115 protein-coding genes, 2 tRNA genes, 2 pseudogenes, 1 riboswitch and 1 other annotated feature (2 of these 121 only partly in view) are annotated in these 108,859 nt (G+C 68.3%); of the genes and pseudogenes, 62 read left to right on the top strand and 57 right to left on the bottom strand.

Annotated features, from left to right (window positions below):
* A protein-coding gene (locus B3Z70_RS01895; protein ID WP_292044499.1) for a cell envelope integrity protein TolA crosses the window boundary here: on the top strand, positions 1-608 show its 3' portion. Its footprint begins 301 nt before the window's first position; 608 of the gene's 909 nt are visible here — the last part of the coding sequence; its start codon lies off the left edge, out of view; its stop codon occupies positions 606-608.
* On the opposite strand, the gene B3Z70_RS01890 is transcribed toward B3Z70_RS01895, so the two are convergent.
* Positions 605-1,048 (bottom strand): TA system VapC family ribonuclease toxin, encoded by a 444-nt coding sequence (locus B3Z70_RS01890; protein WP_292024649.1) that lies wholly within the window; start codon positions 1,046-1,048, stop codon positions 605-607. The genes B3Z70_RS01895 and B3Z70_RS01890 overlap by 4 nt on opposite strands.
* On the bottom strand, positions 1,045-1,290 hold the full coding sequence (locus B3Z70_RS01885) for a CopG family transcriptional regulator (protein ID WP_292024657.1): 246 nt from the start codon (positions 1,288-1,290) through the stop codon (positions 1,045-1,047). The genes B3Z70_RS01890 and B3Z70_RS01885 overlap by 4 nt, the downstream gene beginning before the upstream one ends.
* A gap of 124 nt (positions 1,291-1,414) precedes the next feature.
* Between B3Z70_RS01885 and tolB the strand changes: the two genes are divergently transcribed.
* The 6 genes from tolB to ftsH all read left to right on the top strand — a co-directional run bounded on the left by tolB (position 1,415) and on the right by ftsH (position 8,965).
* Positions 1,415-2,794, top strand: coding sequence for a Tol-Pal system beta propeller repeat protein TolB (gene tolB / locus B3Z70_RS01880; protein WP_292024652.1), 1,380 nt, complete (start codon positions 1,415-1,417; stop codon positions 2,792-2,794).
* 143 nt (positions 2,795-2,937) lie between these two features.
* Positions 2,938-3,504, top strand: a complete 567-nt coding sequence (gene pal, locus B3Z70_RS01875) for a peptidoglycan-associated lipoprotein Pal (protein ID WP_248118410.1) — start codon at positions 2,938-2,940, stop codon at positions 3,502-3,504.
* 125 nt (positions 3,505-3,629) lie between these two features.
* The gene (locus tag B3Z70_RS01870) at positions 3,630-4,754 is read left to right on the top strand and encodes a DUF3667 domain-containing protein (protein ID WP_292024654.1); all 1,125 of its coding nucleotides are present in this window, start codon (positions 3,630-3,632) and stop codon (positions 4,752-4,754) included.
* 49 nt (positions 4,755-4,803) lie between these two features.
* Positions 4,804-5,652 carry a tetratricopeptide repeat protein gene (locus B3Z70_RS01865; protein WP_292044497.1) on the top strand — a complete coding sequence of 283 codons (849 nt, stop codon included), beginning with the start codon at positions 4,804-4,806 and terminating at the stop codon, positions 5,650-5,652.
* A complete protein-coding gene (gene tilS / locus B3Z70_RS01860; RefSeq protein ID WP_292044496.1) occupies positions 5,640-7,010 on the top strand; it encodes a tRNA lysidine(34) synthetase TilS in 1,371 nt (456 codons plus the stop codon). The genes B3Z70_RS01865 and tilS overlap by 13 nt, the downstream gene beginning before the upstream one ends.
* A complete protein-coding gene (gene ftsH / locus B3Z70_RS01855) occupies positions 7,007-8,965 on the top strand; it encodes an ATP-dependent zinc metalloprotease FtsH (RefSeq protein ID WP_292024440.1) in 1,959 nt (652 codons plus the stop codon). The genes tilS and ftsH overlap by 4 nt, the downstream gene beginning before the upstream one ends.
* A 78-nt stretch (positions 8,966-9,043) precedes the next feature.
* On the opposite strand, the gene B3Z70_RS01850 is transcribed toward ftsH, so the two are convergent.
* The gene (locus B3Z70_RS01850; protein ID WP_292024442.1) at positions 9,044-9,454 is read right to left on the bottom strand and encodes a GreA/GreB family elongation factor; all 411 of its coding nucleotides are present in this window, start codon (positions 9,452-9,454) and stop codon (positions 9,044-9,046) included.
* Between the two features lie 203 nt (positions 9,455-9,657).
* On the opposite strand from B3Z70_RS01850, the gene folP reads away from it, so the two are divergent.
* From folP to B3Z70_RS01825, 5 genes are all read left to right on the top strand, one after another.
* The gene (gene folP / locus B3Z70_RS01845; protein ID WP_292024444.1) at positions 9,658-10,485 is read left to right on the top strand and encodes a dihydropteroate synthase; all 828 of its coding nucleotides are present in this window, start codon (positions 9,658-9,660) and stop codon (positions 10,483-10,485) included.
* A gap of 62 nt (positions 10,486-10,547) precedes the next feature.
* Positions 10,548-10,904 (top strand): DMT family protein, encoded by a 357-nt coding sequence (locus B3Z70_RS01840; RefSeq protein ID WP_087120564.1) that lies wholly within the window; start codon positions 10,548-10,550, stop codon positions 10,902-10,904.
* A gap of 40 nt (positions 10,905-10,944) precedes the next feature.
* Positions 10,945-11,289: a DMT family transporter gene (locus tag B3Z70_RS01835; protein WP_292024447.1), complete on the top strand. Its 345-nt coding sequence runs from the start codon at positions 10,945-10,947 to the stop codon at positions 11,287-11,289.
* Positions 11,286-12,086 (top strand): bifunctional hydroxymethylpyrimidine kinase/phosphomethylpyrimidine kinase, encoded by an 801-nt coding sequence (gene thiD, locus B3Z70_RS01830; protein ID WP_292024449.1) that lies wholly within the window; start codon positions 11,286-11,288, stop codon positions 12,084-12,086. Before B3Z70_RS01835 ends, thiD begins: the two co-directional genes overlap by 4 nt.
* A gap of 215 nt (positions 12,087-12,301) precedes the next feature.
* Positions 12,302-12,880, top strand: coding sequence for a nucleotidyltransferase family protein (locus B3Z70_RS01825; RefSeq protein WP_292024451.1), 579 nt, complete (start codon positions 12,302-12,304; stop codon positions 12,878-12,880).
* On the opposite strand, the gene B3Z70_RS01820 is transcribed toward B3Z70_RS01825, so the two are convergent.
* Positions 12,877-13,266 carry a DUF983 domain-containing protein gene (locus tag B3Z70_RS01820; RefSeq protein ID WP_292024453.1) on the bottom strand — a complete coding sequence of 130 codons (390 nt, stop codon included), beginning with the start codon at positions 13,264-13,266 and terminating at the stop codon, positions 12,877-12,879. The genes B3Z70_RS01825 and B3Z70_RS01820 overlap by 4 nt on opposite strands.
* 164 nt (positions 13,267-13,430) lie before the next feature.
* Between B3Z70_RS01820 and B3Z70_RS01815 the strand changes: the two genes are divergently transcribed.
* Entirely contained in the window at positions 13,431-16,268 is a 2,838-nt protein-coding gene (locus B3Z70_RS01815; RefSeq protein ID WP_292044494.1) for a tetratricopeptide repeat protein, read from the top strand.
* A gap of 315 nt (positions 16,269-16,583) precedes the next feature.
* On the opposite strand, the gene B3Z70_RS01810 is transcribed toward B3Z70_RS01815, so the two are convergent.
* The 3 genes from B3Z70_RS01810 to B3Z70_RS01800 all read right to left on the bottom strand — a co-directional run bounded on the left by B3Z70_RS01810 (position 16,584) and on the right by B3Z70_RS01800 (position 18,061).
* The gene (locus tag B3Z70_RS01810; protein WP_087120554.1) at positions 16,584-16,862 is read right to left on the bottom strand and encodes an HU family DNA-binding protein; all 279 of its coding nucleotides are present in this window, start codon (positions 16,860-16,862) and stop codon (positions 16,584-16,586) included.
* 114 nt (positions 16,863-16,976) lie between these two features.
* Positions 16,977-17,789, bottom strand: coding sequence for a flagellar type III secretion system pore protein FliP (fliP, locus tag B3Z70_RS01805; RefSeq protein WP_292021939.1), 813 nt, complete (start codon positions 17,787-17,789; stop codon positions 16,977-16,979).
* Positions 17,786-18,061 carry a flagellar biosynthetic protein FliO gene (locus B3Z70_RS01800; RefSeq protein WP_292021947.1) on the bottom strand — a complete coding sequence of 92 codons (276 nt, stop codon included), beginning with the start codon at positions 18,059-18,061 and terminating at the stop codon, positions 17,786-17,788. Before B3Z70_RS01800 ends, fliP begins: the two co-directional genes overlap by 4 nt.
* Before the next feature lie 142 nt (positions 18,062-18,203).
* Here B3Z70_RS01800 and flgB point away from each other — a divergent pair, with 142 nt between their 5' ends.
* The 3 genes from flgB to fliE are packed head-to-tail and all read left to right on the top strand — an operon-like array spanning position 18,204 to position 19,368.
* The gene (flgB, locus tag B3Z70_RS01795) at positions 18,204-18,608 is read left to right on the top strand and encodes a flagellar basal body rod protein FlgB (protein WP_292021942.1); all 405 of its coding nucleotides are present in this window, start codon (positions 18,204-18,206) and stop codon (positions 18,606-18,608) included.
* Positions 18,609-18,623: 15 nt separating this feature from the next.
* A complete protein-coding gene (flgC, locus tag B3Z70_RS01790; protein WP_248118387.1) occupies positions 18,624-19,043 on the top strand; it encodes a flagellar basal body rod protein FlgC in 420 nt (139 codons plus the stop codon).
* 10 nt (positions 19,044-19,053) lie between these two features.
* Positions 19,054-19,368, top strand: a complete 315-nt coding sequence (gene fliE, locus B3Z70_RS01785; RefSeq protein WP_292021944.1) for a flagellar hook-basal body complex protein FliE — start codon at positions 19,054-19,056, stop codon at positions 19,366-19,368.
* A 145-nt stretch (positions 19,369-19,513) separates the two neighbouring features.
* On the opposite strand, the gene B3Z70_RS01780 is transcribed toward fliE, so the two are convergent.
* The 3 genes from B3Z70_RS01780 to B3Z70_RS01770 all read right to left on the bottom strand — a co-directional run bounded on the left by B3Z70_RS01780 (position 19,514) and on the right by B3Z70_RS01770 (position 22,564).
* Entirely contained in the window at positions 19,514-20,065 is a 552-nt protein-coding gene (locus B3Z70_RS01780) for a polysaccharide biosynthesis/export family protein (protein WP_292021949.1), read from the bottom strand.
* Positions 20,066-20,208: 143 nt separating this feature from the next.
* Positions 20,209-21,555, bottom strand: coding sequence for an FAD/NAD(P)-binding protein (locus tag B3Z70_RS01775; protein ID WP_292044490.1), 1,347 nt, complete (start codon positions 21,553-21,555; stop codon positions 20,209-20,211).
* Between the two features lie 166 nt (positions 21,556-21,721).
* On the bottom strand, positions 21,722-22,564 hold the full coding sequence (locus B3Z70_RS01770; RefSeq protein WP_292044488.1) for a WecB/TagA/CpsF family glycosyltransferase: 843 nt from the start codon (positions 22,562-22,564) through the stop codon (positions 21,722-21,724).
* A gap of 213 nt (positions 22,565-22,777) precedes the next feature.
* On the opposite strand from B3Z70_RS01770, the gene B3Z70_RS01765 reads away from it, so the two are divergent.
* The 9 genes from B3Z70_RS01765 (at position 22,778) to B3Z70_RS01725 (ending at position 29,122) form a co-directional block, all read left to right on the top strand.
* A tRNA-Leu gene (locus B3Z70_RS01765) sits at positions 22,778-22,864 on the top strand.
* Positions 22,865-22,995: 131 nt separating this feature from the next.
* Positions 22,996-23,397 carry a VOC family protein gene (locus B3Z70_RS01760; protein ID WP_292019322.1) on the top strand — a complete coding sequence of 134 codons (402 nt, stop codon included), beginning with the start codon at positions 22,996-22,998 and terminating at the stop codon, positions 23,395-23,397.
* Positions 23,398-23,465: 68 nt separating this feature from the next.
* Positions 23,466-24,080: a ribonuclease D gene (locus B3Z70_RS01755; protein ID WP_292019320.1), complete on the top strand. Its 615-nt coding sequence runs from the start codon at positions 23,466-23,468 to the stop codon at positions 24,078-24,080.
* A 7-nt stretch (positions 24,081-24,087) separates the two neighbouring features.
* The gene (gene lptC, locus B3Z70_RS01750; RefSeq protein ID WP_292019318.1) at positions 24,088-24,747 is read left to right on the top strand and encodes an LPS export ABC transporter periplasmic protein LptC; all 660 of its coding nucleotides are present in this window, start codon (positions 24,088-24,090) and stop codon (positions 24,745-24,747) included.
* 5 nt (positions 24,748-24,752) lie between these two features.
* Complete coding sequence (locus B3Z70_RS01745; protein WP_292019315.1) at positions 24,753-25,256, top strand: LptA/OstA family protein; 504 nt, start codon at positions 24,753-24,755, stop codon at positions 25,254-25,256.
* A gap of 26 nt (positions 25,257-25,282) precedes the next feature.
* A complete protein-coding gene (gene lptB / locus B3Z70_RS01740) occupies positions 25,283-26,077 on the top strand; it encodes an LPS export ABC transporter ATP-binding protein (RefSeq protein ID WP_409410501.1) in 795 nt (264 codons plus the stop codon).
* Positions 26,078-26,328: 251 nt separating this feature from the next.
* Positions 26,329-27,825, top strand: coding sequence for an RNA polymerase factor sigma-54 (gene rpoN / locus B3Z70_RS01735; protein WP_292019313.1), 1,497 nt, complete (start codon positions 26,329-26,331; stop codon positions 27,823-27,825).
* 64 nt (positions 27,826-27,889) lie between these two features.
* On the top strand, positions 27,890-28,579 hold the full coding sequence (gene hpf, locus B3Z70_RS01730) for a ribosome hibernation-promoting factor, HPF/YfiA family (RefSeq protein WP_292019311.1): 690 nt from the start codon (positions 27,890-27,892) through the stop codon (positions 28,577-28,579).
* Between the two features lie 78 nt (positions 28,580-28,657).
* Positions 28,658-29,122 (top strand): PTS sugar transporter subunit IIA, encoded by a 465-nt coding sequence (locus B3Z70_RS01725; RefSeq protein WP_292019309.1) that lies wholly within the window; start codon positions 28,658-28,660, stop codon positions 29,120-29,122.
* 19 nt (positions 29,123-29,141) lie between these two features.
* Here the strand turns inward: B3Z70_RS01725 and B3Z70_RS01720 are convergent, their stop codons facing one another.
* The 5 genes from B3Z70_RS01720 to B3Z70_RS01700 all read right to left on the bottom strand — a co-directional run bounded on the left by B3Z70_RS01720 (position 29,142) and on the right by B3Z70_RS01700 (position 37,459).
* On the bottom strand, positions 29,142-29,393 hold the full coding sequence (locus B3Z70_RS01720) for a DUF1150 domain-containing protein (protein ID WP_292019306.1): 252 nt from the start codon (positions 29,391-29,393) through the stop codon (positions 29,142-29,144).
* Positions 29,394-29,456: 63 nt separating this feature from the next.
* Positions 29,457-29,879, bottom strand: a complete 423-nt coding sequence (locus B3Z70_RS01715; RefSeq protein ID WP_292019304.1) for an Hsp20 family protein — start codon at positions 29,877-29,879, stop codon at positions 29,457-29,459.
* 127 nt (positions 29,880-30,006) lie between these two features.
* A complete protein-coding gene (locus B3Z70_RS01710) occupies positions 30,007-31,311 on the bottom strand; it encodes an ammonium transporter (RefSeq protein WP_292019303.1) in 1,305 nt (434 codons plus the stop codon).
* Between the two features lie 34 nt (positions 31,312-31,345).
* Positions 31,346-35,869: a glutamate synthase large subunit gene (gene gltB / locus B3Z70_RS01705; protein ID WP_292019301.1), complete on the bottom strand. Its 4,524-nt coding sequence runs from the start codon at positions 35,867-35,869 to the stop codon at positions 31,346-31,348.
* A gap of 162 nt (positions 35,870-36,031) precedes the next feature.
* Complete coding sequence (locus tag B3Z70_RS01700; RefSeq protein ID WP_292019299.1) at positions 36,032-37,459, bottom strand: NAD(P)-dependent oxidoreductase; 1,428 nt, start codon at positions 37,457-37,459, stop codon at positions 36,032-36,034.
* A gap of 229 nt (positions 37,460-37,688) precedes the next feature.
* On the opposite strand from B3Z70_RS01700, the gene B3Z70_RS01695 reads away from it, so the two are divergent.
* Positions 37,689-40,121: a membrane-bound PQQ-dependent dehydrogenase, glucose/quinate/shikimate family gene (locus B3Z70_RS01695; protein WP_292044486.1), complete on the top strand. Its 2,433-nt coding sequence runs from the start codon at positions 37,689-37,691 to the stop codon at positions 40,119-40,121.
* 184 nt (positions 40,122-40,305) lie between these two features.
* Here B3Z70_RS01695 and B3Z70_RS01690 read toward each other — a convergent pair whose 3' ends face one another.
* Together B3Z70_RS01690 and proB are read right to left on the bottom strand one after the other, a co-directional pair.
* Entirely contained in the window at positions 40,306-41,568 is a 1,263-nt protein-coding gene (locus B3Z70_RS01690) for a glutamate-5-semialdehyde dehydrogenase (protein ID WP_292044484.1), read from the bottom strand.
* Complete coding sequence (gene proB, locus B3Z70_RS01685; protein ID WP_292023042.1) at positions 41,565-42,722, bottom strand: glutamate 5-kinase; 1,158 nt, start codon at positions 42,720-42,722, stop codon at positions 41,565-41,567. Before proB ends, B3Z70_RS01690 begins: the two co-directional genes overlap by 4 nt.
* Before the next feature lie 67 nt (positions 42,723-42,789).
* Here proB and B3Z70_RS01680 point away from each other — a divergent pair, with 67 nt between their 5' ends.
* From B3Z70_RS01680 to B3Z70_RS01665, 4 genes are all read left to right on the top strand, one after another.
* Positions 42,790-43,569: a ZIP family metal transporter gene (locus B3Z70_RS01680; RefSeq protein WP_292044482.1), complete on the top strand. Its 780-nt coding sequence runs from the start codon at positions 42,790-42,792 to the stop codon at positions 43,567-43,569.
* 417 nt (positions 43,570-43,986) lie between these two features.
* Positions 43,987-46,224: a glycoside hydrolase family 3 N-terminal domain-containing protein gene (locus B3Z70_RS01675; protein WP_292023037.1), complete on the top strand. Its 2,238-nt coding sequence runs from the start codon at positions 43,987-43,989 to the stop codon at positions 46,222-46,224.
* 93 nt (positions 46,225-46,317) lie between these two features.
* Positions 46,318-47,478 carry a glutamine-hydrolyzing carbamoyl-phosphate synthase small subunit gene (gene carA, locus B3Z70_RS01670; RefSeq protein WP_292023035.1) on the top strand — a complete coding sequence of 387 codons (1,161 nt, stop codon included), beginning with the start codon at positions 46,318-46,320 and terminating at the stop codon, positions 47,476-47,478.
* A gap of 4 nt (positions 47,479-47,482) precedes the next feature.
* Positions 47,483-48,427 (top strand): hypothetical protein, encoded by a 945-nt coding sequence (locus B3Z70_RS01665; protein ID WP_292023033.1) that lies wholly within the window; start codon positions 47,483-47,485, stop codon positions 48,425-48,427.
* Positions 48,428-48,437: 10 nt separating this feature from the next.
* Here B3Z70_RS01665 and galE read toward each other — a convergent pair.
* From galE to metX, 5 genes and pseudogenes are all read right to left on the bottom strand, one after another.
* Positions 48,438-49,427: pseudogene (galE, locus tag B3Z70_RS01660) on the bottom strand (UDP-glucose 4-epimerase GalE); the annotation flags it as partial.
* A 79-nt stretch (positions 49,428-49,506) separates the two neighbouring features.
* Entirely contained in the window at positions 49,507-49,773 is a 267-nt protein-coding gene (locus B3Z70_RS01655; protein WP_292023031.1) for a hypothetical protein, read from the bottom strand.
* A 217-nt stretch (positions 49,774-49,990) separates the two neighbouring features.
* Positions 49,991-50,065 (bottom strand) — tRNA-Glu (locus B3Z70_RS01650).
* A gap of 52 nt (positions 50,066-50,117) precedes the next feature.
* Positions 50,118-51,299 (bottom strand): cystathionine gamma-synthase, encoded by a 1,182-nt coding sequence (gene metB, locus B3Z70_RS01645; RefSeq protein ID WP_292023028.1) that lies wholly within the window; start codon positions 51,297-51,299, stop codon positions 50,118-50,120.
* Entirely contained in the window at positions 51,296-52,351 is a 1,056-nt protein-coding gene (gene metX, locus B3Z70_RS01640; protein ID WP_292023025.1) for a homoserine O-succinyltransferase MetX, read from the bottom strand. The genes metB and metX overlap by 4 nt, the downstream gene beginning before the upstream one ends.
* Positions 52,352-52,431: 80 nt before the next feature.
* A riboswitch (SAM riboswitch) is annotated at positions 52,432-52,544 on the bottom strand.
* A 187-nt stretch (positions 52,545-52,731) separates the two neighbouring features.
* Here metX and B3Z70_RS01635 point away from each other — a divergent pair.
* The 4 genes from B3Z70_RS01635 to B3Z70_RS01620 all read left to right on the top strand — a co-directional run bounded on the left by B3Z70_RS01635 (position 52,732) and on the right by B3Z70_RS01620 (position 56,109).
* The gene (locus B3Z70_RS01635) at positions 52,732-52,878 is read left to right on the top strand and encodes a hypothetical protein (protein WP_292023023.1); all 147 of its coding nucleotides are present in this window, start codon (positions 52,732-52,734) and stop codon (positions 52,876-52,878) included.
* A 101-nt stretch (positions 52,879-52,979) separates the two neighbouring features.
* Positions 52,980-54,728, top strand: coding sequence for a homoserine dehydrogenase (locus tag B3Z70_RS01630; RefSeq protein ID WP_292023021.1), 1,749 nt, complete (start codon positions 52,980-52,982; stop codon positions 54,726-54,728).
* Positions 54,729-54,732: 4 nt separating this feature from the next.
* On the top strand, positions 54,733-55,698 hold the full coding sequence (thrB, locus tag B3Z70_RS01625; protein ID WP_292044480.1) for a homoserine kinase: 966 nt from the start codon (positions 54,733-54,735) through the stop codon (positions 55,696-55,698).
* A gap of 96 nt (positions 55,699-55,794) precedes the next feature.
* Positions 55,795-56,109: a CsbD family protein gene (locus B3Z70_RS01620; protein ID WP_292044478.1), complete on the top strand. Its 315-nt coding sequence runs from the start codon at positions 55,795-55,797 to the stop codon at positions 56,107-56,109.
* A gap of 7 nt (positions 56,110-56,116) precedes the next feature.
* On the opposite strand, the gene thrC is transcribed toward B3Z70_RS01620, so the two are convergent.
* Positions 56,117-57,511, bottom strand: coding sequence for a threonine synthase (gene thrC / locus B3Z70_RS01615; RefSeq protein ID WP_292044476.1), 1,395 nt, complete (start codon positions 57,509-57,511; stop codon positions 56,117-56,119).
* 347 nt (positions 57,512-57,858) lie between these two features.
* On the opposite strand from thrC, the gene B3Z70_RS01610 reads away from it, so the two are divergent.
* Complete coding sequence (locus B3Z70_RS01610; RefSeq protein WP_292020247.1) at positions 57,859-58,815, top strand: retropepsin-like aspartic protease; 957 nt, start codon at positions 57,859-57,861, stop codon at positions 58,813-58,815.
* Between the two features lie 46 nt (positions 58,816-58,861).
* A pseudogene (locus B3Z70_RS01605) lies at positions 58,862-59,646 on the top strand (TSUP family transporter).
* 5 nt (positions 59,647-59,651) lie between these two features.
* Here the strand turns inward: B3Z70_RS01605 and B3Z70_RS01600 are convergent.
* The 4 genes from B3Z70_RS01600 to B3Z70_RS01585 form a co-directional block, all read right to left on the bottom strand.
* A complete protein-coding gene (locus B3Z70_RS01600) occupies positions 59,652-60,110 on the bottom strand; it encodes a hypothetical protein (RefSeq protein ID WP_292020251.1) in 459 nt (152 codons plus the stop codon).
* A gap of 5 nt (positions 60,111-60,115) precedes the next feature.
* On the bottom strand, positions 60,116-61,756 hold the full coding sequence (pgm, locus tag B3Z70_RS01595; RefSeq protein WP_292044527.1) for a phosphoglucomutase (alpha-D-glucose-1,6-bisphosphate-dependent): 1,641 nt from the start codon (positions 61,754-61,756) through the stop codon (positions 60,116-60,118).
* A 34-nt stretch (positions 61,757-61,790) separates the two neighbouring features.
* On the bottom strand, positions 61,791-62,642 hold the full coding sequence (ypfJ, locus tag B3Z70_RS01590; protein ID WP_292020252.1) for a KPN_02809 family neutral zinc metallopeptidase: 852 nt from the start codon (positions 62,640-62,642) through the stop codon (positions 61,791-61,793).
* Between the two features lie 70 nt (positions 62,643-62,712).
* Positions 62,713-63,102 carry a hypothetical protein gene (locus B3Z70_RS01585; RefSeq protein ID WP_292020255.1) on the bottom strand — a complete coding sequence of 130 codons (390 nt, stop codon included), beginning with the start codon at positions 63,100-63,102 and terminating at the stop codon, positions 62,713-62,715.
* Positions 63,103-63,208: 106 nt separating this feature from the next.
* Between B3Z70_RS01585 and B3Z70_RS01580 the strand changes: the two genes are divergently transcribed.
* On the top strand, positions 63,209-63,772 hold the full coding sequence (locus B3Z70_RS01580; RefSeq protein ID WP_292020257.1) for a type 1 glutamine amidotransferase domain-containing protein: 564 nt from the start codon (positions 63,209-63,211) through the stop codon (positions 63,770-63,772).
* A gap of 11 nt (positions 63,773-63,783) precedes the next feature.
* On the opposite strand, the gene B3Z70_RS01575 is transcribed toward B3Z70_RS01580, so the two are convergent.
* Positions 63,784-64,434 carry a class I SAM-dependent methyltransferase gene (locus B3Z70_RS01575; protein WP_292044474.1) on the bottom strand — a complete coding sequence of 217 codons (651 nt, stop codon included), beginning with the start codon at positions 64,432-64,434 and terminating at the stop codon, positions 63,784-63,786.
* Positions 64,431-65,375: a fatty acid desaturase family protein gene (locus B3Z70_RS01570; RefSeq protein ID WP_292020261.1), complete on the bottom strand. Its 945-nt coding sequence runs from the start codon at positions 65,373-65,375 to the stop codon at positions 64,431-64,433. Before B3Z70_RS01570 ends, B3Z70_RS01575 begins: the two co-directional genes overlap by 4 nt.
* Positions 65,376-65,500: 125 nt before the next feature.
* Between B3Z70_RS01570 and B3Z70_RS01565 the strand changes: the two genes are divergently transcribed.
* Genes B3Z70_RS01565 through B3Z70_RS01555 form a run of 3 tightly spaced genes read left to right on the top strand, consistent with a single transcriptional unit; the run spans position 65,501 to position 67,099 of the window.
* Entirely contained in the window at positions 65,501-65,908 is a 408-nt protein-coding gene (locus B3Z70_RS01565; RefSeq protein WP_292020262.1) for a hypothetical protein, read from the top strand.
* Positions 65,905-66,105, top strand: coding sequence for a helix-turn-helix transcriptional regulator (locus B3Z70_RS01560; protein WP_292020264.1), 201 nt, complete (start codon positions 65,905-65,907; stop codon positions 66,103-66,105). Before B3Z70_RS01565 ends, B3Z70_RS01560 begins: the two co-directional genes overlap by 4 nt.
* 37 nt (positions 66,106-66,142) lie before the next feature.
* The gene (locus tag B3Z70_RS01555; RefSeq protein WP_292020267.1) at positions 66,143-67,099 is read left to right on the top strand and encodes an alpha/beta fold hydrolase; all 957 of its coding nucleotides are present in this window, start codon (positions 66,143-66,145) and stop codon (positions 67,097-67,099) included.
* Positions 67,100-67,268: 169 nt separating this feature from the next.
* Here B3Z70_RS01555 and B3Z70_RS01550 read toward each other — a convergent pair whose 3' ends face one another.
* The 5 genes from B3Z70_RS01550 to B3Z70_RS01530 all read right to left on the bottom strand — a co-directional run bounded on the left by B3Z70_RS01550 (position 67,269) and on the right by B3Z70_RS01530 (position 70,967).
* Complete coding sequence (locus B3Z70_RS01550) at positions 67,269-68,090, bottom strand: DUF3298 and DUF4163 domain-containing protein (protein ID WP_292020268.1); 822 nt, start codon at positions 68,088-68,090, stop codon at positions 67,269-67,271.
* 11 nt (positions 68,091-68,101) lie between these two features.
* The gene (locus B3Z70_RS01545) at positions 68,102-69,133 is read right to left on the bottom strand and encodes a UbiA family prenyltransferase (RefSeq protein WP_292020270.1); all 1,032 of its coding nucleotides are present in this window, start codon (positions 69,131-69,133) and stop codon (positions 68,102-68,104) included.
* A 114-nt stretch (positions 69,134-69,247) separates the two neighbouring features.
* Positions 69,248-70,030 (bottom strand): GIN domain-containing protein, encoded by a 783-nt coding sequence (locus B3Z70_RS01540; RefSeq protein ID WP_292020271.1) that lies wholly within the window; start codon positions 70,028-70,030, stop codon positions 69,248-69,250.
* The gene (locus tag B3Z70_RS01535) at positions 70,027-70,626 is read right to left on the bottom strand and encodes a DUF1700 domain-containing protein (RefSeq protein ID WP_292020273.1); all 600 of its coding nucleotides are present in this window, start codon (positions 70,624-70,626) and stop codon (positions 70,027-70,029) included. Before B3Z70_RS01535 ends, B3Z70_RS01540 begins: the two co-directional genes overlap by 4 nt.
* Positions 70,623-70,967, bottom strand: coding sequence for a PadR family transcriptional regulator (locus B3Z70_RS01530; protein ID WP_087120506.1), 345 nt, complete (start codon positions 70,965-70,967; stop codon positions 70,623-70,625). The genes B3Z70_RS01535 and B3Z70_RS01530 overlap by 4 nt, the downstream gene beginning before the upstream one ends.
* 266 nt (positions 70,968-71,233) lie before the next feature.
* On the opposite strand from B3Z70_RS01530, the gene coxB reads away from it, so the two are divergent.
* The 10 genes from coxB (at position 71,234) to B3Z70_RS01480 (ending at position 79,770) form a co-directional block, all read left to right on the top strand.
* Positions 71,234-72,217 carry a cytochrome c oxidase subunit II gene (gene coxB, locus B3Z70_RS01525; RefSeq protein WP_292044472.1) on the top strand — a complete coding sequence of 328 codons (984 nt, stop codon included), beginning with the start codon at positions 71,234-71,236 and terminating at the stop codon, positions 72,215-72,217.
* Between the two features lie 15 nt (positions 72,218-72,232).
* Positions 72,233-73,918: a cytochrome c oxidase subunit I gene (gene ctaD, locus B3Z70_RS01520; protein WP_292044471.1), complete on the top strand. Its 1,686-nt coding sequence runs from the start codon at positions 72,233-72,235 to the stop codon at positions 73,916-73,918.
* Positions 73,919-74,010: 92 nt separating this feature from the next.
* On the top strand, positions 74,011-74,976 hold the full coding sequence (cyoE, locus tag B3Z70_RS01515; RefSeq protein ID WP_292024167.1) for a heme o synthase: 966 nt from the start codon (positions 74,011-74,013) through the stop codon (positions 74,974-74,976).
* Positions 74,977-74,979: 3 nt separating this feature from the next.
* Positions 74,980-75,150, top strand: a complete 171-nt coding sequence (locus tag B3Z70_RS01510) for a hypothetical protein (RefSeq protein ID WP_258258351.1) — start codon at positions 74,980-74,982, stop codon at positions 75,148-75,150.
* Complete coding sequence (locus tag B3Z70_RS01505; protein WP_292024166.1) at positions 75,147-75,683, top strand: cytochrome c oxidase assembly protein; 537 nt, start codon at positions 75,147-75,149, stop codon at positions 75,681-75,683. Before B3Z70_RS01510 ends, B3Z70_RS01505 begins: the two co-directional genes overlap by 4 nt.
* A 140-nt stretch (positions 75,684-75,823) precedes the next feature.
* Positions 75,824-76,732 carry a cytochrome c oxidase subunit 3 gene (locus B3Z70_RS01500; protein ID WP_292024165.1) on the top strand — a complete coding sequence of 303 codons (909 nt, stop codon included), beginning with the start codon at positions 75,824-75,826 and terminating at the stop codon, positions 76,730-76,732.
* The gene (locus B3Z70_RS01495; RefSeq protein ID WP_292024164.1) at positions 76,729-77,130 is read left to right on the top strand and encodes a DUF983 domain-containing protein; all 402 of its coding nucleotides are present in this window, start codon (positions 76,729-76,731) and stop codon (positions 77,128-77,130) included. The genes B3Z70_RS01500 and B3Z70_RS01495 overlap by 4 nt, the downstream gene beginning before the upstream one ends.
* Positions 77,127-77,867 (top strand): SURF1 family protein, encoded by a 741-nt coding sequence (locus B3Z70_RS01490; RefSeq protein ID WP_292024163.1) that lies wholly within the window; start codon positions 77,127-77,129, stop codon positions 77,865-77,867. The genes B3Z70_RS01495 and B3Z70_RS01490 overlap by 4 nt, the downstream gene beginning before the upstream one ends.
* A 58-nt stretch (positions 77,868-77,925) precedes the next feature.
* A complete protein-coding gene (locus B3Z70_RS01485) occupies positions 77,926-79,140 on the top strand; it encodes a M16 family metallopeptidase (protein WP_292024162.1) in 1,215 nt (404 codons plus the stop codon).
* Between the two features lie 75 nt (positions 79,141-79,215).
* Entirely contained in the window at positions 79,216-79,770 is a 555-nt protein-coding gene (locus B3Z70_RS01480; protein WP_292024161.1) for an NADPH-dependent FMN reductase, read from the top strand.
* A gap of 163 nt (positions 79,771-79,933) precedes the next feature.
* Here B3Z70_RS01480 and B3Z70_RS01475 read toward each other — a convergent pair whose 3' ends face one another.
* Positions 79,934-80,146 (bottom strand): cold-shock protein, encoded by a 213-nt coding sequence (locus tag B3Z70_RS01475; protein ID WP_248117799.1) that lies wholly within the window; start codon positions 80,144-80,146, stop codon positions 79,934-79,936.
* A gap of 238 nt (positions 80,147-80,384) precedes the next feature.
* Between B3Z70_RS01475 and B3Z70_RS01470 the strand changes: the two genes are divergently transcribed.
* Complete coding sequence (locus tag B3Z70_RS01470) at positions 80,385-80,594, top strand: hypothetical protein (RefSeq protein WP_248117798.1); 210 nt, start codon at positions 80,385-80,387, stop codon at positions 80,592-80,594.
* A 17-nt stretch (positions 80,595-80,611) separates the two neighbouring features.
* Here B3Z70_RS01470 and B3Z70_RS01465 read toward each other — a convergent pair whose 3' ends face one another.
* Together B3Z70_RS01465 and B3Z70_RS01460 are read right to left on the bottom strand one after the other, a co-directional pair.
* Positions 80,612-82,090, bottom strand: coding sequence for a SulP family inorganic anion transporter (locus tag B3Z70_RS01465; RefSeq protein WP_312082284.1), 1,479 nt, complete (start codon positions 82,088-82,090; stop codon positions 80,612-80,614).
* A 59-nt stretch (positions 82,091-82,149) separates the two neighbouring features.
* Positions 82,150-82,213 (bottom strand) — a sequence feature (sul1 is cis-regulatory element that is thought to sense ions involved in sulfur or methionine metabolism; They are found in Alphaproteobacteria).
* 85 nt (positions 82,214-82,298) lie between these two features.
* A complete protein-coding gene (locus B3Z70_RS01460) occupies positions 82,299-83,135 on the bottom strand; it encodes a metal-dependent hydrolase (protein ID WP_292024159.1) in 837 nt (278 codons plus the stop codon).
* Positions 83,136-83,198: 63 nt separating this feature from the next.
* Between B3Z70_RS01460 and B3Z70_RS01455 the strand changes: the two genes are divergently transcribed.
* The 6 genes from B3Z70_RS01455 to B3Z70_RS01430 all read left to right on the top strand — a co-directional run bounded on the left by B3Z70_RS01455 (position 83,199) and on the right by B3Z70_RS01430 (position 89,996).
* The gene (locus tag B3Z70_RS01455; protein WP_292024158.1) at positions 83,199-83,792 is read left to right on the top strand and encodes a TetR family transcriptional regulator; all 594 of its coding nucleotides are present in this window, start codon (positions 83,199-83,201) and stop codon (positions 83,790-83,792) included.
* A gap of 37 nt (positions 83,793-83,829) precedes the next feature.
* Positions 83,830-84,408 (top strand): GNAT family N-acetyltransferase, encoded by a 579-nt coding sequence (locus B3Z70_RS01450; RefSeq protein WP_292024157.1) that lies wholly within the window; start codon positions 83,830-83,832, stop codon positions 84,406-84,408.
* Between the two features lie 31 nt (positions 84,409-84,439).
* A complete protein-coding gene (locus B3Z70_RS01445) occupies positions 84,440-86,107 on the top strand; it encodes a putative bifunctional diguanylate cyclase/phosphodiesterase (protein WP_292024156.1) in 1,668 nt (555 codons plus the stop codon).
* Between the two features lie 100 nt (positions 86,108-86,207).
* Positions 86,208-87,302, top strand: coding sequence for a Fic family protein (locus tag B3Z70_RS01440; RefSeq protein WP_292024155.1), 1,095 nt, complete (start codon positions 86,208-86,210; stop codon positions 87,300-87,302).
* A gap of 24 nt (positions 87,303-87,326) precedes the next feature.
* Positions 87,327-89,027, top strand: a complete 1,701-nt coding sequence (locus B3Z70_RS01435; protein ID WP_292024154.1) for a bifunctional protein-serine/threonine kinase/phosphatase — start codon at positions 87,327-87,329, stop codon at positions 89,025-89,027.
* A gap of 135 nt (positions 89,028-89,162) precedes the next feature.
* Positions 89,163-89,996 (top strand): outer membrane protein, encoded by an 834-nt coding sequence (locus B3Z70_RS01430; protein ID WP_292024153.1) that lies wholly within the window; start codon positions 89,163-89,165, stop codon positions 89,994-89,996.
* Positions 89,997-90,024: 28 nt separating this feature from the next.
* Here the strand turns inward: B3Z70_RS01430 and B3Z70_RS01425 are convergent, their stop codons facing one another.
* Complete coding sequence (locus B3Z70_RS01425; protein WP_292024152.1) at positions 90,025-90,594, bottom strand: YqgE/AlgH family protein; 570 nt, start codon at positions 90,592-90,594, stop codon at positions 90,025-90,027.
* A gap of 152 nt (positions 90,595-90,746) precedes the next feature.
* Here B3Z70_RS01425 and B3Z70_RS01420 point away from each other — a divergent pair, with 152 nt between their 5' ends.
* Together B3Z70_RS01420 and B3Z70_RS01415 are read left to right on the top strand one after the other, a co-directional pair.
* Positions 90,747-91,232: a peroxiredoxin gene (locus tag B3Z70_RS01420; protein WP_292024151.1), complete on the top strand. Its 486-nt coding sequence runs from the start codon at positions 90,747-90,749 to the stop codon at positions 91,230-91,232.
* 52 nt (positions 91,233-91,284) lie between these two features.
* The gene (locus B3Z70_RS01415) at positions 91,285-91,716 is read left to right on the top strand and encodes a very short patch repair endonuclease (protein WP_292024150.1); all 432 of its coding nucleotides are present in this window, start codon (positions 91,285-91,287) and stop codon (positions 91,714-91,716) included.
* On the opposite strand, the gene B3Z70_RS01410 is transcribed toward B3Z70_RS01415, so the two are convergent.
* The 5 genes from B3Z70_RS01410 to B3Z70_RS01390 all read right to left on the bottom strand — a co-directional run bounded on the left by B3Z70_RS01410 (position 91,692) and on the right by B3Z70_RS01390 (position 96,373).
* Positions 91,692-93,593 (bottom strand): ATP-binding protein, encoded by a 1,902-nt coding sequence (locus B3Z70_RS01410; protein WP_292024149.1) that lies wholly within the window; start codon positions 93,591-93,593, stop codon positions 91,692-91,694. The two genes, B3Z70_RS01415 and B3Z70_RS01410, sit on opposite strands and share 25 nt — an antisense overlap.
* A gap of 67 nt (positions 93,594-93,660) precedes the next feature.
* Positions 93,661-94,710 carry a quinone-dependent dihydroorotate dehydrogenase gene (locus B3Z70_RS01405; protein WP_292024171.1) on the bottom strand — a complete coding sequence of 350 codons (1,050 nt, stop codon included), beginning with the start codon at positions 94,708-94,710 and terminating at the stop codon, positions 93,661-93,663.
* Positions 94,711-94,715: 5 nt separating this feature from the next.
* Positions 94,716-95,060 (bottom strand): DUF952 domain-containing protein, encoded by a 345-nt coding sequence (locus tag B3Z70_RS01400; RefSeq protein WP_292024148.1) that lies wholly within the window; start codon positions 95,058-95,060, stop codon positions 94,716-94,718.
* A complete protein-coding gene (locus B3Z70_RS01395; RefSeq protein ID WP_292024147.1) occupies positions 95,057-95,569 on the bottom strand; it encodes a SixA phosphatase family protein in 513 nt (170 codons plus the stop codon). The genes B3Z70_RS01400 and B3Z70_RS01395 overlap by 4 nt, the downstream gene beginning before the upstream one ends.
* Positions 95,570-95,629: 60 nt before the next feature.
* Positions 95,630-96,373 (bottom strand): methyltransferase domain-containing protein, encoded by a 744-nt coding sequence (locus tag B3Z70_RS01390; RefSeq protein ID WP_292024146.1) that lies wholly within the window; start codon positions 96,371-96,373, stop codon positions 95,630-95,632.
* 46 nt (positions 96,374-96,419) lie between these two features.
* Here B3Z70_RS01390 and gloB point away from each other — a divergent pair, with 46 nt between their 5' ends.
* Entirely contained in the window at positions 96,420-97,142 is a 723-nt protein-coding gene (gloB, locus tag B3Z70_RS01385) for a hydroxyacylglutathione hydrolase (protein ID WP_292024145.1), read from the top strand.
* A gap of 154 nt (positions 97,143-97,296) precedes the next feature.
* Here gloB and B3Z70_RS01380 read toward each other — a convergent pair whose 3' ends face one another.
* The 7 genes from B3Z70_RS01380 to B3Z70_RS01350 all read right to left on the bottom strand — a co-directional run bounded on the left by B3Z70_RS01380 (position 97,297) and on the right by B3Z70_RS01350 (position 101,800).
* Positions 97,297-98,013, bottom strand: a complete 717-nt coding sequence (locus tag B3Z70_RS01380) for a DUF4908 domain-containing protein (protein WP_292024170.1) — start codon at positions 98,011-98,013, stop codon at positions 97,297-97,299.
* Between the two features lie 100 nt (positions 98,014-98,113).
* Positions 98,114-98,839 (bottom strand): acetoacetyl-CoA reductase, encoded by a 726-nt coding sequence (gene phbB, locus B3Z70_RS01375; protein WP_017505756.1) that lies wholly within the window; start codon positions 98,837-98,839, stop codon positions 98,114-98,116.
* 128 nt (positions 98,840-98,967) lie between these two features.
* The gene (locus B3Z70_RS01370) at positions 98,968-100,029 is read right to left on the bottom strand and encodes an NAD(P)-dependent alcohol dehydrogenase (RefSeq protein ID WP_292024144.1); all 1,062 of its coding nucleotides are present in this window, start codon (positions 100,027-100,029) and stop codon (positions 98,968-98,970) included.
* Positions 100,030-100,092: 63 nt separating this feature from the next.
* Entirely contained in the window at positions 100,093-100,470 is a 378-nt protein-coding gene (locus B3Z70_RS01365) for a GFA family protein (protein WP_292024143.1), read from the bottom strand.
* 12 nt (positions 100,471-100,482) lie between these two features.
* The gene (locus tag B3Z70_RS01360; RefSeq protein WP_292024142.1) at positions 100,483-101,232 is read right to left on the bottom strand and encodes a DUF72 domain-containing protein; all 750 of its coding nucleotides are present in this window, start codon (positions 101,230-101,232) and stop codon (positions 100,483-100,485) included.
* A complete protein-coding gene (locus B3Z70_RS01355; protein ID WP_292024141.1) occupies positions 101,229-101,549 on the bottom strand; it encodes a type II toxin-antitoxin system RelE/ParE family toxin in 321 nt (106 codons plus the stop codon). The genes B3Z70_RS01360 and B3Z70_RS01355 overlap by 4 nt, the downstream gene beginning before the upstream one ends.
* Positions 101,546-101,800 (bottom strand): type II toxin-antitoxin system ParD family antitoxin, encoded by a 255-nt coding sequence (locus tag B3Z70_RS01350; protein WP_292024140.1) that lies wholly within the window; start codon positions 101,798-101,800, stop codon positions 101,546-101,548. Before B3Z70_RS01350 ends, B3Z70_RS01355 begins: the two co-directional genes overlap by 4 nt.
* 103 nt (positions 101,801-101,903) lie before the next feature.
* On the opposite strand from B3Z70_RS01350, the gene B3Z70_RS01345 reads away from it, so the two are divergent.
* The gene (locus B3Z70_RS01345; protein WP_292024139.1) at positions 101,904-102,635 is read left to right on the top strand and encodes a hypothetical protein; all 732 of its coding nucleotides are present in this window, start codon (positions 101,904-101,906) and stop codon (positions 102,633-102,635) included.
* Here the strand turns inward: B3Z70_RS01345 and B3Z70_RS01340 are convergent.
* The 5 genes from B3Z70_RS01340 to B3Z70_RS01320 all read right to left on the bottom strand — a co-directional run bounded on the left by B3Z70_RS01340 (position 102,632) and on the right by B3Z70_RS01320 (position 106,532).
* Positions 102,632-103,993: a glutamate--cysteine ligase gene (locus B3Z70_RS01340; RefSeq protein ID WP_292024138.1), complete on the bottom strand. Its 1,362-nt coding sequence runs from the start codon at positions 103,991-103,993 to the stop codon at positions 102,632-102,634. The two genes, B3Z70_RS01345 and B3Z70_RS01340, sit on opposite strands and share 4 nt — an antisense overlap.
* 89 nt (positions 103,994-104,082) lie before the next feature.
* Positions 104,083-104,814 (bottom strand): 16S rRNA (uracil(1498)-N(3))-methyltransferase, encoded by a 732-nt coding sequence (locus tag B3Z70_RS01335; RefSeq protein ID WP_292024137.1) that lies wholly within the window; start codon positions 104,812-104,814, stop codon positions 104,083-104,085.
* On the bottom strand, positions 104,811-105,071 hold the full coding sequence (locus B3Z70_RS01330; protein ID WP_292024136.1) for a Txe/YoeB family addiction module toxin: 261 nt from the start codon (positions 105,069-105,071) through the stop codon (positions 104,811-104,813). The genes B3Z70_RS01335 and B3Z70_RS01330 overlap by 4 nt, the downstream gene beginning before the upstream one ends.
* Complete coding sequence (locus B3Z70_RS01325; protein WP_292024135.1) at positions 105,068-105,325, bottom strand: type II toxin-antitoxin system Phd/YefM family antitoxin; 258 nt, start codon at positions 105,323-105,325, stop codon at positions 105,068-105,070. Before B3Z70_RS01325 ends, B3Z70_RS01330 begins: the two co-directional genes overlap by 4 nt.
* Before the next feature lie 43 nt (positions 105,326-105,368).
* Positions 105,369-106,532: an acyl-CoA dehydrogenase family protein gene (locus B3Z70_RS01320; protein WP_292024134.1), complete on the bottom strand. Its 1,164-nt coding sequence runs from the start codon at positions 106,530-106,532 to the stop codon at positions 105,369-105,371.
* Between the two features lie 62 nt (positions 106,533-106,594).
* Here B3Z70_RS01320 and B3Z70_RS01315 point away from each other — a divergent pair, with 62 nt between their 5' ends.
* Positions 106,595-106,975 carry a hypothetical protein gene (locus B3Z70_RS01315; protein WP_292024133.1) on the top strand — a complete coding sequence of 127 codons (381 nt, stop codon included), beginning with the start codon at positions 106,595-106,597 and terminating at the stop codon, positions 106,973-106,975.
* Between the two features lies 1 nt (position 106,976).
* On the opposite strand, the gene B3Z70_RS01310 is transcribed toward B3Z70_RS01315, so the two are convergent.
* Both B3Z70_RS01310 and B3Z70_RS01305 read right to left on the bottom strand, forming a co-directional pair.
* On the bottom strand, positions 106,977-108,761 hold the full coding sequence (locus tag B3Z70_RS01310) for an acyl-CoA dehydrogenase C-terminal domain-containing protein (RefSeq protein WP_292024132.1): 1,785 nt from the start codon (positions 108,759-108,761) through the stop codon (positions 106,977-106,979).
* Between the two features lie 3 nt (positions 108,762-108,764).
* Positions 108,765-108,859: the 3' end of a MerR family transcriptional regulator gene (locus B3Z70_RS01305; RefSeq protein ID WP_087120466.1), read on the bottom strand. Its footprint extends 385 nt past the window's final position; only the last 95 of its 480 coding nucleotides appear in the window; its start codon lies off the right edge, out of view — the gene reads right to left on this strand; its stop codon occupies positions 108,765-108,767.

Below are 108,859 nucleotides of genomic sequence, written 5' to 3'. Positions count from 1 at the left end.
CGACGCCAACGCCGCAGCGCCCGACACCAGCGCCCACGCCCCGCCCCACGCCGACGCCTGCGCCGACCCCGCGTCCGACCCCCACGCCGCCTCGACCGCAGCCCCGGCCAACGCCGCCCGCGCCCACGCCCTCGCCGCCGACCAAGGCCCAGCCGACGCCGCGACCCAGCAATCCGGCGCCCGCCCGGCCGGCCCCGCAGCGCACCGAACCCAGCCTAGACCTGGACGCCCTGGCCGGACCGACGCGCCCGACCAACAATCGCGGCCGCCCGGCGACGGGTCAGCAGGGGGCGGGCGCGGCGTCGCAGGCCACCGGGCCGCAGATTACGGCCATCTTCAACCAGGTCTATCCGAACTGGATCCTGCCCTGCGACATCCCGGGGGCGGACCAGCTGAGGATCCAGGTCGAACTGACGCTGTCGGCGGACGGGCGCATCACCAGCGGACCCAGCCTGATCAACGCCCAGTCCTCGAACGTCTATCGCGCCGCCGCAGACGGGGCCCTGCGCGCCTTGCGCCAGACTGCTCCGTTCGACGTGCCCCAGGGCTTTTCCGGCGGCGTCTATCGCCCGACATTCAACACCGAACGGGCGTGTCGGAATCGTTAGGCGTGAGGCGGTCCTATGAGGTGGAGCGCGTCGCGTCCCCCGATGACGGCATGGGGCGAGAGGCGGCGATCGAACGTCGCCAGGCGCCCGCCGTTCGAAACGGCCAAACCGAGCAGATAGCTATCCGTGACCTGCTCGGGCGCCGTGATGGCCGAGCCGTCAAACACGCTGGCGTCGGCCAAGCTGAGGGTGTCCGGCCAGAACACATGGCCTGACATGGCGCGCAGGAGCTTCAGCGTGCCAATGATTTCGAAAGGCGTTCCGACCGGGTTGCGATAGCGGCTGTTGCCGACGATTCGGACCAGGCCATTTTCCGTTATCGGACACGTCGCCCAAGAGGATACGGCTTCACGCTGGAACCAGACATTGGCTGTCTCATGGAACACATGACGCGGATCGACCAGGGCGATCAGCACATTGACGTCCAGCAGATAGGTCAAGGCGCCTCGTCGCGCAGGGCGTTGACGTCCTCCAATGTGACCATCGGTCCGGGTCGATCCGGCAAGAGAGGAACGCCGTCGCGAAACCGAACAGTTGTGGGACGCTTCTGCAGCGTCTGTCGCGCCAGTTCGGACACGACCTCGCCGACCGTTCGATCCTGATGGACCGCGATCGCTCTTGCGGCGTTCAGCACGTCGTCGTCGATGGCGAGAGTGGTGCGCATGGCCCGAATATACTGCATCACGCATCACGCATCAATGTGATGGGCCCGTCCCGAAAGTCGCCCCATTCGCCGTCAAGCTGGCGAAAGTCGAACGGCCCGGCGATAAGGGGCGGCGATCCTTTGAGACTTGTGGGAGCACTCGATGCGTCTGAACCTTCTTCTGGCCTCCGTGGCGGCGGTCGCGATGGCGGCGCCGTTGACGACGGCGGCCCAGACCTCGCAGGCCACGCCGGCGCGTCAGAACCAGCCGGTCGAGGTCGAGATCGACCAGGGCGTGCTGCGGCCCCTTCAGATCGCGGTCGTGCCGTTTGCGGGGACGCATGGGTCGGACATCTCCAGCGTGGTCAGCGCGAACCTGCGGCGGTCGGGCTTCTTCGAGCCGCTGAACCCGGCCAGCTTCATCGAAACGGGCCTGACCCTGGCCAATGCGCCCAACTTCCCCCAGTGGACCCAGATCGGGGCGCAGGCGGTGCTGTATGGCGGGGTGACGATGCGCGGCGACGGGCGGATGGACGTAGGCTTCCGCCTGTATGATCCGTACCGCCAGTGCCAACTGGTCAGCTATCAGTTCACCGCGACGCAGGAACAGTGGCGCCGGATCGCGCACAAGATTTCCGACGTCATCTATCAGCGGATGACGGGCGAGGCGGGCTTCTTCGATTCGCGCGTGATCTTCGTGTCCGAGGAAGGGTCGGCGCTGAACCGGATCAACCGCCTGACCATCGCCGACCAGGATGGGTTCAACCCGACCTATCTGACGCAAGGGGACGAGGTGATCATGTCGCCGCGCTTCTCGCTGTCGCAGCCGGACGAGATCACCTATGTCGCGCTGGGCAAGGATTACAGCCGCATCTACCTCTATAATCTGACGACCGGCCGGCGCGAGAGCCTGGGCGAGTTCGATGGGCAGGTGCTGGCGCCGCGCTTCTCCAACGACGGCAACAAGATCGCCTTCTCCATCATCCGGGGCGGCAACACCGACGTCTATGTGATGGACCTGAGAAGCCGTCAGATCACGCGCCTGACCAACGACCCCGGCATCGACACCTCGCCGTCGTTCAGCCCGGACGGCAGCCAGATCGTCTTCACCTCCGACCGTTCCGGGTCGGCGCGGCTTTATGTGATGCGCGCGGACGGATCGGGCCAGCGGCCGATCTCGCGCGGCGGCGGCATCTATACGGCCCCGTCCTGGAGCCCGACCGGCAATCTGATCGCCTTCACCAAACAGGGCGGCGGCCGGTTCTCGACCGGGGTGATGAACGCCGACGGCTCGGGCGAACGCATCCTGTCCTCCAGCTATTTCGAGGAGGGGCCGAACTGGGCCCCCAACGGCCGATACGTCATGTTCGCGCGCCAGACGCCGGGCGGCGACACCCGTCTGTGGACCGTGGACCTGTCGGGGCGCGTGGTGTCGCAGGCGGGCTATAACGGACGCGGCACCGACCCGGCCTGGTCGCCGCTGCTGGACCGGCCGCCGACCAATCTGGGTTATGGCCAGGGCGCCGACAGCTGCCCGGCCTGAAGGCCCGTCCTCGATCACGGCGGAGCCATAAGGCTCAACACTGCGTTATCGCCTCTGGCGTCCGAGGGGCGCCCGAGGCAGACAGTAACGTCAAGCTTGAGGCCCGCCCCCTTGCAAGAAACGACACGTCAGGAGACGACCCCATGAAGACTTCACGCATCCTCAAACTGGCGATGGTCGGCTGCGCCGTGGCGGCGATGGCCGCCTGCACCCGCAAGCCTCCGGTCGAGACTGGCGTGCCCGGCCCGAACGACGGAACCTCGACCGCGCCGACCGGCCCGGCCTATCCGACCGCCCCGACCGGCCCGGTGACGGGCGGCGGCCTGGGCTCGGCCCAGCCGGGGTCCGAGCAGGACTTCGTCGTCAATGTCGGCGACCGCATCTATTTCGACCTGGACAGCTATGAGGTCCGCCCCGAAGCCATGCCGCGCCTGGACGCCCAGGCCCAGTGGCTGCAACGCTATCCGTCCGTGACGGTCCGCATCGAAGGCAACGCCGACGAACGCGGCACGCGCGAATACAACCTGGCCCTGGGCGCCCGCCGCGCGGAATCGGTGCGGACCTATCTGATCAACCGGGGCATTCCGGCGGGCCGGATCGACACCATCAGCTTCGGCAAGGAGCGGCCGATCGCGGAAGGCTCCAACGAGGACGCCTTCGCCCGCAACCGCAACGCCCACACCGCCATCGTGTCGGGCGCACCGCGCTAATCGGCGAAAGACGACTGATCTGAAGGGAGGCGTCGGCTTGAAGCCGGCGCCTCTTTTCGTTTCGGCGCTTGTCCTGACGATGGGCGGGCGGCAAGAACACCGTCCTGGCGTTGGGGGATGACCATATGGATATCGAAGGGGCGGGCGGCGTCGTCACGGGCGGTCTGATCGCGGGCGCGATCGAAAAGCCGACCGGCAAGGCGGGCGAGGACCACGCCCACGGCGTCTGTTCGGACTGCGGCGCCCCGACCAGCGGCAACTTCTGCGCCAACTGCGGCCAGCCGACCCATGTCCACCGCACCCTGCTGCACCTGGGCGAAGAACTGCTGCACGGAGTGATGCATTTCGACGCCCGCGTCTGGCGCACCCTGCCGCTGCTGTGGCTGAACCCCGGCAAGCTGACGCGGGAATGGGTCGAGGGACGGCGGACCCGCTATGTCTCGCCGCTGGCCATCTTCCTGTTCACCCTGTTCGTGATGTTCTTCGCCCTGAGCTTCGCGCCGCACAAGGAGGAGGCGTCGGTCCAGCCGGCCGAGATCGCCGAACAGCGGACCGTGGTGGAGGCGGCCCAGCAGACCGTCAACGAACTGCGCGCCGACAACGCCCAGCCCCAGGCCATCCAGGCCGCGCAGATGATCGTGGATCAGCGCCGCGAGCAGCTGGTGAAGCTGGAGGCGGAAATGCGCGACGGCCGGGCCGACGGGCTTAAGCCCGGCAGCTGGCAGGCCAGTCTGAAGGACATGGCGACCGGCGATGCGGAAGACGGACAGCCGCACGCCAAGGCGACCGTGATGGGCCAGGCGGTCAAGGCCGAGGGGCATGGCCTGGGCGCCACCATCGCCAAGAAGCTGCAGAACCCGGACTTGGCCCTCTACAAGCTGCAGCAGACGCTGTACAAATTCGCCTTCCTGCTGGTGCCGCTGTCGATCCCGTTCGTGGCGCTGCTGTTCCTGTGGAAGCGCGGGTTCACCCTGTACGACCACGGGGTGTTCGTCCTGTATTCGCTGACCTTCATGGCCATGCTGCTGATGCTGATGGTGGTGTCGGCCAGTCTGGCCGGATGGCTGGGCGGTATCGTCATTCCGGTGGGGCTGCTGGCGGTGCCGGTGCATATGTTCGCCCAGATGAAGGGCGCCTATTCGCTGGGAGTGTTTTCGGCCCTGTGGCGGACGACGGCGCTGTTGGTGTTCTGCAACATCGTGATCGGCCTGTTCGTCACGGCGATCATCTATCTGGGCCTGGGACATTGAGCGGGGCCGACGGCCTTGCGGCGGCCCTAAATCGGTGAAAGCTAGACGGATGACAAAGCTCTCGATCTCTCACGTCCACGCCATCGTCGCCGCTGCTGTCGGCGTGCTGCTGATCGGCGGCGCCGCCCTCGCCCAGCAGGCCCAGCCCAACATCATGGAGCGGACCGAATGGGACAATCGCCGCCTGGACCAGCTGGATCGCAACGTGCGCCGGCTGGAGCGGGCGCTGACCCAGAGGAACGCCGCCGGCCAGCCGGTGCTGGTCGAGCCGGACCCGGAGGTGGTGACGCTGCAGGGGCAGTTCGCCCTGATGGATCGGCGCCTCGGCGACCTGGAGGCCACGGTGCGCCGCATCAACGGCGACAACGAGCGGCTGACCTTCCAGCTGGACGAGGCCACGCGGGACAATCAGGCCCTGCAGACCCGGTTGAGAGACGCCGAGGCCCGCATCCAGAAGCTGGAGACCCAGGCCGAGCTGAACGCGCCGATCGAGGCGACCTCGCCCACCGGGGACGCGACGCGCGATCTGGCGGCGGCGGTGGCCCTGTTGTCGACCGACAAGCCGCGCGGCGAGCGGGCGCTGGAGACGGTGATCGCGGCCTGGCCCGACACGCCGCAATCGCGTGAGGCGAACTCGCGCCTGGGCGACCTGCGGATCGCGGCCAACGACAAGGCGGGGGCGGTGCCCTATTACGCCGCCGCGCTGAAGGACTGGCCGCGCATCGGCTGGGCGGCGGATACGACGCTGAAACTGGCCGACGCGCTGTTTTCGACCCAGAGGAAGCCGCAAGGCTGCGCCGCCCTGGCCGAGTTCACCCGCCGCTATGCGCCCTCCGCCTCCGATCCGCAGAAGGCCCGCGCGGCCCAGCTGCGGACCACGGGCGCGTGCGCCGCCTGACGTCCGACGACGACGGCGAGGGGGGCGTCGCCGGGGGGCTGGCCGCCCGCGTCCTGACACGGCTGGAGGCGCGGCTGAGCCGGGACGTCGAACGGCCCCTGGCCCTGGCCCTGTCGGGCGGGGGGGATTCCATCGCCCTGCTGCGGCTGGCGGCCGAATGGGCCGGGGCGCGCGGGCGGCGTCTGCTGGCGCTCAGCGTGGACCACGGGCTGAACCCCGACAGCGGGCGCTGGAACGCCTTTGCGGAACAGGCGGCGCGAGCGGTCGGGGCCGATTGGCGCGGCCTGCGCTGGGAGGGCGATAAGCCCGCGACGGGACTGACGGCGGCGGCGCGGACGGCGCGCCATCGGCTGATCGCCGAGGCGGCGCGGGCGGCGGGCGCGCGGGTCGTGCTGTTCGCCCACACGGCCGACGACATCGCCGAGGCCGATCTGATGCGCCGCGAAGGGGCGACGCTGGGGCGGGTGCGCGAATGGTCGCCGTCGCCCGTCTGGCCCGAGGGGCGGGGGCTGATGCTGCTGCGGCCCCTGCTGGACGAGGGGCGCGAACCTTTGCGCGACTGGCTGAGGGGGCAAGGGGCGGACTGGATCGAGGACCCCGCCAACGCCGATCTGCGCTATGGCCGCAGCCGGGCGCGACAGGTCTTGGCCGGCGAGGACGCAGAGCGGCGGCCGGTCTTGGCGGCGGGCGCGGCTTCGGGCGCGGAAGGGCTGACGACGGTCGGGGAGGCGGTGGTCGAGGCGTCGCGCGACGTCGCCGCGCGCACCCTGGCGGCGGCCCTGGTCTGCGTCGGGGGCGGGGCGACGCCGCCGAGGGGCGAGCGGCTGGCCGCCCTGGTCCGGCGGTTGCGGGCCGGCGAGGATTTCACCGCCACCCTGTGCGGGGCGCGGATCACAGCGGCGGGCGAAACCGTGACCCTGGTGCGCGAGGCCGGCGAGATGGCGCGAAAGGGCGCCGGACCCTTGCGGCTGACGCCGGGCGTGGAGGCGGTGTGGGACGGGCGGTTCGCCTTCGTCGCCGCCGATGCGGGCTGGTCGGTCGTGGCGGGGCGCGGGCGATTGTCGCAGCTGTCGGACGCGGACCGGGCGGCGCTGGCCCCGCTGTCGCCGCAGGCGCGGGCGGCCTGGCCCGTGCTCGTTAAGGACGGGGCGCCGGGCCCGGCTCTTGCAGGGGCGGGGGTCGAACGGCGCGGGCTTGTCGCGGAACGGCTCAGGCTGACGCTGGACGAAACGACGCATGAAGACGACCTGATTTCAGCCCCGCGATGGCGTAACGCCATGGAACCTCCTATTTTCCCAGACAGACACATCCAGACCGTCGACCCGAGCGGGGCGGCGGACGACCGAGGACCTCAATGAACCTGCGTAATCTGGCGATCACCGGCGTGATCATTCTGGCGCTGCTGGCGGGCTATGCGGCCCTGTCCCAAGGCGGCGCGATGAACGGCATGGCCGGTCAGCCGGCGGCCGGACGGCCCGAAATCATGAGCTATTCCGAACTGGTGCAGCGGGTGAACGCCGGCGACGTCAAGAAGGTGACGGTGCGGGTCGACAAGGTGAACGGCGAGCTGAAGAACGGCCAGCGCTTCACCTCCACCACTGTCTATCCGAACGAACAGCTGATGACCTCCATGCTGCAGGCGGGGGTCGAGATCGACGCCAAGTCGGGCGGCCAATCGATCTGGATGAGCCTGCTCTTGGGCATCCTGCCCATCGCGCTGCTGATCGGGGTGTGGATCTTCTTCATGCGCCAAATGCAGGGCGGGGCGCGCGGGGCCATGGGCTTTGGCAAGTCCAAGGCCAAGCTGCTGACCGAACACAAGGGCCGCAAGACCTTCGAGGACGTCGCGGGCGTGGACGAGGCCAAGGACGAACTGCAGGAGGTCGTCGACTTCCTGAAGGATCCGGGCAAGTTCCAGCGTCTGGGCGGCAAGATTCCCAAGGGCGCCCTGCTGGTCGGCCCTCCCGGCACCGGCAAGACGCTGCTGGCGCGCGCGGTCGCGGGCGAGGCGGGCGTGCCCTTCTTCTCGATCTCGGGTTCGGACTTCGTCGAGATGTTCGTCGGCGTCGGCGCCAGCCGCGTGCGCGACATGTTCGAACAGGCCAAGAAGAATGCGCCCTGCATCATCTTCATCGACGAGATCGACGCCGTCGGTCGCCATCGCGGCGCCGGCTTGGGCGGCGGCAATGACGAGCGCGAACAGACGCTGAACCAGCTGCTGGTCGAGATGGACGGTTTCGAGGCGTCCGAGAACATCATCCTGATCGCGGCGACCAACCGTCCCGACGTGCTGGACCCGGCCCTCCTGCGTCCCGGCCGGTTCGACCGCCAGGTGGTGGTGCCGAACCCCGACGTCTCGGGCCGTGAACGCATCTTGCGCGTCCACATGAAGGATGTGCCCCTGGCCGCCGATGTGAACGTCAAGACCATCGCGCGCGGCACGCCCGGTTTCTCGGGCGCCGATCTGGCCAATCTGGTCAACGAAGCGGCCCTGACGGCGGCGCGCAAGGACCGTCGCATGGTCACGCACCGCGACTTCGAGGACGCCAAGGACAAGGTGCTGATGGGCTCGGAGCGTCGCTCCATGGCCATGAACGAGGAAGAAAAGCGCCTGACCGCCTATCACGAGGCCGGTCACGCCATCGTGGCCATGAACGTCAAGGCGGCCGACCCGGTGCACAAGGCGACCATCGTCCCGCGCGGCCGGGCGCTCGGCATGGTGATGCAGTTGCCGGAAGGCGACCGCTATTCGATGAAGTATCAGCAGATGATCGACCGGATCGCCATCATGGCGGGCGGGCGCGTGGCCGAGGAGCTGATCTTCGGCAAGGAGAACATCACCTCGGGCGCGTCGTCGGACATCGAACAGGCGACCAAGCTGGCCCGCGCCATGGTCACGCGCTGGGGCTTCTCCGAGAAGCTGGGCACGGTGGCCTATGGCGAGAACCAGGAAGAGGTCTTCCTGGGCCATTCGGTCGCGCGCAGCCAGAACGTCTCGGAAGAGACGGCCCGCACCATCGACGAGGAGGTCCGCCGTCTGGTCGCCTCGGGCTGGGACGAGGCGCGTCACATCCTGACGACCAAGGCCGATCACCACGAGAAGCTGTCGCAGGCCCTGTTGGAATACGAGACCCTGTCGGGCGAGGAGATCAAGGACCTGCTGGAGAAGGGCGTCGCGCCGAACCGCGACGAGAACAACTTCCCCAACGCCGGGCCTTCGGTCTCGGTGCCGGTGACGCCGGTGTCGGACGGGACCGAGATCGAGGTTCCGGTCGCCAAGCCCGCCGCGACCAGCGTGCCGACGGTTCACTGAACCGGCCTTCAGTTCGGAATGAAGAAGCCCGCCGGGAGAGCGATCTCCGGCGGGTTTTTCATGGGCGAAGGCGGCGTGTCAGGCCGGCAGGATTTCCGCGTCCTCGATCATCACCGGCGTCAGGCTGCGTTCGGCGCCGGAGGGGTCGCTCCAGGAAATGGTGTGGCCTTCGACCAGGCCGATCAGGCCCGCGCCGACATGGGAAAGGACCGAAACCTTGCCCGCGTCGATGTCGGCGTCCTTCGGCAGGACGATCTGGATGCGGCGCGGGTCGGACGAACGGCCATCGACATAGTGAAGCCAGCGGTTCAGCGGCACGGCGCCCTTGGGCCGGTCGCCCGGTTCGCAGATGACGGCGCGCTCCAGCTCTTCCTGAAGCATTCCCGCCACGCCCTCTCCAGGCATGTCGCCGACCAGACGCGACAGGGCGTCGTGGTCCTCGGCGCTGAGGAAGATGTCGGGGCGGACGGGAAGGGTGGATTTGGACATGGAGGGTCTCGCATACGGCAGGGGCCGCCGCACGCGCCTGGCGTCGTGCAGCGGCGAAGAGGAAGGGGGTTCAGATCGGCGCCCGGAACGGGGCGAAGGGCGCGCGGCCGTTCCGGGTCAGAAGCCTGCGACGAGGCGTCCCGCGTGGGAAAGGCGTCGAGCCTGGCTGACGAAACGAGCGATCACGGCTAGAGGCTGGTCCCATGCCGCGCGAAAGTCAAACACCGGGATGGCCCCAGGTCATGGGGATCGTCAACGTCACGCCCGACAGCTTCTCTGACGGCGGGCGGTGGACCTCGGTCGAGGCGGCGGTGGACCGGGCCATGCGTCTGGTCGCGGACGGGGCGGATGTCTTGGACATCGGCGGCGAAAGCACCCGGCCGGGCGCCGATCCGGTGGGGACGGACGAGGAGATCGCGCGGGTCGTCCCGGTCATCGCGGGCCTCCGTGCTCGTTGGGCCGGGGCGATCAGCATCGACACGATGAAGCCCGAGGTGGCCCGCGCCGCCGTCGCGGCCGGGGCGACGATGTGGAACGACGTGACGGCCCTGACACACGCGCCTGACAACGCAGGCGTGGCGGCCGAACTGGGGTGCCGTATCGTGCTGATGCACATGAAGGGCGAGCCGCGCACCATGCAGGCGAACCCGACCTATGACGACGTGACGGGCGAGGTGCGGGATTATCTGCTGGAGCGCGCCGAGGCGGCGATGGCGGCGGGCGTGGCGCGACAGCGGATATGGCTGGACCCCGGCATCGGCTTCGGCAAGACGCTGGCGCACAATCTGGCCCTGACGGCGGGCCTGGGGGCGCTGGTCGATCTGGGGTTTCCGGTGCTGTACGCCGCCAGCCGCAAACGCACGATCCAGGCGGTCGACCCGACGGCGGTCGAGGCCACCGACCGGCTGGGCGGCTCCATCGCCCTGGCCCTGACGGCGGCGGCGCACGGGGCCAGGATGGTGCGGGTCCATGACGTGCGCGAGACTGTGCAGGCGCTGAAGGTCCAGGCGGCGGTTCGCGACGCGGGTTGAACGGACGCGACGTTCGGTCGCGGTTGAGCTAAGGACGGGGATCAACCGTCGCAGCGTCGCCCATGCCCCTGACCGCCTATATCGCCCCCATCGTCATGTTGGCCCTGTCGAACGTCTTCATGACCTTCGCCTGGTACGGCCACCTGAAGTTCGAGCACAAGCCGCTGTGGCTGCTGGTGATCGCCAGCTGGAGCATCGCCTTCTTCGAATACTGGCTGGCGGTGCCGGCCAACCGGATCGGCATCAAGGTCTATTCGCCGGCCGAGCTGAAGACGATGCAGGAGGTGATCACCCTCTTGGTCTTCGCCGGTTTTTCGGTGCTGTATCTGGGCGAGAAGCTGACGGTGAACCATCTGGTCGGCTTCGCCTTCATCGGCCTGGGCGCCTTCTTCATCTTCAAGGGGCCGCTAGGCGCCTGATCGCTTGCCCTGACGGATGGGCTGGGCCATCTGATCCGTCATGTCCTGGGTCATGTCGATCAATCCGTGGGCGACGCTGGTCGTCGCCGGTCTGTTGGAAGTGCTGTGGGCTTCGGGCCTGAAGAATTTGGGCCTGCACCGGCCGCTGACGTCGCTGGGGGTAGGGATCGCCCTGGCCGGCAGCATGATCCTGTTGTGGGTGGCGACGCAGAAGCTGCCGATCGGCACGGCCTATGCGGTGTGGACCGGGATCGGCGCGGTGGGCGCGGCGCTGGTGGGGGTGCTGGCCTATGGCGAGCCGGCGACGGCGGTGCGGGCGGTGTGCATCCTGCTGATCGTGGCGGGCATCGTCGGGCTTAAGCTGTTTTCGGGGGCGGCGGCATGAGCGCGCTTCATCAAGGCAGAGTGCTGATCCTGGCGGGGTCGGACAGCGGCGGCGGCGCGGGCATCCAGGCCGACATCAAGGCCGTGACGATGATGGGCGGGTTCGCCGCCACCGCCATCACGGCCATCACGGTGCAGAACACCCTGGGGGTCCACGGCGTCCATCCGCTGCCGCTGGAGCTGATCGCGGCCCAGGGGCGTGCGGTGCTGGACGACATCGGGACCGACGCCTTCAAGACCGGCATGCTGGGCTCGGTCGAGGTGGTCGAGACGGTCGCCGCCCTGTTGGACAGCGCCGACGCCCCCGCCGTGGTCGATCCGGTCATGGTGGCCAAGGGCGGGCACCCTCTGTTGCCCGATGCGGCGGTGGAGGCGGTCAAGGCGTTGATGATCCCGCGCGCGGCGCTTCTGACCCCCAATGCGCCCGAGGCCGAGGCCCTGACGGGGATCGCGGTGCAGGACCTGGACGGTCAGCGGCGGGCGGGCGAGGCCCTGCTGGCCATGGGCGCGCGGGCGGTGCTGATGAAGGGCGGCCATGTGCCGGGAACGACGGTGATCGACCTGCTGCTGACGCCCGACGGCGAGACGGCGCTGGAGGCCGAACGGATCGACACCCGCCACACCCACGGCACCGGCTGCACGCTGGCCAGCGCCTGCGCGGCCGGGCTGGCGCTGGGGCGGCCGCTGGAGGTCGCGGTGGCCGAAGCCTGGGCCTATGTCGGCGAGGCGATCCGTCGCGCGCCCGGCCTGGGCGGCGGGCATGGGCCGCTGGATCACGGCTGGCCGGTGCGGGGGTGAGGCGCCGCCCCCCGGTCCGTCATCCTAGGCCTTGTGCCTAGGATCCATACACTCAGACCTGTCCGCGTGGAGACGCTTCTTTGCCGTCGGTCCTTCATCCCATGCACCGGGAATAGGGATCCTAGGCACAAGGCCTAGGATGACGGGCGGAAAGGGCTGTGGATGGGGGTTCGCCGCCACTCCCCTGGGACCGATGCGCTCGCTAAGAGAAGGGGATGAGCGACGCCCTGACCGACCGCCTGATCGCCATCGTGCGCGCCGACCCCGCGCTGATGCACATTCTGACGACGGTTCGGGCGCTGGACCTGCCGGATTGGCGGCTGGTGTCCGGCGCGGTCTATCAGGCGGTGTGGAACGCGCGGACGGGGCGGCCGGCGGGCTATGGGGTCAAGGACTACGACCTGGCCTATTTCGACGGCTCGGACCTGTCCTACGAAGCCGAGGACGTCGTCATCAAACGGGTCGCCGCCGCTTTCGACGCGCCGCTCCGCAGCCGGGTCGAGGTCAGGAACCAGGCGCGGGTGCATCTGTGGTTCCAGGATCGGTTCGGCGAGCCCTATCAGGCGCTGGGATCGACCGACGAAGCCTTGGGGCGGTTCGTGGCGCCCGCCTTCGCGGTCGGGGTGCGGCTGGAGGCGGACGACGCCATCACCGTCGCCGCGCCGTTCGGGCTGGAGGACATCTTCTCCATGACCATCCGGCCCAATCCGAGCCGGCCTGTGGCCAGGAGCTGGGCCAAGGTGATCGACAGCGCGCGGGCGCGGTGGCCGGAACTGACGGTGGTGGAGCCTTAGTAAGGCCCGTGCTTGCCGTTCGAGGAGAACTCCGGCGGGGCGGCCTTGTGGATGTATTGTTCGGCGACCAGCCAGGCCTTGAAGGGGCGCAGGCACCCCAGGCACAGGCCGATCAGGATGGGCAGGGTCACGACCCCATGCACCCAGATCGGCGGGTGGACGGTGAAGTCGAACAGCATCAGCAGGATCATGCCCACCACCCCGACCGCCGTCATGACGAAGAAGGCCGGGCCGTCGGCCGGGTCGGCGAAGCCGTAGCTGAGGCCGCAGTCCGTGCAGCCTTCGCGCAGGGTCAGATAGCCCTTGAACAGCGGGCCCTTGCCGCAGCGGGGGCAACGGCAGGCCAGGCCGGTCTTGATCGTGCTGAGGCGTGGATAGTCCGTCATGGGGTCATGTATGCGCGCTGTGGGCGGCCTTGTCGCGTGGACGGGTTGTCCTATGGCCGCGTCGTCACGGTGAACGGCGGTTAACCGCGATTAAAGGGCTTGTGCGGCATGGGTCGGGGGATATGTCCGGGGCCGCGCCGACAAAGCGTATTCTGAAGACGACCGTGGCGGCCGCCGCGGCCGGCGCCGTCGTGCTCGCGCCGCTGTCGCCCCTGGCGCAGGAGGCGGGGCGGTCGCGCGATCCGCTGTCCATCGGCATCGGCCAAAACGCCGAGTTCACCCGCGTCGAGTTCGGCGGCGTGATCGGCGTGCGTTCGCGCGTCAGCCGCCAGGGCGACAAGGTGGTGGTGCGGCTGGGCACGACGGCGGCGCCCGACGTGTCGCGCCTGAAGGTCGATCCGCCCGCCGGGGTGAAGTCGGTCGAGACCCGGGCCGCGCGCGCCGGCGGCGGCACGGACCTGATCATCACCCTGGAGGAGGGCGCCGACGCCCGCTCGGGCGTGGCGGACGGGGCGGTCTGGCTGAACCTCTATGCGCCGGGCAAGGCGCCGCAGGGCGGGGATGCGGCCAAGCCGGCGACCACGGATGCGGTCGTGCCGGTCAAGGCCGAGGCCAGCGCCGACAAGACGGTGCTGACCTTCCAATGGAGCGCGCCGGTGGGCGCGGCCGTGTTCCGGCGCGGCGATGCGGTGTGGATCGTCTTCGACACCGCCGCGCGGATGGACATGACCGGCGCCAAACAGCTGGGGCCGGCCAGGGACGCGCGCTGGGCGGCGGGGCCGGGCTATACCGCCATGCGGATTTCCGCGCCCGAAGGCATGGGCGTGGCGGCGCAGGGGCAGGGCGGGACCTGGACCGTGACGCTGGGCGGAACCGCGCCTGCGGCTTCGGGCGTCGAGGTGGGGCGGGCGGACGACGGGTCGGCGACCCTGGTGGCGCGGATGGCGGGGGCGACCAAGGCGATCTGGCTGACCGACCCGCTGGTGGGCGACCGTTTCGCGGCGGTGACGGCCCTGGCGCCGGGCAAGGGCTATGCGGGCGGGCGGCGCACGGTCGATCTGACCCTGATCCCGACCGCCCAGGGGATGGCGGTCGAGACGGGCGCCGACGACCTGAAGATCGAGGCGGCGGGCGATCTGGTGACGCTGAGCCGGACCAAGGGGCTGACGTTGTCGGCGCCGTCGGCGGGGCTGGAGACCGGCGATCATGGGGCCGATGCGCCCCGGCGCGCCGCCTATCCGGCCATGATCGACGAGGCCTGGGCGGCGGCGGGCGAGGCGGGCTTCTCGGACCGCTATCGCCGGCTGCAGGACGCGGCGGGGCTGGAGACCATCGCGGCCGCCGACGATCCGCGCGCGCCCATCGAGGCGCGGCTGGCCCTAGCGCGGTTCCTTGTCGGGTCGGGACTGAACTATGAGGCCATCGGGGTGCTGAACGCCCTGATCGCCAAGGCGCCGAATATGCAGGGCGAGCCGGAGGTCAGGGGTCTGCGCGGCGTCGCCCGCGTCGGCGTGGGGCGGCTGGAGGAGGCGCAGGTCGATTTCGCGGGCGCGGCCCTGGCCAGCGACCCGGCGACCAAGGTGTGGCAGGGCTATATCGCCTCCGAACAGGGCGACTGGGAGGGGGCCAGGCGCAACTTCGCCGCCGGGGCCTCGGTGATCGACGACTTTCCCCCGGCCTGGCGCGCGCGGTTCGGCGCCGCCCATGCGCTGGCGGCCATCGAGACCGGCGATCTGGCCGCCGCCCAGCAGCTGCTGGCCTACAGCTTCAGCCAGAAGGCGCCGGCGACGGACCAGCTGACCGCGCGGCTGGTGCAGGCGCGGCTGTTCGATCTGCAGGGCGACAAGGGCCGCGCGCTGGCGGTCTACAAGGCCGTGGCGCGCGCGCCGCTGGACGGGATCGCCACCCCCGCCAAACTGGGCGCCATCGGTCTGGAGATGGACAAGGGCGCGCTGAGCCCCGATCAGGCGGCCCAGCAGCTGGAACAGCTGAAGTGGCGCTGGCGCGGGGACGGCACGGAACTGGCGGTTATCCGCAAGCTGTCGGACATCTATCTGAAGCAGGGGCGTTACCGCGAGGCGCTGGACGCCCTGCGCGGGGCGGGCAAGCGGCTGTCGGGCATTCCGGGCGCGACCGAGATCCAGGCCGATCAGTCCAACGCCTTCCGCGCCCTGTTCCTGGAGGGCGCGGCCGACGGTTTGCAGCCGGTGCAGGCCCTGGCCCTGTTCTACGACTTCCGCGAACTGACGCCGATCGGGGCGGACGGGGACGAGATGGTGCGCCGCCTGTCGCGACGCCTGATCGATGTGGATCTGCTCGACCAGGCGGCCGAGCTTTTGCAGCACCAGGTGGACGAGCGGCTGGACGGCGCAGCCAAGGCCCAGGTCGCCACCAACCTGGCCACCGTCTATCTGATGGACCGCCAGCCGGAGAAGGCGCTGCAGGCGATCTGGGGGTCGCGCACCACCCTGTTGCCGGCCGCGATGAACAGCGAGCGGCGCGCGCTGGAGGCCCGCGCCCTGATGGACCTGGGCCGGTTCGACCATGCGCTGGAGGTGCTGGACAAGGATCAGTCGAACCCGGCGCGCGAGGTGCGGGCCGACATCTTCTGGAAACAGCAGAAATGGGCCGAGGCGGCACCGGTCTATGAGGCGCGGCTGGGCGATCGCTACAAGACCGCCGGAACGGCCCTGACGCCGGCCGAGGAAAGCTGGCTGATCCGGGCGGGCGTGGGCTATTCGCTGGCCGGGGATCGGGCGGCGTTGCAGCGGCTGAGCGGCCGCTATGGGCCGTTCGTGGCGGGCGCGCGGTCGGCGGCGGCGATCCGGGTGGCGCTGGACGACAATCTGTCGGGCGTGGTGGAACGGGCGACTTCGCCAACCTGTCCAGCCAGGCGGACACCTTCGTCGGCTGGGTCAACAGCGCCAAACAGGCGTTTAGAAAAGAAGCTGACGCGAAGAGCGCCGCCTGATCGAGCACCTGCTTCGTCATTCCGGGGCTGAGCGCAGCGAAGAACCCGGAACCCAGGACGACAGCGACGGCGCTGATCCATTGGACACTGGGGATGACCCCCTGGGTTCCGGGTTCGTCCTACGGACGCCCCGGAATGACGGCGTGATAGGGCCGCCTGAAACGAAAACGGGCGGAGACCGCGTCGCGATCCCCGCCCGTCGAAGCGTGATCCTCCCCCGTGCTTTAACGGGGGAGGGGGACCACGAAGTGGTGGAGGGGGCGGACCCAGCACCGGTGATGCGGTCGCCCCCTCCACCGCCTGACGGCGGTCCCCCTCCCCCGCGATGCGGGGGAGGATCTAAGGCTTAGCCGTTGACGGCGTCCTTCAGCGGCTTGGAGACGCGGAAGCGCACGGCCTTGGAGGCGGCGATCTTGATGGTCGCGCCGGTGGCCGGGTTGCGGCCTTCGCGCTCGGCGCGGGCGGCGGTGTCGAAGACGCCCAGGTTCGAGATGCGGATGTCGCCGCCCGACTTCAGGGTCGAGTGGATGTTTTCGACGATCGCGGTCAGCACCTTGCCGGCGTCGGCCTGCGAGACACCAGCGTCCTTGGCGACGGCGGCGATCAGTTCGGCTTGAGTGGTCATAAGAAGCGTTTCCAGTGTTAATCGCCCGATTCAGGGCGAGGACCGGGGGATCAACACGGATTTCCACCAGCTTTGCAAGCGCCGATGACGCGGAAAGCCATATGGGGCGGGGGATTATCCGGTCCCGGACGCCCGCTGGAAGCTCTCGACCAGGCTTCCGGCGACCAGTCGCCAGCCGTCCACCAGCACGAAGAAGATCAACTTGAACGGCAGGGATACAACGACCGGAGGCAGCATCATCATGCCCATCGACATCAGCACGCTGGCCACCACCAGATCGATCACAAGAAACGGAACGAAAAGAAGAAATCCGATCTCGAAAGCCTTCTTCAGCTCGCTGATCATGAAGGCCGGGGTGACGACGCGGAGCGGCAGTTCCTGGACGTTCGGAGGGGTCTCGATCTTGGACAGACGGGTGAACAGGGCCAGGTCGCCACGGTCCACCTGGGCCAGCATGAAGGTTTTCACCGGCTCGGACGCCTGATCGAAGGCCTGGGGCAGTTCGATCTGCTGATCCATCAGCGGACGGATGCCCGAATCATAGGCGTCCTGCCAGGTCGGGGCCATGACGATGGCCGACAGGAACAGCGACAGGGACACCAGGACGGCGTTCGGCGGCGACTGCTGCAGACCCAGGGCGGTTCGCAGCAGCGACAGGACCACGATGATCCGCACGAAGCTGGTGGTCATGATGACGATGGACGGCGCCAGCGACAGCACGGTCATCAGCCCGACCAGCTGCACCACCCGCTGGGTCAGGCCGGCGCCCGAACCCAGGTCGATGTTCAGGGCCGACCCGCCCTGCGCCGCCTGCTGAGCCAGGGCCGCGACGGGCCAGGCCAGGCAGACCAGGGTGGTGAACAGCGACAGCAGGGCCGCGCGCTTCAGCTCGGCGCCGGTGGGTTTGACGAAGACCGCGTGTTTCACTGAAGGCCCCCCGGCTGGCGCGGCTCGATCAGTTCGCGGCCTTCGCCCAGCAGGATCAGCCGCTCCTCCTCGTCGATGCGGACCAGGACCAGGCGGCGGGCGGGGTCCAGGACCAGGGTCTCGACCACCTGCATTCGACGCGCGCCCCGCTCGGCGCTGAGCTTGGCCAACAGCTGGGGCGCATAGCGGCGCGCGGCCCAGGCCACGATACCGATCAGGCCGAGGGTGAAGGCCAGGCCGAAGACGGCCCGGGCGAGATCGAGGAAATTCATACGCTGCAAGGCCCCGCGCAGTCGGCGCTGTGGTCCAAGTCTTAACCACCACGGTTAACGAGGCGTTGAGATAAGGGGTTGTTAACCATGGAGGCGGCATTTTCTGCCCATCGCGCGCATCCGCGTCGCACGGGAGATCGCCATGGGCGTCGCCGACATACCGCTGCTGGGGCAGATCAAGGGCCGGCTGGGCTGGCTGGACGCGCGCCAGCGGGTGATCGCCGAGAACGTGGCCAACGCCGACACGCCGGGCTACGTCGGGCGCGACCTGAAACAGCCGACCGACTTCGCCGCCGCCATGGCCAGGGGCGGGGGGCTGCAGATGACGCGGACCAATGCGTCCCACATCGCCCCGACCGGCCCGGCCGCGCGGTTCGATCCGGCCAAGGCGCCCGATTCGGAAACCACGATGGACGGCAATTCGGTGGTGGTCGAAGAGCAGATGCTGAAGATGGCCGAGAGCCGCATGGCCTATGACGCCGCCATCGGCTTCTACCAGAAGTCCATGTCCATGATCCGCCTGGCCGCCAAACGGCCCGGCGGCTGAGGAGGACGCTAAGCCATGACCGATCCCGTCTCCCCCTCCAACAGCGCCATGGCCGTGGCCGCCTCTGCGCTGAAGGCGCAGCAGTCGCGGATGCGCGTCATCGCCGAGAACATCGCCAACGCCCAGTCCACCGCCCGCACGCCGGGCGGCGAACCCTATCGCCGCCAGATCCCGGTGTTTCAGGCGCGCGAGGTCGACGGGGCGACGGGGGTGACCCTGGCCGAGGTGCGGCCCGACCAGAGCGACTTCAAGATGGACTACGACCCGTCGCACCCGGCCGCGAACGCGCAGGGCTATGTGATGCGGCCCAACGTCGACACCCTGGTCGAGGCCATGGACATGCGCGAGGCGCAGCGGGCCTATGAGGCCAATCTGAACGTCATCGAGACGGCGCGGTCGATGGACAGCCGCACCCTCGACATCATCAAACGCTGAGGTCTAGGCCATGAACCCGATGATGGCCGCCAGGGCCTATGCCGCCGTCCAGGGCGGCGCCATGCCGACCGGGCTTTCTGGCGCAGCGCAAGCGCCGGGCGCCGGCGACGGCGGCTTCGCCGACCTGGTCAAGAACGCCATGACCGACATGACCCAGCAGTCGCGCGCGGCCGAGACCCAGATGACCCGCTCGGTCCAGGGCCAGGGCAATCTGATCGACGTGGTGACGGCGCTGAGCTCGGCCGAGGCGTCGCTGGAGACGGTGATCTCGGTCCGGGACCAGGTGATTTCCGCCTATAAGGAAATCATGGCGATGCCGATCTGAGGGGATTGGCTCTTCCGGCCGTCATCCTCGGCCTCGTGCCGAGGATCCATACGCCCGGTGTTTGAAGGTGAGCCCCGTGTTCTGACGCCTGTGTTTCTGGATCCTAGGCACAAGGCCTAGGATGACGAGCGGTGTGGGAAGCGCCTCAGAAATACCGCTCTGCGATGCGGATCGTGTCGCCGGGCAGGATGCGGGCGTCGGGCGACAGGGGCTGTTCGTCGGCGGCGCCGGCGCGGCGGACGAACAGGCGGCGGCTATTGGCGCGGTAGGTGAAGCCCTGGGCCGTGGCGACCGCCTGCAGCGCCGTCAGGTCGTTGGCATAGGGGTATTCGCCCGGCCGATTGACCTCGCCCAAAATGTAGAAGGGCCGATAGGTCAGGACCTGGGCGGCGACGCGCGGCTGTTTCAGATAGCCCTGGCCGAGGGCGTCGGCGACGGCGGCCTGAAGCTGGGGCGCGCTGAGCCCGGACGCCTGGATTTCGCCGACCAGCGGCAGGGTGATGCGGCCCCGGCCGTCCAGGGCGAAGTCGCCCCCCAGCGCCGGCTCTCCAAACACCTCGATCCGCACCCTGTCGGCCGGGGCCAGGCGATAGTCGCCCAGCACATTGTCGGTAAAGGCGGTCAGGCCGAACGCCAGGGCCAGCGCGAGACTAACGGCGAGGACGGGACGCGGCAGGGTCGTCTCTCCCGGATGCACGGTGAAGCTGTCCAGAATATCTGTCTGGATTGTGAAGGTCCAGACGCATGGTCCCTCGCCGTTCTTGTCATTCCGGGGCCGAGCCTGGCGAGGAACCCGGAACCCAGGGCCGCCCCTAAGGGCGCCCCGGAATGACGGCTGTTTCAAGCCCGATCGGCCAATATCCGCGTCGCCAGGTCGCGGGCCTGGCCGCGCAGGTCGGGGACGGCGGTCATTTCCCAGAAGGCGCCGCGCGTCAGGGGGCCGATGGCGTGCAGGCCCTGGGCCGGACGGCCGTCGGCGTCCAGCAGGCGGCCGTCGTCGTCGACCTGAAGCCCCAGGCCCAGGGGATCGGGCCGGCCATAGCCCTTTTGCAGGATGTCGCGGATCATCGGCTCGATGCTGTGGCCGATGGAGCCGAGCGGGCCGGTGCAGTTGACCACCAGGTCGAACCGGTCGCGGATGGCGCGCCGGCGACCGCGCGGGCGCCAGGCGACGTCGATGACATCGACGGCCTTCAGTTCGGTCAGCTTGCCGGCCAGAACCGTCAGCTCGCCGCCCGCCAGCATGGAATGGATGTCGCGCGCCGATCCCGGCGACAGCCGGTGGCGATGCACGTCCCACAGGGGGCGCAGATGGCGCAGGAACCGCCGCCTCTCGACCGGCGACCAACCCCGCCACAACGCGCGGGCCGAATGGCGCAGACGGTCGAACACGGCGCGCCAGTCGGCCTGATCGGTCGCCTTTCGGACCTGGCGCAGGACCTGGGCCGGCCCGCCGGAGAAGTCGCCGCCGAAGGGCGCGGGGGGCGCGACGGCATGGGCGCGGGGCAGAAGGCCGTGGCGCGACAGGGCGGTGAAGCGCCGCCCCGGCCGCCGCAGCGTCAGGGCCGCATCGACCATGGTCAGGCCCGACCCGATCAGAAGCACGTTGCGCGCCGTCTCGGCCGAGGCCGCGTCCAGCCGCCAGGGGTTCTCGACATAGGCGGACGAGGCGCGCACGGCCGCGTCCACGCCCGGCGGCGAGGCCGGCTCCAGATTGCCCAGCGCCAGCACCACCTGGTCCACGACGATCTCGCCGTCCGATGTTCCGATGCGCCAGCCGTCGTCCTGGCGATCCAGCGCGCGGGCCTCGGCGCCGATCAGGGTAAGGCGTTCGGGCGCGTCATCAAGCGCCGCGTCCAGCAGGGATTGCAGATAGTCGCCATAGACGCCGCGGGTGATGAAGCCGTCCTGGGCGCGCCAGGACGGCTGTTCCGCCAGCCAGTCGGCCAGATGCCCCGGCCGGTCGGGAAAGGCGCTCATATTGTCCAGGCGCACGTTCAGAAGATGCTGGGGGTTGCCGGTGTCATAGGCCGTGCCGGGCCCGAACACGCCGCGCCGCTCGATCAGCGTCACCCGCACGGCGGACGAGGCCTGAAGAAGGTTCACGGCCGTCAGCAGGCCGCTGAACCCCGCGCCCACAATGGCGATCTGCGGCCCGTCTCGCTGTGCCCGGTGTCGCTGTGACATGCGCGCTCCGTCCTGGTTTCGACGCCGTGTCGATAGCACACGGCGACGGGCGTCGATCATGGCGATAAATATCTATCTGACCAGTAGGAATATGGCCGCGTCAGATTTGACCGGGATTCAAGCCCTCGCCGTCCTTCCGACGCCCCGGAATGACGATTGGGGGCGATCAGCGACGACGCCGCCCTGCGCGCAGGTCGGCCAGCGCCAGGGGGATCAGGCTCCACGGTTCGATGCAGTAGCGGACGAACAGCCGCCGAGGGTCGCGGAACAGGCGATAAGCCCATTCGATCCCGGCCCGGCCCATCCAGCGCGGCGCCGCGCTCTGGACGCCCGCCTCATAGTCGAAGGCGGCCCCGACCGACAGGATGACGCAATCGGGCAGGCGGTCGTAGTTGTCGGCGATCCAAAGCTCCTGGCGCGGCATTCCCATGCCCACGAACAGGACGTGGGGTTGGAAGTCTTCGATCCGGGCCAGGACGGCGGCGTTCTCGGCCGAGCCGGGGCGGGCGTCGAAGAAGCCGTGGTGGACCGCGATCTCGGCGCCGGGCCAGGCGGCGCGCAGGCGGTCGGCCGCCGTCTCGCCCACGCCGGACGCGCCCCCGACCGACAGGACGCGCCAGCCGTTGCGGGCGGCCACGCTCCAGAAATGGTCGCGCCAGTCCAGATAGGTGCAGCGGTGGAAACCCCGGCTGTTCAGGCCCGCCAGCCGCGAAAAGGCGATCAGGGGGGTGGAATCGACCTCCACCATGTCGGCCCGGTCATAGAAGGCGGCCAGGCCCGGCGTGCGCTGCATCAGATACAGGCTGTGCAGATTGTGGTTGGCGATCAGGCTCTTGCGGCCCTCGGTCACGGCCTGCTGAATATGGTGCTGGACCTCCTCGGGCCGGACCAGATCGACCCACTGGCCCATCAGCCGCACCCTTTCGCTGGCGCGGCGACGGGCGCGAAAGGGCGCGCGGGGCCGGGCGCGGCGCTCGGTCGTCGGCAGGGGCGGGGACGGCTCCGTCATGGTTTCCCTTTAGGCCCGGTCGCCTCAAGACGCGGTTAGAAAACAGGCTTAGCGGGCGTTAAACGACGGCGGCGCGGGGCGCGCGGCCACGCTTCAAACGCCGTTCGCGGAAGAAATCTCGCAAAGGCGAAAAATCCTTGTTGACCCCGCCCGGAGCCTCCCTTAGAGGTCCGCGCCTTCCCGATGGAAACGCCGCAAGGCGCTGCCGACGGGGCCCAGATGGCGGAATTGGTAGACGCGCTGGCTTCAGGTGCCAGTGGCTTAACGGCCGTGGAGGTTCGAGTCCTCTTCTGGGCACCATCTTTCAGACGGCGCCGTGTTTTCGAACACGGCGCCGTTGTTGTTTTCGGGCGCAGAGTGATCGGCTTGATCGCTGTCGCGTTAGGCCAGTAGGGGTTGCGGGATATAGCGCACCGCAACGAGACGATCTCATGCTGACCGTGAACGCTTTCGACCACATCGTGCTGAACGTGCGGGACGTCGATCTCTCGGCCAAGTGGTACGGCCAGACCTTGGGCATGGAGCGCCGTGACGCGCGCGCCCCGTCGGGCGACGTTCGCACGAGCCTTTTCTTTGGCGGCAACAAAATTAATTTGCGGCCGCTCGACGCCTCGCAGGCTGATTGGTTCACGGGCCGCAATCCTGGCGCAGGCGGGGCGGACCTCTGTTTTCTGACGGAACTCGAGCCAGACGCCGTTCTGGCGCATCTCCGTCATTGCGGTGTTTCGCTTGAACTGGGCCCGGTCGACAAGCGAGGGGCGAAAGGGCCGATCCGTTCCGTCTATGTGCGCGACCCCGACGGCAATCTGATCGAGATCGCCTCCTATCCCTGACCGTTCGGGTCGGCGCCCCTTGAAGCAGCCCGTTTCGCCCGCTGCATTCGCCGTGTAAGAGCCTGAGCATGACCGTTTACCTGCACGAGGGCGACCTGCCCGACGATCTGGACCTGGGTTCCGAGGTCGCCATCGATTCCGAGACCATGGGCCTGCGTTTTCGCCGCGATCCGCTGTGCGTGGTGCAGCTGTCGTCGGGCGACGGCAACGCCCATGTCGTGCGGCTGAACCGTCCCGCCTACGACTGTCCGAACCTGAAGCGGGTGCTGACCGATCCGGCGGTGACCAAGATCTTCCACTTCGGCCGGTTCGACATCGGCATGTTCCTGCTGCACCTCGGCGTCGAGACGCGGCCGGTCTATTGCACCAAGATCGCCTCAAAGCTGGCGCGCACCTATACGGACCGGCACGGGCTGAAGGACGTGGTGCGCGAGACGGTCGGCGTGGACCTGTCCAAGGCGCAGCAGTCGTCGGACTGGGGCGCGGCGACCCTGACCCAGGCGCAGCTGGACTATGCGGCGTCGGACGTCCTTTATCTGCACGCGGCCAAGGCCAAGCTGGACCAGATGCTGGCGCGCGAGGGGCGCACCGAACTGGCCGCGAAATGTTTCGACTTCCTGCCGACCCGTTCGGCGCTCGACCTCGCCGGCTGGGACGAGATCGACATCTTCGCCCACAGCTGAGGCGCGCTTGACCGACCCCGTCGATCCGTCCCGCATCGAGGCCGACGAGGCCCGGGTCGCCCTGGCCGGCGCCCGCTGGCGCGCGCGTTCGCGCCGGGTGAAGCTGTATCGCCGAGTGCTGCCCATCGTCATCCTGGTGCTGGCGGGCGGCGTCCTGACCTGGACGGTGTTCCGCACCGTGATGTCGGGGGTGGAGCGCAAGGCCAGTCAGAGCCAGGAGGTGCGGCTGGACAGCCCGCTGTTCCACGGCCAGGATTCGCAAGGCCGCGCCTTCACCGTGGGCGCCCAAGGGGCGGTGCGCGATCCCAATACGGGGAAGTTCCGCCTGATCGGCCCGGCGCTGAAGCTGAACCTGGGCGGGCGCAAGGTGACGGAGCTGACGGCCGACGGCGGGACTTATGACGAACAGGCCAAGACGGTGACGATCGGCCCGAACGTGCGGATCTCCGACGGCGGCACGGGCTTCATCCTGACCACGCCCGAGGCGGTGGTGAACACCGATACCGGCGTCGTCACGGGTTCAAAGGGCGTTCAGGGTTCAGGCCCTATTGGAACCATCAACGCATCGTCCTATGCCATCTATGACCAGGGTCAGCGCGTGGTGTTCGATGGCGCAGGCGACAACAAGGTGAAGGGCGTGCTGACGCCCGCGGGTGCAGGCCGATGATGACGATGAAGATTTCCAGGGCCCTGGCGGCCGTCGCGGCGGTCGCGGTCGTCGCCCTGCCTGCGGTCGGGGACGCCCAGAGCCAGGGCGCAGGCCGCGCCCAGGCGTCGAACCAGCCGGTGGCCTATGGCGCCGATTCGGTCGAATACGCGCCCAACCGGGTGATCCTGCGCGGCCGGGCCGAGGCGACCCAGGGCGGCAACCGCTTCCGCGCCGACACCCTGACCCTGGTCAGCAGCGACGGCGGCAGCCTGGAGCGGGCCGAGGCGGCGGGGACCGTCTATTTCGTCACCCCGGACCAGTCGATGCGCGGCGACCGCGCGGTCTATAATCTGGGCAATGGCGAGATCGTGGTGACGGGCAACGTCATCCTGACCCAGGGCCAGAACGTGCTGACCGGATCGCGCCTGGTCTACAACATCAACACCGAGACCGCCCGTATGGACGGCGCGCCGCGCGGCGCCGCCGGCAGCCGCGTGCAGGGCGTCTTCTATCCCAGCGGGAACTGAGGCCCTTCGGCCTGGGGATCAGTGATTTGGCGCGCAAGGAACTTTCCGCCCTGAACCTGGACGACCGGCCGGCGGCTGTGTGGCCGCCTGTCGTCTCGCCGGCCGAAAAGGGTCTGAGGGTCGTCAATATCGCCCGGTCGTTCGGGGCGCGGCAGGTGGTGCGCGACGTGTCCCTGACGGTGCAGCGGGGCGAGGTCGCAGGGCTGCTGGGGCCGAACGGCGCGGGCAAGACCACCTGTTTCTACATGATCACCGGCCTGATCCCGCCGGATTCGGGCGCGATCTGGCTGGACGGCGAGGACATCACCGGCCAGCCCATGTATCAGCGGGCGCGGATGGGCCTGGGCTATCTGGCGCAGGAAGCCTCGATCTTTCGCGGCATGACGGTCGAGAAGAACGTGCGCGCGGTGGTCGAGCTGAACTACCCCGCCGATCAGATCAAGGCCGAGACCGAGCGGCTGCTGCACGAACTGCACATCGACCATCTGCGCCATGCGGCGGCCACGGCCCTGTCGGGCGGCGAGCGGCGGCGGGTGGAGATCGCGCGCGCCCTGGCCGGGCGGCCGTCCTTCATGCTGCTGGACGAACCCTTCGCCGGCATCGACCCCCTGGCCATCGCCGACATCCGCACCGTGATCCGCTATCTGGCCAGCCAGGGGATCGGGGTGCTGATCACCGACCACAATGTGCGCGAGACCCTGGACATCACCGACCGGGTGTCGATCATCTCCAACGGCGCGGTGCTGTTCGAAGGCACCTCCGACGAGGCGATCCACGACGCCGAGGTGCGCCGGGTGTATCTGGGCGAAAACTACGTTTGATCGATCGCGTCTCCTCCCCACTCGTGGGGAGGGGGACCGCGCGTAGCGTGGTGGAGGGGCTGGTGAAGCCCCACGGGCGTCTGTGATGCGGTCAAGAACCCCTCCGTCACGGCGCTTAAAGGAAGCGCCGCGCCAGCTCCCCATGAAATGGGGAGGAGACGAAAAGCGCGTTCGTCTGACGTTAACGGGTTAGGCGACATTCTGCCCCAGCAAGTTCCGGGCCAGTCTGGCTCTGGCGGCGGGATGCGGACGTGATCGGGCAGAGGTTAGAGGTCAGGCAGGGGCAGGGGCTGGTCATCACGCCCCAGCTGCAGCAGGCGATCAAGCTGCTGCAACTGTCCAACCTGGAACTGGACGATTTCGTCGAGCAGGAGCTGGAGCGCAATCCGCTGCTGCAGCGCGAGGAGCCGGAGGGCGAGACGCCCGAGGCCGTCGAACGCGCCGAGACCGGCGACGGCGAAATGACCTTCGGCGACGGGGTGGGCGAGGGGTCGGTGGCGGCGATGGACGCCGGATCGGACGACGTCTATGGCGACGCCGCGCCGGGCGAACGCACCAGCGACCGGATGACCGACGAGGCCCAGCCGGGGCTGTCGGACTGGTCCAGCGCCGGCAAGGGCGGATCGATCTTCGAGGGCGAGGGTGAACGGCCCGACACCCACGAGCCGACGCTGTGGGAGCATCTTCAGGCCCAGGCGTCGTCGGCGGGGTTCACGGCGGCGGACCATGGCATCGCCCTGACCCTGATCGACGCGACGGACGAGGGCGGCTATCTGCGGGGCGAGCTGGCCGAGTTCGCGGATCGGCTGGGCGTGCCGCTCGAGCGGATCGAGGCGGTGCTGAGCGTCTGTCACGGGTTCGAGCCGACCGGGATCATGGCGCGGTCGGTGCCGGAGTGCCTGAAGCTGCAACTGATCGAACGCAATCGGTTCGACCCGGCCATGGCGGCCCTGCTGGACAATCTGGACCTGTTGGCGCGGCGCGACCTGACGGCGCTGCGCCGGGTCTGCGACGTGGACGGGGAAGACCTGGCCGAGATGATCGCCGAGCTGAAGGCCCTGACGCCGCGTCCCGGCGCGGGCTTCGGCGGCGAGCCGGCCCAGACGGTCGTGCCCGACGTCCATGTGCGACCCGATCCGGCCGGCGGCTGGCGGGTGGAGCTGAACGCCGACACCCTGCCGCGTCTCCTGGTGGACAAGCGCTATCACGGTCTGGTCCAGGCGGGCGCACGCTCCGACACCGAAAAGACTTTCGTCGCCGATTGCGCGGCCCAGGCCAACTGGCTGGTCAAGTCGCTGGATCAGCGGGCCAAGACCATATTGAAGGTGTCGTCCGAGATCGTGCGCCAGCAGGACGCCTTCTTCGCCTTCGGCGTCGAGTTCCTGCGGCCGCTGAATCTGAAGACGGTGGCGGACGCCATCGGCATGCACGAATCGACCGTCAGCCGCGTCACCTCCAACAAATATGTCGCCACGCCGAGGGGCGTGTTCGAGCTGAAATTCTTCTTCACCGCCGCCATCCAGTCGGTGGACGGGGCGTCGTCCCATTCGGCCGAAGCGGTCCGCCATCGGATCAAGACGATGATCGACGGCGAGGGTCTGGAGGGCGACGTTTTGTCCGACGACCGGATCGTCGAAATCCTGAAGGAGACCGGCATCGACATCGCCCGTCGAACGGTGGCCAAGTATCGGGAAGCCTTGAGGATTCCATCCTCCGTACAACGTCGGCGGATGCTGAAGACCGCCTGATAAGCTTCACCACAAAACGGTGATCCCGATTGACACCAAATCGGGTCGGGCGCGTTCTATCGGCATGCAAGTCCAAGTCAGCGGCAAGCAAGTGGATGTCGGCGAAGCGTTAGGCTCGCGCATCTCCCAGGAACTCGAAGACGGGGTCGGAAAATACTTCGCCCGAGGCGGCGACGACGCCGAGGTCGTGGTGTCCAAGGACGGCCATGGCTTCAAAGTGGACTGTTGGGTCCGCCTGGCGTCTGGACAGACGCTGGTGACGACCGGGTTCGGCGGCGACGCCCATTCGGCCTTCACCGAGGCGCTGGATCGTCTCGAAACGCGGGTGCGTCGCTACAAGCGTCGCCTGAAGGATCACCACATCGGGCCCAAGGGCCTGTCGCCCGAGAAGACCGAGAACGCCGCCCGCGAAGTCGCCCGCAGCATCGTGCTGAGGGATCCCGACAGCGTGGAGGACGATGTCTTCGGCGACGCGAACGAGAACGACGGCCCGCCGCCGCTCGGCATGGTCATCGCCGAGACCGAACACGAAATCCGCACCATCACGGTCGGGCGCGCGGTGCTGGAGCTGGACATGACCGGCTATCCGGTGGTGCTGTTCCGCAATGCGGCCCACGGCGGGCTGGCTGTCGTCTATCGTCGGCCGGACGGCAATGTCGGCTGGATCGACCCGGAACGGACCGCGGCGGCCAATGGCAAGCACGCAAACGGCGGTCAGGCCAACGAGGCCAAGACCGACGCCGCCGTGAACTGAACGGCTTAGTTTGACTTCGGCGCGGGAGGCTCTAAACGGGCGCCCGCGCCGTTCGTATGCGTAATCGAGGGTTGTCTGATGGACATCGGTGATTTGCTCGCGCCCAAGGGCGTCGTGCTGCGCGGGGGGGCGTCGTCCAAACGCCAGGCCCTGCACGCCCTGTCCGAGGCCGCCTCGCACGCCCTGGGCATTGACGACGCCAAGGTGTTCGACGCCCTGATGGAGCGCGAGGCGCTGGGCTCGACCGGCCTGGGGTCGGGGGTGGCGGTGCCGCATGCGCGGCTGGCCGAGATCGACAAGGTGACGGCGGTGTTCGTGCGGCTGGATACGCCGGTCGCCTATGATGCGGTGGACGACCGGCCGGTGGATCTGATCTTCGGCCTGTTCGCGCCGCCCAAGGCGGGGGCCGAGCATCTGCGCGCGCTGGCGGCCGTGTCGCGCGCCCTGCGTTCGCCCGAACTGCGCGAGCAGCTGCGTCAGGCGCACACGACCGACGCGGTCCGCGCGCTGTTCGTCAAGGACAAGGCGGCGACCGCCGCCTGACGGGGGGCGCCCGGCCCGGTCAGTGGACCGAAACGGGCTCCAGCTCATGCGCCACGGCGGCGGCGAAGGCGGTGTCGCGGTCGATCATGACCGCCAGACGCTCGCCGTCCGCGCTGTGGACGGCGTAGAGCATCTGGCCGGGATCGATATCCACGTCCTTGATCTGAACCGCCTCGTCCAGCAGGTCGGAGGCCTTGATCTCGCGCACATAGACGAGGTCGGGGGCGCCCAGGCCGGCGAAATCTTCCTTGGTCATAGTCATCGGCGTCATTAGGACCGCCTCCTTCGGTTTGACAACGCCCGGATCGCCGGGCGGTTCGAACAGCCGCGCCTTTCAGCCGGCCGTGATGGGAATGCGACGCACCTGACGCTCGGCTTCGGGCCGGATCAGGTCGACATGCAGAAGGCCGTGCTCCAACCGGGCGCCGGACACCTCCAGCCCGTCGGCCAGGACGAAGCTGCGCACGAAGCCGCGCGCGGCGATGCCCCGGTGCAGAAACGCCTGTTCGCCCCGGCCTGCGTCGTCGCGCTTGCCGGCGATGGTCAACTGGCGGCCTTCCAGGGTGATGGCCAGCTCCTCGGGCGAAAAGCCGGCGACGGCCAGGCTGATCCGCACGCCCGCATCGCCGATCTGCTCGACATTGTAGGGCGGATAGCTCTCGGCAGCGGCCTTGGCGGCGCGGTCGATCAGGGCGCGTGTGTGGTCGAAGCCCAAGAGGAACGGGCTGTCGAACAGGATGGTGCGCGTCGTCGTCATCTGGGGTCCTTGAAGAAAGCGACCGACGAAGGCGTCTCCCGCAATCGGCAAGACGCTCCGTCACAGATGAAGATGGGGGTTGGCGGGGGCGGGATCAACCGGCTCCGCCCTGTCCGCTGTGGGGCGGTCAGTGGATGGCTTCGCCGTGCTGGGTGTAGTCCAGCCCCTCGACCTCCTGGTCCTTGGTGACGCGCAGGCCGGTGGTGAACTTGCAGATCATCAGGACGACGAAGGTGCCGGTCGCGCTCCAGGCGATGACGCCGGCCAGGCCGACGGCCTGTTTCCACACCGTGGCGCCGTCGGACAGGGCGTTGACGGTGGTGGTGGCGAACAGGCCGGTCAGCAGGGCGCCGACGACCCCGCCGACGCCGTGCACGCCGAAGGCGTCCAGGCTGTCGTCGTATTTCAGCGCTTGCTTCAGCCAGACCGCGCCCGCATAGCAGGCGGGGCCGCCGATCAGGCCGATGAAGAAGGCGCCCTTGGGATCGACGAAGCCGGCGGCGGGTGTGATGGCGACCAGCCCGCCGACGATCCCCGACAACAGGCCCAGCAGGGTCGGGCGCTTGCGGTCGAACCATTCGATGGTCATCCAGCCCAGGGCGGCGCTGCCTGCGGCCAGGATGGTGTTGAAGGCGGCGGTGGCCGCCAGCGCATCCGCCGCGCCGGCCGATCCCGCGTTGAAGCCCAGCCAGCCGACCAGCAACAGGCCCGTGCCGATGGCGCTATAGACCAGGTTGGCGGGGGCCATGTTGTCGCGCCCGAAGCCGTGGCGCGGTCCCAGCACCAGGGCGCAGACCAGGCCGGCGACCCCTGCATTGACATGGACCACCGCCCCGCCCGCGAAATCCAGAACCCCCAGTCCGCCCAGCCAGCCGCCGCCCCAGACCTGGTGACAGATCGGCGCATAGACGATCAGGTGCCAAAGGGCGAAGAACAGCAGGCTGGCCGAGAATTTCATCCGCTCGGCGAAGGCGCCGGCGATCAGGGCCGGGGTGATGATGGCGAAGGTCATCTGGAAGGCGACGAACAGCAGTTCGGGCAGGCCAGGCAGCAGGCTGTGGGCCGTCCGGGCCGTCACCCCGTTCAGAAAGGCTGCCTGAACCCCGCCGATGAAGCCGTTGATCGGCTCCGGTCCCTTGCCGAACGACAGGCTGTAGCCGACCAGGAACCACAGCACCGAGACGATGGCGAAGGCCGCCGCCGACTGGGCGACCACGCTGATGATGTTCTTCTTCCTGACCATGCCGCCGTAGAACAGCGCCAGGCCCGGCAGGGTCATCAACAGGACCAGGGCCGTTGAGGTCAGGATCCAGGCGGTCGCCGCGCTGTCGATGACCAGCGGCGTCTGGTGCGCCAGCAAGGCCGGGGCCGCAAAGGCGGGCGACGCCGCCCCCGCTGCAAGAGTGGCGGCGAAGGCGGCGTAGCGTTTCATCTGTTCGTCTCGGGGGGAGAGGAGGGCGTGGAGGTCAGGCGCTGGTCTTCAGCCGTTCGGTCTTGGCGACGATGTGCGTCAGCGGAACGATGCGGACGAACCTTTGCAGGCTGTTGTCCCAGTCGCCCAGCAGGCGTCGGGCCAGGGGCGAGCCGGTCGCCGCCAGATGGGCCTCGATCAGGTCGCGCAGCCGTTCGGCCGCCGCCGCGTCGATGTCGGTCACGCCCGCCAGATCGCCGTTCAGGGCGCGCTCGGCATGGCCGGGCTGGTCCAGCACGAACAGTTCGCCGCCGCTCATGCCCGCCGCCAGGTTCCAGCCGACCGGACCCAGAACGACCACGCGGCCGCCGGTCATATATTCGCAGCCATGCGCGCCCAGCCCCTCGACCACGGCCTCGGCGCCGGAGTTCCTGACCGCGAACCGCTCGCCCGCCGCACCGGCGACGAACAGCCGGCCCGAGGTCGCGCCATACAGGGTGGTGTTGCCGCAGATCAGCTGATCCTCGCGCCATTCGGGGGTGCGGACCGAAATCTCGGCGCCCGACAGACCCTTGCCGACATAGTCGTTGGCCTCGCCCGTCAGATGCAGTTCCAGACCCTTGGCGGCGAAGGCGCCGAAGCTCTGGCCCGCGATGCCTTCCAGACGCAGCTTCAGACGACCGGCCGGACCTTGCGCGCCAAAGCGGCGCACGATGGCCGAGGACACGGCGGCGCCGACCGTGCGCTGGGTGTTGTTCAGCGGATAGGACAGTTCCAGCGTCTGGCCGCGATCCAGGAAGCGCACGGCGTCCTTCAGCACGCGCGCGTCCAGGCTTTCGGCGATGGGCTTTCTCGCGGCCTTGTCGGCCCATTTGCCGGCCGCGCCTTCGTCCACCTGAACCAGCAGGGGGTTCAGGTCCAGGTCGTCCAGATGCGAGCCGCCGCGACGCACCTGACGCAACAGGTCGGTGCGGCCGATGATCTCGTCCATCGTCCGGGCGCCGATGGAGGCCAGGATTTCGCGCGTCTCCTCGGCGATGAAGGTGAACAGATTGACCACCTTGTCCGGGGTGCCGGTGAACTTCTCGCGCAGGCGGTCGTCCTGAGAGCAGACGCCGACCGGGCAGGTGTTCGAATGGCACTGGCGCACCATCAGACAGCCCATGGCGATCAGGGCGGCGGTGCCGACGCCGTATTCCTCGGCGCCCAGCATGGCGGCGATGACGACATCGCGGCCCGTGCGGACTCCACCGTCGGTCCTCAGCGTGACCGAGCCGCGCAGATTGTTCAGCGTCAGCACCTGATGGGCCTCGGCCAGGCCGATCTCCCATGGCAGGCCCGCGTGCTTGATCGAGGTCTGGGGCGAGGCGCCAGTGCCGCCATTGTGGCCGGCGATCAGGATGGCGTCGGCGTTGGCCTTGGCCACCCCGGAGGCGATGGCGCCGATGCCCGAGGCGGACACCAGTTTCACCGTCACCCGCGCATCGGGGTTGATGGCCTTCAGGTCGTAGATGAGCTGGGCCAGGTCCTCGATCGAATAGATGTCGTGGTGCGGCGGCGGCGAAATCAGGGTCGTGCCGGGCACGGCGTGGCGCATCCGGGCGATGAACTCGGTGACCTTGAAGCCGGGCAGCTGGCCGCCCTCGCCGGGCTTGGCGCCCTGGGCCACCTTGATCTCGATTTCGCGGCACTGGTTCAGATATTCGGCGGTGACGCCGAACCGACCCGAGGCCACCTGTTTCACCGCCGAGTTGGCGTCGTCGCCGTTCGGACGCGGGTGATAGCGTTCGGGATCCTCGCCGCCCTCGCCGGACACCGAGCGGGCGCCGATGCGGTTCATGGCGATGTTCAGCGTCTCGTGCGCCTCGGGGCCAAGCGCGCCCAGCGACATGGCCTGGGTCAGGAAGCGGCGGCGGATGTCCGACACGCTCTCCACCTGGTCCAGCGGGATGGCCGTGCCTTCGCGGAAGTCCAGGAGATCGCGCAGGGACAGGTCGGCCTGGGCGTGGACGACCTCGGAGAACTGCTTGAAGCGGCGGTAGTCGCCCCGGTTGCAGGCGTCCTGAAGCAGGTGGATGGTCCTGGCCTCGTGGGCGTGGGCCTCGCCGCCTGCGCGGATCTTGAAGAAGCCGCCGATGGCGGGCGACGGGACGGCCTCGCCCCAGGCCACCTTGTGCCGCTTCATGGCCGCCTGCTCCAGACCGGCCAGGCCGATGCCGGAGATGCGCGACGGGGCGCCAGGGAAGAACTCGGCCGTAAGCGCCCGCGACAGGCCCAGCACCTCGAACTCGCACCCGCCGCGATAAGCGGAGATGACGCTGATGCCCTTGCGGGCCAGGGTCTTGAGCAGGCCCGCCTCGATCCCGGCCTTGTAGTTCAGGCAGGCGTCGCGCAGCGTCAGGCCGGGATACAGGCCCCGGTCCAGACGCTCCTGGAACAGGTCCTGGGCCAGCCAGGCGTTGACAGTGGTGGCCCCGACCCCCACCAGGACGGCGAACCCGTGCGGGTCCAGCGTCTCGGCCGTGCGGACCACGATGGAGCAATAGGTGCGCAGGCCCGCCTTGGTCAGGCGGCCGTGAACCCCGGCGGTGGCCAGGATCATCGGGGCGGCCAGACGGTCCGCCGAACCGGCCTGATCGGTCAGCACGATCAGGGCCGCGCCGTCGCGGGCGGCGGCCTCGGCCTCGTCCATGATCCGGTCCAGCGCCGCGCGCAGGGCGGCGCCAGCCTTGTAGGTTTTTTGGGCGTCGTCGGACGGGACGTCATAGCTGCAGTCGATGACCACGGTCGAACCGGCGCCGACCGTCTCGATCATCCGCTCGTACATGCCGTTGGTCAGGACCGGGCTGTCCAGCACGAAGACGTCGGTCTGGGCCTCCTCCTCGGCCAGGATGTTGCCCAGGTTCTTGAACCGGGTCTTCAGGCTCATGGCGCCCGCTTCGCGCAGCGGGTCGATGGGCGGGTTGGTGACCTGGCTGAAGTTCTGGCGGAAATAGTGGCTCAGCGGGCGCGGCAGGGCCGACAGCACGGCGGGCGGGGCGTCGTCGCCCATGGAGCCGACCGCCTCCTTGCCGTCGCGCACCAGGGCGTCCAGCAGCAGGTCCAGGTCCTCGCGGCTGTAGCCGGCGGCGATCTGACGGCGGGTCAGGGCCTCGCCCGAGACGGAGCGCGGCTCGGGTCCCGGGCCGATGATCGGCTCCAGATCGACCATATTGTCCAGCCACGCCTCATAGGGGTGGGCGGCCGACAGGGCGTCGATGGCCTCATGCTCGTCATAGACGCGGCCATGCTTCAGATCGACGGCGATCAGCTTGCCGGGGCCGATGTGCAGGCGGCGCTTCACCCGGCTTTCGGGGATGGGCACCAGACCGGCTTCGGACCCCGCCATCAGCAGGCCGTCGACGGTCTCGACGGCGCGCAGGGGGCGCAGGCCGTTCCGGTCCTTGCCCGCCACGATCCAGCGGCCGTCGGCGGCGCAGATGGCGGCCGGGCCGTCCCACGGCTCCATCACCGCATTGCAATAGGCGTAGAAGGCCCGGTGTTCGGCGGGCATGACCACGTCGTCCTTGGCCCAGGCCTCTGGGATCAGCAGCGCCTTGGCCATGGGCGCGGGGCGACCGGCGTGGACCAGCACCTCCATGACATTGTCGAGCGCCGCCGAGTCCGACCCGCCCGGCTGGACCACAGGCTTGACCTCGCGGTCGCGGTCGCCGAAGGCGCTGGCCGCCATGCGGATCTCGTGCGACTTCATCCAGTTCAGATTGCCCTTCAGCGTGTTGATCTCGCCGTTGTGGGCCATCATGCGGAAGGGCTGGGCCAGCTTCCATTCCGGGAAGGTGTTGGTCGAATAGCGTTGGTGGAAGACGGCGTAGGCCGAGACGAAGCGCGGGTCCTCCAGATCGGGATACAGATCGCCCAGCAGTTCGGCGCGGACCATGCCCTTGTAGGCGATGGAGCGGGCGGACAGGGTGCAGATATAGACGCCCGCCAGGTTCTCGGTCTTGACCGTCTTCTCGATGCGGCGGCGGCACAGATACAGTTCGCGCTCCAGCGCCTCGCCGTCCAGCGGCTGTCCGGCGTCGTCCAGCGCCGGGGCCAGCATGATCTGTTCGATCTCGGGCCGGGTCGCCCCGGCCTTGGTCCCCACGACCGACAGGTCGATGGGCGTCTGGCGCCAGCCATAGATCCAGAAACCGCCGCGCAGGGCCTCGGTCTCGACGATGGCGCGGGCGCGGTCCTGGGCGCCCAGGTCGGTGCGCGGCAGGAAGACCTGACCCACGCAGATCGGGCCGGGACGCAGGGACTGGCCGATGGAGGCCACCTGTTCGGCGAAGAAGGCCTGCGGCAGTTCGGCCATGATGCCCGCGCCGTCGCCCGACAGGCCGTCGGGATCGACCGCGCCCCGGTGGGCCACGGCCTTCAGGCTGCGGATCGCATATTCGACCACGTCGCGGCGCGGCGTGCCGTCGATGGAGCAGACCAGGCCCACGCCGCAGGCGTCGCGCTCGGAGGCGCGGTCATAGGCGTTGCCGGCTTCCAGCCGGTCGCGGGTTTCTTCGTACTTATCAAGCCAGGTCATAAGCTTACCCAACCCCTCCGCTCATCCCCGCGAAAGCGGGGACCCAGTGCTGTCGTAAAGCACAGGCGTCAGGGATAAAAATCGTTGATCCGATCGCTCCGTCAGAGCGCCCAAAGAACTGGGTCCCCGCTTTCGCGGGGATGAGCGGAAGTTTGAGGAAGGTCATGCCGCGACCTCCTCGGTGCGGGTCTTGAAGTAGCGGTCGATCTCGGCGGCGGCGTCCTGGCCTTCGCGCACGGCCCAGACCACCAGCGATGCGCCGCGCACCGCGTCGCCGGCGGCGAAGACGCCGGGCAGGCTGGTGGCGAAGCTGACGGCGCCGACCTTGATCGTGCCGTCGTCGCGCAGGCGAAGGTCGGGTTCGTGCGCCGCGAACGGCTCGGGCGAGAAGCCCAGGGCCTCGATGACGATATCGGCGGGAATGTCGAAGTCGGCGCCCGGCACCGGCACGATGTCGCGGCGCTCGCCGGGGGCGGCTTCGGTCAGCTGCATCCGCGCGGCGCGGACGCCGGTCACGGCGTCGCCTTGAGACAGCAGGGCCTTGGGCGCGCCCAGCCATTCGAAGACGACGCCTTCCTCCTCGGCGTTCTGAACCTCGCGGGCGGAACCCGGCATATTCTCGCGGTCGCGACGATAGAGGCAGGTGACGCTGGCCGCGCCCTGACGGATGGCGGTGCGGACGCAGTCCATGGCGGTGTCGCCGCCGCCGATCACGACCACGCGCTTGCCGCTGGCCTCGTACCAGCCCGCCTGTTCGGCGTCGCCCAGATCGCGACGGTTCTGATGGGTCAGATAGGACAGGGCCTCGACCGTCGAATCTGGCCCACGGCCCGGCGCCGACAGGATGCGGGGCTGATAGACGCCCATGGCCAGCAACACCACGTCATGACGCTCGCGCAACTCGGTCAGGGTCACGTCCTTGCCGATCTCGCAGCCCAGCACGAACCGGACCCCGCCCTCGGCCAGGCGGTCCACGCGGCGCTGGACCACGTGCTTCTCCAGCTTGAAGCCGGGGATGCCATAGATCAGCAGGCCGCCCGCGCGGTCGTGCCGGTCATAGACTGTGACCTGATAGCCTTCCGAACGCAGACGGTCGGCGGCGGCCAGGCCCGCCGGCCCCGCCCCGACGATGCCCACGGTCTCGCCGCGTTCGGCGGCGGGTCGGATCGGCTCGACCCAGCCCTTCTCCCACGCCTGATCGCCCAGCCAGGCCTCGACCGAGCCGATGGTCACCGCGTCCCAGCCGGACTGGTTCAATGTGCACGACCCCTCGCACAGCCGGTCCTGCGGGCAGATGCGGCCGCAGATTTCGGGCATGGTCGAGGTCTGGGACGACACGCGCCAGGCCTCGCGGGCCTCGTTCTCGGCCGACAGACGCAGCCAGTCGGGGATGTTGTTCTGAAGCGGGCAGGCGTTCTGGCAGAAGGGCACGCCGCAGTCGGTGCAGCGCGACGCCTGTTTTTCCGCCGTCTCGGTCGAAGGCGGAATCGTAATCTCGCCGAAACCGCGCGCGCGCAGTTCGGCCGAGGCCTTGGACAGGCGGCGGGGTTCGACGACGAAAGTCCCGCCTTGCTTCAGGGTCTTATGCATGTCTCGCATATGCCGCAAAGCCAGCCGTATAGGCAAATATTATTGCCGTGAGCGGGTAATGGACCGAAAGAAAGAAAAAATCGTCCAATATCGGACTTTAAGTCGTCAAATGATGCCGAAAAACAGCGCTGGCCGTGCAACGGCGTTTGGTTCCTGTGGTGCGACAATAGGAACCGCACGGCCCCTGAAGCGTTGCCGGGGCTGCACACTCAGCGGAAGAGGCGCGATCATGCCACGATGGACAACCCCGACCGGGCTGGGAGGGTGGCTGACGCTGCTTCTCGGCCTGCTTCTGGCCGTGATCGGTCTGGTGCTGACCGTGGGCGGGGTTCAACTCGCCGCACTGGGCGGTTCCTGGTACTATCTGCTGGCGGGCGTGGCGCTGATCGCGTCGGGCTTTTTCCTTGTCTATCGCGACGTTCGCGGCGCCTGGATCTATGGCGCGACCTTCATCCTGACCCTGGTCTGGGCGCTGTGGGAGAAGGGTCTGAACGGCTGGGCCATGATCCCGCGTCTGGTCGGACCGCTGGTCTTGATGTTCCTGGTTCTGGCGACCCTGCCGGTGCTGCGTCCCGGTCGGGGCGGCGGCCGGACGGCGGGCGTCGGGGCCCTGGGCCTGGCGGTGCTGACGGTCGTGTTCGGCCTGGTGGTCGGACAGATCAACAAGCCCGGCGTCGACAGCCCCGTGCCCGGCGCGCGCGGTCCGTTCGGCGATCCGGCGCTGATCAAGGCCGGAATGGACTGGCCCGCCTATGGCGGATCGGACGCCGCCCAGCGATATTCGCCGCTGAACCAGATCAACAAGGACAATGTCGGCCAGCTGGAACGCGCCTGGACCTTCCGCACCGGCGACCTGCCGGGCCAGCGGTTCGGAGCCGAGACCACGCCGCTGAAGATCGCCGACACCATCTATCTGTGCTCGGCGCGCAACAAGATGTTCGCCCTGGACGCCAACACCGGCAAGCAGAAGTGGGCCTATGATCCCCAGGTGCCGGACGATCAGATCCCCTATACGGCCGCGTGCCGGGGGGTGACCTATTACGCCGTGCCGAACGCGGACCAGGCCCAGCCCTGCGCCACCCGCATCATCGAAGGCACGCTGGACGGCCGCATCATCGCCCTGGACGCCAGGACGGGCGTGCCTTGCCCCGCCTTCGGGACCAATGGGGCGGTCAGCATCAAGGAAGGGATGGGCGACCCCTATCCCGGCATGGTGTCGATCACCTCGCCACCCGTCATCGTGCGCGGGATCATCGTCACCGGCCACCAGGTCCTGGACGGCCAGAAGCGCTGGAACGCCTCCGGCGTGATCCAGGGCTATGACGCCGTGACGGGCCAGATGCGCTTCGCCTGGGACATGATGCGTCCCGAGACCACGACCACGCCGCCGGCCGGTCAGACCTACACCCCCGGCACGCCGAACATGTGGACGACGGCGACGGGCGACGAAGCTTTGGGTCTGGTCTATCTGCCGATGGGCAACTCGGCCGCCGACTATTATTCGTCGCTGCGCCGGCCGCAGGAGGATCAGTATTCCAGCGCCCTGGTCGCGCTGGACGTCACCACAGGCAAGCCGCGCTGGAGCTATCAGACCGTGCGCCGCGACGTGTGGGACTATGACCTGGGCTCGCAGGTGACGCTGGTCGACATGCCGACCGCAGGCGGGGTGACGCCGGCGGTGATCCTGCCGTCCAAGCGCGGCGAGATCTTCGTGCTGGATCGCCGCACGGGCCAGCCGCTGCACGGCGTTCAGGATCGTCCGGCCCCGCGCGGGGGCGTCGAACCGGCTCAGCGTGCGGCGACCCAGCCCTATTCGCTGTTCAATACCCTGGCCAAGCCCGATCTGCGCGAAGCCGACATGTGGGGGATGTCGCCGATCGACCAGATGATCTGCCGCATCCAGTTCAAGAAGGCGTCGTATCAGGGCCAGTTCACGCCCCCGACGGCGGATCGCCGCTTCATCGAATATCCGGGCTATAACGGCGGTTCGGACTGGGGCAGCGTGGCGCTGGATCCGCGTCGCGGCGTGATCGTCGCCAACTATAACGACATGCCCAACTACAACCGTCTGGTGCCGCGCGCCGAGGCCGACAAGCTGGGCTGGTTCCCGCGCGACGACCCCCGCTACATCGCCCGCGAGAAGGAACTGGCCAACCGGGGCGGCAACCTGTCCAAGGCCGAGGGCGCGGGCGACCCGCAGATGGGCGTGCCCTACGCCATCGACGTGAACGCCGGCTGGCGGATGCCCTTCACCGGCCTGCTGTGCAAGGAGCCTCCCTACGGCGGCATCCGCGCCATCGACGTGCAGAGCGGCAAGACCCTGTGGGACCGCCCGTTCGGCACGGCGCGCAAGAACGGGCCGTTCGGCATCCCCTCGATGCTGCCGCTTGAGATCGGCACGCCGAACAACGGCGGCTCGGTGGTCACGGCGGGCGGTCTGATCTTCATCGCCGCGGCGACCGACGATCTGATCCGCGCCATCGACATCGAGACGGGCAAGACCGTCTGGTCCGACGTCCTGCCCGCAGGCGGCCAGGCCAATCCGATGATCTACGAGCAGAACGGCCGCCAATATCTGGTGATCGTCGCCGCCGGCCATCACTTCATGGAGACGCCGGAGGGCGACTACGTGATCGCCTATGCTCTGCCGCAACGCGGCTGAGACGAAGCGTCAATCTCCCTCCCCCAGCGGGGGAGGGTGGTCGCGCCAGCGACCGGGTGGGGGCGGCTCGGAAACGAGCCGCCTTTTCTCGTTCATGCGTGTTTTGTGAGGCCGCCCCCACCCGGCCTCGCCTTCGGCTCAGCCACCCTCCCCGAACGGGGAGGGAGATGGTCAGATTATGATCTTACGGCCTGACCTGCCCTTGTCCCCGCACGACGTATTTGTAGGTGGTCAGCTGCTCCGCGCCGACGGGCCCCCGCGCGTGCAGGCGGTTGGTGGAGATGCCGATTTCGCCGCCGAAGCCGAACTCTCCACCGTCGGCGAACTGGGTCGAGGCGTTGATCAGGACGATGGCGCTGTCGATCTTTGAGGCGAACCGTTCGGCGGCAGCTTGGTCGGTCGCGACAATGGCCTCGGTGTGGCCCGAGCCGTAGCGGGCGATGTGATCGACGGCGGCGTCCATATCCTCGACGATGCGGACGGCCAGGATCGGCGCCAGATATTCGGTCAGCCAATCGCTCTCGTCCGCCGGGACCATGCCGGGCACAAGGGCTTGCGCCTCGGCGTCGCCGCGCAGTTCGCAGCCGGCGGCGATCAGGTCGGCGGCGACGGGGGGCAACAGACGCTGGGCCGCCGCCCGGTCCACCAGCAGGGTCTCGGTCGCGCCGCACACCGAGACGCGGCGCATCTTGGCGTTCAGGACGATGGCGCGGGCGGTCTCCAGATCGGCGGACGTGTGCAGATAGGTATGGTTCAGCCCCTCCAGATGGCTGAGGACCGCCGTGCGCGCCTCGGCCTGGACGCGGGCGACCAGGCTCTTGCCGCCACGCGGCACGATGACGTCGATGGTCCCCTCCAGCCCGGTCAGCATCAGGCCCACGGCCTCGCGGTCGGGGGTGTCGACCAACTGGATCGCGTCGGCGGGCAGGCCGGCCTCGGCCAGGGCTTCGGCGATCAGGGCGGCGATGGCCAGGGACGATTGCAGACAGTCCGAGCCGCAGCGCAGGATGGCCGCATTGCCCGAACGGATGCACAGGGCGGCGGCGTCCGCCGTCACATTGGGCCGGCTCTCATAGATCACGCCCAACACGCCGATGGGGGTGCGGACGCGGGCGATGTCCAGGCCGTTGGCGGGGGTCCAGCGTTCGGTCTCCACCCCCAGAGGATCGGGCACGGCGGCGATGATCGCCACGGCCTGGGCCATGCCCTCCACGCGGGCGGGCGTCAGAAGCAGGCGGTCGATCTGGGCCTCGGCCATGCCATTGGCGCGCGCGGCGTCCACGTCGCGGGCGTTGGCGGCCAGAAGCGCGGGCTCGGCCGCCTTCAGCTTTTCGGACAGCAGCTCCAGCGCGCGGGTGCGGGCGGCGGCGGGGGCCTCGCGCAAGGCTGCGGCGGCGGCGCGGGCGCGGCGGCCCAGGTCGAGCATTCGTGCGGTCAGGTCGGTCATCGGTCAGCCAGAACCATGTCGTCTCGGTGGATCAGGACGGAGGCCCCGCGATAGCCGAGGATGGCCTCGATCTCATCGCTGCGGCGTCCGCGAATACGGGCGGCGTCTTCGGCGGCGTAGGCGGCCAGCCCCACCCCGACCGGCAGGCCGGAAGGGTCGGTCAGGCGCACGCAGTCGCCCTTTTCGAAATCGCCGGATACGGCGGTGACGCCTGCGGGCAGCAGGCTCTTGCCCGCCTGCAAGGCGGCGACGGCCCCGGCGTCCAGCCGCAGTTCGCCGGCGGGCGACAGACTGCCGGCGATCCACTGTTTATAGGCGGCCATCGGACCATCAGGCGCGGCGATCAGGGTGGCCCGCGCGCCGTCGCGGATGGCGGTCAGGGGCGACAGGGTCTGGCCCGAGGCGATGATGGTGGCGCAGCCGGCGGACCGGGCGATCTGGGCCGCCGCCAGCTTGGTGGCCATGCCGCCCGTGCCGACGCCTGCATCGGCGTTTGCGCCCCCGCCCATGGCCAGGATGTCAGGGCTGAGCGTCTCGATCAGCGGAAGATGGGCGGCGTTCGGATCACGACGCGGATCGGCGGTGTAGAGGCCGTCCACGTCCGACAGCAAAATCAGCAGGTCCGCCCGCGCCAGCTGGGCCGTGCGCGCGGCCAGCCGGTCGTTGTCGCCGTAACGGATTTCCTCGGTCGCCACCGTGTCGTTCTCGTTGACGATGGGGACGACGCCGTGGGCCAGAAGCGCCTGGACGGTGGCGCGGGCGTTCAGCCATCGCCTGCGGCGTTCGGTGTCGTCGCGCGTCAGCAGCACCTGACCGGCGACCAGGCCGTGCGGCGCCAGGGCCTCGGACCAGGCGGCCATCAGCAGCGACTGCCCGACCGAGGCCGCCGCCTGCTTGTCCTCCAGCCGCGCGCCCAGATCGGGCAGCCGGCCCCGGCCCAGGGCGATGGAGCCGGACGAGACGACGATGACCTCGCGCCCCTCGGCCCGCAGCGCGGCCAGATCCGAGGCGATGGCGGCCAGCCAGTCGCGCGTCGGCCGGCGCGTGGCGGCGTCGATCAAAAGGGAGGATCCGATCTTGACCACGACCCGCCGCGCGGCGCCCAGCGCCGACGCAGCGTTCGGGCCGGCGGGGAGGGCGGCGCGCTGGGACATGAAGCTTTCTCTAACGCCACGGTTCGGGCTTGTCTCTTGCTGTGTCTCGCCCCAATGCAGACGGATGATGGAATCCCTTTCCCCGATCGCCGCAGGCGGTCTCGGCAGCCTGGCGGCGGGCATGATGACGGCGGTGGGGGCCGTGCCGCTGCTGTTCTTCCGCAAGGCGGGGGTCCAGACCCAGAGCGCCCTGTTGGGCTTCGCCGCCGGGGTCATGCTGGCGGCCTCCTTCTTCTCGCTGATCATTCCGGGCGTTGACGTGCTGCAAGCGGGCGGCGCGGGACAGGCGATGGCCGCCGGGGTCATGGCGACGGCGGTGCTGATCGGGGCGGCGGTGATCGGCCTGATGAACCGGTTCGCGCCGGTGGACATGTTGGCCATCGGCCCGGCGGGATCGCGCGACCTGTCGCGGCGCATCTGGCTGTTCATCATCGCCATCACCCTGCACAACTTCCCCGAAGGCGCGGCGGTAGGCGTCAGCTTCGGCGGCGGCGACGTTCATCAGGGCCTGTCCACCGCCATCGGCATCGGCATCCAGAATATGCCCGAGGGGCTGGCCGTCTCGGCGGCGATGGCGACCCTGGGCTATGGGCGCTGGCCGGCCTTCCTGGCGGCGCTGGCGTCGGGCCTCGTCGAGCCGGTCGGCGGGCTGATCGGGGCCAGCGTGGTCGACCTGCTGCCCGGCGCCCTGCCCTGGGGCCTGGGTCTGGCGGCCGGGGCAATGATCTATGTCGTCACCGCCGAGATCATTCCCGAGACGCGCGAGAAGTCCAAGGGCGAGGGCTCGATGATCGGGCTGATGATCGGCCTGGTGGGGATGATGTTCCTGGACATCGCCCTGGGATAGGCGGGGCGAGGCGGGCAGTGGTTGTGTCCGCAGTCGTCATTCCGGGGCGGCCACAGGCCGAACCCGGAAGCCAGGAGGATGTCATCCGACCCGTGACGCATTTGGCGTGGCGACTGTGGCCCTGGGTTCCGGGTTCTTCGCTGCGCTCAGCCCCGGAATGACGACAGAGCAATGGCGGCCATGTCGATCACGGCGCTGAAACCGACCTTGATCGGGCGGGCGGCCGTTACATCATTTACATCGTCGTCGGGGGTTGAAGCGGTCGGTCGCCAGAGGCTAGGCGTCTGGGCTTCGCTGCTCGATCTCGTCCCTGAAGGAGCGCCACTGTTGACGCGACCTCTCAAGCCTGCGGCTTCCCGTAGAAATTTCTTGTCTGGCCTGGGGCTTTTGGCCCTGATGGGCGCCGGAGTCTTCCCCATGCCTGTTTCCGCCCAAGCGTCCCGCACCATCGCCCGTCACCGCCAGAGGATCGAGGATCTGATCGCGGCCATGACGGTCGAGGAAAAGGCCGGGCAGCTGAACCTGCTGGCCGATCCGTTCCGTTGGATGCCGACGGCGGTGAACCCGCTGGACGGCACGGGCGATCCCGCGCGCGTCACCGCCCTGATCCGCGAGGGCAAGGTCGGGTCGCTGTTCAACGGCATCGGCGCCGAGGCGGGCCGTCGCATCCAGCAGGTGGCGATGGAGGAAAGCCGGCTGAAGATCCCGCTGCTGTTCGCCGCCGACGTGATCCACGGCCTGTCGACCATCTTCCCCGTGCCCCTGGCCGAGGCGGCGGCGTTCGACACCGAACTGGCCTACCGGACCGCGCGCGCGGCGGCGGTGGAGACGGCGGCCTCGGCCGTTCATCAGACCTATGCGCCGATGGTGGACGTGGCGCGCGACCAGCGCTGGGGCCGCAACGTCGAGGGCGCGGGCGAGGACGTGCTGCTGAACAACCTGCTGGCCGCGGCCCGGGTGCGCGGCTTCCAGGGCGAAAAGGGTCTGGACGACCGCGACGCCGTCCTGGCCACCGCCAAACACATGGCGGCCTATTCCGCCGCCGTGGGCGGGGTCGAATACAACACCACCGACATGAGCGAGCAGACGCTGCGCGGGGTGTTCCTGCCGCCGTTCAAGGCGTCGGTGGACGCCGGCGCCCTGTCGATCATGAGCGCCTTCAACGACGTGAACGGCGTGCCGGCCTCGGGCAGCCGCAAGCTGTTGACCGACATCCTGCGTGGGGAATGGGGCTTCGAGGGCTTCGTGGTCTCGGACTACACCTCCGAGCAGGAACTGGTGGCCCACGGCTTCGCCGAGGACGGCCGCGACGCCACGCGCCTGGCCTTCAACGCCGGGGTGGACGTGTCGATGGTGTCGGGCCTGTATATGGAGCATCTGCCCGGCCTGGTGGCCTCGGGCGAGGTGTCGATGGCGCGTCTGGACGAGGCGGTGCGCCGCGTCCTGACCACCAAGGCGGCGCTGGGCCTGTTCGACGACCCCTATCGCGGCACCGACGCCGCGCGCGAAAAGGCCGTGGTCGGATCGCGCGAACACATCGAACTGTCGCGCGAGGCGGGCCGCAAGTCGGTGGTGCTGCTGAAGAACGACCAGGACCTGCTGCCGCTGGACAAGGGCCGCAAGATCGCCCTGGTCGGCCCGTTCGCCGACGACGTGGACAATGTGTGGGGGCCGTGGACCATCTGGGGCGCGCCCGAGCGACGAGTCTCGCTGGAGACCGGCTTCCGCGCCGCCATGCGCGATCCGCAGAACCTGACCATCGCGCGCGGTTCAGGGGTGGAGACGCCGCTGGACGGCGGGATCGAACAGGCCATAGCCGCCGCCCGCGACGCCGAGGTCATCGTCCTGGCCATCGGCGAGGCGACCAATATGTCCGGCGAGGCCCAGTCGCGCACCGAGATCGTGGTGCCGGCCCCGCAGATGGCCCTGGTCGACGCCATGGCGGCGCTGGGCAAGCCCATGGTCGTCCTGTTGCGCAACGGCCGGGGTCTGGCGCTGGAGGGCAATGTCAAGAACGCCCAGGCCATCGTCGTGACCTGGTTCCTGGGCGAACAGATGGGCCATGCGGTCGCCGACGTGATCTTCGGCGATCACGGCCCGTCCGCCCGCCTGCCCGTCAGCTTCCCGCACAAGTCGGGCCAGCAGCCCTATTCCTACGACCGCAAGACGACCGGCCGCCCGGCCAATCCCGATCTGGCGACCGAGGAGTACAAGTCCCGCTATCGCGAGACGACGAATACGGCGCTTTATCCGTTCGGCTATGGCCTGACCTATGGGGCGATCACATACGGGCCGATCGAGATGGCGACGGACCAGCTGCCCTGGGCCGGGACGCTGGAGGTCGCGGTCACCGTGACCAATAACGGACGACACGCGGCCGAGGAGCTGGTGCAGCTCTATATCCACGACCGGGTGGCCAGCCTGACCCAGCCAAGTCGGCTGCTGAAGGACTTCAAGCGGGTGGCCTTGCGCCCCGGTGAGAGCCGCAAGGTCGGCTTCACCCTGAACGCCCGCCAGCTGGGCTTCATCGGGGCGGACGAGACCTATCGGATCGAGCCGGGCCTGTTCGACATCTGGCTGGCGCCCCACGCCCAGGGCGGCGCGACGGCGACCTTCCAGCTGGTCGGGCCGGCCTCCATCAGCGATGGGCGTTGAGCCGTGGTTGACGGCGCGGGCGGCAGGGCCTAACGACCCCGCCGTTTGCGTCCCGCCCCGGTTCGGGCAGGATTCGGTTTTAGGAGCGCGCCCATGACGACCAAGATTCTTCCGGGCGCGACGGGCGTCCTCGCGCTCGCGGACGGCACCATTCTGCAGGGCGTCGGCGTCGGCGCGGTCGGTTCAGCCCTGGGCGAGGTGGTCTTCAACACCGCCATGACCGGCTATCAGGAAATCCTGACCGACCCGTCCTACATGAGCCAGATCCTGGCTTTCACCTTCCCGCACGTCGGCAATGTCGGCACCAACGTCGAAGACATCGAACAGATGGGCGGCGGGTCCGACACCTCGGCGCGCGGCGCCATCTTCCGCGACGCACCCACCGATCCGGCCAACTATCGCTCGGACGCCAGTTTCGACGACTGGATGAAGCGGCGCGGCGTGGTGGGTCTGGCGGGCGTGGACACTCGCGCCCTGACCAAGATCATCCGCGACAAGGGCGCGCCCCATGCGGTGATCGCCCACGATCCCGATGGCAATTTCGACCTGGACGCCCTGGTCGCCCAGGCCAAGGCGTGGACCGGCCTGGTCGGTCTGGACCTGGCCAAGCCCGCTTCGACGCTGCAGGCGTTCGAATGGGACGAGGGGCTGTGGGAATGGCCGGAAGGTCATCCGAAGACCGAGGGCCGCAAGGCCGTGGTGGTCATCGACTATGGGGTGAAGCGCAACATCCTGCGCGCCCTGGCCTCGACCGGCGCCCGGATCACCGTGGTTCCCGCCACGACGACGGCGGAAGAGGTGCTGGCCCGCAATCCCGACGGCGTGGTCCTGTCCAACGGTCCGGGCGATCCGGCCGCGACCGGCGAATACGCCGTGCCGGAAATCCAGAAGCTGGTCGCCAGCGGCAAGCCCCTGATGGGCATCTGCCTGGGCCATCAGATGCTGGCCCTGGCCCTGGGCGCCAGGACGGTGAAGATGGAGCAGGGCCACCACGGCGCCAACCATCCGGTCAAGGACCTGACCACCGGCAAGGTCGAGATCGTGTCGATGAACCATGGCTTCACCGTGGACCGCGACAGCCTGCCGGACGCCGTGACCGAGACCCACGTCAGCCTGTTCGACGGCACCAACTGCGGCATCGCGGTCAAGGACAAGCCGATCTTCAGCGTTCAGCACCACCCCGAGGCCTCGCCCGGACCGACCGACAGCCTTTATCTGTTCGACCGGTTCGCCGAACTGATGGGCGACCGCTGAGACCATGAAACAGGGGGCGGCGCGGTCGGACTATCTGGACTGGCTGGCCCAGGCGCTGGCGGCGACGGAAGAATTCGCGCCCCTGCCCGACGGCGATGCCGTGGTCGGCTACGCCACCGGATACGACGCCGCCGACATCGCCCCCTTCGTGACCTCGCTGCGGGCCGTGTTCGACGGGTCGGTCGCCCTGGTGGTGGACCGGGACGCGGACCTGCGCGCCTTTCTGGCCCAGCATGATGTGATGGCCGTGGATGCGCCGGTCTGGCGCGGCTGGGCGCCCCATCCGGTGATGCAGCGGTTCGTCGCCTTTGCGGGCCTGCTGGGCGACCGGCCGGGCGTCGCCCTGGCCTGCGACGTGCGCGACGTGATCTTCCAGGCCCCGCCGTTCGAGCCCGCGCCGCAAGGGCTGGAGGCCTTCGTGGAGGCGGACGGGCCGCTGGCCGACCACGCCTTCAACATGAAATATCTGCGCGCCCTGTTCGGTCAGGCTCAGGCGGACCGGATGGCGGACAAGTCGTGTCTGTGCGTGGGGACGCTGGTCGGGCCGCGCGCGGAGGTATCGCGCCTGTCGCGGTTGATTTTGACGCTGGCGTCCGCGCCGCGTTCGGAGATCGGCGGGGCGTTCGGCGCCGATCAGGCGGCCTTCAACCTGGCCATCCATCAGGGCCTGGTCGCGGCGACGGTGCGGGGCAACTACGGCCGGGTGGCGACCCTGGGCCTGACGCCCGGCGAGCGGCTGAGGTTCGAGGACGGCAAGGTGGTCAATCCCGACGGCGGGATCAGCCCCATCGTCCATCAGCACGACCGCCATCCGCATCTGGACGCGCCGGTCCATGCGCGTTGGGGCGCGGGACTGGAGCATCGCAAGCGGGTGCGGCCGAAATCCGCAGGCCAGAAGCTGGAAAAGCTGAAAGCCTCGCTGCGCCGCCGGATGCCCGAACTGCGCTGAGGCGACTGTGCCAGGCCCAGGCGCTGGCGACGATGGCGGACAGGTCGGACCGACGCGGCTCGAACCCCAGGTCGCGGCGGGCCAGGGCGATGTCGGAAACCAGCTGCGCCGGATCGCCGGCCCGACGTTCGCCCGAGATGTCCGGCAGCCGCAGGCCGCTGTGGCGCATGATCGCCGCCAGCACCTGACGCACCGAATGGCCCTGTCCGGCGCCGAGATTGTAGGCCGCAAAGCCGCTGCGTCCCCGCAGCAGTTGCGCCAAGGCCGACAGATGGCCCTGGGCTAGGTCGGACACATGGACATAGTCGCGGACCGCCGTGCCGTCCGGCGTGGGATAGTCGGTTCCATGGACGGCGAAATCGTCGACGCCGCCCTTCAGGGCCATCATGGCGCGGGGGATCAGATGGGTTTCGACCGGCCGGTCCTCGCCGATCAGGCCGCAGGCCGAGGCCCCGCAGGCGTTGAAGTAGCGCAGGGCGACGACGTTCAGGCCGTGGGCGGCGCTGGCGTCGGCCAGGATCTGCTCGCACCCTAGTTTGGAGCGGCCATAGGGGGTGACGGGCGCCGGCGCCTGCCGCTCCGTGATGGGCCCCGCGCCGGGGTCGCCATAGACGGCGCAGGTGCTGGAGAAGACGAGGCTGTTCACGCCCGCCGCCCGCATCCCGCCCAACAGGCCGAACAGCCCGCCGACATTGTTGCGATAGTAGTCCAGCGGCGCCCGCACCGATTCCGGCACGACGGAGGAGGCGGCGAAATGCAGGACGGCGCGGATGTCATGCTCGACCAGGGTCCGACGCACCAGTTCGGCGTCCCAGACATCGCCCTGAATCAGCGGACCCCAGCGCACGAAGGCGCGGCGGCCGGTCGACAGATTGTCCATGACAATGGGGCGATATCCGGCGGCGGCCAGGGCCTCGCACACATGGGCGCCGACATAGCCCGCGCCCCCCGTGACCAGGATCGCCTTTCGGACGGAAGGTGTCGCGACGCCAGAGCCCATGACCGTCGTTGTCGGACATCACAGGGCGCCTGAACAACCCCTGATAACAGACAAAGTCATCTGAGGTAGATAAAGGGTGTCAGGGCAGGGGCGAGAAGCTGCGTTCCTCGCGCAGGGCGCTGGCCTTTCTGACGGCGATCGGGGCGGCGTGAAGCCAGTAGTCGGCGTCGTCGAGCCGATGCTCGCGACGGCGTTCCAGCCCGCGCAGGCGGCGCAGAGCGGCGTTTTCGAGAAGGCGCGCATGAAGGGCGCGAGGCGACAGTTCGGCGATGGCGGGAGAGCCGGGGACGGCGACGGCGTCGGGGCCTTGGGGCTCCACCGCCGGGCGGGCGATGGCGATAAACATGACGATCTCGGTGCGGGAGGGGGAGGGCGCTTCTGCGCCGCGTTCACGGTGAATTAACCACAGTCTCTGTGGATAGTTCCTGAGTGCGTCCGAAAAAAGTCCATGAATCGAATGGCTTACCGCCGCGATCCGAACATAGTGATTACCAGAAGGTTAATCCGGGGGCGGAGCGTTCGCTCCACGCGGCGGATCGGAAAGGTGGTGGAGGCGTCGCCGGTGGCAGTCCCTAGGGGAGTCGAACCCCTCTTTTCAGGTTGAAAACCTGACGTCCTAACCGATAGACGAAGGGACCGCGGCCGGGGCGGCGCATTTGCCCCGGTTCGGTCCCCTCTGCAAGCGAAAACTTATGCGGCTTCCGCCTTGGCGGGCGCCAGGGCGTCCAGCGCCGGGAACAGGTCGGCGATCAGGTCCTCGACGTGCTCCAGCCCGACCGACAGGCGGACCAGACCGTCGCCGATGCCGGCGGTGGCGCGCTGCTCCGGCGTCATGGCGGCGTGGGTCATGGTGGCGGGGTGGGCGATCAGGCTTTCGACGCCGCCCAGCGATTCGGCCAGGGTGAAGATCTCCAGCGTCTCGACCAGATCGCGCACGGCCTCGGTCCCGCCTTCCAGCTCGAAGCTGAGCATGGCGCCGGGGCCAGCCTGCTGGGCGGCGACCAGGGCATGGCTGGGGTGCGACTTCAGACCCGGATAGTGGACGGCCTTGACCGCCGGGTGGGCGTTCAGAAGCTCCGCGATCTTGCTGGCGGTGGCCTGTTGCCGTTCGATACGGGCGAACAGGGTCCGCACGCCGCGCAGGGTCAGATAGGCGTCGAAGGGCGAGCCGGTCACGCCGGTGCAGTTGGCCCACCAGGCCAGGGTTTGATGATCCTCGGCGTCGGCCGAGATGACCGCGCCGCCGACCACGTCGGAATGGCCGTTGATGAACTTGGTCGTCGAGTGGACCACGAAGTCGGCGCCCAGCTTGATCGGGTTCTGCAGCGCTGGCGACAGGAAGGTGTTGTCGCAGACGACCTTGGCGCCCGCCGCATGGGCGCGGGTGCAGATGTCGGCGACATCGACCAGGCGCAGCAGCGGGTTGGACGGGGTCTCGACCAGAACCAGCTTGGGCTTCAGCGCCAAGGCGGCCTCGAAGGCGACGGGATCGCCCTGATCGACCAGCAGCAGTTCAAAATGCCCCTTCTTGGCGCGGGCGTTCAGCAGGCGGCAGGTGCCGCCGTAACAGTCGTGCGGCGCGATCAGCAGATCGCCCGGCTCCAGCAGGGCCAGGGGCAGGTCGACGGCGGCCATGCCGGTGGCGGTGATGACGGCGCCCGCGCCGCCTTCCAGCTCGGTCAGGGTCTCGGCCAGGACGTCGCGGGTAGGGTTGCCCGAGCGGCTGTAGTCGTACTTCCGCTTCTGCTCGAAGCCGGCGAAGGAATAGTTGGACGACAGATAGAGCGGCGGCATGACCGCGCCGTGGGCCGTGTCCGAATCCACGCCCGTGCGGGCGGCGATGGTGTGCGGATTGGCGGGACGGGAAGTCATGCTTTGATGTCCTTGAAGGCGGCGCGGAGGATGTCGCCGACGAAGGCGTCCTCCTTCAGAAAGGCGTCGTGGCCAAAGAGGGAGGGCGCCTCGACGAAGCGCCACAGGGTCGGCAACCGCGCGGCCAGTTCGCGGATGTCGTCGATCGGGACTAGACGGTCGGAGGTGAAGCCGATCAGGGTGACCGGGGTCTTGATGGCCTCGGGGGTCACGCTGTGGCGATCCAGGGAATCGGACATCGACAGCCAGCGGGCCGGGGTGGTGTGGGTGCGGTAAGCCTGGCCCCGCGCCGTCAGATAGTCGCAGACGGGATAGGCGCCGCCGACGGCCGTGGGCGCGGTGGTCTCGAACCGGTCGTGGAACTCCTCGGCCGTGCGATAGGTGGTCATGGCCAGTTCGCGGGCCAGGGCGACGCCTTCCTCCGGGCGGCCGGCTGCGACGGCGAACTGCAGGATGCGGCGCTGGATGCCGCGCCAGGCGGTGGCCTGGGGATGGGCGCGGTGTGCGGCGGACACCACGATCAGCTGTTCGGCCCAGTCGGGGAACAGTTCGGCGAAGGCCAGGCCGACCATGCCGCCGTAAGAGCAGCCGACGAAGGCGGCGACCCGCTCGATCCTCAGATGGTTCAGCACCAGGGCCAGCAGGCGCGCCTGGTCGTGGGTGGTGATGGTGACGGGCGCAGCCAGGAACTCGGCGCCGGGGGCGAAATCGACGGCCAGAACCTGGAATCGGCTCAGGTCGATGGGGCCGCGCACCGACACGGCGCCCGACCACCAGCCCAGGCCGTTGGTCTCGGTGCGGTGAACGAAACGCCCGGCCGAAATGCCGCCGGCGACGACGACGACAGGCGCCCCGACGCGGCCGTGCAGACGACCCACGATATTGGGTTGGTTCAGCTTTTCGCCCGAAGCCAGGCGGAAGTCGGCGGGGATGGGCACGATGACGTCGCGGGCGCCGCCGCGTTCGCGCGTCGGTTCGCGCACAACCGGCGTGTCGATCGGCTGGGGCCGACAGAAGGGCTCTTCAAGCAGGGATGTTTCAGCCAGGGTCATCAATCGTCGTCCGCATCGTTCTCGCCTCAGCAAGGTCTCGATGCGGTGACAGATCGTGGAGCGTCGCCTCGTCGATGCTCCACTCATCTCTCGCGGCCCGAAGGACCCCGCAGGAGTTGGCACCGTTTCGGGCGGAACCCGATGGTTGCCCCGGCGTCAAAGGGCCTAATCCCTCAGCCGGTCTTGATGAGTGACTTTACGTTGATCAAACAGGCGGCGCCGGTCAAGCGGAAAATTCCACCTATATGCGGGCGTGGCATGACCGCATCGGGTGTGAAACGGGCCGAAATCGCCTTGTCGTGAAAAAATCATCCAAGGGCGCTTGACAGACCGGGGGTGCGCCAATCACCCTAGGCGAAGATTTCAACCGGACCTGTCCCGTGCTGCAGCGCTCGTTCATCGCCGAAGTTTCCACCGTCGCCGGCGCCGCCGCGACGGTCTTCGGCATGGGCGCGATCCTCGGCGGAACCATTATCGGCGGCACGACCGGCGCCACCACCATGCCCAGTCGGGCGGGACGAGTTTAGCACGCCGAACACAGGCGAACGCAGAACCCGAACCCCGCCCGGTCCGCCAGGCGGGGTTTTTCTTTTCACCCCACGCTCCCCACAGAAATCCGAGAACCCCGATGTCCGCCTCCCTCGCCGTCGTAGAGAAATCCGAACCGCTCGATCCCGATTGTCGGCTCGCCGCCGATCCCGCGCCCGAGGTGGTGGTGCTGAAGTTCGGCTCGTCCATCCTGCGCAGCCCGGCGGAGGCGCCGCTGGTCGCCTCGGCCGTCTATGGCCATGTGCGGGCGGGGCGAAAGGTGGTGGCGGTGGTCTCGGCCTTCGGCGGGGCGACGGATCGGCTGCTGGGCGAGGCGCGGGCGCTGGGCCTGGCCCATTCCAACGACCTCCTGCCCGGCTATGTGGCCCTGGGCGAGGAGAAGTCGGCGGCCCTGGTCGCCATCGCCTGCGACCGGATCGGCCTGGACGCCTGCGCCCTGTCGGTGCGCGAACTGGGCATCGTGGCGGAAGGCGAGCCGGAGCATTCGCGCCCCTGCGGCCTGCGGCCCGACCATCTGAAACAGGCGCTGGATCGGCACGAGGTGGTGGTGGTGCCCGGCTTCGGCGCCGTGCGGCCCGACGGGCGGGTGGCCCTGCTGGGACGCGGCGGATCGGACCTGACGGCGGTCTTCCTGGCGGCCGAGCTGGGGCTGAAGAAGGTGCGGCTGGTCAAGGATGTGGACGGTCTCTACGATCACGACCCCAACGACAAGACGGCCCCGGCCCTGCGTTATCGCCGCGCCTCCTGGGATGTGGCGCGCAAGCTGGGCGGCGCCCTGGTGCAGCACGACGCCATCGACCTGGGCGAAAGCCGGGGGGTGGAGATCGAGGTGGCGGCGCTTGATCGGGCCGACGGCACGGTGATCGGCGACAAGTCGGCGCCCCCCGGACCGGCCCCGGCCCTGCCGCCGCTGAAGGTGGCCGTCGCCGGCTGCGGCGTGGTGGGCGGCGGGGTCCTGGGCCGGCTGCTGGTCGATCCGCGATACGACGTGGTGGGCGTGCTGGTGCGTAATCCGAAGAAGCCGCGCGACGTGGCCTGTCCGCCCTCTCTGTTCACGGCCAGCGCCGATGAGCTGCTGTCACGCAAACCTGACATCGTGCTGGAGGCCCTGTCGGAAGGCGAGGCGGGCCATGCGGTGATCCGCGCCGCGCTGGAGGCCGGCTGCGACGTGGCCAGCGCCAACAAACAGGCGGTCAGCCGCGATCCCGGCGGGCTGCAGGATCTGGCCCGACAGCACGGCCGTCGCGTCTTCTGGTCGGCCTCGGTCGGCGGCGGGGCGCCGATGGTCGAGACGGTCCGCGCCGCCCGCGCGGCGGGCGAGGTGGTCGGCTTCGAGGCGGTGCTGAACGGCACGGTCAACTTCATGCTGGAGCGTCTGGGCGACGGCGCGGCCTTCGGCGAGGCCCTGGCCGACGCCCGCGCGGCGGGCTTCGCCGAGGAAGACCCCTCGTCGGACCTGGAAGGGCTGGATGCGGCGGCCAAGGTGCGGCTGCTGTGCCACGAGGCGTTCGGCCGGTCGCCCGATGGCGACGTGCCGCGCGACCACCTGACCGAGGCCACCTCCGCCGAGGGCGGGGTGCGCCAGATCGGCGCCGCCCATCTGAAGGACGGGGTGATCAGCCCGTCGGTGTCGTTGAACGCCGACCACGGCGATCCGCTGTTCTCCAACCTGTGCGGCGAGGGCAATGCGCTGAAGGTTTACGGCGCGGACGGTCGGGTCTGGCGCTGTCGCGGACGCGGCGCCGGGCGCTGGGCCACGACCGAGAGCATCATGGCGGACCTGGCCGAGATCGTGCGTGCGCGCCGCGCCGATGCGGGCCTGAACTAGGTCCATGGCCGTCTTCACCTCCGTTTCCCTGGAACAGGCGCGCGCCTTTCTGACCGGCTATGACATCGGCGAGGCGGTGTCGCTGACCGCCATCGCCGAGGGGGTGGAGAACACCAACTATCGGCTGGAGACGCTGCAGGACGGCGCGGCGCGACGGTTCGTCCTGACCCTGTTCGAGGGGCGGACCGACGCCGCCTCCCTGCCGTTCTGCCTGGGACTGACGGCCCATCTGGCGGGGCGGGGCTTTTCCTGCCCCATGCCGATTTCGGATCGGTCGGGCGGCTGGCTGGGGCGGCTGAACGACCGCGCGGCGGCGGTGATCGAATGGAAGACCGGCGCCTGGCTGCGCCATCCCGATGCGGCGGATCAGGCGGCGGCGGGCGCGGTTCTGGCGCGCCTGCACCAGACGGCGGCCGATTTTCCCCTGCGTCGCGCCAATCCCGTGGGGCCGGCCGTCTGGCGGCGGTTGGCGGATCGGTGCGCCGAGGGCGCCCCGCGCGCCTCGGACACGGACCGTGTCCTGTTGAAACAGGTCCAGGCGGCGCTGACGCGGCTGGGCGATCCGTTCACGGACGACCTGCCGGGCGGGGCGATCCACGCCGACTATTTCCCCGACAATGTGCTGTTCGCGGACGGGGCGGTGTCGGCGGTCATCGACTTCTACTTCGGCTGCGACGGCGCCTTCGCCTACGACCTGGCCATCGCCCTGTCGGCCTGGGGCTTCGACGCCGAGGGACGGCCCATGCCCGAGGCCCTGGCGGCCTTCCAGCGCGGCTACGAGGCCGTGCGGCCGCTGAGCCTCCCCGAGCGCGCCGCCCTGCCGCGCCTGGGCGAGGCCGCCGCCCTGCGCTTCACGGTCACGCGGCTGCACGACCGCATCTTCCACGACCCGGCCAACCTGGTCACGCCCAAGGACCCGGCCGTCTTCCTGCGCCGCCTGGACCACTGGCGGGCGGTGGAGCCGGCGTGAAAGCGGGCCTGCGCCGAAGCGTCGCTGGAACCGAAAGCGTAACCGGGATTTTGATGTGCAACGGCGAAAACCGCCGCTCTCCCCGAGGATGACATCATGACCGACGAACAGATCAACGGCGCCGCTTCGCAGGCGCAGGGCAAGACGCAGAAGGCTTTCGGCAATCTGGTCGGCGACCAGAAGATGCAGGTCGAAGGCGCGTTCAACGACGCCAAGGGCAAGTCGCTGGAGACCTTCGGCAAGGCCATGGACGCCGTGGATCGCCTGGTCGAAAAGGCGCCCGCCGACTATCGCGACAAGGCCCGCACCGTGGCGGCCGAGGCGCGCAAGCGTCCGCTGGTCACGACCCTGTCGGTCGCCGGCGTCGGCCTGTTGCTCCTGCGCGCCCTGACCGGCGGCAATCGTCGCTGAGGTCGGTTCAGTGGCGGCCTGAAAAGGCCGCCACCGCATCTCGCGCCGCCGCCATCGTTCCATCGACGACCGTCAACCGCTCGGGCTGATCGCCCAGGGCGGCGATGACGTTTGCGGGTTCGGGTTCGACGCCCAGCACGTCCGAGACGAAGGCGCCGAACTTGGACGGATGGGCGGTGGACAGGGCGACGACCGGCCTCCTGGCGCGATCCTGCCGCCGGGCGGCGGCCAGGGCGACGGCCGTGTGCGGGCAGACGATACGGCCCCAGGCCTCATAGGCGTGGGCGATCTCGGCGCGGGTCTCGTCCTCGTCGATGGAGACGGCGGAGACTTCGGAACGCAGGGCCGCCAGCAGGGCCGGATCGAAGGCTGCGGCGCCGTCGCGGGCGAAGGTTTCGAACACAGCGCGGGTGGCCTCGGCGTCGCGGCCGGTCGCCTCGAACACCAGACGTTCGAAGTTGGACGGGGCCTGGACGTCCATGGAGACGCTGCCGCTCTCGACCGCCGGACGGCGCGAATAGAGGCCGTCGTTCAGGGCGCGGGCCAGGGCGTCGTTCTGGTTCACCGCCGCGACGAAGCCGTTGGACGGCAGGCCCATCCGTGTCGCGGCGATGCCGGCGAAGGCGTCGCCGAAATTGCCGGTCGGGACGACGAAGGTTGCGGCCTGACGCAACTGGGCGGTGGCGGAGACGTAATAGGGGATCTGGCCCGCCAGCCGCGCCCAGTTGATGGAGTTGACCGACGACAGGCGGCCGCGCGCGCGCAGGGCGTCGTCGGCCAGCAGCCCCTTCACCAGCCGCTGGCAGTCGTCGAAATCGCCGCGCACGGCCAGGTTCAGCACATTGTCGGCCTGGACCGTCGTCATCTGTTTGCGTTGGATCGGCGAGACGCGATCCAGCGGGTGCAGCACGACCAGATCGACGGATTTCGCCCCGGCGAAGGCGCGCACGGCGGCGGCGCCGGTGTCGCCCGACGTGGCGGTCAGGATGGTCAGCCGCTCGCCCGAGGCGGCCAGGGCCTCGTCCGTCAGACTGGCGACCAGCTGCATCGCCAGGTCCTTGAAGGCGGCGGTCGGGCCGTGGAACAGCTCCAGCACGAACAGCCCCGGCTCCAGCTCGACCAGGGGCGTGACCAGCGGATGGTCGAAGCCGGCGATCACGCGATCCAGCGCCCGGTCCAGCGCGCTGGCCGGCAGGGCGTCGCCGACGAAGAGCGTCAGAACCTGAAGGGCGATGGCCTTGTAGTCCGCTGCGCCGGTCCAGGCGTCGGGCGACAGGGTCGGCCAGGCGTTCGGCATATAGAGGCCGCCGTCGGGCGCGATGCCGCGCAGCAGGGCGTCGGCGAAATCGGTTTCGGGCGATCGGCCTCGGGTCGAGACGTAGCGGGCGCTGGAAGTCGTCATGGCGGCTTGGTCGTAACCAGCGAACGGCGCGGCGTCACCCGGTTTCTGGCCGCAACGGGGATGATTTTGTCGGGTTCTGGGGTGTTGTGACGGTGTAGCCGCATCGACAGGGCAAGATTGGCGGCTCAGGGCAATTCCATGCCTTTCCCTGTCCCCCGGGTTATCGTCATCCCCAGGGCTTGTCCCTGGGATCCATAAGCCCGGCGCCCCGCAGTGGGCCAATGCTGACACCGGGAGTATGGATCCTCGCCACAAGGGCGAGGATGACGGCTAGGAAGGGGCGAGAGAACGGACGTTGCGACATCGCCCCGCTGGCGCCCGCCGCCGCGACGGTCCATGTCTGGCGCATGAGACGACGCGATCTTCTGATCCGGCTGGGGCTGATCGCCGGCGGCGTGGGCGGGGCCTGGTGGCTGCGCGACCATGTGCTGTGGAAAGGGCCGACGGTGGTCTTTCCGGCGGCCGGGGCGAGCGATTGGATGCCCTATGCCGAGCCGCGCTCCAGCACCCCGACGGTCGAGGTCTCGGTGAATGGGCGGCCTGTGCGGGCGCTGATCGATTCCGGGGCGCAGTATTCGGTGATCGACCGTTCGCTGGTCGAGACGCTGGGCCTGACCCAGGTGTTCGACATCCCCATGGTGGCCTATGGGGTCGGCGGCCAGGCCCAGGTCGGGCGCGGCGCGACGCTGGACGTCGCGATCGGCGGCCCGCAGGGGGTGCGGCTGGCGGGTTTGCGCGCCGCCATCCTGGGGCTGGGGCCGCTGGCCAGCGACAAGGGGCTGGGCGCGCCCCTGATCCTGGGCCAGGACGTGCTGCGCGAACTGATCCTGGATCTGGATACGCGCAAGCGGCGGATCAGGCTGACATCGCGAGCGGGCTGGACCCCGCCGCCGGGGCTTGCGTCCGTCGCGGTGACGCGGGCGGGCAAGGCGCTGCAGGCGGCGATCACGGTGGAGGGGGCGGCGGTCGATGCGGTGATCGACACCGGCGCCTCGGCCGTGCTGGCCGTCACGCGCGAGACGGCCCAGGCGGCGGGCCTGCTGGACGGACGTGCGCGGACGCCAGGCCAGAGCATCGTCCTGGGCGGCGTGGTGGGCGCCGAGACGGTGATCGTCCGCACCCTGACCATCGGCGACGAACTGTATCGGCAGGCGGCCGTGGCCATCTATGACGACGTGGCCGTGCCGGGCTTTCCCAAGGCCCTGGTGGGCATGGCGGCGTTCGAGGATCGCCGGGTCGTCCTGGACCTGCGCGGCCCGCGCCTGTTCGTGGAACGGTCGATGCAGATCACGGTCGGGGCCTGACCGATTGAGGCTGGATCGGCGGCGGCGAACGGCCTAGGTCCGCGCCATGATCGACTTCGCCCCGGAAATCATCGCCCTGTTGTTCGCCGCAGCCGTGGCGGCGGGGTTCGTGGACGCCATCGCCGGGGGCGGCGGCCTGATCACCGTGCCGGTGTTGCTGGCGGTCGGCGTCAATCCGGTGGCGGCCATCGCCACCAACAAGATTCAGGGCAGTTTCGGCACGGCCTCGGCGACCTGGACCTTCTGGCGCAAGGGGCGGATCGACTTCGCCCTGCTGAAATGGCCGCTGATCGCCACCGTGGTCGGCGCGGCCCTGGGCGCGGTGGTGGTCAGTTTCGTCGATGCGACCTGGTTGATGGTGCTGCTGCCGCTGCTGCTGGCGGGGATCGCGGTCTATTTTTTGATCGGACCCAAGGCCAGCGACGAGGATGTCCATGCGCGGCTGACGCCCTTCGCCTTCGGGGCCGTGGCGGGCGGGATCGGCTTCTACGACGGCTTCTTCGGGCCCGGCGCGGGGTCCTTCTTCGCCCTGGCCCTGGTGACCCTGATGGGGATGGGGTTGACCCGGGCGACGGCCCACACCAAGGCGCTGAACTTCTCCAGCTGGTGTCTGTGGTGGTGTTCGCCGTTGGCGGCCATGTGCTGTGGGCCGTCGGCCTGATCATGGCGGCAGGTCAGGTCATGGGCGGTTGGATGGGATCGCACGCCGCCATGCGGTTCGGACCCCGGCTGATCCGGCCGCTGCTGGTGGTGATCTGCATCGGCATGGTGATCAAACTGCTGTCCGATCCCGCCAATCCGCTGAGGGCATGGATCGAGGGTTTGATCTGAACCCTTCAGGCGGGGCCTTTGACCACGGTCACGGGACGCACCGGGCCGGGCCAGAGCTGGATGCGATAGCGGTCGTCGCCGTCCAGCCCGTCTTCGGACAGGGTGTCCAGTCCGCCGTGGGAAACGCGGGCGGCATAGTCGCCGGCGGGCGCGGCGATGCGCAGGGCCGCGTACGGATCGTCGGTGCAGCCAAATACGATCAGCGCGCCGCTGGCCAGGCTGAGGCCGCAGTCGCGGACCTGGTCCCAGGCGCTCGGGTCGGGCGCCGGTTCGGCGGGCAGGATTTCAAGCTCGACCGGCACCAGCATGTTGCGAACCGTGCCGATAGCGATCAGGTCGGGGCCGACGGCCAGCATCGGGTCGCTGTCCGCGCTCCACAAGGCGGCGGTGTCGGTGACGTAGGTTTCGTCGCAGACGTAGAACTGGAAATAGTCCGAGAAAATCTGGAAGCGGCGGACGCTCATGGGCTTCAGCCCGCCAGCGCCGTCGCCACCACGGCCCTGGCCTCGTCCTGAACCTGGGCCAAATGGTCGGGGCCGAGGAAGGATTCGGCGTAGATCTTGTAGACATCCTCGGTGCCCGAGGGACGGGCGGCGAACCAGGCGTCGGCGGTGACCACCTTCAGGCCGCCGATGGCCTCGCCGTTGCCGGGGGCCTTGGTCAGGATGTCGGTGATGGTCTGCCCGGCCAGGGTTGTGGCGGTCACGTCCGAGGGGCTGAGGGCGGCCAGGCGGGCCTTTTCCGTGCGGGTCGCGGGCGCGTCGACGCGGGCGTAGGCGGGGGCGCCGTACTGATCCGTCAGACCGGCGTAGAGCTGGCTGGCGCTGCGCCCCGTGCGGGCCTGGATCTCGGCGGCCAGCAGGCACAGCAGTATGCCGTCCTTGTCGGTGGTCCAGACCGTGCCGTCGTGGCGCAGGAAGGACGCCCCGGCCGATTCCTCGCCGCCGAAACCGACCGTTCCATCCAAGAGGCCGGGCACGAAATGCTTGAAGCCGACGGGCACCTCCAAGAGGCGGCGGCCCATGCCGGCGACGACGCGGTCGATCATGGACGACGAGACCAGGGTCTTGCCCACCGCCACGTCCGCGCCCCAGCCGGGTCGGTTGGCGAACAGATAGGTGATGGCGGCGGCCAGGAAATGGTTGGGGTTCATCAGGCCCGTGTCGGGCGTGACGATGCCGTGGCGATCGGCGTCGGCGTCGTTGCCGAAGGCGACGTCATAGGCCGAGCCGCCCTGCATCATGCCGATCAGTCCGGCCATGGCCGAGGGCGACGAACAGTCCATGCGGATCTTGCCGTCGGCGTCCAATGGCATGAAGGCCCAGCGCGGATCGACGGTATCGTTGACCACGGTCAGGTCCAGTCGGTGGCGATCCGCGATCTCGCCCCAATAGGCGACGGCGGCGCCGCCCAGCGGATCGGCGCCGATGCGAACCCCGGCGTTTCTAATGGCGTCCAGGTCCAGCACGCTGGGCAGGTCGTCGATATAGGCGGACAGGTAGTCGAAACGGCCGGCCGCCGCATGGGCCTGGGCGAACGGGACGCGGCGCACCTCTTGCAGGCCGCCCTCGATCAACTGGTTGGCGCGGGCGGCGATGGCGGCGGTGGCCTCGCTGCCTGCCGGGCCGCCCGAGGGGGGATTGTATTTGATGCCGCCGTCGCGCGGCGGATTGTGCGACGGGGTGATCAGAACGCCGTCCGCCTGACGCGCATTCGTGCGGTTGTGGGTCAGGATGGCGTGCGATACGGCCGGCGTCGGGGTGAAGCCGTCGCGGGCGTCGATCAGCACCTCGAGCCCGTTGGCGACCAGCACCTGCAGCGTCGTGCGGAAGGCCGGCTCGGACAGGCCGTGGGTGTCGCGGGCCAGGAACAGCGGGCCGTCGACGCCTTGCGCCGCGCGGTATTCGGCGATGGACTGGGCGATGGCCAGGATGTGAGCCTGGTTGAAGGCGCCGTCCAGACTGGAGCCCCGATGGCCTGAGGTGCCGAACACCACCCGCTGCATCGGGTCGGCCATGTCCGGCCGCACGGTCTCATAGGCGCCGAGCAGGGCGTCCAGGTCGATCAGGTCTTCGGGGCGTGCGGTCAGGCCGGCGCGGTCATGCATAATCAGTCAATCAGTCGTTGTCGGGAACAGGCGGCGATCAGGCGCCGCCGAAGGTGTCGCAGGATGCGGGGTCGCCCGACTGATAGCCGCGCTGCAGCCATTCGACCCGCTGGGCCGAGGAGCCGTGGGTGAAGCTTTCGGGCGAGACGCGCCCGCCGCCGCGCCGTTGCAGGGTGTCGTCGCCGATGGCCTGGGCGGTCTTCATGCCTTCCTCGATGTCGCCGGGCTCCAGCGCCACCTGACCGTTGGAGACGGCCGAGGCGTTCTTGGCCCAGACACCGGCGTAGCAGTCGGCCTGAAGCTCCAGCGCGACGGAATAGCGATTGGCCTCGCCCTGGCCGCTTGCGCGTTGCTGGGCCTGGCGAACCTGATCCGAGGTTCCCGTCAGGGTCTGGACGTGGTGGCCGAACTCATGGGCGATGACATAGGCGCGGGCGAAGTCGGCGCCGGATGCGCCCAGTTGGGTTTCCATCTCCTGCCAGAAGCCCAGGTCCAGATAGACGGTCTTGTCGTTGGGGCAGTAGAAGGGGCCCATGGCCGACTGGCCATAGCCGCAGCCTGTCCCCGTACCCTGTTCGTAGATCACGACCTTCGGCGGCTGATAGCCGTTCAGCTTCTGCGCCCAGACATCGTTGATGTTTGCGCCGATGACGTCGACGAAGCGACCGGCCTGATCCTCGGGCGTGCCGACCTGTCCCTGCTGTTCCGAGGCGCCCACGCCGCCAAGCTGACTGGCCAGCTGGGTCGTGGTGGACGGGTCTATGCCGAAGACGAAATAGCCGATCAGGGCCAGGACGCCCACGCCGATGCCGCCCCCCGCGATGGCGCCGCCGCCCATGCCGCGCCGGTCCTCGACCCCGCCGCCCGTCCGTCCGCCCTGCCATTGCATATGTCGTTCTCCGCCTGATCCCTGCCTAAGCTAGGCCGGAACGCGGGGGAGAGGGAAGGGATGCGTCGCCTTAATGCGGACGGTCCAGCCAGGCGTCGATCTGACTGACGCCTTGCGCGGTTTCCTGGCGGCGTTCGGCGGCGGATTGGCGCAGCGCCCGCTCCTGCTCGGGGCCATAGAGGGGCCGGGGCGGCAGGGCGGACGGCGCCGTCGACCCGCGTGCGGATTCGATGGCGCGCAGGCGAAGCTGGGTCTCGATCTGCTGCTGGCGGGCCTGGTCGGCGTTCGATTGGGCCTGGGCGCGCAGGCGGTCGTTCTCATAGCGATGCTGGTCGGCGATGGCGGCGGGGACGCCGCCCGGATAGGCGCCGTACGGGCGACCGGGCAGGGGATAGGTCTGGGCCAGGACGGGCGTCGCGGCGGCCGCCAGCAGGGTCGTCAGGGTCAGGAGCATTCGCATGGAGGATATGTGGGGCGGACGGTCGTTTGCGCCAAGCGGAGCCGCAACCCTTTGACTTGCCGTGGGTTCATCGCGCCGAACCCCTTTCAAAAACGGAGCATGTCCCATGGCCCAGACCCTTTCCGGCAAGACCGTCGCCATCCTGGCGACCGACGGCGTCGAGCTGATCGAACTGAATGAACCGATGAAGGCGCTGAAGGATGCGGGCGCGGTGGTGGAGATCGTGTCGCTGAAGGCCGGGGAGTTTCAGGGCTTCGACCATCTGACGCCGGGCGAGAAGGTGACGGCGGACAAGGCGGTGGCGGCGGTGGACGCCTCGGCCTATTCGGCCCTGCTGCTGCCGGGCGGGGTGGCCAACCCCGACCTGCTGCGCGCCGATGCGGATGCGGTCGCCTTCGTGCGGGCCTTCTTCGATGCGGGCAAGCCGGTCGCCGCCATCTGTCACGCACCCTGGCTGCTGATCGAGGCGGGGGTGGTCGAGGGGCGCACGATGACGGCGTTCGAGAGCATCCGCACCGACCTGAAGAACGCCGGGGCCAATGTGGTCAACGAGGAGGTGGTGGTGGATCAGGGCCTGGTCACCAGCCGCTGCCCCGACGACATCCCGGCCTTCAACGCCAAGATGATCGAGGAATTCGGCGAGGGCCGGCACGAAGGCCAATCCGCTTAAGCGAGGGCCGTCTAAGGCATGGCCCAGACGGAGGACCGTTTGATCTCCTGGTCCTCCAGTTCGCGCGAGGTCGGGACGCGGTATTCGGCCAGGAAATCCAGGCCCGTTTGTGGGAAATAGGTGCGCCCCGGATCGCCGATCAGGACGCGCGTCCCCCGGGCGCGGGCCTGGGCCAGCCAGGCCAGGACGGCGTCGGTCATCGGGCGTTCGTAACAGATGTCGCCGGCGCAGATCACCTCGACCTCCGGCGGCGGGGCGTCAAGCAGATTGGTCTGTGTGAAGGCCAGCGTCACCCCGTTGGCGGTCGCATTGGCGGCGACGGCGGCCTGGCAGAAGGGGTCGATGTCGGCGCACAGGACCGAGGCCGCGCCCGCCTTCATCGCCGCCACGCCGACAAGACCCGAGCCGGCGGCGAAATCCAGCACCCGCTTGCCGGCGGTCTCATGCGGATGGTCAAGCAGGTAGCGGCTCAATGCCTGCCCGCCCGCCCAGGCGAAGGCCCAGAAGGGCGGCGGCACGCCCATCTCGCCCAGCTCCTCCTCCGTCAGCCGCCAGATCGGGGTGATCTCGTCGGCCAGCCACAGGGAAATCTCCGGCGCGTGCGGCACGGTCTGCAGCCGCGTGTTATTGCGGATGAAGGCGGCGAAGTCCGTGATCGTCATGCGGGGCGGCGGGTCGCGGTTCGGATCACGTCCAGATAGCCCGGCGAGACCTCCATCGCCTGGGCCTGGGGTCTGGCGTGAATGGCGCGGTGCAGGGCGGGCAGCTTCCAGCAGGGCACATGCATGAACAGATGATGTTCGGCGTGGAAGTTGACCCAGTAGGGGGCGATGAAGGCGCGCTCCCACCAGGCGGCGCGGGTGGTGCGGGCGGCGCGGAAGGGATCGACGGCCGAGCCCTCGACGCAGGCGTGTTCGGCGATGTTCCTCAGCCGCGTCACCATCGGAAACCAGGTCGCCATCGGCAGCAGCCACAGGACGAAGAAGGCCCACCAGAGCCCCGCCGCGACGAAGCCCGCCAGCAGAACGGCGTTGAAGATCAGGAAGGGCAGGATGGACCGGCCCGTCACGACGGCCTCGTAATCATGGGTCGCCCCCGCGGGCCGGGTCTCACGACGCTGCGCCAGCGGCAGCAGCACCCGCTGCTTGAAGAAGGTCTGGCCCGTCAGGTCGCGGATCAGCTTGCGCCGCAAGGAGGCCGGGCTGACGGGGAAGGGCGCCGACAGCATCAGGTCGGGATCCTCAGCCTGCTGGGCGAAGCGGTGATGGGTCAGGTGATAGGGGCGATAGGCCGCCAAGGATGCGCCGATGGGCACAGCGCACAGCCAATGGCCCAGAAAATCGTTCAGGCGGGGCGATTTGGACAGACCACCGTGCGCCGCCTCGTGCATCAGTATGGCCAGGCCCAACTGGCGGGTCCCGACGATCATGACGCACAGCGGGATCAGCCAGGGCAGGGCGACGCCCGCCGCCACGGCCAGGGCGATCACCACCCAGCAATGCACGACCAGCAGCGGGCCGGCCCAGGCCGAACGTGTCTGGAAGGGCGCCCATTCCTGAGACGTGAACAGAACCGACGGGGCGATGCGCGGGGCGGCGGGCATGGCGCATCCTAACGCCATCGGCGGGTCTGGAGAAGCGATGGGTGAATGTTGGGCTGTCCTGACAAAAAGTCAGGTTGACATGACATGTGGTCGATGTCAGGTTGGCCTTACAACAGGAGGTGCAGATGTTCACCGCATGGAAGACCGGAACGCCCGCGCATCGGCGCTATGTGATCCGAACGATGGCGTTCACCGCGCCCTATGTCGCGATCTGCGTGGCGATGATGACGACGGAAGCATTCGATGAGATCGTGGGCAAGCCGGCGGCCTGGGGGCTGGCGGCGGTGCTGTCCGCGCCGGTGATCGGTCAGATCTGGGCGACCCTGGCGCTGATGCGCGAGAGCGACGAGTTCGTGCGCGGCGTGACCGCCAAACAGTTCATCGTGGCGGCCGGTTTGACGCTGGCGATCGCAACCTTCTGGGGTTTTGGCGAGAGTTTCGCCCGCGCGCCGCATGTTCAGACCTGGCTGATCGTGCCGGTGTTCTGGGCCATGTACGGCGTCGTCTCGCCCTTCATAAAGACCAGCCGATGAAGAACCGTCTGAAACTGCTGCGCGTCGAGCGTGGGTGGACGCAGGAGCAGCTGGGCCAGGCGCTGGGCGTCTCGCGCCAGGCGGTGATCGCGCTGGAGACCGAGCGGCACGACCCCTCGCTGGACCTGGCCTACCGCATCGCCGCGACCTTCGAACGGCCGGTCGAAGAGATATTCGAGAACCCGCACGCGGGCTGAACGAAAAGTCAGAATAACCTTACAATTGGAGACTGCCATGACGAAGCTCCCTCGCGCTTGCAGGGGCGTGCGCCCGCCTGCACGCCTCGCCGTCCTGATCGGCGTCGCCATCGCCTGCTGCGTCGCCAACGAACCGGCGCGCGCCGAATCCCAAACCCCGGCCCAAACCCCTGCGGTCGCCGCCGCGCCCTTCGTCTCGGACCGGCTGTCGGTCCAGGTCGTGGGTCAGGGGCCGGACGTGATCCTGATCCCCGGCCTGGCCTCCTCGCACGAGGTGTGGCGGGCGACGGCGGATCGGCTGAAGGCGACGCACCGGGTGCATCTGGTGCAGTTGGCCGGGTTCGCGGGCGAGGCCTGGACGCATGGCGACGGCGCCTTCGTCCAGCCGGAGGTCGAGGAACTGGCCCGCTATATCCGTGAGGCGGGGCTGAACCGGCCGGCGGTGATCGGCCATTCGATGGGCGGCTTGAGCGGCCTGTTGCTGGCGCAGCAGCAACCGGGCCTGGTCGGGCGGGTGATGACGGTGGATTCCCTGCCCTTCTACAGCGCCCTGTTCGGCCCGACCGCGACGGCCGAGAGCGCCAGGCCGTTCGCGGACCAGGCGGCCGCCATGATCCTGGGCGCCGACGAGGCCGCCTTCCGCACCCAGCAGGAGGCGACGGCGAAGGCCCTGTCGCGAACGCCTGAAGAACAGAGGCGCATCGTCGCCTGGTCGATGGCCAGCGACCGACACGCCGTCGCCTCGGCCATGAAGGATGTGATGACCACCGATGCGCGGCCGGGCCTTGCGGCCATGACGACGCCCGTGACGGCCCTCTATGCCGCCGATGCGGACGGCGGGGCGCCGGGGGCGATGGCCGACGGGATGTGGGGGCGGGAGTATGCGGCCCTGCCGGGGGTGACGCTGATCCGCGTGGATGGATCGCGGCATTTCATCATGACCGATCAGCCGGCGCGGTTCGCCGAACTGGTGGATGCGTTCTTGGCGAGGTGACGCCGATCCTCCCCCGAGCAGCGTAGCGAAACGGGGGAGGGGGACCGCGCAAAGCGGGGTGGAGGGGGCGGAAACGGTCCCGGTGGCTGGGGTGACGCTGGTGCGGCGCCCGCCCCCTCCACCCCTTCGGGGTCCCCCTCCCCCGCAGGCGGGGGAGGATTTCTGAGCGTCAGCCGTTCTTCGGCGTCACGTCGCCGGCCTTGACCGGGGCGCCGTCGAACTGGTCGGCGTAGGCGGGGTTCACAAGGGCGCGGAAGGCGCTTTGAGGCAGGGCGATCCAGTAGGGGCCGTCCGAATAGGGGCCGATCTGATACGGCCCCATCAGGAAGGTCACGCCCCCCGCCTTGCCGGGCGTCGAGCCGGGCGTCAGGAAGAAGGGGGTGGAGACGGCCTTGGGGCAGGTCCACATCTTGCCGTCCAGGGTCGCGGCCTCCGATCCCGGAGAGCGGGCCTGTTTGGCGGCGTTGGCGGCGGCGCACAGGGCCTTGTCCAGCACGGCCAGATCGGCGCCGGGGCGGAACAGATCGGCGAAGCCCAGGCGCTTGTTGGTCGTCTTGTCCCAGATCACCGAGGCGAAGCTGGTGTTGGGGTGGGCGCCGCCCGTGAACTCGAAATCGGTGCGGGCCAGGCTGACCAGTTTGGCGGTCTCGGCGCCGGGGGCGAAGGCGATGGACTTTTCATAGGGGTTGGAGCCGCCGCCGGCCTCGGTGAGGTCGGCCTGGGCGCCCTCCTCGAACTGCTTCAGGTCGCGCACCATGTCGGCATAGAGGGCGGCGTGCAGGGCGGGCGTGGCCTTGACCGTCTGGGGCAGGGTCAGTTTGACATCGGCATAGGGGGTCTTGCTCTCATAGCCGACCGGCGTGGTGTCGGCGGCGACGGCTGGGGCCGGCGCGGCCTTGGGGGCGGGGGCCTTTTCCTCGCGACGCTGGCAGGCAGCCAGGGTCGCAGCGACGGCGACGGACAGCAGCAGGATGCGGGGGGCGGAGGTCATGAGCGTTTCCTTCACAGCGTGATGAATCCGAGGGCGATGGCGGCCAGCAGGATAAGGCCGGCCTCGCGGTTCGACTTGAACAGTTTCAGCGCGTGCGCGCCATCGTCGGGGTTCAGGCGGACGACCTGGCGCGCCAGATGGACGGCGTAGGCGACCAGGCCGATCCAGAAGACGGCCCCCAGCCCCCCGGCCGCCCCGGCCGCGCCGGCCAGGACGACCGCCAGACCATAGAAGACGGCGACGCCGGGCCGCACGGCCGAGGCCAGGCGCCGCGCCGAGGACTTCACCCCGATCATGGCGTCGTCCTCTATGTCCTGAAGGGCGTAGATGGTGTCGTAGCCCAGGGTCCAGAAGACGCCGCCGAACCACAGCAGGACGGCGGGGACATAGGCCTGCCAGACCAGGGCGACGGCATGGCCGCTGTCGCCGGCGGGGGACCACAGGAAGGGGCGGAACTCGCCCGCGATGTCGGCGGGCAGAAGCAACGCCGCGGCCGCCAGCGGCAGGGCGGCGGCGAACCCCATCAGGGCGCCCCAGTTGAAGGTCAGGCCCAGCCAGGCCTGGGGCCACCAGGTGATCCGCTTCATGAAGGGATAGGCCGCGACCAGAGCCAGCGACCCGACCCCCAGCAGGATGGCGACGGTCGGCAGGGTCAGCAGGATCATCAGGCTGACCAGGCTGCACGCCACGACGAAGGCCCAGGCCTGTTTGACGCTGATCCGGCCTGACGGAATGGGGCGCTGGGCGGTGCGGGCGACCTTGGCGTCGAAATCCCGGTCCACGATGTCATTGAAGGCGCAGCCCGCCGCCCGCATCAGACAGGCGCCGATCGCGAAGCCGACGAACAGCCACAGATCATAGAGACCGGGCGCCTGCCGATACTGGGCCAAGGCCAGGGCGATCCCCTGCCAGCCGGGCAGCAGCAACAGCCAGATGCCGATGGGCCGGTCGAACCGCCCCAGCTTCAGCCAGGGTTTCAGCCCCTCCGGCGCATGGCGATCCACCCAGTTGGCGCCGGCGTCGGGAAGGGGGGCGGAGGTCATGGCGACGACTTAGCGGTTCTGGACCGGGGGGTGAAGGCGCAAGGGTCGGTCGGGCGTCAAAAGAAAGGGGGCTGGTCGGACCAGCCCCCTGACCGTTCGACGCTTTTGCGTCGATCACTCCTGGTTGACCTGGCCAGAGCCAGACACGCTGCTGTTCAGCTTGGCGGGGCGGCCGGACAGGGTGACGTCGCCCGAGCCGTTGATCTCGACGTCCACCTTGCCCGTGGCGGCGATGTTGGCGCTGCCGGAGCCCGAGATGTCCACCTTGGCGTCGGTGGTCGCCAGGCCGCTGAGATCGGCGTCGCCCGATCCCTTGATGCTGAGGTCAAGGGTCTGGATCCGGCCGGTCGCCGTGACGTCCGCCGAACCCGAGACGTCCAGCGCCAGGGACGGCTGGTCGAAACCGGCGATGGTCAGGTCGCCCGAACCGTTGGAGACGAAGCGGCGCACGGTGGGGGCGGTGACGACCACTTTCAGTTCGTCGCGTTCGGACCGGGCCGAGAAGTTTCCGCTGTTCCAGCCGAAGACGACCCGTTCGTCACCGTCGCTCAGGCGAATGCGGCCGTCCTCGATCTGCACCCGGTCGGCCAGGGCCTTGGGTCCGGTGACGACGACGGAGTTGGCGTCGCCCTGGATGTATTCGACGTCGACGCTGGAATCGACGCTCAGGGTCTCGCCGCCCGTCCAGGCCAGGGTGCGGGTGGTGAAGGGGCCCATGTCGTCGGTCCCGCCGCCTTTTACCCGCTCGAAGCGGACGGTCTCGCCGTCATCGTCCTTGAAGGTCCAGGCCCAGCCGTGGCGCTGCAGGTCGTGGCCGCCGATGGCAAGGGCGCCGCCCACGGTGACAAGGCACAGCACCAGGGCGGCGCCGGCGATGATGAACAGGGTGCGGATCATGCCGAAGCTCCCGAAACAGGCGTGGATTGAGCAGGGGTGGGCTCAAGCGCGGGCTTGAGCAGGCGATAGTGCAGGCGGGCGAACCAGACGACGCCGTTGACCAGCCAGATGGTGAAGATGGCCAGCAGGGCGCCGATGAAGACCGATCCGGCCATCAGGCCCAGCCCCATCAGGATGGCCGCGAACGGCCCGCCGGGGAAGCCGGCGAAGGGCCCGGCGACCATGATCACCCCGCCCGCGACGAACAGACCGATGGCGGCGATGAAGAAGCCGAACACCGTCCCGACCACCCCCATCAGCAGAGGCAGCAGGATCAGGATGTCCAGGGCGCCCAGGCCCAGCACCGCGAAGACGGCGCCGGCGGCGGCGGACGGGTTCTTTTCCTGATGCCAGCGCTGGATGCCGGCCTCGGCCTTCAGCTCGCGGGCCAGGCGGACCGGATCGCCCAGGGCTTCGGCGACCTCGGCCTCGGTGCGGCCGGCGGCGAGGCCGTCGTCGAAATGGGCCTGGTAGTCGGCGACGATGTCGTTGGCCGTGGTGGTCGGCAGGCCGACCAGCCCGTCCTTCAGGCGGTTGATGAAATCGGCGCGCGTCATTGGGCGGCTCCCTGATCGGCGTCGTTCGCCACGATGGCGTCGACGGCCTTGGTGAAGGCGGACCATTCGGCGGTCTGGGCGGCCAGGGCCGCGCGACCCGCCTCGGTCAGGCGATAGTATTTGCGCGAGGGACCGGCGGAGGATTCGACCAGATATGTCTCGACCTGGCCCTCCGACTGCATCCGCCGCATCAAGGGGTAGATGGTGCCTTCGCCCATGTCGATCGCGTCCGACAGGCGGCTGGCGATCTCGTAGGCGTAGCTGTCCGCCCGGCTCAGAAGCGCCAGGACGCATAGGCCCAGCACCCCTTTCTTCAACTGTATCTCGATGGTTTCAGGCACCGCGATCTCTCCTGTGTGCAGGGATTGATTACGGCAAGGTATCTGGCGGTGCAAGGTAGCTGTCGAAACATGACACCGATTTAATCGAGTGCGCCGGATGGCCGATCTTTGGCGGCTTTGCGGCGGCGCCTGCGTTGATCGCTTGGCAAGCCGAAGGCGATCCGATAGGTCAAAAAGATCGCCGGGCGTGGGAATCGCGCCAGTGTGATTACTTGCGAGCCATTCGCAAGTGTCTGCTGTAGAACGGTTTAATGGGGAAGACTCCGATGGGGATGGGCAAGCGAGCCCGGAGGACGCTGGGGGAGACTGCGGCCTCCATCGTTCTAGGCGCCGGATTGGCGGTGTTCGCCGCCGCGCCGACCTGGGCGCAGGATCTGATGGGACAGCCGACGCCGGGGGGCATCGACCTGCAGCCCGCGGCCTCGCCGCTGAAGCATGACGCCATCGCCTTCCACAACGGGCTGCTGGTCGTCATCACCGCCATCACCCTGTTGGTGCTGGGCCTGCTGGCCTGGATCGTCTTCCGCTACAACAAGAAGGCAAATCCGACGCCGGCGCGCTGGAGCCACAACACCACCATCGAGATCATCTGGACGGTCATGCCGGTCCTGATCTTGGCGGGCATTTCCCTGTTCTCGTTCCGGCTGCTGTTCGCCTATCACGACATGCCCAAGCCGGACCTGACGGTGAAGGTCACGGGCAACCAGTGGAACTGGGCCTATGAATACCCCGACCAGGGCGTGGCGGAATACATCTCCAACATGCTGCCCGAGGACGAGGCCAAGGCGCGGGGCGTGCCCTATCGCCTGGCGGCGACCGAACCGATGGTCGTGCCGGTCGGCAAGACGGTCCAGCTGGTCATCACCGCCTCGGACGTGATCCACGCCGTCGCCCTGCCGGCCTTCGGTCTGAAGACCGACGCGGTGCCCGGCCGGATCAACACCACCTGGTTCAAGGCCGAGCGCACCGGCGTCTTCTACGGCCAATGCTCCGAGCTGTGCGGCGTCGATCACGCCTTCATGCCCATCGAGATCCGGGTCGTGACCCAGGCCCAGTTCGAACAGTGGCTGGCCTCCAAGGGCGGCTCTATGACGCCCAAGGCCGCCGAGCCCGCGCCGACCGCCGCCGCGCCTGCCGCGCCCGCCGAGACGCCCGCCGCCGCGACCCCGGAAGCGGCCGCCGCTCCCGCCGGCGCTCCCGGCGCCCAACCCGTTCCCGCCGCGGCGCCCGCCGCGCCGGCCGCCCAGTAAGAGGCGAACAGACATATGGCTGACGCTACCGTAACCCGTGACGCGACCTCCATCGGTCACGCCCACGACCACCATCATCACGACGACCACAAGGTGGGCTTCTTCACCCGCTGGTTCCTGTCGACCAATCACAAGGACATCGGCACGCTCTATCTGATGTTCGCCATCATGGCGGGCATCGTGGGCGGCGCCCTGTCGGGTCTGATCCGCTGGGAACTGGCCGAGCCGGGCATCCAGATCTTCAAGGAAGGCTCTTCGATCCAGCTCCTGGGTCTCGTCGAGCAGTCCAAGCACGGCTACAACGCCGTGGTCACGGCCCACGCCCTGATCATGATCTTCTTCATGGTGATGCCCGCCATGATCGGCGGCTTCGGCAACTGGTTCGTGCCGATCATGATCGGCGCGCCGGACATGGCCTTCCCGCGCATGAACAATATCTCGTTCTGGCTGCTGGTCGCCGCCTGGTGCCTGCTGATCCTGTCGATGTTCGTCGACGGCGGACCGGGCAAGGGCTTCGGCGGGGGCTGGACGGCCTATCCGCCGCTGTCGACCACGGGCCACGTCGGCCCCGCCTTCGACCTGGCCATCTTCGCCCTTCACGTCGCGGGCGCCAGCTCGATCCTGGGCGCGATCAACTTCATCACCACCATCCTGAACATGCGCGCGCCGGGCATGACCCTGCACCGGATGCCGCTGTTCGCCTGGTCGGTGCTGATCACCGCCTTCCTGCTGCTGCTGTCGCTGCCCGTCCTGGCCGGCGCCATCACCATGCTGCTGACGGACCGCAACTTCCACACCCACTTCTTCGATCCCGCCGGCGGCGGCGATCCGATCATGTACCAGCACCTGTTCTGGTTCTTCGGTCACCCTGAAGTGTACATCCTGATCCTGCCGGGCTTCGGCATCATCAGCCACATCGTCTCGACCTTCAGCCGCAAGCCCGTGTTCGGCTATCTGGCCATGGCCTATGCCATGGTGGCCATCGGCTTCGTCGGCTTCATCGTGTGGGCGCACCACATGTACACGGTCGGCATGAGCATCAATCTGCGCGCCTATTTCATCGCCGCCACCATGATCATCGCGGTGCCGACGGGCGTGAAGATCTTCAGCTGGATCGCAACCATGTGGGGCGGCTCCATCAGCTTCAAGACGCCCATGCTGTGGGCGATCGGCTTCATCTTCCTGTTCACCGTCGGCGGCGTGACCGGCGTGGTCCTGTCGAACGCCGGCATCGATTACAGCCTGCACGACACCTATTACGTGGTGGCCCACTTCCACTATGTGCTGTCGCTGGGCGCCGTCTTCGCCATCTTCGCGGGCTTCTACTACTGGTTCGAGAAGATGTTCGGGGTGAAGTATAACGAGTTCCTGGGCGCGCTGCACTTCTGGATCATGTTCGTGGGCGTGAACCTGGTCTTCTTCCCGCAGCACTTCCTGGGTCTGCAGGGGATGCCGCGTCGCTACATCGACTATCCCGACGCCTTCACCCTGTGGAACCACGTCTCGTCCATCGGCTATGCGATCACGGCCGTCGGCGTGGTGGTGTTCCTGATCATGCTGGCCGAGGCGGCGATCCGTCGCCGGCCCGGCGTGGCCAATCCGTGGGGCGAGGGCGCCACGACCCTGGAGTGGACCCTGTCCTCTCCGCCGCCGACGCACCAGTTCAACGAACTGCCGGTGGTCAAGGGCGACGAGCACTGATCGCCACCCGGCGAAGCTGAGACCAGCGGGCCGCGCTTTCCATCGGAAAGGGCGGCCTTCTGCTGATCAGTGTGCTATTGCGGCCCGCACCGATGACCCAAGCCCAGACACCCCCCGCCCTCTCGACCGCCCAGCCGGAAGACTTCTTCCAGCTGTTGAAGCCGCGCGTGATGTCGCTGGTGGTGTTCACCGCCGCGACCGGGCTGATCGTCGCGCCGGGAGCGGTCAATCCGCTGGTCGCCGCCATCGCCATCCTGTGCATCGCCGTGGGCGCGGGCGCGGCCGGGGCGCTGAACATGGCGCTGGAGGGCGAGACCGACGCCCTGATGCGCCGCACGCGCGGCCGCCCTGTGGCGGCGGGGCGGGTCAGGAAGAACGACGCCATGGCGTTCGGCGTGATCCTGAGCCTGTTCTCGGTCATGCTGCTGGGGATGAACGCCAACTGGCTGGCGGCGGGGCTGCTGGCCCTGACCATCGTCTATTACGCCGGCTTCTACACCCTGCTGCTGAAACGCAGGACACCCCAGAACATCGTCATCGGCGGGGCGGCGGGGGCCTTTCCGCCGGTGATCGGCTGGGCGGCGGCGACGGGTCAGGCGCCGTGGCAAGCCTGGCTGCTGTTCGCCATCATCTTCCTGTGGACCCCACCGCACAGCTGGGCCCTGGCGCTGTATTCGGCCGGCGACTACGCCAAGGCGGGCATTCCGATGATGCCGGTGGCGCGCGGCGCCAAATCCACCCGGCTGCAGATCCTGATCTACAGCCTGGTCTTCGTGCCGACCGCCATCGCGCCGGCCCTGGTGGGGCTAGGCGGCGCGATCTATCTGGTCGTGTCGGTCGCCGGCGGTCTGGGCTTCCTGGGCCTGGCCTGGCGGCTGTTCCGCTCGCGCGCGGGCGACGAGCCGGACAAGGCCGACACCGTGGGACGCGAGGCCGCATTGTATGACGTCAAGGCCCAGGCCAAACCGGCGCGGGACCTGTTCGCCTTTTCCATCCTGTATCTGATGGCCCTGTTCTCGGCCCTGTTGGTCGAGGCCCTGGCCGGCCTGGGAGCGTAAGCCATGCGTCTGACCCCCGAAGAGATGCGCGCGCGCAAACGCCGCAACGTCTGGATCGCCAGCGCCCTGGTCGCCTTCATCGTCCTGGTCTTCGCCACCACCGTCCTGCGCCTGCAGCAGAACCAGGCCGCCGAACGCGCGCTGGAGCGCGCCGTCGCGACGTCCCAGCCGTGAGGAGCGACCGCAAGAACCTGATCGCCATCGTCTGCGTGCTGGGCGTGATGGGGATGACGGGCGCCGCCTTCGCGGCGGTGCCCCTCTATCGGATGTTCTGTCAGGTCACCGGCTTCGACGGCACGGTGCGGCGGGCGGAAAAGGCCCCCGACCAGGTGCTGGACCAGACCGTCCTGGTGCGGTTCGACACCAATGTCCGGGGCCTGCCCATGACGTTCCAGGCCGAACAGGCGACCCAGCGCGTGCGGATCGGCGAGACGGGCCTGGCCTATTTCGACGTGACCAACACCTCCGACCGGCCGATCCAGGTGCGGGCCGGCTACAACGTCGTGCCGGAATATACGGGGCCGTATTTCCAGAAGCTGCAGTGCTTCTGCTTCACCGATCAGACGCTGAAGGCCGGCGAGACGCGCCAGTTTCCGGTGCAGTATTTCATCGCCCCCGAACTGGCCACCGACCGCGAGGCGCGGGGCGCGCGCGAGATCACTCTCAGCTACACCTTCTATCCGTCGGTGGATGCGCCGGCGGCCTGACGGCGAGGCTTGATTAGGGCCGACGCGGCGTCTGGCCTGTTGCGCTCGACGCCGTTATGTCGGAAGAAAAGACGACTTCATCGCAGGATCGAGGCCTGACAAATGGCCCGGCCGAGGATGGATTGAGGGGAAGAGACCGCATGGCCGACGCGCACGCCGCTCCGCAGCACGACTATCACCTGGTTCCGCCCAGCCCGTGGCCGCTGGTGTCGTCCATCGGCGCCACCATCATGTTCATCGGCGCGGTGATCTGGATGAAGGGTCTGGCCCCAGCCGACGGCGGCCCGATCGCCGCCAACTTCCTGGCCCAGGGCAAGCCCGGCGTCTTCTTCGCCGGTCTGGCGGGGGTGCTGATCTCGGCCTTCTGCTGGTGGTCGGACGTGATCAAGGAATCCAAGGCGGGCGACCATACGCCGGTCGTCTCCATCGGCCTGCGCTACGGCATGATCCTGTTCATCGCGTCGGAGGTGATGTTCTTCGTCGCCTTCTTCTGGATGTTCTTCGACATGGCCCTGTTCCACGAATCGCGGGCGCTGACGCCGGAAGTGGGGACTTGGGCCGACACCGCCAAGGCCTGGTCGACCTGGCCGCCGAAGGGCGTGGAGGTTCTGTCGCCGTGGCAGCTGCCGCTGCTGAACACCGTGACCCTGCTGCTCAGCGGCTGCACCGTCACCTGGGCGCACCACGCCATCCAGGTCGGGGACCGCAAGGGCGCCAAGATCGCCCTGGCCATCACCGTGGCGCTGGGCGTGCTGTTCACCTGCGTCCAGGCCTATGAGTATCACCACATCCTGCACGAGAAGCTGTTCTTCAACGAAGAGGCCGTGAACTCGGGCCTGTATGGTTCGATCTTCTTCATGGCGACGGGCTTCCACGGCTTCCACGTGCTGATCGGCACCATCTTCCTGGCGGTCTGCCTGATCCGCCTGCTGGCCGGCGACTTCACCCCGCAGAAGCATTTCGGCTTCGAGGCGGCGGCCTGGTACTGGCACTTCGTGGACGTGGTCTGGCTGTTCCTGTTCGCCTTCGTCTATGTCGTCTTCGGTTGAACCAAGACGGGTCTGAGACTGTCGAAACGGCGCGGGACGAGGGATCGTCCCGCGCCGTCGTCGTTTGCGATCACCCGGTTCGCGCGGCGTTGAAGGGGCGCTGCCCGCGCTGCGGCCAGGGGCGGCTGTTCGACGGTTTTCTGAAGGTTCGGCCGGCCTGCGCGGTCTGCGGCCTGGATTTCTCGACCATCCAGACCGGCGACGGCCCGGCGACCTTCATCATGCAGATCGCCGGCTTCGTGGTGGTGTTCTCGGCCCTGTTCGTGGAGATCAGGTTCCACCCGCCCATGTGGCTGCATCTGATCGTCTGGCTGCCGATGGTGGCGGGCCTGTCGCTGGCGCTGATGCGGCCGGGGCGGGGGCTGATGATCGGCCTGCAGTACAGGAACCAGCGATGAAGCGTTTCCCCTGGATTCTGACCGTGCTGACGGCGGTCGCCATCGTCCTGCTGATCGGCCTGGGCGTGTGGCAGGTCGAGCGGCTGAAGTGGAAGGAAGGGCTGATCGCGGCGGCCGACGTGGCGGCGGCGAAACCGCCCGCGCCGCTGGATCAGGTGCTGGCCGAGGGCGACCTGGAGTTCCGCAAGGCCCTGATCGTCTGTCCGGGCTTGGCCAGCGCGCCCTTCGTGGAGTTGCAGTCCATCCATGACGGCGAGGCCGGGGTGCGGCTGATCTCGGCCTGTCGGCCGGCGGGGCATGACTTCACCGTTCTGATAGACCGGGGCTTCGTCGGCGACGGCGTGACGGCCCGGCCGCGTGTGATCGAGACGACCCTGCCGCTGGTGATGGTGGGCGAGTTCCGCAGCTTCCCCAAACCGGGCGCCATGAGCCCCGCGCCGAGGGACGGCCGCTTCTATGCACGCGACACCGCCGCCATGGCCAGGGCGCTGAACGTCACGGGGCCCGTGCGGCCCGAGGTCGTCTTCGCCGTCACCGCCGTCAATCCCGAGTTTGCGGCGCTCAGGCCCTCCGCGCCCCCGGCCGCCTTCTCCAACAACCATTTCGGATACGCCCTGACCTGGTTCGGACTGGCGATCGCGCTTGTGGGCTTCTATGTGGCCCTGCTTCGCCGTCGAATGAAGAAAGACGGTCCTCAAGCAGCCGCGCACCGCGTGCGCGGCGATAGGAAAGACTAAAGTCCTGACCGCTTCTCTCCACACCCTGTCCAACGGCGTTCGCGTCGTCTGCGATCCCATGCCGGGGCTCAAGACCCTGGCCGTCGTCGTCACCGTCAAGGGCGGCGCGCGCTGGGAGGCCGAGGATCGCTCCGGCTGGTCGCACCTGTTGGAGCATCTGGTGTTCAAGGGCGCCGGCGACATGGCCGCGCGCGAGATCGTCGAGCGGATCGAGGCCGAGGGCGGCACCATCAACGCCTCCACCGGATACGAGCGGACCAGTTTCGAGGTGCGCGGCCTGGACGGCTCCCTGCCGCTGGCCATGCAGGTGCTGTCGGACCTGGTGTTTCGCCCCACGCTGGATCCCGCCGAGATCGTGCGCGAAAAGGATGTGGTGGCCCAGGAGATCGCCGAGGCCTTCGACACGCCCGACGACCATGTGTTCGAAATGGTCCAGACCCGCGCCTTCGCCAGACAGCCGCTGGGCCGCCCCATCCTGGGTTCGGTCGCCAGCCTGAAGCCCGCCGACAAGACGACGGTCGAGGCCTGGCGTGCACGGCTGTATTCGCCCGACCGGATGGTGGTGTCGGTGTCGGGCGCGGTGGACGAAACCGAGCTGCTGGCCCTGGCCGAGCGCTGGTTCGGCGATGCGGTCGCGACCCCGGTCGACGCTCCGCCCCCGGCCGTCTTCGTCGGCGGTCACGCCAAGCTGACGCGCAAGATCGAACAGGCCAATCTGGTCTTCCAGCTACCCGCCCTGTCGGCGACCGATCCGGCCCTGTCGGCCATGCGGCTGTTCGGCGAGATACTGGGCGGCGGCATGGCCTCGCGCCTGTTCCAGAGCGCGCGCGAGGAGCGGGGCCTGGCCTACGCCATCGACGCCTATCAGGAGCCGTACGAGGATACGGGCGTGCTGGGCGTCTACGCCGGGGCGGCGGCGGATCGGGCCAGGGAGCTGGCCGAGGTTTCGGCGGCCGAGGTGCGGGCGCTGGCCGAACACGGCCCGACCGACCGGGAACTGTCGCGGGCCAAGGCGGTGATGAAGGCCGGTCTGTGGATGTCGGACGAAAACCCGATGAGCCGGGCGGGACGCAACGCCGCCCAGACCCTGATCTTCGGCGCCCCGCGCGCCAGCGCCCTGATGACCGAAGAGCTGGAGGCCCAGTCGGTGGAGGACGTGCGCGTCGTCGGCGGGCGGCTGCTGGCGGCTGGCCGGTCCGCCAGCGCGGTTCTGGGGCCAAAGAACGCCGCGTCGGCGGGCGAAGCCTTCGCCGCCGCCCTGTTCGGCGGCTGACGCGGGGTTTCAGGGAACATCGGCCGGGCGCATCGGTTATGCCGACGCTTCAACCCTGCAGTCCCGGAGAGCCTCATGTCCGTCCGCGTCGCCCTGATCGTCGGCAGCCTGCGCCAAGGCGCCTATTCGCGCGCCATCGGCCTGGAACTGAAGGCGCTCGCCGCGCCGGGTCTTGAGCTGGAGTTGGTCGAGATCGGCGACTTGCCGCTCTACAATCCCGACCTGGAGACCGATGCGCCGCCGCCTGCCTGGACGCGGTTCCGCGAGGAGGTGGCGACGACCCAGGCCGTGCTGTTCGTCACGCCGGAATATAATCGCTCCATCCCCGGCGCGCTGAAGAACGCCCTGGACGTCGGCTCGCGCCCCTATGGCCACAGCATCTGGGCCAGAAAGCCCGCCGCCATCGTCAGCGTCTCGCCCGGCGCCCTGGCCGCCTTCGGCGCCAACCACCACCTGCGCCAGCCCCTGGTCTTCCTGGGCATGCCCACGATGCAGCAGCCCGAAGCCTATATCGGCAATGTCGCCGACCTGTTGGACGACAACGGCAAGCTGAAGAAGGACGACACCCGCAAGTTCCTGAAGGACTTCATGGACGCCTTCGCCACCTGGATCGAGAAGAATGCCGCCTGATCCGCGGCGGACGCCTCACCAGATCGGGATCAGCGTGCGTCCGACCATGACGGCCAGGACGATCGTGACCAGGACAAAGATCGAAAAGCGCCACCACCCGGCCCAATTGAAAACGGCGGCTCCGTGAGGAGCCGCCGTCGCAAGATCAGCCGTGAGGCTGAAATCAGCCTTGGGTCTGGAGCTGGCCAGCCGATTCCTTGCCCGAACGCTTGTCGCGTTCCAGCTCGTAGGAAACCTTCTGGTTTTCGTCCAGGCCGCGCAGGCCGGCGGCTTCAACAGCCGAAATGTGGACGAAGACGTCCTTGCCGCCGTCGTCGGGTTGGATGAAGCCGTAGCCCTTGGTCGCGTTGAACCACTTAACAGTGCCGGTAGCCATGATGAGACCTCCGTTAGAGATTGACCGAGGGAACGCCCCTGCGGCCTGTCGGGTCTGAATGGGAGCGGCCTGGACTCGTGCGTTCGCAGAGAGAGTGGGCGTTACGCAGAGAGATCGACGAGGCTTATGTGCGCAGGTCTTTGTGACAAATGCAAGCGCGCCGCGCCGGACGATAAAATCCAGCGTCTGGAACGGTTTAGCTTGCAAGGCGTTGATGTGGCGAACGAAAGGCATTTCCATGAACCGCACCCACGTCGTGGAGCGCGCCTATCAACTGGCCCGCACGCAAAACTGTCTCAACACCGGCGACGTCGTGAAAGCCCTGTCTGGCGAGGGTTATTCCGGCGCCGAAATCTCGCACTTCCAGGGCAGTTCGATCCGCGCCGACCTGAACCGCATCTGCAAGATGCCCAAGGCCGAGGTCGAGGCAACGCCCGACGCGGCCTGAGGGCCAACCCTAAAGGCTCAATGCGCGCCGGCGTCGGCCGGCAGATGCATCTTCTCGAACCGCCCGACCCGCGCGACCAGGGTGCGGGCGGCGTCGTTCATGCCGACCACCTGAACCTGGGCGCCCTGTCGGCGATAGCGGAACACCACCTTGTCCACGGCGGCGACGCCGGTCAGATCCCACAGGTGGGCGTCGGTCAGGTCGATCTCGACATGCGTCGGTCGGCCATGGTGTTCGAAACTGGCGGCGAACAGATCGGCCGAGCCGAAGAACAACTGGCCCGACACGCGATATCGCAATGCGCCGGGTTCCGACGTCTGAACTTCGGTCACGCTGAGGGTCTTGCCGACCTTGCGCATGAAGAAGACGGCGGACAGCAGGACGCCCAGCATCACCCCCTTGGACAGGTCGTGGGTGACGACGACGGTCGCCGTGGTGGCGACCATGACGATGGACGATTGGATCGGCAGGGTGCGCAGCTTCAACACCGAGTTCCAGTCGAAGGTGCCGACCGACACCATGATCATCACCGCAACCAGGGCCGCCATCGGAATGCGCGCCACCCAGTCCTGAAGCGCCAGCATCAGAAACAGCAGTAACAGCCCGGCCCACAGGGTCGACAGCCGCCCGCGCGCGCCCGATCCGACATTGATCATCGACTGGCCGATCATGGCGCAACCCGCCATGCCGCCGAACAGGGGCGACAGGATGTTGGCGATCCCCTGGCCGCGCGTCTCGCGATCCTTGTCCGAGGCGGTGTCGGTCACGTCGTCGATCAGATTGGCGGTCAGCAGGCTCTCCAGCAGGCCGACGAAGGCCAGGGTCGCCGAGATCGGCGCGATGAGGGTCAGCGTCTCCCACGTCAGCGGCACGGCCGGCAGGTGGAACGCCGGCAGGGCCGTGGGCATCTGGCCCATGTCGCCGACCGTCCGCACGTCCAGCTTCATCGCCATCACCACGGCGCTGATGACGACAATGGCGATCAGGGGCGAGGGGACGGCCTTGGTCAGCCGCGGCGCGCCATAGATGATGGCCAGGGCCGCCGCGACCAGGACATAGGTGATCGGCCCGGCCCCGATCAGTTCGGGCATCTGGGCCAAAAAGATCAGGATCGCCAGCGCATTGACGAAGCCGGTCATCACGCTGCGGCTGACGAACTTGATGTAACGGCCCAGCTTCAGCAGGCCGATGACGATCTGGAACAGGCCGCACAGGATGGAGGCGGCGAACAGATATTCTATGCCGTGGTCGCGAACCAGGGTGACCATCAGCAGCGCCATGGCCCCGGTCGCCGCCGAGATCATGGCCGGCCGGCCGCCAACGAAGGCGATGGTGATCGCGATCACGACGCTGGCGTACAGGCCCACCGCCGGATCGACCCCGGCGATCAGGGAGAAGGCGATGGCCTCTGGGATCAGGGCCAGGGCCACCACGGTCCCCGCCAGCAGGTCGCGGCGCGGACTGGCGAGCCATTGCCGGCGCGCGGAAGCGATCAGGGTCATGTCGGAATTTCATCTGGATGAGCCGCGCCCGACGATGCGGTTTCCGGCGGTTCGGTTTCCCAGCGGATCGGCGGCGGGGATAGCCACCCGTCGCCTGCGAACAGGGCCGGGTCCAAGGTGATGACGTCCTGATGCGGCCTCGCGCCGCGAAAAGCAAGCGCCGGCTCCGGGGCGCCCGAAGGACGCCCCGGAATGGAGGGCTTTACGCCGGTTGGCCCAGGCCCGCCTCGGCCTCGGCGATCAGGTCGCGGTCGTCGACCTGCCAGGGGTGGAAGTCGGGGCGGTAGAAGGCGAAATAGTCGCCGATCATCCGGCGATACAGGCCCGGCTTGAACCACAGCCAGCGGAACAGGCCGAACCGGGCGCGCCAGCCGACGATGCCGTCCTGTTTCAGCAGCATCAGACTGGTCTCTCGCACCGTCTTGGTGAACAGCAGGGTCGTCAGCAGCATGGCCCAGCGCCGCAGCCGCCAACGCTGCAACGGCGACATGTCGCGCGTGGCGTGCAGGAAGACGTCATAGGCCACGCCCTTGTGCTCGATCTCCTCGATGGAGTGCCAGCGCCACAGCCGCGCCAGATCGTGGGGCGATCCCTTCAGCAGATCCGGGTCGGCCAGCAGCCGATGGGCGAAGGCGGCGGTGAAATGCTCCAGCGCCATGGTCGCGGCCAGTTGCGCCAGCGGCGGGCGGGCGCGGGCGATGCCCAGCCGCTGGGCGACATAGGCCTCGATCTCGGCGGTCCGATAGCCGGCGCGTTCGGTGATGGCGTTGAAGGCCATGTGCTCGCGCGTGTGCGCCCCTTCCTGCACCGTGAAGGCGCGGATGTCGGCGGCCAGGTTCGGCGGCGCGTCCTTGGCGAAGCGTTTGACCGACTGGATGAAGAACCGCTCGCCGTCGGGGAAGGTTAGGCTGAGCGCGTTCATCACCGCCGTGCCGAAGGGGTCGCCGTTGAACCACCACCGTGGCGTGGCGGCCTCGCGGTCGATATGCAGGTCGCGCGGCTTGATCTGGAGGTCGGCGGGGGTGGCGGATTTCGCCATGATAAGGCTCCTTAAAGGGTCTGCCCCTCGATTTCGAGACCAATATGGAGTTAACTGACATCCATGTCAACTAATGGTCCGGCAAGGCGCCGTCGAGGGGCGGCGGCGCGCGAGGAGGCGCTGGAGGCGGCGCGCGATCTGCTTCTGTCCGGCGGCCCGGCGGCGGTGACGCTGAAGGCGGTGGGCGAGCGTATGGGGGTGGGCCACGCCAATCTGATCCACCACTTCGGCTCGGCCGCCGGGCTTCAGGGCGCGCTGATGGACCGGATGGTGCGCGACCTGGCCGACCGGATCGAGGCGGGGCTGGGCGCCGGGCGCGACGACGTGGAGCCCGACCGGCTGATGACGGCGGTGTTCGACGCCTTCGGCCACGGCGGGGCCTCGCAGATGGCGGCCTGGCTGGCGCTGGCGCGCGAACAGGCGCGGGCCGAGAGTTTCGCCCAGGTGGTGCGCGATCTGGCCGACCGGCTGGCGGCCATGGCGCCGGACGATCCGCGCGCGGCGGAACGGGCCAAGGCCCTGGTGGTCACGGCGGCCTATATGGCCTTCGCCGAGGGTCTGATCGGCGACATACTGACGCCGATGCTGGACGCGCCCGACGGCCTGGGCCGCGATCTGGCGCTGAAACTGACGGCGACACTTTTGGCCGAACCGTAAGGTTCAGGCTGGAATCTTGGTGCTATAGTCCCGACCCATGGCCCTTCTGGACTGGATGAGCGATGTCGGCGGACCCGTGGTGCGCGGGAACGGCGTGCTGCTGCGCCCGCCGCGCGCCGGCGACTACGCCGCCTGGTCCACGCTGCGGGACGGATCGCGCGACTATCTGCAACCGTGGGAGCCGGCCTGGCCCGAGGACGACCTGACCAAGGCGGCGTTCCGGCGGCGGCTGTCGATCTATGCGCGCGAGATGGAGTTGGGCCATGCCTGGCCCTTCTTCGTCCTGGTGGACGGGGGAAAGACGCTGGCGGGCGCCGTGACCCTGTCGAACGTGCGGCGCGGCGTGGCCGAGACCGGCACGCTGGGCTACTGGATCGGCCAGCCCCATTCCGGCCAGGGCGTGGCCACGGCGGCGGTCAGGGCGGTGGTCGGCTACGCCTTCGACACGCTGAAACTGCACCGGCTGGAGGCGGCCTGCCTGCCGACCAACCACGGTTCGCGCCGGGTGCTGGAGAAATCGGGTTTCCGCAACGAGGGTCGGGCGCGGGCTTATTTGAAAATTAACGGCGCGTGGGCAGACCATCTTCTGTTCGGCCTGGTCGAGGACGAGCGTTGACGGTCGCGGGCCGTCTGGAAGGGCGGATAGCGTGACGACACGATCCCGATCGCTGGCCTGGGACGCCACGACCGCCATCGAGGCGCTGGCCGCCGCCGACACGGTGCTGTGGATCTGGACCCCGGCCGAGAACGAACTGAGATTCACCGGGGCCACGCGGGCGCTGGGCCTGGGTCCGCTGGCGCCGGAATGCACCGCCGCCGGTTTCGTCGCCCTGGCCATGCCCCAGGACCGCAGCCTGGCCGAACGGATGCTGAAACCCCAGGAAGAGGGGACAGAGGTCGCCGTGCGCCTGCGGATGCGCGGGTCCGAGACCTGCCTGTGGCGCGGCGTCTGGCTGGAGGACGGTCTGCGCGCCGCCGGCGTCGTGGCGCTGGAGACCAAGTTCGCCGGATCGGATCGCGACACGCTGACGGGCCTTCTGGACCGCCGCGCCTTCCTGGCCCGCGTGGGCGAGGTTCTGACCCAGGCCGGCGAATACGAGATGGTGGTCGGCGACGTCGACCGCCTGCGTCGCCTGAACGAGGCCCTGGGCCACGAACGCACGGACCTGGTGCTGTCGGCCCTGGGGTCGCGCCTGGCAGCCGCCTTCCCCAAGGACGCCTCGCCCGCCCGGATCGGCGAGGACGAGTTCGCCATCATCGTGCCGCGCAGCGCCTCTCACACCAGCTATCGGATGCGCGATGCGCTGGAGCAGCCGTTGCGGGTCGCCGGCTTCGACATCTATCCGACCGTTTCCATCGGGGCGGTGATGGTGGAGGGCGGGCCGGATGCGCCCGACGCCGCCGAACTGCTGCGGCGGGTGGAGCTGGCGGTGGAATCGGCCAAGAGCGCCGGGCGCGGCGGATCGGCCGCCTATGGCCGCGCGCTGGAAAGCGACTCCTTAAGCCGACTGGCGCTGGAGGCGGACCTGCGCAACGCCTTCGTGCGCGGCGAGATCGTGCCCTTCTTCCAGCCCATCGTGAACCTGAACACCGGGGCGGTGGCCGGGTTCGAGGCCCTGGCCCGCTGGCGGCATCCGCGTCGCGGCCTGGTGCCGCCGGACGAGTTCCTGGGCCTGACCGCCGACCTGGGCATGATGAACGAACTGGGTCTTCTAATGATGACCCAGTCGGCGCGGCAGCTTGCCGAATGGATCGAACGCCATCCGCTGGCCGGCAAGCTGTTCTGCAGCGTCAATCTGTCGGTGGGCGAGATCGAGCGTCCGCACCTGTGCGAGGACGTGGCGCGCGTCATCAAGGAAAGCGGCCTGCCCAAGGGCGCGCTGAAACTGGAAGTCACCGAGGGCGACATCATGCGCGACACCGCGCACGCCGCAGAGGTGCTGCAGTCGCTGAAGGATGTGGGGGCGTCGCTGGCGCTCGACGACTTCGGCACCGGCTTCTCGTCCCTGTCCTATCTGGCGCGCCTGCCGTTCGATACGCTGAAGATCGACCGCTATTTCGTGCTGACGATGAACAAGGACGAAGGCTCGGCCAAGATCGTCAAGTCGGTGGTCAACCTGGGCCGCGACCTGTCGCTGGAGGTCGTCGCCGAAGGGGTCGAGAACGCCGAACTGGCCCGCCTGCTGCTGGACGCCCAATGCCACTACGGCCAGGGCTTCGGCTACGCCCCCGCATTGCCGGCCCAGGAGGCCGAGGTCTATCTGGCCGAAAGCCTGGCCGACGGATCGGCGCCGATCAAGCAGCGGTCGGCTTGATACATAGAGAGCAATCCGCCGAACGTCGTTTTTCCCTCGCTTAACATGTCGGCATCGACGTGTTAAAAAACGACCGAAAATCGAACACGTTTAGGGTGACATGTTAAAAGCCACCTATGCGATCCCGCCGCTACCACCTCGCGAAGACCTCGAAACGGTTTCTGTTTTGCGAGAGGTCGCCCGTGCGCATCGACATCTGGCCGAATTGAAGGGCGGGGCGCGCAGCATTCCCAACCAGGCGATCCTGATCAATACGCTTGTGCTTCAGGAGGCCAAGGCCAGTTCGGAAGTCGAGAACATCGTCACGACCCAGGACGAGCTGTTTCGGGCGAGCCTGTTCTGGGAGGAGGCGGATTCGCCAGCCGCAAAGGAAGTGGCGAATTACGGCGACGCCCTGAAACGGGGCTTTGACCAACTGCAGGCCAGTCAGGGATTGCTGACGAACAACATTCTGATCGAGATGTTTCAGGTGCTTAAACGCAGCCAGGAACGCTTTCGATCAACCCCGGGCACGGCGCTGAAAAACCAGGCGACCGGAGCAACGGTCTATGTGCCGCCTCAGTCAGAAGCGGAGATCTCCCGGCACATGAAGGCGCTGGAAGTCTTCATCAACGATGACACAGCCAGCGATCTCGATCCTTTGGTGAAGATGGCTTTGATCCATCATCAGTTCGAAAGCATCCACCCATTCTCGGACGGCAATGGGCGGATCGGGCGAATACTGAACGTCCTCTACCTGACGCGCGTCGGCCTTTTGGATATCCCGGTGCTTTATCTTAGCCGGTATGTCACGGAGAATAAGAGCGAATACTACCGACTGCTACAGGATGTTCGCGACAGTGGAGCATGGGAGGCTTGGCTTATCTACATGCTCCGGGCCGTATCCGAAACGGCCATTCAGACCCTTCGGTTGATCGACGGCATGAGCCGATTGATGGCGGATTATAAGGCCCGGCTGCGGGCTCATCCGAAGATTCGGTATTCCCAGGACCTGTTGAACAATCTTTTTCGACATCCCTATACACGCATCGAATTTCTTCAGGACGATCTGGGCGTCACGCGCCAGACGGCCGCGAAATATCTTGATCAACTGGATGCGGCAGGCTTCGTCGAGAAACATCAGTTCGGACGCAACAACTATTACGTCAATGCACCGCTGATTGGTCTGCTGATGCAGGTTTCGGATGAGCGGTGAAGCGAGACTAAACACAAAAGCCCCATGACCGACGCCAGACTGGAGATCGCCGCCGGCTTCGCGACCGCGCAGGGGCCCAAGGCGGACAATCAGGATTTCGGCGGGGTCCACATCGGCACGGCGGCCGAGCAGCGCGAGCATGGGGTGGTGGCGGTGATCGCCGACGGGGTGTCGGGGTCAAAGGCCGGGCGGATGGCGGCCGAACTGACGACCCGCAGCTTCATCGACGGCTATCTGGATCAGAACCCGCTGAACGGCATCGCCGCCAACGGGATCAAGGCGCTGAGGGGTTTCAACCGCTGGCTCCACGCCAAGGGACGCAGCGACCCGGCGATGGAGGGGGCGGCGACCACCTTCACCGCCTTGGTGCTGCGCGGGCGCGAGGCCACGGCCCTGCACGTCGGCGACAGCCGCGCCTGGCATTTCCGCGACGGGGTTCTGACGCGGCTGACCGAGGATCACACCCGCGCGCAGCAGGGGCTGAGCCATGTGCTCTATCGCGCCGTGGGCATCGAGGCGGACGTCAAGCTGGACGTGCGCCAGGTGCGGCTGGAGCCGCACGACCGGCTGCTGCTGACCACCGACGGGGTGCATGGGGTGCTGGCCGATGCGGTGATCGCGGGACTGCTGGCGCGGCGCGGATCGCCCGATGCGGACGCACACGCGATCCTGGCCGAGGTGGAGGCGGCGGGCGCGCGCGACAACGCCACCGCCATCGTCATCGACGTGGTCCGCACCGGGGCGCCCGACTGGGAGGCGATCACGGCCGAGGCGGAAGGGTTGGCCATCGCCCCGCCGCCCGAGGTGGGCCAGACGGTGGACGGTTTCGCGCTGCAGCGGCTGGTGGCGGACGGGCGCTATACCCGGCTGTTCCTTGCCCGGGACACGCTGGGCGACGCGGGCCTTGTGGTGCTGAAGTTTCCCAAGCCCGCCGTGGTCTCCGAACGCGGCGCCCGGACCGCCTTCCTGCGCGAAGCCTTCATCGGCCGGCGCATCGACAGCCCCCATGTCGGCAAGGTGCTGACGCTGGACGCCGGGCGTCAGAGCCGCCTCTACATCGCCCAGCCCTTCCACGCCGGTCGGACCCTGCACGCGCGGCTGGCGGAGGAGGGGCCGTTCGAGATCGCAGAAGGAATCGGTGTGGCCTTGCGTCTGTCGCGGGCGGTGTCAGCCCTGCACCGGGCGGGGGTGACGCACCGTGACATCAAGCCGGACAATGTGATCCTGGAGGCGAACGGCGGGCTGAAACTGGTCGATCTAGGCGTGGCGCGCCTGCGACTGGCCGAGGAGTTCGCCGAGGCCGAGGCGCCCGGCACGGCGGGCTACAAGCCGCCGGAGATGTACGCCGGCGAGGCCGGAAACGCCCTGACCGACCAGTTCGCATTGGGCGTGACCCTGTATCGACTGTTCACCCGAACCTATCCGTGGGGCGAGGTCGATCCGGCCGACGCCCCGCGCTTCGACCGTGCGCCGGCGCCTCCGACCCGACACCGGCCCGACATGCCCGCCTGGCTGGAGGCGGCCATCCTGCGCGCCACGGCGATCGATCCCAACGATCGGTTCGAGGATGTGGAGGAGCTGATCCACGTGCTGGAGACGGGCAGCGCCGTCGCCGCCCCGCCGCCGCGCCAGCTGTCGCTGATCGAACGCGATCCGGTGCGGTTCTGGCAGGGCGTCAGCCTGATCCTGCTGCTGGCCTTTTTGATCTCCATGGCCACGCGCTAGGCGCCTACGCTCAAGCGCAGCCATTGGATGTGCGACATTTGGCGGCGCACCTTTTTCGGGAACGTCCCGCGCGGTTTCGCTTTTCCGACGGCGAGCGGGGACTTCGCGCCCGCACCCAGCACGTAAGCCTCCCCCATGATCAAGACCCTCGCCTGCAGCGCCCTGGCGCTGGCCCTCGTCTCCACCCCGGCCCTGGCCCAATCGACCGTCCAGAACTGGTCCGGCCCCTATGTCGGCGTCTTCGGCGGCTATAACCAGACCAACGACGACGGCGACGAAATCCTGCGCTTCGACCGCAATCTGGACGGAAACTACGGCGACCCGGTCAATACGGCGGCCGGCGCCAATGCGTTCAGCCCCGGCTTCTGCGGCGGCGCGGCGTCCAGCGCCAGCCCCGCGACCGGCTGCAAGAGCGACAACAGCGGCGTCGAGGCGGGCGTGCGCGCCGGCTATGACTGGCAGTTCGGCAACATCGTCGTCGGCGCCCTGGCCGAATACACCGTCAACAACGCCCAGGATTCGGTGACCGGCTTCTCCACCACCCCGGCCTCCTACACCTTCACGCGCGAGCTGGAGAGCACGGCGGCCGCCCGTCTGCGTCTCGGCTATGCGGCCGGCAACGCCCTGATCTACGGCACCGGCGGCTACGCCTACGGCAAGTTCGACAACAAGTTCCGCACCTCGAACCAGGCCAACAGCTTCAGCCAGAACAGCGAAGGCGACGACGGCGACGGCTGGCAGGCCGGCGGCGGCGTGGAATACGCCCTGGGTCGCGGCCTGACCTTCACCGGCGAATACCTCTATACCTCGCTGGACGTGGACAGCCCGGTCGTGCGCGTGGGTCAGGGCACGGCGCCGGCGACCAACCCGTTCGTTCTGGCGCCCAACACCACGGGCACGGACATCACGCGCGGCAACGGCAAGTTCGGCACGCACATGTTCCGCGTGGGCATGAACTACCGCTTCTAGGTCTCGAAGCGGGGCGGTCGGGTCGGTATCAGGCCCGGCCGCCCTGGCTGGACAACATGGCCGCGTCCACGCCCAGCTGGGCCAGGGCGCGCGTCCATTTCGACGTGTGTTCGCCGTCGAAGATCAGATCCAGATCCGCCTCGGCGGTCAGCCAGACATTGTCGGCCAACTCCTCCTCCAACTGCCCTTCGCCCCAACCGGCATAGCCCAGCAGCAGGGCCGAGCGGCGCGGGCCGCCGACATCGTCGGTCATGGCCGTCAGGGCCTCGCGCGTGCCCGTCATCGCCAGGCCGTCGCCGAACGGCAGGCTGTCCTCGCCGATCATCCAGTCGTCGGTGTGCAGGACGAAGCCCCGTTCGCGCTCCACCGGCCCGCCCATCAGCACCGCCCGACCGATGGACTGGTCCGGCGCGGGCGCATCCAGCTTGTCCAGCACGGTCTTCAGGTCCACCCCCGGCGCGGGACGATCCAGCCTCAGGCCCATCGCATGGTCCGGGCCATGGGCGCAGATCAGGATGACCGCATGTTCGAACCGGGGATCGTCGATGCCGGGCATGGCCACCAGCAGGCGGCCGGTCAGGGGGGAGGCTTGGCTCATGATCCGCCCATCATCCGTCGCGAAAGCGGCGGGCGCAAGTCGGCGGACGCTTGCGGTTGGCCCGGCGGCCTCTATGTGTCGCAGGCGGTGTTTCACATCCGTTCGACGCCACGCCCTTTCCCTTTTTTCCTTCCCTGTCCGCGGAGACCTCCATGACCATCCAGATCGGCGATCGCATCCCAGACGCGACCCTGGCCCAGGCCACCGCCGAGGGCCCCAAGCCCGTCAGCACGGCCGACATCTTCGCCGGCAAGACCGTGGCCCTGTTCGCCGTGCCCGGCGCCTTCACCCCCACCTGCTCGGCCCGCCACCTGCCGGGCTTCAAGGGTCACCTGGCCGACATCCAGGGCAAGGGCGTCGATACGGTCGCCTGCATCTCGGTCAACGACGCCTTCGTCATGAAGGCCTGGGCCGACAGCCAGGACATCACCGACGACAGCATCGTCATGCTGGCCGACGGCAACGGCGAACTGACCAAGGCCCTGGGCCTGGTGCTGGACGGTTCGGGCTTCGGCCTGGGCGAGCGCTCGCAGCGCTATTCCATGCTGGTCAAGGACGGCGTGGTGACCCAGCTGAACATCGAACAGGGCGGCGAGTTCAAGGTGTCCTCGGCCGAGCATCTGCTGGCCCAGCTTTGATGTCTGTCGGTTCGGGCTTCAGCCGCGAAGCGATGGCCTGGACCGACCGAAGATGACGACGGACGTGTTCAGCCCGGAAAAGCGCAGCGCCGTCATGCGTCGCGTGAAGGGGCGGAACACGTCGCCGGAACTGGCCGTGCGCAAGATTTTGCGTGCGGCCGGCATCGGTTATCGGCTGGGCGGCTGCGGCCTGGCCGGTCGGCCGGATGTCGTGATGAAGGGCCGCCGCATCGCCCTGTTCGTCCACGGCTGTTTCTGGCACGGCCACGACTGCTCGAGAGGCGCGCGCCAGCCCAAGACCAACGCCGACTATTGGATCGCCAAGATCGGCCGCAACCGCGCCCGCGACGACGCCGCCGTTCAGGCGCTGCTGGCGGACGACTGGCGCGTGATCGTGGTTTGGGAATGCGACCTGCGCCGCCCTGACTTCGCCCCGGCCCTGATCGCCGAGGTGACGGGTCAGGCGGCCTCGGACCTGGCCTGAGCGGTTTCTTCCAGCACATGCTCCAGGGCGCCGATCAGGGCCGCGGGCGTCAGAGGCTTGGACACGAAATAGGCCATGCCCGCCGCCTGGCAGGCGGCGACGTCCTCGGGCGCCGTGTCGGCGGTGACGGCGACCACGGGCGTAAGAGCATTGGGGCCATGGCCGGCCCGCAGGCGGCGTGTGGTCTCTCGCCCGTCCAGTTCGGGCATTCGCACATCCATGAAGATGACGTCGAAGACCGTCTCCTCGCAGCGTTCCAGCGCGATCAGGCCGTCGGCGGCCGTGGTGATCTCGCACCCCAGGGGCTGGAGGATCAGCTGCACCGCGCGACGGTTGATGTCGTGATCGTCCACCACCAGCAGGCGCAAGGGTGCAACGGCGTCGTCCTCGTCGTCTGCCTCCGCCGCCTCGACGGTCGTCCCAGGTTCGGGCGCCGGCTCGGGCGCTGGCATGGGCGCGGCGACGGGCGTGGGCTCGCGCACCGTCGCGGTCGGCCTCAGGGCGCGGGCGATCTCCATGCGGCTTTCATCGACCGCCTCGGCGACCGGCTCGATCGCCTCGCCGCGCGGCAGGACCAGCGAGACGGTGAACCGCGACCCCTGGCCCGGCGTGCTGCGCACCGTCAGCCGTCCGCCCATCAGCTCCACCAGATTGCGGCTGATCGCCAGTCCCAGGCCCGATCCGCCATAGCGGGCGGTGACACCCTCGGCGGTCTGATCGAACGGGGTGAACAGTCGGTCCAACTGGACGGGCGTCATGCCCGGTCCGGTGTCGGCGATCTCGAACGTCAGAGCATAGGACGTCGGCTCTTCCAGCCAGCCCTGCACCCGCAGGGTGATGGTTCCGCTGTCGGTGAACTTCATGGCGTTGGACAACAGGTTGTTCAGCACCTGGCGAATGCGGATCACGTCGCCCTTGACCGACCGGGGCATGGTCGCCGCCCCCTCGATCCGCAGCTTCAGCCCCTTGGCCTCGGCCGGCGCGCGCCACAGTTGCAGCGTCTGGGCCAGCATCTGGCGCAGGTCGAAATCCTTGACCTCGATGGCCATTCGGCCCGCCCCGATGCGCGAATGGTCCAGCAGATCGTCCAGCAGGGACTTCATCATCAGGCCGGCGTCGGTGATCAGTTCGGCGTTCTGGCGCGATCCGGCGTCCGCGCCGCGCACCTCGGCCGCCCCGCTCAGGATCGCGCCGATGGGGGTGCGCAGATCATGGCCGATGGCGGCGAGGAAGGCGCGCTGCTCGCTCAGTTCGCGGCTCATCCGCTCGACGTGCGCCTCGGCCTGCAGGCGGTCGTGCTGCTCGCGCTTTAGCCGGTCGGCCAGGCCGCGCCAGACATTCAGGCAGTAGATGGTGAAGATGATCACCGCCGCCGCCGCCGTGATCGCGGCGCCCAGCGGCGCGCCCAGGCCCATCAGCAGGAAGGGGAAGGCCGCCATATAGAGGATCTGGGGCGCGGTGGTGCAGGCCAGCACGGTCAGCGACCGGGGCGCATTGACCATCGAATAGACCATGGCGGCCGACAGCATGATCGCCGCCGACACGCCGCCCGCCGCCCCGCCGAGCGCCCACAGAATGATCGAAAGGGCGCCGTACAGGCCGGTGTTGGCGAACATGGTCGCCCCGCCCAGGATGTTGCGCGCCCTGGACATCGGGCGCGGGACCGGCCGGTTCAGGGGCGCGAAGACGAAGGCTTCCCAGGCCTGGATGGCGATATAGGCCAGGCCCCAGGCCACGGCGGTGGGCCAGCCCACCAGCGACGTCGCCGCCAGGCTGCTGGCCATGCCCACGGCGATGCGCTGCATCATCGCGCCCCGGCGTTGCCGGACCGCATAGGCCCAGCCGCTGACCGTATCGGCGCCCGTGGTGTGCGACATGCATTTCCCCGCTTGGCGCGATGACGCGCTTCGCGGGGATTTATCCGTGATCGAGCCTAACGCTCCGTCAACGGCCCGCGCCGATCGCCTCGGACAGGGTGGAAAAGCCGTCGGCGCGCAGCCGGGCGGCCAGGTCGCGCTTGATCCGGGCGACCAGACCCGGCCCCTCGTAAATCAGGGCGGAATAGATTTGCACCGCCGAGGCGCCCAGCCGGATGCGGGCATAGGCTTCCGCGCCGCTGTCGATCCCGCCCACCGCGATCAGGGGCAGACGCCCGCCCGCCGCCTCGGCCGCCGCGCGCAGGGCCTTTTCGGCGAAGGGCCGGATGGGCGCGCCCGACAGGCCGCCGGTCTCGTGCGCCTGGGGCGAGCGCAGGGTCTCGGGCCGCTCCAGCGTGGTGTTGGATACGATCAGCCCGTCGATCCGGTGCGCCAGCGACGCCTCCACGATCATGCCGATCTCGTCGGCGATCAGGTCGGGCGCGATCTTCAGGAAGACCGGCACGCGCGCCGGGCCCGTCGCCGGGCGGGCGGCGTCGATGCGGCCCAACAGGTCGTCCAGCTGCGCCCGGCCCTGCAAGGCGCGCAGGCCCGGCGTATTGGGCGAGGAGATGTTGACGGTGAAATAGCTGGCGCGCCCGGCCAGACGCTTCAGGCCCGCCACATAATCGGCCGCCTTGTCCTCCGTATCCTTGTTGGCCCCCAGATTGGCCCCGACCACCACGCCCGAGGGGCGCCTATCCAGCCGGGCTGCGAAGGCGTCCAGCCCGGCGTTGTTGAACCCCATCCGGTTGATGATGGCGCGGTCCTCGGTCAGGCGGAACAGGCGCGGCTGGGGATTGCCGGCCTGGGCGCGCGGCGTGACCGAGCCGCATTCGACGAAGCCGAAGCCCAGACGCGACAGGCCGCGCAGGGCCTCGCCGTTTTTGTCCAGACCGGCGGCCAGACCGACCGGATTGGGCAGGTCCAGCCCGGCCAGCGCCGTCCTCAGGATCGGATCGTCGGTCGACGGCCGGGGCAGGCGGGCGAAGGCCAGCCCCTTGATCGCCAGACGGTGCGCCTGTTCGGGATCCAGACGCCGCAGGGCGGCGGCGCCCGCGTCGCTGATGCGCGCCATCAGGCTCATGCCGCGTCCCCGACCTGCATCTCGCCCTCGGCGGTGACGTTCAGGGTGCGGGTCTTGATAACCGCCGAGACGGGCAGGGGCGCATAGAGGTGCGGGAACAGGGCGCCGCCCCGCGACGGCTCCCAGACCACGTCGTCGCCCAGGCGCGTCAGGTCGACGTCCAGCAGCAGCAGGTCGCGGCGACCGGCGAAATGCCGTCGCGCCGTCTCGGCCAGCTGCGCCTCGGTCGACATATGGATATAGCCGTCGGCCAGATCGACGGGCGCGCCGTCATAGCGGCCCTCGGCGACGGCCGCGCGCCATTCGGCGGCGTCCACGATCTTGTAGGCGATGTCGGTCACAGCGAGGGCGCGCCCAGCGACCGGGGCGTCAGAAACCCTTCGTAGGCGCAGCGCCCCGCCGCATCGACGGTGAACAGGGCGGCCGCGCCGGTGGGAAAACCGCCCGACAGCTTGTCCACCACCGCCGGCGAAGCCGCACTTTCGATCAGATATTCGGCCGCCAGCACATGGACGCCCGGATTGTGCGCCAGGACCAGCAGGCAGCCGGCCTCGTCCTCGCCGGCCTCGACGAAGCGGCGGATGACGTCGGCGGAGGCGTTGTACAGATTGGCCTCGTCGCGCACCTCCACATCGCCCAGGGCGTCGTGCATCTGCTCCCAGGTCTGGCGCGTCCGCACGGCGGTCGAGACCAGGGCCAGGTCGGGCTTCAGCCCGCGTTCGGCCAGGGCGCGGCCCATCAGGACCGCCTCGGCGCGGCCGGCGGCGGACAGGGGGCGGGCCTCGTCGCCGCCGCCGGACGGGGCGGAGGTTTCGGCCTGGGCGTGCCGCATCAGGATCAGTCGGTGCATGGCCTTCGCCATAAGGCGGTTTCGCCCGGCCCGCCAGATGGGGCGACGGTCAACTCGCCGTCAGTCGCGATGTTCGCCCCGCGAAGAGACGGAGGCGACGGGCTGGGGCGTCAGGACGGGGGCGGCGACGCGCTGGGCATGGCCGCTGGGCCGGATGCGGGCATAGCCCTGGCGCGACGCCTCCAGCAGGATCAGGCCGGCGGTTCCCGGAAAGACATGGCGGCCCACCTGTTCGAACCCTTCGGCCAGGGGCAGCAGCGGCCCCCACGGCGGCACATACAGGGTCTGGGACCAGGCCATGGGCTCCAGCCCCACGTCGCGCACCAGCCGCTCCAGCTGGCGCCGCGTGAAAGGGCGTCCGTGGCCGAAAGGGGTGTTGTCCGCCCGCGCCCACAGGCCGCCGCGCGCCGCCGCCGCCAGGATGATCCGCCCGGTGGGGGACAGCGCCCTGACGGCTTCCAGCAGCAGGGCGGCGGGATCGTCCGCCTCCTCCAGCGCATGGACCAGCAGGATGCGGTCGAACGATCCGGCGGGGAAGGGCAGGCGGCGGTCGTCCACCAGAAGGGTGCGGTTGCGCCCGACCGTGGGCCACTGCTCGACCCCCTGACCGCCCGGCATGGCCGCGACCACCCGTCGCGCGCCGACGAAGGCGTCCAGCCACGGCGTGGCGTAACCGATGCCCAGCACGTCGCAATCGGCCGCCTCGCCCCAGGCGTCGTCCAGCCGGCGCGCCACCAGCCGACGCGCCAGGGCGCCGTTCGGTTCGCCGTAGAAGGTTCGAAGCTCGTCGATGCTGCGCCGCATCCGGCCACTATAGGCCCGGCGACCGCCCTCCTGCTAGGATGGCGGCATGACCCTGGACGTTCATCTGTTCCCCTGCCGCAGCGACAACTACGGCTTTCTGATCCGCGATGCGGCGACCGGCGTGGTCGCGGCGGTCGATACGCCGGACGCCGCGCGGATTCTGGAAGAGTTGGAGCGGCTGGGCTGGGGGCGGCTGGATATGATCCTCAATACCCACTGGCACCCCGATCACACCGAGGGCAACGAACGGCTGAAGTCCGAATGGGCTTGCGAGATCGTCGGGCCGGAAGAGGTGCGGCGCGTCGCCCCGCTGGACCGCGTGGTGGCGGACGGCGATGTGGTGATGGTGGGCGAGACGCGGTTCGAGGTCACGGCCACGCCCGGCCACACCCTGGGCCATGTGGTGTTCCACGCGCCCGACGACGGCCTGGCCTTCGTCGGCGACACCCTGTTCGCCCTGGGCTGCGGCCGGCTGTTCGAAGGCGCGCCGGAACAGATGTTCGCCAGCCTGCAACGGCTGAAAGTCTGGCCCGCCGCCACGGTCATCTGGTGCGCCCACGAATACACCGCCGCCAACGCCCGTTTCACCCTGAGCCTGGACGACCGGCCCGAAACCGCCGCCCATGCCCAGGCGATCTTCACCGCCCGCGAGCGCGGCGAACCGACCGTGCCGACGACAATGGGGGTGGAAAAGCGTTTCAACCCCTTCCTGACCGCAGCCGACACCGAACAGTTCGCCGCGCGCCGGGCGGCGAAGGACGCTTTCTAGGCGCTTTTCCAGTCCGTCATTCCGGGGCCGAGGGCAGCGAGGAACCCGGAGCCCAGGGGGCGGTCGCTATCCCTGGGGGATGCTCAAGCAGAGCCTCCGATCGCCTGGGTTCCGGGTTCGTCCTACGGACGTCCCGGAATGACGACAGAGACGATCAGCGGTTCAGAGCGTCGCCGGCGACGACCCGGACGATGCGGGCCGAGGACGGCCGGCCGGCCATGCCGGCGTCGGCGTCGATGACGATCCGCAGCGTGCCCTGGACCAGGGTGACGCCGGGCCGGCCCTGATCGGACACCACCACGCGCCGCACCCGCTCGACCTGGCCGCGCAGGTTGGAGGCGCGGGCCATGCGCACGATGGCGTCGCTGGCGGCCGAGACCGTTTCGGCCGCGACCTGTTCGGAACCCGGCTGGATGTCCACGTCGATCACGATCAGCCGGCCCATGGCCTGGCTGGCGCGATAGCTCTGACGCATGAAGTAATCGACCAGCTGGGCCCCGGTCAGGGTGGCGCTGGCCAGCCCTTGCGCGTCCCCGACGCGCGACACGGGCGACCCCTGCGGCGCGGCGGTGGTATAGAGGGTCACGCCGCCGTCGGGCGTGACTTTCAGCACCTGATCGCCGTTGTCGTTGCGATAGATGATGTCGCCGCGCGGCGCGGGCGTGGGGCGCAGCACCCAGACCTCGGTCGACCGCTCGAACCGCATTAGGGCGCGCGAGCCCGACGTGTCCAGGATGAAGGCCTGGCCGTTGCCGCTGACATAGCGGGCGGTGGGCGGCACGCTGCGGCGCGTCTGGGCGTGACAGTCGGCGGGCAGGACGGCGGGCGCGGCGAGGCTGACGCCCACGACCGCGAGGGCGACGACCGCCATCGCGGTCACGCGCGGCGATTTTTTCGCCCTGACCGTTCCCAACAACTTCATGACAGACTTGATGAAAGCGACGCGCGGCGGATTTTGGGCGAAGGCCGTCTCAACCGACCAGGTATTGACCGCCGTTCAGCGACAGGGTGCAGCCTGTGACATATCCGGCACGCTCGCCCACCAGCCAGGACACCATGTCGGCGATCTCCTCGCCCTTGCCCAGGCGGCCGACGGGGATGTGGCTGATGATGCCTTCCAGCACCTTGGGGTCCATGGCGCCGACCATTTCGGTGTCGATATAGCCGGGCGCGATGCAGTTGACGGTGACGCCCTTCCTCGCATTCTCCAGCGCCAGGGCCTTGGTGAAGCCGATCATCCCGGCCTTGGCGGCGGAATAGTTGGTCTGGCCGATCTGGCCCTTCTGGCCGTTGATCGAGGAGATGTTGACGATGCGGCCATGGCCCCGGTCGCGCATCCCGTTGATGACCTGGCGCGTCATATTGAACACGCTGTCCATATTGACGCGGATCACGTCGGACCACTGGTCGTGGCTCATCTTGTGGAAGAAGCCGTCGCGGGTGATGCCGGCGTTGTTGACCAGGATGTCGATGGGGCCGAGCTGATCCTCGACCTCCTTTACGGCGCGGGCGCAGTCGTCGAAGCTGCCGACATTGCCCTTGACCACCATGACGTCCAGCGCATCGGCGATGGCCTTGGCCGCCTCGTCATTGCCGGAATAGCCGGCGGCGACCTTGAACCCGTCCTCGTGCAGGCGCTGAACGATCGCCTTGCCGATGCCCCGGGTCCCGCCCGTTACGAAAGCCACGCGCGCCATGTCGTCTCCTGTCCCTTGCCGGCCTTTCGAAAGGCCTTGTCGGGGCTCAGGATTAACGCCCGAGGCCCCGCGCGCAAGACGTGAATCTGACGCAACGGAAGTTTCACCCTCCGTCGCGTTCCGATCCGTCAGGCGGCCAGCTTCTCCATGTCGATGACGAAGCGATAGCGGACGTCCGACTTCTCCATCCGCTCATAGGCCTCGTTGATCTGATCCGGGGCGATGGTCTCGATGTCGCAGGCGATGCCGTGCCGGGCGCAGAAGTCCAGCATCTCTTGCGTCTCCCTGATCCCGCCGATCAGCGAGCCGGCGATGCGGCGACGACGCCAAAGCAGCGGCAGGGCGAACACCGGCAGGCCCTCGGTCGTCAGGCCCAGCATGATCATTGTGCCGTCGCGCGCCAGCAGCTGGACGTGGCTGGCGATCTCGTGCGTGGCCGAGACGGTGTTGATGATCAGGTCGAACTTCTCGGCGGCCGCCTTCATCGCATCCTTGTCGGAGTTGATCAGGAAGTGTTTGGCCCCCATCCGTTCAGCGTCGGCCTTCTTGCGGTCCGAGGTGGACAGGACGGTGACCTCCGCCCCCATGGCCGCCGCCAGCTTGACCGCCATATGGCCCAGACCGCCCAGGCCGATGACCGCCACCCTGGAGCCCGGCCCGACGCCCCATTCCTTCAGCGGCGAATAGGTGGTGATGCCGGCGCACAGCAGGGGGGCGGCGACATCCAGCGCCAGGCTGTCGGGGATGGACAGGACGAAATGCTGATCGACCGTGATGTGGTCGGAATAGCCGCCCTGAGTAATCGTCTCGCTGGTCCCGCCCTTCTTGTCCTTGCCGCCATAAGTGCCGGTGAAGCCGGGGACGCAGTACTGTTCGACGCCTTCCTGGCACGAGGCGCATTTGCGGCAGCTGTCGACCATGCAGCCGACGCCGACCCGGTCGCCTTCCTTGAAGCGGGTGACGTTGGCGCCCACCGCCTTGACCACGCCGGCGATCTCGTGGCCCGGCACCAGCGGATAGGTGGATCGGCCGGTCTCGCTGCGGGCGGCGTGCAGATCGGAATGGCAGACGCCGCAGTATTTGACGTCGATCAGCACATCGTCCGGGCCGGGATCGCGGCGGTCGAAACGATAGGGCGTCAGCGGCTTGTCGGCGGCGGTCGCGGCGAAGGCGCGTGTGGCGATCGGCATGGGAAGTCCTTTGGTCTTGGCGGGGGCGTCAGATGCGATCGCTGCGGCGGGGCCGCAACGTTGTCACCACAGGTTCTTGCCGTCGATGACGGTGACCGGGTGCGATGCGGCGTCGAAGTCGTCGAACAGACGCGCGTTGACGGCGATGCGGCGTTTGCCCGCCTTGAAGTCCTTTTCGGGCACGAAGATCGGACTGTCGGCATAGATATCGCACCCGCAACGAGCGCAGAAGTTGTTGGCGACCAGCTTGGTTTTCCAGAAATAGGTGCTTTCGCTGGCCCTATCCTGAGGGAACAGACGACGGAAGGCTGTCGGCTCGTAGTAGGCATATAGACGTCCGCGTTTCGAACACAGGCTGCAGGTGCAGCGCGTCAGTTCGTCGGGGATATCGCCGTCGATCTCGAAGGCGATGTCGCCGCAGTGGCAGCGTCCGGTGATCATGGCCTGGCTCCGCTATTTCAGCTTGGCGATCAGCGCCTGAGCCGCCGCCGGGTTCCGCACCTTGGCCCCCGAGATGAAATAGGCGAAGACGTCGCCGCGTTTCGCCCAGGCCCTGGCCTGATCGGCCACGGCGTCCAGCTCGCTCGCGGTCATGCCGGTCGGCTCGTCCTCGCGGCTGGACATTAGCCGGGCATAGGTAAAGTCGGCGGTCGCCTCGTCGATCTGGGGCCAGGTCGGCTCCTCGTCGTCCACGGCATAGACGATGGCCGCGCCGTATTTGCGGGCCAGGTCGTAGAACTGTTCCGTGGCGAAGGTCGGGTTGCGAACCTCCAGCGCGTGGCGCAGCCGCACACCATTCTTTTCCTTGGGCAACAGCTTCAGGAAGCCCTCGAAATCCTCGGGATCGAACTTCTTGGTCCCTATGAACTGCCAGTTGATCGGCCCCAGTTTGTCGCCCAGTTCGGTCAGGCCCTGCGACAGGAAACGGTCGAAGCTCTCGGCCCCGTCGGACAGCACCTTGCGATTGGTGCAGTAGCGGCTGGCCTTGACCGAAAAGACGAAACCGGCGGGCGTCTCGTCGCGCCACTTCTTCCAGCTGTCGGGCTTGAAGGTCGAATAATAGGTGCCGTTGATCTCGATGGAGGTCAGTTTGGACGCCGCATATTCCAGCTCCCGCTTCTGCACCAACCCCTCGGGATAGAAGACCCCGCGCCACGGCTCGAACGTCCAGCCGCCGACTCCGACATGGATGGGATGGGTCATGGATGGTCGCCTTCGTCGCTGGATCCGTAAGGGTCGCCCTGCCAATCTTCGTGTCCGTGCCGAACCCGCTGGATGAGGACGCCGTCCGGTTCCTGATCATAGATGATCACGTGGGCTTTGAAGACAAACACCCGAACCGGCGGGGCATACTCCAAACGCAACCGCGCAATGGTCGGCGTCGCGGCAAGGCGACGAAACAGAGCGTCCAGATCGTCCTGATATCGGTCGGCCTGTCGCGGACCGAATTGGTCGTGTTCCTGAATATAGATGGCGACGAGATCCTCGCTCGCCTCCTTCGACAGCCGATAGCCGCTCATCCCGCCTTACGCCGCGCGGTGATGCGAGAAAGAGCTTCGGCGCGAATGTCGGCCATGGTCATGTCGCTGATCCCGCTTGCCCGGCCCTCGTCGATCAGCCTTTGCATGTGTGCGATTTTCTCGGCCTTGACCTGCTCGCGGCGGATCAGATCGCGCACCACGTCGGACGTGTTGGCATAGCGCCCGGATTTGGCCTGTTCCTCGACCCAGGCCTTCATCGGATCGGGCAGGGAGATGTTCATCGTCGCCATGATCGGCCTCCTGGATATCAGAGGCAGCGTTTTGGCAATCCTTGTCAAGTCAAGTCCGGCGATATCGGCTGGCGTCGGGATTTGGGATGGATAGGATGGACCCATGATCGCCACCCTTCTTCTGATCGCCGCGCTTCAATCCGACGCGGGCGGCCTCCAGACCCTGACGCGCGTCGACGATCGCGCCTGCACCGGCGACGGGGCCTGGTGCGTGGGTCTGGCGCAGGGCGTGCAGGATGGAGAGCCGGTGGTGCGGCCCGTCCTGCGCCGGGGCGACGCCTCGCTCGCCGCCAAGCCCGAAGACAGCGAGGTCGAGAGTTTCCAGCCGTGGACCGGCCTGATCCGCCTGGGCGACGGCGGCGCCTTGGCCGGGGTGCAGGTGGAGACCCGCAGCATGTATTCGGGCGGCGGCGGCCAGGCGACGGAGCTGCGGCTCTATCGGCTGGATGCGCGGGGCGACGCGGCGTCGACGCCGGTCCTGTCCGTGCCGATCCAGAGTTCGCTGATGATCCGGGCCTGTTTCAGCGAGGAGGACATGACGCAGAGGGCGGGCGCCTGTCACGATGAATACGGTTTCGAAGGCGTGCTGACCGTCGAGGCGCAGGCGGGCGAGACCCTGCCCGTGCTGACCTATGCGACCACCGCGACCGCCTATCCGCGCGGCGCCTCGCGATCCGAGGATTCGCTGGAGAAGCCGCCGCTGAAGCCCGCCGACCTGATCACGGTGCGCGATCCGAAATGCAGTTTCACGCGCCGGTTCACCTTCGACGCCGCTGCGGGCGAATACCGCCCGGATCGCAAACTGCCCGACTGTTCGGACTACACCACGCCCTAATAGGCGAAGTCGGCGTAGATGCGTTTGACGTCGCCCTGCCAGGCGCCATGATACAGGTCCAGCAGGCGTTCGGCGGGGGTGATCCCGCTGTCGGCGATGTCTTCCAGTTCCGACAGATAGCCGCGCTCGTCCACCATGCCGCCCGAGAATTTGGCGCGGTTCTTCAAGCCTTGTTTGGCGATGTTGACCAGGTCGACGGCGATGTCGCGCACGCTGCGGCCCGCGACCTCGGCCTTCAGGCCCAGGCGCGTCACGTCGCGGCGCAGGCGCTCGTGGTCGGCGATGTCCCAATCCTTGACCAGGTCCCAGGCGGCGGCCAGCGACGGCGCGTCGTACAGGACCCCGGCCCAAAGGGCGGGCAGGGCGCAGATGCGGCTCCACGGCCCGCCGTCGGCGCCACGCATCTCCAGATAGGATTTCAGCCGCACCTCGGGGAAAAGCGTCGTCAGGTGGTCGTTCCAGTCCTTGAGGGTCGGATATTCGCCGGGCAGGGCGGGCAGTTTGCCGGCCTGAAAATCGCGGAACGACTGGCCCGAGGCGTCGACGTATTTGCCGTCGCGCTTGGCGAAATACATAGGCGTGTCCAGGGCGTAGTCGGCATAGCGTTCGAAGCCGAAACCGTCCTCGTAGACAAAGCCCAGCATTCCGGTGCGGTCGGCGTCGGTGTCGGTCCAGACATTGGCGCGGGCCGACAGGAAGCCGTTGGGCCGTCCCTCGGTGAAGGGCGAACAGGCGAACAGGGCCGTGGCGATGGGCTGAAGCGCCAGCGAGGTGCGGAACTTCATCACCATGTCGGCTTCGGAATCGAAGTCCAGGTTCGCCTGGATGGTGCAGGTGCGCAGCATCATGTCCAGACCCAGGGTCCCGACCTTGGGCATATAGGCGCGCATGATGTCATAGCGGCCCTTGGGCATGACCGGAATGTCGGCGCGCGTCCACAGCGGGTCGAAACCGGCGCCCAGGAAGCCGACGCCGATCTGGTCTGCGACCTGCTTGACCTCCATCAGATGCTGGCCGGTCTCGTTGCAGATGTCGTGGATGGTCAGAAGCGGCGCGCCCGACAGTTCCAACTGACCGCCGGGCTCCAGGCTGACCGAGGCGACGAAGCCTTCGCTGTTCTTGCGCTCCAGCCCGATCAGGAAGCCGTTCTCCTCGACCCGCGACCAGCCGAACCGCTCCAACCCTTCCAGCATGGCCTTGATGCCGTTCGGGCCGTCATAGGCGGGGCGCGCCAGGGTGATCTTGTCGAAGCCGAACTTCTCGTGCTCGGCGCCGATGCGCCATTGATCCTTGGGCTTGACCCCCTTGGACATGGCCTCGATCAGGGCGGTCCGGGTCAGCGGCGCGTTGTCGGTCATGCGTCAGTTCCCTGCGGCGCGCCGTAAGCGACCGTGTGTCGCGGCTAGATGGGCAAGATTGCGGCGCGGCTCAAGAGCATCCGTGACACTTATCGTTCCCAATCGCCGACCGCCGCCTGCCACAGGGTCATGGCGGCGATGGCGGCGGTGTCGGCGCGCAGGATGCGCGGACCCAGAGAAACGGAGGTGGTGAAGGGCAGGGACCGCAGCCGCTCGCCCTCTTCCGGCGAGAACCCACCCTCCGGCCCGATCAGGATGGACCATTTTTGCTCTTGGGGACCAGCGCCCGCAGCCGCCAGCGCCAATATCGCCGGCGCGCCGCCGGTCTCGTCGCAGAACATCAGCCGGCGTCCGGCTTCCCAGCCATCCAGCAGGGCGTCCAGCTTCACCGGATCGTCGACCGCAGGCACGTCCATCCGCCCGGTCTGTTCGGCGGCCTCCTCGGCGATGGCGTCCAGCCGATCCAGGCGGATGCGGTCGGCGTTGGTGCGTTTGGTCAGCACCAGCCGCACCCGCCGCGCGCCCAGTTCCGCCGCCTTTTCCACGATGGTCTCGACCCTGGCCTTCTTCACCACGGCGACGATCAGCTCCAGATCGGGGCCGAAGGTCTGGGGCCGGACCTGTTCCTCGGCCCGCAGGATCACGCCCTTCTTCAGCACCTCCGCGACCGAACACCGCCACTCGCCGTCGCGACCGTTGAAAGCCAGCAGTTCGTCCCCGACCTTCAACCGCATGACCTGGGTCAGATAGCGGGATTGGTCCAGCGTCGGGGCGACGGGCGCGGCGGCGGCGAGCGGCGATGTTACGTGGAGGCGGATCATCGGTCGTAGTGATAGCGGCATTGGGCGATCAAAAGCGCATCGTCCGTCACGCGATAGACGAGGCGATGCTCCTGGTCGATGCGTCGCGACCACCATCCCGTGAAATCGCCCTTCAACGGTTCCGGTTTTCCAGTCCCGGAAAGAGGCGTCCGCTGGCATTCCGTGATCAGCCGATTGAGCTTTCGCAGCATCTTTCGATCATGGTCTTGCCAGTGAAGGTAATCCTCCCACCCGTAGGTCTGGAAGGTCAGCTTCATTCTTCGATCAGTTCGCGAACCTGACCGCCGCCCGCATCGAGTTCGGAGATCGCTTCACGCAACCGCGCGGCGTTCGCCGGGCTGCGCAGCAGATACTCCGTCTCTTGCCAGGAGGCGAAGTCCTCCAGCGACATCAACACAGCCGCGGGCTTGCCCCCCTCGCGCGTGATGATGGTGTAGTCATGATCCGCCGTGACCCGGTCGATGGCCGAGGCGAGGTTCTTGCGGAGTTCGGTGACAGACATCGCGTTCATGGCTTCAATGTACAGGTTTCTGTACATTGAGGCAAGCGGGCTGTCAGAGCGTCCGCGCGATCAGCAGCTTCATGATCTCGTTGGTGCCGCCATAGATGCGCTGCACCCGCGCGTCCTTGTACAGCTGGGCGATGGGATATTCGTTCATATAGCCATATCCGCCGTGCAGCTGCAGCATCTCGTCCAAGGTCTCGCCCTGGATGTCGGTGACCCAGTATTTGGCCATGGAGGCCGTGGCGGCGTCGAGCTTGCCCTGCAGGTGCAGGCCGATGCAGTGATCGACGAAGACCTTGGCCACGGTCAGCTTGGTCTTGACCTCGGCCAGCTTGAACTGGGTGTTCTGGAAGTCCAGGATCCGCTTGCCGAAGGCCTTGCGCTCCTTGACGTAGGCCAGGGTCGCCTCGAGGCCGCGCTCGGCGGCGGCGACGCCCTGGACGGCGATGTTCAGTCGTTCCTGCGGCAGTTGCTGCATCAGCTGGACGAAGCCGTGGCCCTCGCCGCCGCCGATGATGTTGTCGCCGGGAACCTTCACGTCGTTGAAGAACAGTTCGGAGGTGTCGTTGGCCTCCATGCCGATCTTGTGCAGGTTGCGGCCGCGCTCGAACCCTTCCGCGCCATCGGTCTCGACCACGATCAGGCTGGTGCCCTTGGCGCCCTCGGCCGGGTCGGTCTTGGCCACCACGATGATCAGATTGGCCAACTGCCCGTTGGTGATGAAGGTCTTGGAGCCGTTGACGACATAGCTGTCGCCCGACTTGATGGCGGTGGTCTTGATCCCTTGCAGGTCCGAACCCGCGCCCGGTTCGGTCATGGCGATGGCGCCGACCAGTTCGCCCGATTGCAGGCGGGGCAGCCAGCGCTGCTTCTGCTCCTCGGTGCCGTAATGCCAGATGTAGGGCATAACGATCGCATTGTGCAGGCTGATGCCGAAGTGGTCCGCGCCCTTCCAGCCCAGCTGGCGCATCAGCACGACTTCATGGCGATAATCGCCGCCGAAGCCGCCGTCTTCTTCCGGCAGGCTCAGGCCCAGCAGGCCCGCCGCCCCGGCATCGTTCCACAGCTGGCGCGGCACGCTGGAGTTGGCGATCCACTGCTGCACCTTGTCCAGCGGCGCGTGCTCGTCGATCCATTTGCCGACGCTGTCGGAGAAGAGGGTGATCTCCTCTTCCTGCATGAAGGCGGGTTCGGGGCTGTTGAGCACGTTCACGGCGTCTTCCCTAAATATGTGGCTCCGGTCATTGTCGCCGTGCCTTTGAGATGGATGGGGTTATGCGGCTTTTTTTATTACTGGCGGCTGCTGCAGTGTTGGCTGGTTGCGGCCCAGTACAGGATCGGGATGTTGTTGGCCATTATCGGCTCGTCGCGACGGATGCCCCAGAGGAGCAGATGCTTTGTTACTCGCTTGATGGCGGGAATTGCATTGAGCGTATTCCAGCCACGGTGTTCGAGGTCGGGTACGATGATCGTTATGTCGTCGCTAGCGTCGATGAAGACAACGACGGCAGTCATCTAAGCTATTACTATATCATAAGGGCGCTTGATGGGCCTTTGGCGGAACCGTCTGTTTCGGTCAAAGGTCCTTTGTACCTTGAAGAATTCGAACGCGAGAAGTCACGACTGGCCCTGCCGCAGGCAAGGCCAGTCGGCTGAATCAGAAGGCCTCGGCTGGCATGGCCATCAGCACGTCGGCGCCGGTCTTCATCTTCTTCAGGTGGCTTTCCGCGTCCGGCAGGATGCGCTCGACGAAGTAGCGGCCGGTCTGCAGCTTGGTCGCATAGTAGGGGTCGGTCGAGCCGGCCTCGATCTTGGCCTGGGCCGCCTTGGCCATCTGCGCCCACATATAGGCCAGGGCCGTCAGGCCGAAGACGTTCAGATAGTCGGTAGAAGCGGCGCCGGCGTTGTCCGGGTTGGCCATGCCGTTCTGCATCAGCCACATGGTGCCGTCCTGCAGCTTGGCCTTCACATCGGCCAGACCGTCGACGAAAGGCTTGATGGCTTCGTTGCCGCTGTTCTCGGCGACGAAGGCGTCTATCTCGCCGAACCAGGTCATGATGGCCCGACCGCCGGCCGAGGGCAGTTTGCGGCCCACCAGGTCCAGCGCCTGGATGCCGTTGGTGCCCTCGTAGATCATGGTGATGCGGGCATCGCGCAGATACTGCGAGGCGGGGAAGTGTTCGGTGTAGCCCGAACCGCCGTGGACCTGCATGCCCAGCGAGGCGACGTGGAAGCCCTTGTCGGTCAGATAGGCCTTCAGCACCGGCGTCAGCAGGCCCATGTAATCCTTGGCCTTGGTGGCGACGGCCTCGTCCTCGGACTTCTCCAGATCGGCGTGCAGCGCGGTCCACAGGATGAAGGCCTGGCCGCCTTCGACGAAGGCCTTGGATTCCAGCAGCATCCGGCGCACGTCGGGGTGGACCATGATCGAATCGGCCGGGCCGTCCGGGTTCTTCGGTCCGGTCAGCGAACGGCCCTGCAGGCGGTCCTTGGCGAACTCGACGGCGGCCTGATAGGCGGCGGTGCCGATGGCCAGACCCTGCAGGCCGGTGCCCAGGCGGGCCTCGTTCATCACCACGAACATATTGTTCATGCCCCGGCCTTCTTCGCCGATCAGCCAGCCCTTGGCGCCGTCATATTGCATGACCGCCGTGGCGTTGCCGTGAATGCCCATCTTGTGCTCAAGGCCGGCGCATTCCAGCGTGTTGCGCTCGCCCAGCGAACCGTCTTCGTTGACCAGATACTTGGGCACGACGAACAGCGACAGGCCCTTGATGCCCGGAACCGCGCCCTCGACGCGGGCCAGCACCGTGTGGATGATGTTGTCGGCGAAGTCGTGCTCGCCGGCCGAAATCCAGATCTTCTGGCCGGTGATCGAATACGACCCGTCGCCGTTCGGAACCGCCTTGGTGCGGACCAGTCCTAAGTCGGTGCCGCACTGGGGCTCGGTCAGGTTCATGGTGCCCGACCATTCGCCGGTCGCCATCTTGGGCAGGTATTTCTGCTTAAGCTCATCCGACGCATTGGCGTGGATGCCCGCATAGGCGCCCGCCGTCAGGCCCGGATACATCGAGAACGCGGCCGAGGCGCCCGCCGTCATCTGACCGAAGGCCGAGGCCACCACGCTGGGCATGCCCTGACCGCCATAGGCCGGGTCGGCGGCCAGCGCCATCCAGCCGGCTTCCGACATGGCCTTGTAGGCTTCCTTCCAGCCCTTGGGTCCGGTCACGACGCCGCCCTCGGCCCAGTGACAGCCTTCCTTGTCGCCCGGATTGTTGATCGGCGCGATCACCTCGTCGGCGAACTTGGCGCCTTCTTCCAGGATCTGGTCGACCAGATCCGAAGAGACGTCCTGGAAGCCCGGCTGGTTGGTGTAGCGGTCGATCTCCAGCACTTCGTTCAGGATGAAGGTGAAGTCGCGGACAGGCGCCTTGTAGGCCATGGATTACGCTCTTGCTTTGAAGGGGTGATGGTCGTGATTGAGGCGCGACTTCAGCAGCCGCTCATAGTCTTCCGCGCCCGGCAGCAGGTCGGGGCGAT

Origin of the sequence: Brevundimonas sp. UBA6550, from assembly GCF_002434505.1 — a bacterium.
GTDB lineage: Bacteria > Pseudomonadota > Alphaproteobacteria > Caulobacterales > Caulobacteraceae > Brevundimonas.
This window is presented reverse-complemented; position numbering and strand designations above follow the sequence as displayed.

Bases quoted from the DNA above. Each gene is read 5' to 3' on its own strand.
- B3Z70_RS01885 (WP_292024657.1), bottom strand. From the start codon at position 1,290: ATGCAGTATATTCGGGCCATGCGCACCACTCTCGCCATCGACGACGAC.
- tolB (WP_292024652.1), top strand. From the start codon at position 1,415: ATGCGTCTGAACCTTCTTCTGGCCTCCGTGGCGGCGGTCGCGATGGCG.
- pal (WP_248118410.1), top strand. From the start codon at position 2,938: ATGAAGACTTCACGCATCCTCAAACTGGCGATGGTCGGCTGCGCCGTG.
- B3Z70_RS01870 (WP_292024654.1), top strand. From the start codon at position 3,630: ATGGATATCGAAGGGGCGGGCGGCGTCGTCACGGGCGGTCTGATCGCG.
- B3Z70_RS01865 (WP_292044497.1), top strand. From the start codon at position 4,804: ATGACAAAGCTCTCGATCTCTCACGTCCACGCCATCGTCGCCGCTGCT.
- ftsH (WP_292024440.1), top strand. From the start codon at position 7,007: ATGAACCTGCGTAATCTGGCGATCACCGGCGTGATCATTCTGGCGCTG.
- B3Z70_RS01850 (WP_292024442.1), bottom strand. From the start codon at position 9,454: ATGTCCAAATCCACCCTTCCCGTCCGCCCCGACATCTTCCTCAGCGCC.
- folP (WP_292024444.1), top strand. From the start codon at position 9,658: ATGCCGCGCGAAAGTCAAACACCGGGATGGCCCCAGGTCATGGGGATC.
- B3Z70_RS01840 (WP_087120564.1), top strand. From the start codon at position 10,548: ATGCCCCTGACCGCCTATATCGCCCCCATCGTCATGTTGGCCCTGTCG.
- B3Z70_RS01835 (WP_292024447.1), top strand. From the start codon at position 10,945: ATGTCCTGGGTCATGTCGATCAATCCGTGGGCGACGCTGGTCGTCGCC.
- thiD (WP_292024449.1), top strand. From the start codon at position 11,286: ATGAGCGCGCTTCATCAAGGCAGAGTGCTGATCCTGGCGGGGTCGGAC.
- B3Z70_RS01825 (WP_292024451.1), top strand. From the start codon at position 12,302: ATGAGCGACGCCCTGACCGACCGCCTGATCGCCATCGTGCGCGCCGAC.
- B3Z70_RS01820 (WP_292024453.1), bottom strand. From the start codon at position 13,266: ATGACGGACTATCCACGCCTCAGCACGATCAAGACCGGCCTGGCCTGC.
- B3Z70_RS01810 (WP_087120554.1), bottom strand. From the start codon at position 16,862: ATGACCACTCAAGCCGAACTGATCGCCGCCGTCGCCAAGGACGCTGGT.
- B3Z70_RS01800 (WP_292021947.1), bottom strand. From the start codon at position 18,061: ATGAATTTCCTCGATCTCGCCCGGGCCGTCTTCGGCCTGGCCTTCACC.
- flgB (WP_292021942.1), top strand. From the start codon at position 18,204: ATGGGCGTCGCCGACATACCGCTGCTGGGGCAGATCAAGGGCCGGCTG.
- flgC (WP_248118387.1), top strand. From the start codon at position 18,624: ATGACCGATCCCGTCTCCCCCTCCAACAGCGCCATGGCCGTGGCCGCC.
- fliE (WP_292021944.1), top strand. From the start codon at position 19,054: ATGAACCCGATGATGGCCGCCAGGGCCTATGCCGCCGTCCAGGGCGGC.
- B3Z70_RS01775 (WP_292044490.1), bottom strand. From the start codon at position 21,555: ATGTCACAGCGACACCGGGCACAGCGAGACGGGCCGCAGATCGCCATT.
- B3Z70_RS01770 (WP_292044488.1), bottom strand. From the start codon at position 22,564: ATGACGGAGCCGTCCCCGCCCCTGCCGACGACCGAGCGCCGCGCCCGG.
- B3Z70_RS01760 (WP_292019322.1), top strand. From the start codon at position 22,996: ATGCTGACCGTGAACGCTTTCGACCACATCGTGCTGAACGTGCGGGAC.
- B3Z70_RS01755 (WP_292019320.1), top strand. From the start codon at position 23,466: ATGACCGTTTACCTGCACGAGGGCGACCTGCCCGACGATCTGGACCTG.
- B3Z70_RS01745 (WP_292019315.1), top strand. From the start codon at position 24,753: ATGAAGATTTCCAGGGCCCTGGCGGCCGTCGCGGCGGTCGCGGTCGTC.
- hpf (WP_292019311.1), top strand. From the start codon at position 27,890: ATGCAAGTCCAAGTCAGCGGCAAGCAAGTGGATGTCGGCGAAGCGTTA.
- B3Z70_RS01725 (WP_292019309.1), top strand. From the start codon at position 28,658: ATGGACATCGGTGATTTGCTCGCGCCCAAGGGCGTCGTGCTGCGCGGG.
- B3Z70_RS01720 (WP_292019306.1), bottom strand. From the start codon at position 29,393: ATGACGCCGATGACTATGACCAAGGAAGATTTCGCCGGCCTGGGCGCC.
- B3Z70_RS01715 (WP_292019304.1), bottom strand. From the start codon at position 29,879: ATGACGACGACGCGCACCATCCTGTTCGACAGCCCGTTCCTCTTGGGC.
- B3Z70_RS01710 (WP_292019303.1), bottom strand. From the start codon at position 31,311: ATGAAACGCTACGCCGCCTTCGCCGCCACTCTTGCAGCGGGGGCGGCG.
- gltB (WP_292019301.1), bottom strand. From the start codon at position 35,869: ATGACCTGGCTTGATAAGTACGAAGAAACCCGCGACCGGCTGGAAGCC.
- B3Z70_RS01700 (WP_292019299.1), bottom strand. From the start codon at position 37,459: ATGCATAAGACCCTGAAGCAAGGCGGGACTTTCGTCGTCGAACCCCGC.
- B3Z70_RS01695 (WP_292044486.1), top strand. From the start codon at position 37,689: ATGCCACGATGGACAACCCCGACCGGGCTGGGAGGGTGGCTGACGCTG.
- B3Z70_RS01690 (WP_292044484.1), bottom strand. From the start codon at position 41,568: ATGACCGACCTGACCGCACGAATGCTCGACCTGGGCCGCCGCGCCCGC.
- proB (WP_292023042.1), bottom strand. From the start codon at position 42,722: ATGTCCCAGCGCGCCGCCCTCCCCGCCGGCCCGAACGCTGCGTCGGCG.
- B3Z70_RS01680 (WP_292044482.1), top strand. From the start codon at position 42,790: ATGGAATCCCTTTCCCCGATCGCCGCAGGCGGTCTCGGCAGCCTGGCG.
- B3Z70_RS01675 (WP_292023037.1), top strand. From the start codon at position 43,987: ATGCCTGTTTCCGCCCAAGCGTCCCGCACCATCGCCCGTCACCGCCAG.
- carA (WP_292023035.1), top strand. From the start codon at position 46,318: ATGACGACCAAGATTCTTCCGGGCGCGACGGGCGTCCTCGCGCTCGCG.
- B3Z70_RS01665 (WP_292023033.1), top strand. From the start codon at position 47,483: ATGAAACAGGGGGCGGCGCGGTCGGACTATCTGGACTGGCTGGCCCAG.
- B3Z70_RS01655 (WP_292023031.1), bottom strand. From the start codon at position 49,773: ATGTTTATCGCCATCGCCCGCCCGGCGGTGGAGCCCCAAGGCCCCGAC.
- metB (WP_292023028.1), bottom strand. From the start codon at position 51,299: ATGACTTCCCGTCCCGCCAATCCGCACACCATCGCCGCCCGCACGGGC.
- metX (WP_292023025.1), bottom strand. From the start codon at position 52,351: ATGACCCTGGCTGAAACATCCCTGCTTGAAGAGCCCTTCTGTCGGCCC.
- B3Z70_RS01630 (WP_292023021.1), top strand. From the start codon at position 52,980: ATGTCCGCCTCCCTCGCCGTCGTAGAGAAATCCGAACCGCTCGATCCC.
- thrB (WP_292044480.1), top strand. From the start codon at position 54,733: ATGGCCGTCTTCACCTCCGTTTCCCTGGAACAGGCGCGCGCCTTTCTG.
- B3Z70_RS01620 (WP_292044478.1), top strand. From the start codon at position 55,795: ATGACCGACGAACAGATCAACGGCGCCGCTTCGCAGGCGCAGGGCAAG.
- thrC (WP_292044476.1), bottom strand. From the start codon at position 57,511: ATGACGACTTCCAGCGCCCGCTACGTCTCGACCCGAGGCCGATCGCCC.
- B3Z70_RS01610 (WP_292020247.1), top strand. From the start codon at position 57,859: ATGAGACGACGCGATCTTCTGATCCGGCTGGGGCTGATCGCCGGCGGC.
- B3Z70_RS01600 (WP_292020251.1), bottom strand. From the start codon at position 60,110: ATGAGCGTCCGCCGCTTCCAGATTTTCTCGGACTATTTCCAGTTCTAC.
- ypfJ (WP_292020252.1), bottom strand. From the start codon at position 62,642: ATGCAATGGCAGGGCGGACGGACGGGCGGCGGGGTCGAGGACCGGCGC.
- B3Z70_RS01585 (WP_292020255.1), bottom strand. From the start codon at position 63,102: ATGCGAATGCTCCTGACCCTGACGACCCTGCTGGCGGCCGCCGCGACG.
- B3Z70_RS01580 (WP_292020257.1), top strand. From the start codon at position 63,209: ATGGCCCAGACCCTTTCCGGCAAGACCGTCGCCATCCTGGCGACCGAC.
- B3Z70_RS01575 (WP_292044474.1), bottom strand. From the start codon at position 64,434: ATGACGATCACGGACTTCGCCGCCTTCATCCGCAATAACACGCGGCTG.
- B3Z70_RS01570 (WP_292020261.1), bottom strand. From the start codon at position 65,375: ATGCCCGCCGCCCCGCGCATCGCCCCGTCGGTTCTGTTCACGTCTCAG.
- B3Z70_RS01565 (WP_292020262.1), top strand. From the start codon at position 65,501: ATGTTCACCGCATGGAAGACCGGAACGCCCGCGCATCGGCGCTATGTG.
- B3Z70_RS01560 (WP_292020264.1), top strand. From the start codon at position 65,905: ATGAAGAACCGTCTGAAACTGCTGCGCGTCGAGCGTGGGTGGACGCAG.
- B3Z70_RS01555 (WP_292020267.1), top strand. From the start codon at position 66,143: ATGACGAAGCTCCCTCGCGCTTGCAGGGGCGTGCGCCCGCCTGCACGC.
- B3Z70_RS01550 (WP_292020268.1), bottom strand. From the start codon at position 68,090: ATGACCTCCGCCCCCCGCATCCTGCTGCTGTCCGTCGCCGTCGCTGCG.
- B3Z70_RS01545 (WP_292020270.1), bottom strand. From the start codon at position 69,133: ATGACCTCCGCCCCCCTTCCCGACGCCGGCGCCAACTGGGTGGATCGC.
- B3Z70_RS01540 (WP_292020271.1), bottom strand. From the start codon at position 70,030: ATGATCCGCACCCTGTTCATCATCGCCGGCGCCGCCCTGGTGCTGTGC.
- B3Z70_RS01535 (WP_292020273.1), bottom strand. From the start codon at position 70,626: ATGACGCGCGCCGATTTCATCAACCGCCTGAAGGACGGGCTGGTCGGC.
- coxB (WP_292044472.1), top strand. From the start codon at position 71,234: ATGGGGATGGGCAAGCGAGCCCGGAGGACGCTGGGGGAGACTGCGGCC.
- ctaD (WP_292044471.1), top strand. From the start codon at position 72,233: ATGGCTGACGCTACCGTAACCCGTGACGCGACCTCCATCGGTCACGCC.
- cyoE (WP_292024167.1), top strand. From the start codon at position 74,011: ATGACCCAAGCCCAGACACCCCCCGCCCTCTCGACCGCCCAGCCGGAA.
- B3Z70_RS01510 (WP_258258351.1), top strand. From the start codon at position 74,980: ATGCGTCTGACCCCCGAAGAGATGCGCGCGCGCAAACGCCGCAACGTC.
- B3Z70_RS01500 (WP_292024165.1), top strand. From the start codon at position 75,824: ATGGCCGACGCGCACGCCGCTCCGCAGCACGACTATCACCTGGTTCCG.
- B3Z70_RS01490 (WP_292024163.1), top strand. From the start codon at position 77,127: ATGAAGCGTTTCCCCTGGATTCTGACCGTGCTGACGGCGGTCGCCATC.
- B3Z70_RS01485 (WP_292024162.1), top strand. From the start codon at position 77,926: ATGCCGGGGCTCAAGACCCTGGCCGTCGTCGTCACCGTCAAGGGCGGC.
- B3Z70_RS01480 (WP_292024161.1), top strand. From the start codon at position 79,216: ATGTCCGTCCGCGTCGCCCTGATCGTCGGCAGCCTGCGCCAAGGCGCC.
- B3Z70_RS01475 (WP_248117799.1), bottom strand. From the start codon at position 80,146: ATGGCTACCGGCACTGTTAAGTGGTTCAACGCGACCAAGGGCTACGGC.
- B3Z70_RS01470 (WP_248117798.1), top strand. From the start codon at position 80,385: ATGAACCGCACCCACGTCGTGGAGCGCGCCTATCAACTGGCCCGCACG.
- B3Z70_RS01460 (WP_292024159.1), bottom strand. From the start codon at position 83,135: ATGGCGAAATCCGCCACCCCCGCCGACCTCCAGATCAAGCCGCGCGAC.
- B3Z70_RS01455 (WP_292024158.1), top strand. From the start codon at position 83,199: ATGTCAACTAATGGTCCGGCAAGGCGCCGTCGAGGGGCGGCGGCGCGC.
- B3Z70_RS01450 (WP_292024157.1), top strand. From the start codon at position 83,830: ATGGCCCTTCTGGACTGGATGAGCGATGTCGGCGGACCCGTGGTGCGC.
- B3Z70_RS01440 (WP_292024155.1), top strand. From the start codon at position 86,208: ATGTTAAAAGCCACCTATGCGATCCCGCCGCTACCACCTCGCGAAGAC.
- B3Z70_RS01435 (WP_292024154.1), top strand. From the start codon at position 87,327: ATGACCGACGCCAGACTGGAGATCGCCGCCGGCTTCGCGACCGCGCAG.
- B3Z70_RS01430 (WP_292024153.1), top strand. From the start codon at position 89,163: ATGATCAAGACCCTCGCCTGCAGCGCCCTGGCGCTGGCCCTCGTCTCC.
- B3Z70_RS01425 (WP_292024152.1), bottom strand. From the start codon at position 90,594: ATGAGCCAAGCCTCCCCCCTGACCGGCCGCCTGCTGGTGGCCATGCCC.
- B3Z70_RS01420 (WP_292024151.1), top strand. From the start codon at position 90,747: ATGACCATCCAGATCGGCGATCGCATCCCAGACGCGACCCTGGCCCAG.
- B3Z70_RS01415 (WP_292024150.1), top strand. From the start codon at position 91,285: ATGACGACGGACGTGTTCAGCCCGGAAAAGCGCAGCGCCGTCATGCGT.
- B3Z70_RS01410 (WP_292024149.1), bottom strand. From the start codon at position 93,593: ATGTCGCACACCACGGGCGCCGATACGGTCAGCGGCTGGGCCTATGCG.
- B3Z70_RS01405 (WP_292024171.1), bottom strand. From the start codon at position 94,710: ATGGCGCGCATCAGCGACGCGGGCGCCGCCGCCCTGCGGCGTCTGGAT.
- B3Z70_RS01395 (WP_292024147.1), bottom strand. From the start codon at position 95,569: ATGCACCGACTGATCCTGATGCGGCACGCCCAGGCCGAAACCTCCGCC.
- B3Z70_RS01390 (WP_292024146.1), bottom strand. From the start codon at position 96,373: ATGCGGCGCAGCATCGACGAGCTTCGAACCTTCTACGGCGAACCGAAC.
- gloB (WP_292024145.1), top strand. From the start codon at position 96,420: ATGACCCTGGACGTTCATCTGTTCCCCTGCCGCAGCGACAACTACGGC.
- B3Z70_RS01380 (WP_292024170.1), bottom strand. From the start codon at position 98,013: ATGGCGGTCGTCGCCCTCGCGGTCGTGGGCGTCAGCCTCGCCGCGCCC.
- phbB (WP_017505756.1), bottom strand. From the start codon at position 98,839: ATGGCGCGCGTGGCTTTCGTAACGGGCGGGACCCGGGGCATCGGCAAG.
- B3Z70_RS01370 (WP_292024144.1), bottom strand. From the start codon at position 100,029: ATGCCGATCGCCACACGCGCCTTCGCCGCGACCGCCGCCGACAAGCCG.
- B3Z70_RS01365 (WP_292024143.1), bottom strand. From the start codon at position 100,470: ATGATCACCGGACGCTGCCACTGCGGCGACATCGCCTTCGAGATCGAC.
- B3Z70_RS01360 (WP_292024142.1), bottom strand. From the start codon at position 101,232: ATGACCCATCCCATCCATGTCGGAGTCGGCGGCTGGACGTTCGAGCCG.
- B3Z70_RS01355 (WP_292024141.1), bottom strand. From the start codon at position 101,549: ATGAGCGGCTATCGGCTGTCGAAGGAGGCGAGCGAGGATCTCGTCGCC.
- B3Z70_RS01350 (WP_292024140.1), bottom strand. From the start codon at position 101,800: ATGGCGACGATGAACATCTCCCTGCCCGATCCGATGAAGGCCTGGGTC.
- B3Z70_RS01345 (WP_292024139.1), top strand. From the start codon at position 101,904: ATGATCGCCACCCTTCTTCTGATCGCCGCGCTTCAATCCGACGCGGGC.
- B3Z70_RS01340 (WP_292024138.1), bottom strand. From the start codon at position 103,993: ATGACCGACAACGCGCCGCTGACCCGGACCGCCCTGATCGAGGCCATG.
- B3Z70_RS01335 (WP_292024137.1), bottom strand. From the start codon at position 104,814: ATGATCCGCCTCCACGTAACATCGCCGCTCGCCGCCGCCGCGCCCGTC.
- B3Z70_RS01330 (WP_292024136.1), bottom strand. From the start codon at position 105,071: ATGAAGCTGACCTTCCAGACCTACGGGTGGGAGGATTACCTTCACTGG.
- B3Z70_RS01325 (WP_292024135.1), bottom strand. From the start codon at position 105,325: ATGAACGCGATGTCTGTCACCGAACTCCGCAAGAACCTCGCCTCGGCC.
- B3Z70_RS01315 (WP_292024133.1), top strand. From the start codon at position 106,595: ATGCGGCTTTTTTTATTACTGGCGGCTGCTGCAGTGTTGGCTGGTTGC.
- B3Z70_RS01310 (WP_292024132.1), bottom strand. From the start codon at position 108,761: ATGGCCTACAAGGCGCCTGTCCGCGACTTCACCTTCATCCTGAACGAA.